Below are 111314 nucleotides of genomic sequence, written 5' to 3'. Positions count from 1 at the left end.
CCCCTGGACCGAGCTTCTCGGACCGTTGAATGCCTATGTCGGTCTCTTCACCAGGTGCTATGACAGCGAGGAGGCGGATGCGTCAGTGGACATCGTCGCAGCCTGCCTGGCCGTGGTCGAAGCGGAAAGCGGCGTTCGCCTGGATTGGGAGCTCATGAACAGTCCCGCCCCAATTCTGTCACTCCCGTATCCACAATACGCCTAGCACACACGGCACCCCACCGCAGAAAGCCTGGAGGTCGCCACCCCCTGATGCTGCCATGCTCCGGCATACCCGGCCTCGCCATCTGAAGGTCGCCTGATCCCTGCGCAGGCTAAGAAGACGATCTTCGGCCGACTACCATCAACTTCGATGACGCGAGCGCCATTATTTCGACGCCCATCGAAGTGACAGTGCCCAGGTCAGGAGCCGGTCCCACTGTCATCTTCGCTGCGTCCAGACATCGGTCGTTCGACGGCCTCTCGGAGCAGCGGAGCCGGCGCGAGGACATTCGGCTGATTCATGACGGGGACTACTCGCAGCCGAAAGGAGCTGAGATCATCGCCGTGGAGGCGAACCGGGGACAGGGCTGTCGCGACGCGCTGCGGCTGCGGTCTCCATGTGTGGGGGCCGCCTGTCCGTCGCGTCACGCCATCTTGTCCAGACAGAGGTGCCGGTGCCGAGTATTCGCCCGCTCTACCGAGGAGAGCCCGAGCAGATCGGTGGCTTCCGCCTGGTCGGCGCGCTGGGGGAAGGCGGCCAGGGCGTCGTCTATCTCGGGGAGTCCCCGTCCGGGGAACAGGTGGCCGTCAAGGTTCTTCATCCCACCCGTGACGCCTCCGTGCACAGGCGCTTCCTCAGGGAGGCGGAGATCGCGCGCCGCGTCGCTCCGTTCTGCACCGCCAGGGTCTTGAGCGTGGGGCTGGCCGGCGATCGGCCTTTCATCGTCAGTGAATACATCTCCGGGGTCTCCCTCCATGACCTTGTCGTGAGCGACGGTCCCCGGCGGGGCAGCGGGTTGGAACGCCTGGCGGTCATCACCTTGACCGCGTTGGAGGCGATCCATCGAGCCGGGATCGTCCACCGCGACTTCAAGCCGGGCAACGTGATGCTCGGTCCGGAAGGACCCGTGGTCATCGACTTCGGCATCGCGAAGACGGACGACCACCACACGACCCGGTCAGGAGCGATCGGAACCCCGGCCTACATGGCACCGGAGCACATCGAGCACAACACCGTCAGTCCGGCTTCCGACATCTTCGGCTGGGCTTGCACGATGGTTTTCGCCGCGACCGGCAGACTGGCCTTTCCCGGTACCACGGTCCCTGCCGTGATCAACGCGGTCCTCACCCGCGAGCCCGACCTCTCCGGGGTGCCCGGTCACCTCTCACCGCTGCTTTCCGCCTGTCTCAGCAAGGATCCCGCAGCGCGACCGGCCACAGCCGACGCTCTTGCACGTCTGACGGGCCGTCAGCCCTTTCCGCCGACGAAGCCACTGACGCGGGCAGCGTCCACCGTGCCTGATCCGTCCCTGACGGCGCGGGCGGCATCCGCCTATCAGGATCGGTCACTGACGGGGCACGCGGATGCCGTCAACGCGGTGGCACCTGGAGAGCTGCGGGGAAGGGCGGTAGCGGTATCCGGTAGTTCGGACGGCACGTTACGCGTATGGGATCTCTTGACCGGCACGCAGGTCGGAAGGCCCTTCGTCGGCCACAAGGACTCGGTCGAGGCGGTGGCGATCGGCGAACTCGGCGACGGCACTTCCATAGTGGTCTCGGGCGGCTTCGACGGGACCGCCCGGGTGTGGGACCTGGCCACCGGTGCACCGATGGGAAAGCCGTTCGCCGCCCACACCAGCTTCGTCTGGGACGTGGCCATAGGCGCGCTCGGAAACAGGACCGTTGCTCTGTCGGCGGGAGCGGACATGACGCTCCGCCTGTGGGATCCCGAGACCGGCGCACAGATCGGCGAACCACTTGTCGGTCACGCCGGCCCGGTGAACGCGGTGACCGTAGGGTGGCTCGATGGCAAGGTCGTGGCGCTTTCCGGAGGCGCGGACAACCAGGTGCGCATCTGGGACGTGATGACGGGCCGACCGGTCGCCTGGCCGCTTCCCGGCCACACCAAAGCCGTCAGGTCGGTCACGTTCGGCCATGTGGGCGACAGGCCCGTCCTGTTGTCCGGCAGCGCGGACGGTACGGTCAGGGTCTGGGACCTGGCCCAGGCAGGGCTGATCGGATCCCTGGTGGGGCATGCCAGGGGCGTGACCTCCGTCGCCACCGGCACGCTGGGCGAGAAGGACATCGCGGTCACGGGCAGCGAGGACAACACGATCGGAGTCTGGGACCTCGCCACCGGCCTGCCACTGGGCCGGCCGCTCACCGGTCACACCGGCGCTGTCTGTGACGTGGCGCTCCACCGGGTGGAGGGACGAGCCGTCGTGCTGTCGGCGAGCAGAGACGGCACGGTCGGCCTGCGCAACCTGCTCCTCCCATAGACGGACACTTCGTCTGTCCATGGCGCTTGCGTACGTCGGTCGCGACGAAGGCGTCGGGCACGGACCCCGAGCCAGGAGCCTGCGCTGCCGCCGAGGTACGCGCATGTCATGTACGCGGTGTTGAGGCGGCTGCGGGCGTCGGCGCGCACGCCGTACACGCGCCGGGACCGTACGCAGCCGGCCCTTCGTCCTGCCCGCGCGCATGCAGAGCATGGATCTCGGCGTCACCGTCACCTCCCTGCCCGAGCAGCACGTCGGCACCCCGCTACGGCTGATGTCCTGGAACCTCTTCGTCGGCGGCACGATCAACGGCCAGGAGAAGACGGGCGAGAACCTCAACCAGATGATCGACTACATGAACGAGGTCGACCCCGATGTCCTGTTCGTCATCGAGGGGTACGGATCGGGGCAGAAGATTCTCGACGGGCTGAACGCCGGACGGCCGGCGGGTCAGCGGTTCACCGGCGTGCAGCTCACCCGGCCGGAGGACTACAGCGCCAACGGCGACAACCTGTGGCTGTACACCAAGCTCGAGGTCGAGAAGGTCTACCCGCGTTACGCGGACGCCGACATCACCTCGTTCAACCTCGGCGGCGCCCGGCTCGGCCTGCCCAACGGCAAGCACGTCCACGCCTTCAGCACGTGGACCTGGCACGAGATCTCCGCCAACTGGGACGTCCACGAGGCGGTCGTGCAGAACCTCTACGGCCGGCCGCGGACGAAGACCGACGAGCAGCTCCTGGACGACGACCGCTACCGCCGCGTCGCCATGGGCAAGGCCATCCTGGAGAAGGCGCTGCCGTCCTTCATCGGCGACGACGACGCCCCCGTGCTCATGGGCGGCGACCTCAACGCCTGGCCGTACCTGGACTGGACCGAGCAGTTCGCCGGCGCGCGCGGGCACGCGGGCCTGGTGCTGCCCTGGCCGCTGACCAAGATGTTCGCCGACTCCGGCTTCGTCGACACCTTCCGCCACGCCAACCCCGACGCCGGGCGCCACCCCGGCCGCACCTGGAGCTCGCAGAGCGGCTTCCGCTCCGCACCCGGCCGCATCGACTACATCTTCACGCGCGGCGAGGACGTCCGCGTCCTCGGCTCCCGCATCGACGACCGCCGCCTGCCCCGCCATCAGGGCAGCGCCCTCGACCAGGCCTACCCGTTCTACTCCGACCACAGCGCGGTCGTCACCGACGTGGTGATCCGCGGCGAGGGAACCGGACCCGACCGGCCCACCGTGGCAGATGAGCCCGAGGACGCCCCTGGCGTCTGGCCTGCTCCCCCTGAGGGCACCCCGGTGCCCCCGGCCGAGCTCACCGCGACGGCCACCACGTTCAGGCCCGGCGTCGGCGACCCGGCCAGGGCGGTCGACGGCGACGCCTTCACCGACTACCACTCCGACGTCGCGCCGCTGCCGCACTACATCACGGTCGACCTCGGCCGGGTCAGGAAACTGTCCGCGGTCAGGTTCCAGCCCACGCTCGCGTACGACATGAACGGCACCGTCGAGCGGGGTGTCGTGCAGGTGAGCGACGACGGCACGACGTTCACCGACGTCGCGCAGGTCGAGTGGCCGCGCATGTCGGCACCCAACGACGTCGACATGAAGGGAGCCTCGGCCAGATACCTGCGACTGCGCGTGAACTACGGTATGGGCGGCGCCTCCGCGCTCGCCGAGATCATCCCGTACGAGCTCTCCTGACGACCGACCTGGGCCTGGTGATGGGTGGAGCCCGCGCCGCGTAGTTTCTGATCATGTCTGATGCCGACTTCACTCCCCTCCGCGTCACCTACCGGAACCTCGATCTCGGCCGCACCCAGATCCGGGACTGGGCGGCGGCGCACGGCTACCCGGTCAGCGACCGTGGCCGGATACCTACCGTGATCTTCGATGCCTTCTTCGCCGCCCATCCCGAGATCCTCGAGCAGGCGAGCACGTACGAGATGGTCCATGTCACCGCGAGAACTCCCGGCGCGTCGCCGGAGGATTACGAGTGGGAGGACAGCAGGCTCGGCGGCATCTACACCGTCGTCTTCGTCCGCGGGCTCGACGAGCGCGAGGTGCTTCGCCGGATCGGGGCCGCGGACGAGGACATCCGGATCATCACGGATGAGGACTACTCGCAGCCGGAAGGGCCGGAGATCATCACGGTGAGAAGAATCGAGGACTGGACGATCGCCGTCGAGGACTACGGCTGGCGAGCCTCGCACAGGGAGGCACTCTGCCCGCTGTCCCTCGACGGCGGACAGGCGGTGGCGGTGATGCGCCATGACTACGCCGCCCGGCACCGTCTCGCCTACGCCGAAGACGGGGAATACCTCACCGACATCAACCCGGCCTTCCCCATCGAGAGGGAGGGTGCGGATCCTGACCGGCTCAACCGCTACCTTCGTGAGCTCGGTATCGATCCGGCCGCGGACGACCGCATCGACAACGCCATCCCGGCGGCCCTGGCGATCGCCGGCCGCATCACAGGCGTCGTGATCACTCCAGAGGTCCTTCGCCGCCCTGTTCTCGGCGCCGCCATGCCCGGGGCTTACTGACCGCGCGGGTTCACCTCCGACCGGCGCAGCGCCACGACATGGCGGGTCAGGGCGAAGGCGGTCAGGGCTGCGACCAGGGCGCACACGCCGGTCCAGCCCGCCGCGTCGTAGGCGCGGACGCCGAGCCACTCGGCCAGCGCCCCGCCGAGCGTCCGCGACAGCAGCATGCCGGCGGGCGAGCCGCTCAGCAGGGTGCCGCTCACCAGCCCGCGTCGCTCCGGGCCCACCAGCCCGGCCGCCATCGGCACACGCCATGGCCAGCAGCAGGATCAGCGGCACCGCTCAGTCCACCGGCCCGCCGGCGACGTACAGCACCTGGCCGGAGACGAACCCCGCGCCGGGGCTGACCAGGTAGGAGGCGGCGTGCGCGACGTCCTCCGGCTGCCCGACCCTCCCGACCGCGATGGACCGCGCCGCCTGCTGCTGGAACTCCTCGAAGGTGATGCCGAGCCTCCTGGCCGAGGTACGGGTCATGTCGCTCACCACGAAGCCCGGCGCGACGGCGTTGGCGGTGATGCCGTGCCGGCCGAGCTGGAGGGCCAGGGACTTGGTGAAGCCGATCAGCCCGGCCTTGGCGCTGCCGTAGTCGACCCGGGCGGCGTCGCCGGTCGCGGAGATGCTCGACATGGTGACGATCCGCCCCCAGCCGGCCTCGATCATGTAAGGGACGACGGCTCGCGTCACGAGGAACGGCCCACGCAGGTTGACACCGAGGACCGTGTCCCACTGCTCGGTGGTCAGCTCCACCAGCGGGGCGCGGGGGCCGACGCCGGCGTTGTTGACCAGCACCGTCGGCGGCCCCAGCTCGGCGGCGACGCGGGCGACGGCGGTGGTCACGGCGTCCTCGTCGGAGATGTCGGCGGTCACGGCCATTGCGGTCCCGCCCGCGCTCCCGACGGCCTCGGCGGTGCCGGTGGCGTCGTCCACGTCGAGCAGGGCGACCGCGAGGCCGTCGCGGGCCAGCTGCCTGGCCACCGCGGCGCCGATGCCGCGGGCCGCGCCCGTCACGAGCGCCGTACGTACGGGATGAGTCGTGTCTGTCACGCGGGGCAGTTCATCGCGAGGCCGGTGCGTCGCCAATCGATTTAGCATGGGGCTTAATGATCAGCTTTGAGCTCAGCGTGGAGGACCTCGCGGACACCCGGTTCGCGATCTCCTCGCTCAACGAGACGATCTTCAGCCTGCGGGTGCTGCGCGACCCCGGGCTGTCCGCGCTGCACCTGCCGTGGCGCCGGTCGGTGCTCGCGCGGCTCGACCCGGCCGACGTCGCCCTGCTGGTGGGCGTGGTGGGGGAGAAGCTCGCGCTGCCCGACTTCCTCACGCCCCGGCCCGCGGTCTTCGCGCCGTCCTTCGAGGAGGAGCTCGCGATCGTGCGGCGGGCGGACCCGCGGGTCGTGCGCCATGATCTGGAGGCGGCGCTCGTGGCAGGGCCGCTCCCGGCCGACGACGCCTCCGCCGTACGGCTCCGCGACGCGGTCTGCGAGGCGCTGGTGCGCTACTGGACGCTCGCCCTCGCGCCCACGTGGCCGCGGATGCGGCTGCTGCTCGAGGCCGACATGACCTACCGCGCCCGGCAGCTGGCCGTGGGCGGGGCGCGGCTGCTGTTCGCCGACATGCACCCCAACCTGCGCTGGCAGGACGGCGTGCTGCGCATCGACAAGATGATCGGCCGGCACCACGTCGTCGTCTCGGGGCGCGGGCTGCTTCTGCTGCCGTCGGTGTTCGCCCACAAGCCGGCGCCGCCGGTCAGCCCGGACGAGCCGCCGTCGCTCGTCTATCCGAGCCGCGGGGTCGCCACGCTGTGGGAGGCGGGGCCGTCCCCCGACCCGGCCGCACTGACCGCACTGCTCGGCGCGCCCCGGGCGCGGCTGCTGCGCCTCCTGGAGGAGCCGCTCGCGACGGTGGAGCTGGCCCGCCGCCTGCGGGTGACCCCGAGCGCCGTCTCCCAGCACCTGCGTGTCCTGTACGCGACGGGCCTGGTCACCCGCACCCGCGACGGCCGCCAGGTGCTCTACCGCCGAACACCCCTCGCCGACCGGCTGGCCGCCCCGCCCAGGTGATCCTCGACCCACCGGACGACCCGCACGCCCCCCGCCGACCGAAATGACCGGCTACGGCGCACAGCTGACAAGGGTGGCCACGCCGGCAAACGCGCGGCGTGCAACAAGGTGATGGTCTCCCTGGACACCACCCTGCGTACGGCCGCGCTCGCGGCGAAGGCCCTCCACGTGAACGCCCGCTTCGTCAGCCCGTACCAGAGGCCGGGCGTTCTGGACCCCGCCTTCAAGGGCCACTCGCTGTGTGAGTCCGCGCCCACGTACTACCGAGGGTTCGACGCACTGGCCGAAGGCGAGGAAGGTCCGGAGGCCGTGTTCCACCTGAACGCGAGCGGACAGGCGGCCCTGGCCGAACCCGTCCAGCGAAAGGTCCCGGCCCTCACGTAGTCATCACCTGGGACGGCCTTGTCCCCAGGGACAAGGCCGTCGTTCCGTGTGTACGGGGATCAGGTCAGGCGCCCGGGCAAGCGACCGGTGGGTCGCGGCGGTAGCCTGGCTGCACGTGGCGTAGGGCATAGGTGGAGGGCATGCGTCCGCCTGGATGGTTCCGCATGATGCGCGCTGGGGGGTTCGCCCTGGTGTGCGTTGGGCTGTCCGAGGCCGGTCACGACCTCATGGCGCCGCACCCCGTACCCCGGATGGTCGGTCGGTGTGGCCTTCGGCCTGCTCACGCTGATCGGCTACCGGCTGGCGGGCCGCGAACGGTCCACCCGGTGGATCCTGGCCGCCGTCGAAGCGGTCCAGCTGTACCTGCACGTGTGGTTCGCGTGGACCACCCCGCAGGCCGCGCCGGGGCCGCACGCCGCCCCTCTCATGGCGCACGGTCATGAGGCGGTGACGGTCATCGCGCACGAGGGCATGTCGACCCCCGCGATGCTGGCCGCTCACGCCGTGGCGGGGGCGATGGTCGCCCTCTGGCTCTCGGCGGGGGAGCGGATGCTCTGGCGGGCGCTCCGTTCGCTCGTCCGCACGCTGTCATCCCGGCTCGGTGGGATCGTCGTCCTCGCCCTGCCCGCGCCGATACCGGATCGGCCCGCCGTGGCGCATCCGGCCGCGGACGAGGACGCCCCGGTCACGGCGTTGCTCCGCCACGCCGTGGTCCGCCGTGGTCCGCCACGGGGAGTCCGTTCCCTCTCCTGTCCCGTCTGACCGGCGCCGATCGCTGCCCGCGTCCGTCCTCCTGGCGTCCTGTCGTGGTCCCCGTCGGTGTGGTCAGGCGGGCCTTCGGCCTGCGCCGCCGTCCGGCGGCCTGCAGCCGGTGAACACTCACCACGTCGCGCGGCGCGAGGCCGCGGCGGCGACCACTGACAAGCATCGCCATGCAGACCCTGGGAGCCTCATGAAAACCTCAGCCCGTGAAAAGCTGCGACAGGAACGGATCCAGCAGGCGCGAAGGGAGAAGCGGCGGCGTACGCTGCGGATCGTCGTCGGCCTGGTGGCGGTCGCCGTCGTCGCCGTCGGCGTCTTCGCCCAGGTGAACCGGTCAACCGCGACGTCGTTCTCAGGCCCGCTCGCCACGGTGACGCCGCAACAGGACGGCACTGTCGTCATGGCGGAACCGGGCGTCTCCGCGCCGGTGCTGGATGTCTACGTGGACTTCCAGTGCCCGTTGTGCAAGGAGTTCGAGCGCGTCAACGGCGGGCTGATCAAACAGATCGCCGCCGAGGGCAAGGCGAAGGTGGTCTACCACCCGATCGCGTTCGTCAACCCGGAAGGCTCCGTACGAGCCGCCGCGGCGGCGCAGTGCGTGCCCGGCTCGTCCTGGATGGCCTTCCACGACGCGGTCTTCGCCGCGCAGCCGGACGAGCGGACCGCGTTCACCGTCGACGACCTGATGAAGATCGCCTCCGACGTGGGGATCACCGATCCCGCCGTGACGTCCTGCATCGAGTCGCAGCGTTACGCCGCGCAGGTGCGGCAGACCACCGCGTCGGTGTTCGCCTCACCCGAGGTGCAGGGGACTCCCACGCTCCTGCTCGACGGCAGGAAACTGACCGACGACGAGGTCTTCACCTCCACCGGCCTGCGCGCCGCCCTGGAGGAGGCGTCCAGGTAGGGAAGCGGTCAGGTCACGGCGCCGCCGTGACCTGACCGGCGCCTCCTGGAGGAGCCGCTCGCGACGGTGGATCCACCGGCCACTCCGCCTCGCCTGGACGCAAGAGGGATGTTCGGCCGATGGACGACGCATGTTTCCGTTGATTTCACTACTCGGGCGTAATGTCCCAAATGCCCCTGTTTGGTCTACTTTGCTTGGAGCGTCATCCCCGTGCTTCCTTCCCTCACGCGTGGCCGGCTGCTTGCGGCCACGGTGGCGGCCGCGACCGCCGCCGTCGTGGTGTCGAACGGCCCCGTCGCCTTCGCCGCGGCCACCGGCCACGGTCACGCCGGACACGCCAAGAGTGTGATCTTCATCAACGGTGACGGCATGTCCGCCGCCCACCGCGAGGCCGCACGGCTGTATCTGGACGGTTTGAACGGGCAGCTCACCATGGACAAGCTCCCCGTCTCCGGGCAGCTGACCACCAGCCCGCACGACCCCAAGGCCACGGTGACCGACTCCGCCGCGGCTGCCACCGCCTGGTCGACCGGTGTGAAGACCTACAACGGCGCCATCGGCGTCGACGCGAAGGGCCGCTCCCTGCCGATCCTCGGCCAGCAGGCCAAGGCCGCCGGCAAGTCGACCGGCCTGGTGACCACGTCGCAGGTCACCGACGCCAGCCCCGCGGCGTTCTTCGCCCACACCACCGACCGCGCCAGGCAGGACGACATCGCCCTGCAGTACATCACCAAGTCCAAGCCGGACGTCATCCTCGGCGGCGGCGAGGACTGGTGGCTGCCCGCCGGCACCCCCGGCGCGTGGCCCGACAAGCCGGCGGAGGACACCACCGAGGAGAGCAAGGGCACCAAGGGCAACCTCGTCAAGAAGGCCCAGGCCGCCGGCTACCAGTACGTCTCCGACGCCAAGGGCCTGGCCCACGCCCGGCGCGGCAAGCTGCTCGGCCTGTTCGGCAACGAGGAGATGTTCCAGCAGCAGGCCGAGGGCGAGGGCGACGTCTACCGTCCGGCGGTCGACCTGGCCACCATGACGCGCAAGGCGCTCGACACGCTGAGCACGAACAAGAAGGGCTTCTTCCTCATGGTCGAGGAGGAGGGCATCGACGAGTTCGCCCACCACAACAACGGCACCCGCGTGCTGCAGGCCATGGCCTCCCTGGAGAAGGCCGTCAAGGTCGCGCGCGACTACGTCGCCGCGCACCCGGACACCCTGCTGGTCATCACCGGCGACCACGACTGCGGTGGCCTGACCGTGGAGGACGCCGTCGCCGACGACGAGACCGGCACCGCGCCGTCGACCGAGGACGGTCCGTTCCCCGTCAAGGGCAGCGACCACACGTTCGTCATGGACTGGACCACCACGGAGCACACCGGCGCGGACGTTCCCGTCACCGCTGTCGGGCCCCTGGCCGAGCAGTTCACCGGCAAGCACCCGAACACCCACGTCCACGACGTGCTCGCGCGGATCCTCACCCGCAAGCACTGACACCGACACCGGCAGGCGCCCCCATGGACTCGCCATGGGGGCGCCTGGCCATGTCCGTCACAACTTCCGTACGTCCGTCGCGACGAAGTCGTAACCGTCCTGGCTGCGCCGGACGGGCTCGAACTCGACGCGGTCACCGGGTTCGAGGCAGCGGTAGCCCTCGGCGAGGATGAGGCTGAAATGCGACCAGGCGTCATGCCCCGGTGGCAGTTCGAGTGAGGCGATCACGCCCCACCCTTCCTCCATGTGCCAGACCTTCACCACTCCGAGCGCCATGCCCGGCATGCTGTCACGCCACCGGGCGCACCCGGGCGGCGCGGGTGACGGCGGCTTCGAGGAGGCGCGGGGCGAGGGCGGCGGCCTGGGTGCGGATCTCCGGGACGGCGGTGGTCTCGTACAGGGTGCCGCGCAGCAACGGGCCGAGGGCGAACAGGTGGTCGCTCGGACGGCCGTCGGCGTCCAGTACCGCGCCGTCCGGGGCCGCGTCGAGGCCGAGCCGGAAGGGGTCGGGCCGGGCCGTCCCGGAGGCGACGAGGCCCCCGAGGAAGGGGTCGGCGGTGACGTCGGAGCCCGGCCCCGTGGCGTTGACCAGCCAGCCGACCTCGAGGTCGGTCGCGGCGCCGTCCAGGTCGGCGCGGACGCGCAGGCCGGCGGCGGTGGGCTCGGCGCCGACGAGGCTGCCGCGCAGCAGCCGCAGCCGCCCGCTCGCCCGCAGGTCGGCGAGGGCGGCGGCGGAGGCGGGCGGGATGCGGTGCCGGTGCACCTCCCAGTAACGCGCCACCCGGCGCAGGAACAGCCGCCGCTCGTCCGGCCCGAGGCGCCGCCACAGCTCCTGGACGTGCGGCCGCAGCCCCTCCATGACGCCGTGCCGGTCGCCCCCGCTCTCCCGTACGGCCTGTCGGACGGCGGCCAGCAGGCCCCTGACCCGCAGCGGTCCGTCGGGGAGGGCCACGGGCACGGGCGCGGCCGGGTGCGGCGGGTGCGGTCGCGGGAGGAGGGCGCGCCGCGACAGCGCGTACACCACCGTGTCCGGGTGCGTGCGGGCGACGGTGAGGGCGACGTCCACCATCGTGAGGCCGGTGCCGAGGATCAGCACCGGGCCGCCATCGCCGACGCGGGACAGGGCGTCGCCCGCCCACGGGTCGGCGACGTGGCGCGGGTGCGCGGGCACGCCGGGCACGGGGGCCGGGCTCCGGTTGCCCAGCGCGAGGACGACGGCGTCGGCCGTGACGCGCCGGCCGTCCGCCAGCCGTACGGCGTGGTCGGCCTCCAGGGCGACGGCGGTGGCGGTGACGCGGTGGAGCGTGCGTGCGGGCGGCTCCTCCGCCGCGGCCAGGACGTCGCGCAGGTAGCGCCCGTAGTGGGCGCGCGGCAGGTAGTCGGGGCCGCTGGCGTCCAGGCCCGCGGTACGGGCCCAGGCCAGCAGATGGTCCGGGTCGTCGTCGAGGGCGCTCATCCGGTCGGCGCGCGTGTTGAGCAGGTGGTGCGGGTCGGTCGTGGAGTACGCCTGCCCGAGTGCGTGCCGGCCACCCTGGTCGAGCAGGGTCACCGTCACGTCAGTGCCGGAGGTGCGGGCGAGTCGCAGCAGGTGGATCGCGGTCAGAGCGCCGCTCGCGCCGCCTCCGACGACGGCGACCGATGGAAGAGCCATGTAACCCAACTATACCTGTGGGGTTTATGGGATAGGCGCACGTGGCAAGCGTGAGGGCCCGCCCCCCTCGTGAGGGGACGGGCCCGAATACCGGTGAGCGCGTCAGGTCAGCGCACGACCACCGTCACGGTGACCGGGATCGCCGGGTTGCGCCCGCTCGTCGAGCGGACGAGCAGCACGCCGGTCCGTTCGTCGCCGGGCTTCATGCCCTTGCCGGACGCGGTGACCTCGACCATCGCCTTCTTACCCTTCGCGATCTTGCCCTTCACCGGCGTGGCACGCAGCCAGCCGCTCTGCGCGGGGTCGATCTCGATCTCGTAGGACGCGTCGGCCGTGCCCGTGTTGGCCAGCGTGAGCTTGTCCGACTTGCTGCCGGACCTGCCCCGCACGGTCAGGGTCAGGTGGTCGGTGGACACCGTCACCCGGCCGGTCTTCAGCTTGGCGGCCAGCACGGCCGGCTTGCCCGCCTCGACGGTGACCTTGCCGGTGTAGGCGGCGTAGTTCTCCGCCGAGACCTTCACCGGCAGGTCGCCCGCGGGCACCTGGCCGACGAACGTGCCGTCCGTCCCCGTCGTGAAGGAGGTCTCGCCGACCTCGACCGTCGCGCCCGCCACCGGCAGGCCGTCGTTGGCGTCGGTGACGGCACCGGTCACCAGGCCGTGCTTGCGCGCGGTGACGTCGATGCTCAGGCCGTCCGACAGGACGGGCAGGTTGGCGGAGTACTGCAGCGCGTCCGCGCCGTCGGCGGCCTGGATGCCGACCGTGGTGCTCTCGCCCGAGTCGCGCGTGGTCGCGATCCCGCGGTAACGGAACCCGATCGAGCCGTCCTCGCCGAGCAGCGCCTCGAACGAGAACGTGTCGGGGGCGGAGTAGTACCGCGCGTCACGCCACTCGACCACGAACGTGCGGTTCGGCGCGGTGCCGATGGTGGCGGTGTAGAGGCCGGCCTCGTCGTGCAGGCTCAGGTCGTCCCAGTACGGGAAGATGCCGGCGCTGGTGAGGTTCTTGCTCGGCAGGGTGTCGTTGTTCGGGAAGGAGTAGTCCCCGCCGAACGCCAGGAACCCGTTGGTGCTCACCATGGCGCTGGTGTACGTCTTGCCGTAGAACGGGAAGGCGAACGGCAGCGTGATCGTGTCGGAGTTGTCGTCACCGACGAGCGCCTGCAGCTCGGTGCCCTCGACGTACGCCTCGGTACCGCCCGCGCAGGTGTGGCCGAAGGCGTCGGCGTTGGCGGGCAGCTCGATGTCCTGGGTCATCGTGCCGGTCACCGTGATCGGCGTGGCCGCCTCTTCCGAGCACTCGAAGGCGGGCTTGACGGAGATCTCGTAAGGGAAGTGGGGGAGCGAGATCTCGTAGTGGCCGGCGGCGTCGGTGACGGTCGTGACCGGCGTGCCTGGCACGCTCACGACGGCGTTCTTCTCCGGCGCGCCCGCGCTGCTGACCGTGCCCGACACGATGCTCTGGACCTGCTCGGTCACCGTGAAGTCCGCGGTGGCGGTGCCGTTGTCCGCGACGGTGGCCGAGCCGGACGCGCTGTCGTAGCCGAACTTCGTGACGCTGATCTGGTAGTCACCGGCCAGCAGACGCGGCAGCGAGTACGTGCCGTCCGCGGCCGTCGGGACGCTGCGGCTCAGCGGCCCGGAGACGCTGACGACAGCGCCCGCGACCGGCTCGCCCGCGGAGGTGACCGTGCCGGTCAGGTTGCCGAGCTCGCCGGCCGGGGTCGCCTTGACCGCCTTGTACGCGTCGAGCTTGCCCTCGCCCCAGGTGAGGTTGTCGGCGGCCGTGCCGCCGCACCGGGTCTCGTCGACGTCGGCGGCGGTGCCGTCGAGCAGCGCCCGCGTCGCCTCGATGTCGCGGCGCAGGGAGGGGGAGGCCGACCACATCAGCGCCACCGTGGCGGCGACGTGCGGGCTGGCCATCGAGGTGCCGCTCTTGGCGCCGTACTCGTTGCCGGGGATGGCCGAGCGGACGTTCACGCCGGGCGCGGCGATGTTGGGCTTGATCTCGCCGTCCTCACCGGGGCCGCGGGACGACTCCGGCATGATGACGCCGTTCTCGTCGAACGCTCCCGCGCTGTAGGAGGCGACGTAGCCGCCAGGCGAGCCGGTGGTGCCGCACTCGGGGCCCTCGTTGCCGTTGGAGAAGGCGGGGAAGATGCCCGCGGCCACCCAGGTCTCGACCATCTCCTTGTACCAGAGGTCGATGCCCTTGCCGCCCCACGAGTTGTTGACGATGTCGGGAGCGAGGTCGGGACGCGGGTTCTGGCCGTTCAGGTCGGTGGGGGCGAGGATCCACTCACCGGCGTCGAGCAGGGCGTAGTCGGGGCAGCCGCTGAGGATGCACGCCTTCGCGGTGATCCACTTGGCGCCGGGCGCGACGCCGATGCCGTCGGCGCCGGTCATGGTGCCCATGGTGTGGGTGCCGTGCCCGCGGTCGTCGCAAGGGGTGCGGTCAGCGCACGCGCCGGTCGGGTCGAACCAGTTGTAGTTGTGGTCGGCGGTGCCGTCGGGCTGGGTGCCGCGGTAGCTGGCCTTCAGCGCCGGGTGGTCCCACTGCACGCCGGTGTCGAGGCTGGCGACGACGATGCCCTCGCCGCGGTCGCCGAGCTCGTCCCAGACCTTGGGGGCGTTGATGGCCTCGACGTTCCACTCGACGCCGCCGGCCACCGCGGTGCGGGCGACGCCCGGCTTCGGCTCCGGCAGGTCGACGGTCTCGACCGGGGCGATCGAGGTGACCTCGGGCAGCTCGGCGAGCTCCTTCGCGAGGTCGGAGTCGCCGGTCACCTTGATCGAGTTGACGATCCAGTACGGCGTGAACTCGGCGCCGGCGGCCTTGAGCAGCTTGCGGATCCGGGCCTGCGAGGCGTCAGCGGTCTCCGTCTTCAGCCGGTAGACCTGCCGGCCCTTGTCGGCCTTGCTTTTCGCCTTGCGCGCCGAGCTGAGGTCGGCCTTGTCCTTGAGCCGGACCCAGAAGGTCGCCTTGTCGTCGGTGGACAGGTCGGCCTGCACCGCGCGTTCGATCTTGCCGGACTCGGGGGGTGCCTCGGCGAACGCCGGGGTCTGGGTGGCGACGAGCGCGAGGATGGTCCCCGACAGCAGCCATCGCCAGGGTTGCGAACGAGACACGAATCTCCTTCAGAGGGGGTGCCCTGGGGGAATTTGTGGGATCTTGTGAACCCATCGCGGAGCATCCTTGGGGGATCGTGTCCTCTTAGCAAGTTACGAGAGGTTTGTCGTGCAGTCTCCGATTCCTCCGAAGCTGCCGGCAGGAAGGCCCTACCTGCGGCTTTGCTGATTTTTCCGCCGATATGGCGAGTTCCGGTCACCTGTCCGGAACGCGACACGAACCAACAAGCCGCGATGCCGCCCTGTGAGGCGCGGGCCCCCTGCGCGGGCCCTCCGCGCGGGGCTCCGACCGAGGTCAGACGGGCTCCTCGGTTATGGAAGGGGCCGCTCACGGCCCCTCGGTGGGGGAGGGGCGCTCGTCGGCCCTCTTCGGGTGGGGAGGGGTTGCTCAGCGGTCCGCTCGCGTGGAGAGGCCGCCGTGGATGTCTGGATATAGGCGGACAATCCGCTTATAGGGGGTACCGGGCGCACGGTGGGGAAAACGTCAGAGTGGGGGATTAGCGTGGGCGGGGTGTCGTCCCGCCGCGAGGGCCGCGCCGTCATGCGGTTCCGTCCCCGGGGTAGGACGTCCTGGCGTTCGACGGAGGGGATGTGGTCGTGGGGTCCATCGCGGGCGACGTGCTGCCCCCGGACGACGTCGTCGTCACGGCCCTGCGAGCCGGCGACGAGACGATGTTCGCCACGCTGCTCGACACCTGGTCCCACGGCATGCTCCGGGTGGCCAGGTCGTACGTGTCCACCGATCACTCCGCCGAGGAGGTCGTCCAGGACACCTGGCTGGCGGTGATCGACGGGATCGACGGCTTCGAGGGGCGTTCCTCGGTCAAGACGTGGGTCTACCGCATCCTGGTGAACACCGCGAAGAAGCGCGGGCTGCGGGAGAGCCGTACGCTGCCGTGGAGCGCGTTCGAGCGCGACGGCCAGCCGTCCGGCGGTCACGGGCCGCCGATGACCGGCCGGGCGGAGTTCACCGCCGCGTGGCCGACGCCCGAGGGGGAGGCGCTGGCCGCGGAGGCGCGAGGGCTCATCGCCGAGGCGCTGAGCAGGCTCCCGCTCCGCCAGCGGGTGGTGATCACGCTGCGCGACGTCGAGGGCTGCACCTCCGACGAGGTCTGCGACATCCTCGAGATCTCGGCGGCCAACCAGCGGGTGCTGCTCCACCGCGCCCGCACGGCCGTGCGGGGCTGGCTCGCGGGCTACTACGAGTCCGTGAAACAGCCCGACTGACGACCGGCGCGTGCCATGAGCCCCTCCGGGCGGCACAATAAGTGAAACGGTTCATCTTCCGACAAGGCGGTCAACGTTGTGAAGCGGTTCACCTGCGATCAACTGGTGGAACTCCTCACCGCCTACTACGACGACGCCATCGACCCGACCACGCGCGACGCCGTCCGCACCCACCTGTCGTGCTGCGCGGACTGCCGCGGTTACGAGACGCAGTTCCTGGCCACCGTCCGGGCGCTCGGCGACCGGCCCGTCGAGCCGCCGCCCGCCGCGATGCGCACCCGTCTGCTCGCCGCCTTCCGCGAACGCCGGGCGGGCCGGCTCGCCGACAGCTGACGTCCCGGGACGGGCGCGTGGGCACGAACGTCCTTGACGCGCGCCGGGATCATGGACGAGCATCACCCGCAGCCGACGTCGGGTGCGGCACGCCCCCCAGGTGCCGCGCGGCGCCGGCGCCAGCAAAGGCGAGGTGATCGCGTGTCCCGGCCCGACCAGGCCGACCTTCCCGGACGCACCCCAGCGTGGCGCTACGCCATCGGGATGTTCGGGACGTCCATCCCGATCAACATGATCAAAGGCTCGATGATCCTCTACTACGTGGACATCCTCGGGCTCGACGTCCGCGCCTACGGCGCCGTCATGGTGATCTACGCGATCATCGACGCGTTGGACAACCCGCTGCTCGGCCACCTGTCCGACCGCACCCGCACCAGGTACGGCCGCCGCAGGCCCTGGCTGCTCGTCGGCGCGCCCATGCTCGCGGCCTGCATGATCGCGTTCTTCTCCGCGCCGGCGTCGCTGGAGGGCGTCGGCCTGCTGGTGTGGTTCGCGGTGTTCGCGATCCTGTGCGAGGCGTTCGACTCGATGCTGAACGCCAACTACGGCGCCCTGCTGCCCGAGCTGTACCCGCGCGAACGCGACCGGGCCGTGGCCAACGGCCTGCGCCAGGGCTTCCAGCTCGTCGCACTGGTGATCTCGCTCGCGCTCACCCCGCTGCTCACCACGCAGGTGTTCGGCACCGAGGAGACCACCCAGGGCTTCCAGATCACCGCGATCATCTACGGCGCGGTCGCGCTCGCCGTGATCGTCTTCATGGCGCTCGGCGCGCGCGAGCGGCCCCGCTACTCGACGCGCGAGCGGCCGCGCCTGCTGCCCAGCGTGTGGTCGATCGTCAGCAACCGGCTGTTCTGGACGGTCGGGCTCACCGGCTCCTGCTACGGCGGGGCCATGGCCCTCGTCCTCGCGGGCATCCAGCTGTACGTCCGGTACTCGCTCGGGCTGCCCGTCGTGAACGCGCTCTACCTCCAGGCCGTCGTCATCCTGTTCTCGGTGGCCGGCCTCGCCGTCTGGACGCGTGTCGTCGCCCGCCACGGGGCCCTGCGCGCCTGGCGGCTCTCCTTCGCCGTCCTGGCGGTGAGTTTCGCGGCCCTGTTCTTCGCCACCGACCTCGTCACCGCCCTGGCCGCGGGCGTGCTCGTCGGGGCCGGGTGGTCGGGCATGCTCGCGACCAACGACCTCATCGTCGCCCGCGTGCTGGACGCCGACGCGGCGCGCAACGGGGAGCACCGGGAAGGGCTGTTCCTGTCCGCGTTCGGCTTCTTCGGCCGGCTCAACGGCATCGTGACCGGGCTCGCGCTCACCTCGCTGGGCGTGTTCTTCGGCTACAACTCGGGCGACGACCCCGGCGCCGACCCGGGGCTCGCGTTCCGGGTCTACCTGTGCGCGTACCCGTTCGTCCTGGCGGCGATCGGCGCGGTGGCGGCGCGGATCATCTCCGTCCCGGCAGAACCGCCGCCCGAGGCGGCGCAGACCGCGGAACCACCCGCAGAACCCGTGGAGGACCCGCGATGACCCGGCGCGTCGTGATCACCGCCGACGACCTCGGCCGCGAGCCCGGCAGCACCGAGGTCATCCTCGACCTGCTCGCCGAGGGACACGTCAGCGCGACGACGCTCATCTGCGTCTCGCCCGCGGCGGAACAGGCGGCGGACGAGGTCCGCAAGCTCGGGGTCGTGCCCCGGCTGCACGTCACCCTGACGGGCGAGCGCGGCCTGCCGCGCTGGCGGCCGCTCGCGCCCGCGCCGAGCCTCGTCGACCCCGACGGCGCCTTCAGCGACGACCCGATGGCGCTCGGTGCCCGCGGCGAGCCGCACGACGTCGTGAGCGAGGCGGACGGGCAGTTGCGCTGGATGCGCGAGCGGGGGCTGTTCCCCGAGGCCGCCGACTCCCACGCCGGCACCCTCTACGGCCTGCACGGCAGATCATGGCTGGCCGAGGCGCTTCAGTGGTGCGCGCGTCACGGCTTCGCGTTCCGGCTGCCCCGCGACCCCGAGCCGTACGTCGGCGGGCCGCTGCCGCCCGAGCTCGCGGCGGCGCACGAGAGCGCCGTCGGCCTCGCCGACGAGCTCGGCGTGGCCCTCCCGCAGACGATCGCGACCAACCGCCGCACGGCGTCCGAGCTCGGCGGCTACGAGCGGCTGCGCGACGACTACCTGCGCCGGCTGGCCGCCCTGCCCGAGGGCACGAGCGAGCTGTTCCTGCACCCGTCCCGCGAGGACGCGGTCGCCGGGCCGGACGGCGTCGTGCGGTCCTGGGAGGCGCGGCTGCTGCGCGACCCTGTGTGGCACGAGGCGATCCGGCGGGAGGGCGTCGACGTCGTCCCCGGATGGTGGGACTGACCGCGTACGCGCAGGTGACGGCGGCGTGAGAGGGCGGTGAACTCTTCCTGGCCGCTCTGTCGGCGCGGTGATCGCGTCAGCACAATGGCGCGGTGATCTCTTATGTTCTGACGCGTCTGCGTGTCCTTTTGATCGGTTTCCTGACGGCCGCCGGGCTGCTTGCGCTGCCCGCCGCCGCGCATGCCGCCGACGCCGCCGATGTCGCCGCCCCGCGGGCGGGGCGCCCGCCGTACTCGTTGCTCCAGATGAACCTCTGCCTGAGCGGGTACGCGGGGTGCTTCGCCGGCACCCAGTACCCGAAGGTCGTCGACGAGGCCGTGGAGCGTATCCAGGCCAACGACGTCAACGCGGTGACGTTGAACGAGGCGTGCAGCGGCGACGTGGCCGCGATCGCCGAGCGCACCGGCTACCACTACCGGTTCGCGACGGTGATCTACAACGGCGCCCCGCTGGCCTGCAAGACGCCGAACGGGCGTGGCGAGTTCGGCAACGCCGTGCTGACCAAGGAGGCCATCAAGGCGTCCGAGGACGCGCCGTACTCGGTGTTCAGCGGTGTGGAGCAGCGGCGCTGGCTGTGCGTGACGACCGCGCGCGGCGTGGACGTGTGCGGCAGCCACCTCTCGACGGACGGTGAGGCGGAGGGCAGCGCCAACTCCGTGCAGTGCGCCGAGCTCGGCCGGGTGCTCGCCTCGCGCGGCCGTCCGACCGTCTTCGCGGGCGATGTCAACCGGCACGGCTCCTGCGCCCCGGAGGGCTTCTGGACGCTGACCGACGCCGAGGCCACCCAGGCTCCCGGCATCCAGCACGCCTACGGCAACCTCGCGTCCCCGGTCGTGGAGCTCGAGGCGACCACGTACACCGACCACGACGCGCTCGTGGTCCGCGCCGGACTGCGCAAGTGACCTGACGGGTGGTCCGGCGTCGCCGGGCCACCCTCCCTCACAGACGGGAGAGGTCGCGCCGCTGCCCGAGGTACCAGTCGCTGGTGAGGTTCACGTCGACGGTGGTCCTCAACAGCTCGGGAGCGGCGGACGCGGCCTCCGCGAGGACCTCGCCCCGTGGCGAGACGACCATGCTCGGGCAGTGCCGGAGCGGGTCGGCGACGTTGCACGCCAGCACGAAACGCTGGTTCTCGGCGGCCCGGCTGATCAGATGGCTCCGCCAGACCCCCGCGGGCTCGCTCGGATTGGCGGCGTACGTCAGGTAGACCAGCACGTCCGCGCCCGCGTCGACGAGGTGCCGCCACTGCTCGGGGAAGCGGATCTCGCGGCAGAGCTGCACGCCCACCGTGACGTCCCCGGCCGGGGTGGGCAGCCGCAACGGCGCGAGCCGGTTCCCCGCCCGGAGGCGGCCCCGTTCGTGCATCGCCAGGTTGACCTTGCGGTAGTCCCACCGCCCGCCCTCGGGGCCGAAGTAGAGCGCGGCGTTCCACCACGCGTCGGGGTCCCGGACGAGACCCGCAGAAGACGTGCACCCGGTGCCGCCGGGCGAGCTCGGCGACCTGTCCGGCCGCCCGGTCCACGGCCTGCGCGCGGGACGGTTCGCCGAGCGGCGACAGGTCGTCCCCGTACCCGGACAGCGCGCCTTCTGGGAGGACGACGAGGTCGCCAGGCCGCGTCCGGGACAGGACCTCCGTGATGCGCCGCAGGTTGTCCTCGACCGCCCAGCCGACCGGAATCTGCGCGACCACGACATCCAGAGACCGCGAAACGGAAGCAACATTCGTCACCTCCGCACCTTATGGCCACGTCATGACGCCCGGCAGGCGACGTCCCCGATCCCAGGAATTCACGACTTGTCACGAAAAAGTGGAATTCGTCTGTAACGTTCGCGCGGCTCGCGGCTCTGTACACGCGATGTGCCAGGCGAAGGGACGACGATGATCGGGCTTACCGCCGAGAGCGCGCCGCTGCGTGGCGTCTCGGAGGTGGCGGACTTCGCGCGCCGCTGCTTCCGTCCCGCCGCGGGCGACCGCGTGGGCATCGAGCTGGAATTCCTCGTTTTCGACCGTACGGACCCCACCCGTCAGGTAGCGCTGGAACGGCTCGAGCGGGCCATGCCCGAGCTGCCGGGCGGGAGCCGGGTGACCTTCGAGCCCGGCGGCCAGCTGGAACTGTCCGGGCCCGCGGGGCCGCCTGCGGACGCGGTGACCCGGCTGAGCGCCGATGTGACCGCCGTACAGGCCGCGCTGCGCGGCGAGGGGCTGGCCCTCGGCGGTGTGGGCCTCGACCCCGTGCGGCCGGCCCGCCGCCAGCTCCGCCTGCCCCGCTACGACGCGATGGCCGAGTTCCTCGGCCGGCCGTACGGGGCGCTGATGATGTGCTCGACCGCGTCCATCCAGGTCAACCTCGACCTCGGCGAGCGGCCGCGGACCCGCTGGGCCCGCGCGCACGCGCTCGGCCCCGTGCTGGTGGCCGCGTTCGCCAACTCGCCGCTCAGCGGCGGCCGCCCGTGCGGCTGGATGTCCGGACGCCAGGCCGTCTGGAAGAACCTCGACCCCACCAGGACCGCACCCGTCACCGGCGACGGTCACGATCCCGCGAGCGCCTGGGCGGAGTACCTGCTGGACGCCAGGCTCATGCTGGTCCACGAGCCGGACGGACGCTGCCGCCCCGTACGCGACGGCTCGACGTTCCGCGACTGGCTGGAACACGGCCGCGACCGCCCGCCCACCGCCGAGGACCTCGCCTACCACGCCACCACCGTCTTCCCCCCGGTACGGCCGCGCGGCTGGCTGGAGATCCGCTACTTCGACGCCCAGCACCCGTACCTGTGGCCGGTGTGCGCGGCCGTCACCCACGCGCTCGTCACCGACGACCGCGCCGCCGACACCGCGCTGGCCGCCGCCGAGGCGGCGGAGCACCGGACGGCGTGGGACACGGCCGCCCGGTGCGGGCTGTCCGACCCGCGCCTGCGCCGCGCCGCCGAGACGTGCTTCCGCGCCGCGCTTGAGGCGCTGCCCCGGCTCGGCGCGGGCCCCGGCCTGGTCGGCGAGGTGGCCGCCTTCGCCGACCGGTACGTGTCGGCGGGCCGCTCCCCGGCCGCCGACCTCCTCGACCCCACGCCGGGACACACCGTCCCGGCCTGGCTCAACAGCGGGATCAACGACGAAGGGCGACGGCAGTGAACGACATCAAGGAACGCATCGCAGCAGAGCTCATCGCCGTGCGCGACAGGTCGCTCGCCTACACCGACGCCGACGACGAGATGCTCGTCCGCCAGCACTCCCCGCTGATGTCGCCCCTGGTGTGGGACCTCGCCCACGTCGGCAACTACGAGGAGCTGTGGGTGCTGCGCGAGGCCGCCGGCATCGAACCGGTGCGTCCCGAGATCGACGACATCTACGACGCGTTCAAGACCCCGCGCAAGGACCGTCCCGGCCTGCCGTTCCTCGGCCCGTCCGAGGCCCGCCGCTACATCGAGGGCGTGCGCGGGCGCGTCCTCGACGTGCTCGACGCGATCGACCTGGACGGCGCCGCGCCCCTGCACCGCGACGGCTTCGTGTTCGGCCTGGTGATCCAGCACGAGCACCAGCACGACGAGACCATGCTGGCCACGCTGCAGCTGTCGGGGCTGCCGGGGCTCGTCCGCGACGGTGAGCTGCCGCCCGGCCGCGACGCCGGCCCAGAGGAGGTGTACGTGCCCGCCGGGCCGTTCCTCATGGGCACCGACACGCTGCCGTGGGCCTACGACAACGAGCGCCCCGCCCACCAGGTGGACCTGCCCGGCTACTGGATCGACCGGCTGCCCGTCGGCAACCGCGCGTACGCGGCGTTCGTCGAGGACGGCGGCTACGACGCCGAGCGCTGGTGGAGCCCGGAGGGCTGGCAGTGGCGGCAGCGCAGCGGCGCCACGACGCCGCTGTTCTGGCAGAGCGACGGGCGCTCCTGGTGGCGCACCCGCTTCGGCCGCACCGAGCCCCTCCCGATGGACGAGCCCGTCCAGCACGTCAGCTGGTACGAGGCCGACGCCTACGCCCGCTGGGCCGGCAAGCGGCTGCCCACCGAGCCCGAATGGGAGAAGGCCTGCGGCTGGGACCCTGAGCTGCGGCGCGCCCGCCGCTACCCGTGGGGCGACGCCGACCCAGGCCCTTCGCTGGCGAACCTCGGCCACCGCTCCGCCCGTCCCGCGCCGCTCGGCGCCTATCCGGGCGGGGCGAGCCCGTACGGGGCCGAGCAGATGGTGGGCGACGTGTGGGAGTGGACCGGCTCGTGGTTCCAGCCGTACCCGGGGTTTCGGAGCTTCCCGTACAAGGAGTACAGCGAGGTGTTCTTCGGCCAGGAGTACCGGGTGCTGCGCGGCGGCTCATGGGCGGCCGACCCGGCGGCGGTCAGGACCACCTTCCGCAACTGGGACTACCCCATCCGGCGGCAGATCTTCACGGGGTTCCGCTGCGCCCGTTCGGACGAGGCGTCCACCCGACGTGACAGGAGGCTGGTCTAGATGTGCCGGCACGCCGCCTGGCTGGGCGCGCCGCGCCCGGCGTCCTGCCTCGTCGACGAGCCGGAGCACGGCCTGCTGCGCCAGTCGTACGCGCCGCGCAGGCAGCGCTTCGGCATGGTCAACGCCGACGGTTTCGGCATCGGCTGGTACGACCCCGCGCGCCGGGAACCGGTGCGCTACCGCCGCGCCGTGCCCATCTGGACCGACGCCAACCTGCCCGCGCTGGCGTCCGTGGCCCGCTCGACCTGCGTGCTGGCGGCCGTCCGTTCGGCCACCGTGGGCATGCCGATCGAGGAGAGTGCCACGGCCCCGTTCGCCGACCGCCACTGGCTGCTCAGCCACAACGGCCGCGTGAACAGGGACGCGCTGAGCGACCTCGCCGGCGACCTGCCCGGCCGGGCGGAGAGCACGTGCGACGCGGCCTGGGTCGCCGCCGCCGTGTTCCTGGACGGGCGGGCCGGTGCCGGCCTGGCCGATGCCCTGGCCTCGGTCGTCGTCCGGGCGGGAACCAAGGACCCCGAGGCCCGCCTGAACCTGCTCGCGTGCGACGGCGCGTCCGTCGCCGCGACCGTCTGGGGCGACACCCTCTTCCACCGACGGCTGGACGACGGCGTCGTGGTGTCCAGCGAGCCGCTCGACGACCTGCCCGGCTGGCGGGCCGTGCCCGAGCGGAGCCTGCTGACCGTCACCGGCGACGACATCAGCGTCCAACCCCTCTGATCATCGACCACCGGGAGGCCTCATGGCTGTGAGCCGTACGCCCGTCAAAGTGATCAACCACCTCGACCGCGACCACCTCCGGCAGGCGCTCGAACACGACGTCACGACCGGCCTCACGGCCGCGTCGAAGTGGCTGCCGCCCAAGTGGTTCTACGACCGGACCGGCAGCGAGCTGTTCTCCCGCATCACCAGGCTGCGCGAGTACTACCCGACCCGGCGCGAGCTGTCCATCCTGCGGCAGCGGTCGGGCGAGCTCGCGGCGGCCAGCGCCGCGGACACGCTCGTCGAGCTCGGCTCCGGCACCAGCGAGAAGACCGTGCTGCTGCTGGAGGCGCTGAAGTCGGCCGGCACCCTGCACGGCTACACGCCGGTGGACGTGGACGCCGTCACGCTCGAGTCCGCCGCCCGGCGGCTGTCGGTGACCTTCCCGCTGCTGGACATCCGGCCGGTGTGCGCCGACTTCGAATGCCACCTCTCGCGGCTGCCGCAGAACGGCCGCCGCATGGTGGCCTTCCTCGGCGGCACCATCGGCAACATGGAGCCGGCCTCGCGCGCGGTGTTCCTCAAGGAACTGCACGCCGCGCTGCGGCCGGGGGAGTCGTTCCTGCTGGGGGCCGACCTGGTCAAGGACCCCGCGCGGCTGGTCGCCGCCTACGACGACGCCGAGGGCGTGACCGCGGAGTTCAACAGGAACGTGCTGCGGGTGATCAACCGCGAGCTGCGGGCCGACTTCGAGCCGGAGGCGTTCACGCACGTGGCGGTCTACGACGAGCGCCACGAGTGGATCGAGATGCGGCTGCGGGCGACCCGCCGCATGCGGGTCTGGGTGGACGCGCTCGGGCTCGCGGTGCACTTCGCCGAGGGGGAGGAGCTGCGTACGGAGATCAGCGCCAAGTTCCGCCTGGAGGGGCTCCGCGCGGAACTGCAGGCCGCCGGCCTACGCGTCCGCCGCCACTACACCGACCCCGACGGCGACTTCGCCCTGCTCCTGGCCGCCCGATGACACCGCTCCCCCGGCCCGCGCCGCCTCCGGCCGCGGCGCATGAGACCGCGGCGCATGAGACCGCGGCGCATGAGACCGCGTCGCATGAGACCGCGGCGCATGAGACCGCGTCGCATGAGACCGCGTCGCATGAGACCGCGTCGGAGGGGGCCGCCGCGTCCGTTGGGGTCGCGTCTGTCGGGGGCGCGGCGCGTGAGGCGGTGGCTGAGGTCGGGGTGCTGTGGCGGGCGGCGCGGAGTGTGATGCCGGGTGGGCACCTCGACGCGGCCGGGTGCAACGTGCCGAGCGACAGGACGCTCGCGGCGGTCGTGGCGCAGCTGCGCGGGGAGCGGGAACGCGGCGGTTACGCCGCCGCGCCCGACCTGGCCGAGCCGCGCGCGGCGCTGGCCGCGCTGGTCGGCGCCGCGCCCGCGGACGTGGCGTTCACCGAGAGCGGCACGGCGGCGATGGCGGCGCTCCTCGGCGGGTGGCACCTGCCCGCGGGCAGCCGCGTCGGCCACGCCCGCACCGAGTACGGCGGCACCGTCATGCTGCTGCGCCGCCTGGCCGCCAGGAACGGGTGGCGGCTCGTCGAGCTGCCCGTGGACGGCGACGGCCGCCTCGACCCCGACGCCTTGCGGTCCCGGCTCGCCAAGGGGCTGGACCTCGTGGTCGTCTCCCACGTCGGCTCGCACAGCGGCGTCGTGCAGCCGGCGCAGGAGCTCGGCGCGCTGTGCCGCGCGGCGGGCGTCCCGCTCGTCCTGGACGTCTGCCAGTCCCTTGGCCACGTGGACACCGGCGGCGTCGGCGCGGCCGCGTACGTGGGAACGTCCCGCAAGTGGCTCGCCGGCCCCAGAGGCGTCGGCTTCGTCATCGCCGCCACCGCCGTACCGATGGACGCGGCGGTTCCCACGCTCGGCGGGCACCGCTGGGACGGCGGCCAGGTGACGCCGCGGCCCGGGGCGGCGCGCTACGAGACGTCGGAGGGGCCGATGGCGGCGAGGGCAGGGTTCGGCGCGGCGGTCATGGAACACCACGCGCTCGGCCCGCACGCCGTGCACGCCCACCTGGCTGCCCTCGGGCGTGTCGCCCGTGACCTGCTCGACGGGGCAGGGGGCTGGCGGGTGACCGAGCCCCGTGACGAGCCGTCCGCGCTCGTCACGCTCCTGCCACCGCCCGAGGACACCGTCGACCGCGCCGCCGCCCGAGCGGCCGAGGCGTCGCTGCTCGTCTCGGCCATCCCCGCAGAACGAGCCCCCCTGCACCTCAGCCAACCCCTGCTACGCGTCTCCCCGCCGCCTGGCACCGGAGAGGAGCCCGTGCGCGCCCTGGCCCGCATCCTGGCGGCCGGCTAGCCGGTGCCCGACGGAGAAGCGCGAGGCGGGGAGACGCGGACGCGCCACTGCGAGGCTCCCCGCCGCCGGGCATCGGTGGGGAGCCCCTCCAGCGGCCGGCCGTTCGCGGGTGGGGGTCAGCCGATGATGACGGTGCGCGCGGCCACCAGGTCGCCTGCCTGGTAGGCCTCCACGCGGACCATGCGGGCCGACCCCACTCCCGGCACGGGCACCGTGACCTCCTGTGCCGTCACGTCGTGCGACGCGCGCGGCCGCCCGTCCACGTACACGTCGACGCGGTCCACCAGGCGGGTCGTGAGGGTCAGCTCGTCGGCGCCGACCCGCACCTCGAGCCCGCGTACGGGCCGCGCGGCGAGCAGCTCACCGGCGCGGGCGAGCAGGTCGACGTTGCCCTCAAGGACGTCGCGGCGGGTCATCCTGTGCCGGTGGTCCGGCACCACCCCGAGGTCCTCGACCGGCGTTCCTGCCCGGCCGTGCACCCGCAGTGTGCGCCGGATCGACGCCCGCATGTTCGCCCCTCCTGGCAGCGGCAGGTACGGGTTGGCCGGGTCGGGCGACGGCGACTCCATCAGCAGCTTGAGCAGCTGGTGCGTCCACACGTTGGCGCCGCCCGCGCCGGTGTTGTCGTCCACGCCGAGCACGTCGCCGATGCCGTGGTCCTGGAACCCGGCCGCGAAGATGTCGGTCGCCGAGTAGCAACGGGCGTCGGTGACGAGCACGACGGGCCCGAAGTACTGCTGTCCGATCGCGTTCGCGGCGGACGTCGGGGTGATGGGGAAGCCGCCCGAGTAGACCGAGCCGGTCTCCAGCGCCTGGTTCATGGACGGGCACCACGGCGCGAGGTCGACCACGCCGGTCGGGTTCTCCTGGTGACGGTCGCACAGGCGCACGTTGAGCGCGGTCGTGACGAACTGCGCGGGCTCCGGCGTGATCGGCTTCGGTGTGAGCGTCTGCAGCAGGAACTCGGCCGCGTGGATGTGGCCGCCGCCGTTGCCGCGGACGTCGAGGACGAGCCCGTCCTGGGGCAGCAACCTGGCCAGCCGGACGAACTCGGCGACGAACTCGCCAGGGTCGTTGACGTTGAAGCTGAACACGCGAAGATGGCCGAACGTGCCCGACGGGGTGACGATGCTGCGGGCCCGGAAGATCGACGGCATGTGGCTCGGCACCTCGGCGCCCGGCTCGGCGGGCTCGGCGGTGAGCGCGGCGCCGTGCACGGTCTCGTGGGTGGTGGCGACCGCGGGCACGTACAGCTTCCTGACGGCCCGGCCGACCTCGTCGCCGGCGAGGTCGAGGCCCTGGGCGACGGCGGCGGAGGTGAGCCGGTCGGCGTTCACGAAGGACGGCAGGTTGTCGGTCACCCGCCACTGCTCGCGCAGCTCACGGACGATGCCGTCCGCGCCGACGTACGTGAGCACGACCCACGACTCCTCCGGCGGCACGTGCAGGACGAGCGGCCGGATGGTGAGCGACTCCAGCCCGCGCGCGTGGCGGGCCGCCGGGTTGCCGCCCGCGCACCGGTCGGCGTTCACCTCGACCGCCCGGTCGATCGGCACCCCGTTCCAGTGCGTCACCTCCACCCCCGGCCCGAACCCCGGCGCGGTGAAGCCCTCGACGGTCAGCGTCACCACGTAGTGGCGCTCGTCGCCCTCGTGATACTCCTCGATCAGGTACGGCAGGTAGGCGACCTTCCCGGCGTACGGCTCGGGCAGCAGGTAGTTGGTGTGCAGGTCGCGGACAGAGTTGAAGATGTCGGACAGTTCGGCATGGAAGCGCCATTCCGGGCCCATCGTGGCGGGGGTCTGCCCGCCCAGCCGCTGCGCGAGCAGGCGCAGCCGCTGCACGGGGTTGACCGCGTGCATGGCCTCCTTCAGCGGCCGGTGGGCGTAGTTCTGCTCGATGAGGATCAGCGCCTGCTGGACGAGGACTCTGCGGTCGTCGAGCAGCAATGTGTCGGCTGTGCGCAGGAAGTCCTGGAGTTCCTGCTTGGCCACCCCACCTGCGGGTTCGGTCATGTCGGCGCCCCCTCCGGTCGTCGTCCGCGTCTTTGCGTAACGGCACGCTCTCACGGAGTGGGGCCCGCCGCGACGGGAACCACCGGGGGGAATCGAAGTCTGGCGGAAGGGCGAACCCCGCGGTAGTTGACCGTTCATCGACCAGATAGAACCGCTCGCCGTAAACATCGATGCCCAAAAAAATACGGCATACGGTATGTGTTACCCCTGTGCCCGTGGCAAACAGAGGATTCCTCGGCCGTTCTCGCATCGTGGCGGCGCCTGGCTGGAGCCGTTGGCTCGTCCCGCCCGCCGCGCTCTCCGTGCACCTGGCCATCGGCCAGGCGTACGCCTGGAGCGTCTTCAAACCGGCGCTCGAAAAAGCGCTCGATCTCACCGGCACCCAGAGCGCGCTGCCGTTCCAACTGGGCATCGTGATGCTCGGCCTGTCGGCCGCCTTCGGCGGCACGCTGGTCGAACGCAACGGGCCCCGCTGGGCCATGTTCGTCTCGATGACCTGTTTCTCCTCCGGCTTTCTCATCTCGGCGCTGGGCGTGCTCCTCAGCCAGTACTGGCTGGTCGTGTTCGGCTACGGGTTCGTCGGCGGCATCGGGCTCGGCATCGGCTACATATCCCCGGTCTCGACACTGATCAAATGGTTCCCCGACCGCCCGGGCATGGCGACGGGCATCGCCATCATGGGCTTCGGCGGCGGCGCGCTCATCGCCTCGCCGTGGTCGGCGCAGATGCTCGCCTCGTTCGGCTCGACCACGAGCGGCATCGCCACCACCTTCCTCGTGCACGGTGTCGTCTACGCGGTCTTCATGACGATGGGCGTGCTGCTGGTCAGGGTGCCGCCCGACGGCTGGACGCCGAAGGGCTGGACACCGACGGCGGTCAAGAGCCGCGCGCTGATCACGACGGCCGACGTCTCGGCCCGCAACGCCATCCGCACCCCGCAGTTCTACTGCCTGTGGGTGGTGCTGACCTGTAACGTCACGGCGGGCATCGGCATCCTGGAGAAGGCCGCGCCGATGATCACCGACTTCTTCGCCGGCACGACGGTCGCCGTCGCGGCGAGCGCCGCCGCCGGGTTCGTGGCCCTGCTGTCGCTGGCCAACATGGCCGGGCGCTTCGTGTGGTCCTCGACCTCCGACCTGATCGGGCGCAAGAACATGTACCGGGTCTACCTGGGCGTCGGCGCGCTGCTCTACCTGGTGATCGCCCTGGCCGGCAACGCCTCCAAGCCGCTGTTCATCATCTCCGCGCTCGGCATCCTGTCCTTCTACGGCGGCGGGTTCGCCACCATCCCCGCGTACCTGAAGGACCTCTTCGGGACGTACGAGGTGGGCGCCATCCACGGCCGGCTGCTGACCGCCTGGTCCACGGCGGGCGTGCTCGGCCCGCTCATCGTGAACGCCGTCGCCGACGCGCAGGAGGCCGCGGGACGCTCAGGCCCCGCCCTCTACACCACGTCGCTGTACGTCATGATCGGCCTGCTCGTCGTCGGCTTCCTCGCCAACGAGCTGGTACGGCCGGTGCACGAGAGATTCCACGAGCGGCCCCGTGAGACGCCGCTGACGGAGAAGGGACAGGTCGTATGAACCGGCGCACCGGGCTGATGGTGCTGGCGTGGACCTGGGTCGGCGTGCCCTTCGCGTACGGCGTCTTCGAGCTGGTCATGAAGCTCACCCAGCTGTTCGCCTAGCGGGCGGGTAGAGCGCGACGGCGGCGGTGAGGACGAACGCCGTGACGTCCTCGACGTACTGGTGGCTGCGGGCCGTCATCTCGGGCCGCAGCTCCTCCGGTGTGGCCAGCACGTGGTTGAGCAGCCCGCCCACCAGCGTGTCGAGGATGAGCGTCGGGGAGGCGCGCTCGCCCAGCTCGCCACGTTCGATGGCGCGGCGGATGATCGCGCGCGCCTCCAGCACCCGCGAGCGCCGGAGGCCCGCTGCCAGCTCGGCGAACTGCTCGGGGCAGGCGCGGGCCTCCACGTGCAGCCGCAGCCCGGCCAGCCCGTACGGGCCGAGGTAGTAGGCCATCATCGCGTGCGCCAGCGCGCGCAGGTCCTCCCGCAGCGTGCCGGTGTCGATGGTGCCGTCGGGCGGCGCCAGCGCCTGCTCCAGGGCGTCGGCGACGAGCCGTTCGCGCGTCGGCCAGCGGCGGTAGAGCGCCGCCTTGCCGATGCCGGCCCGCCGCGCCACCGCGTCGAGGGTGAACTTCGCCCAGCCCAGCTCGGCGTAGAGCTCGACGGCCGCCCGCAGCGCCTTGCGGTCGACCTCGGCGTCGCGGGGGCGGCCGGGGCCGGCAGCGGGTCCGGACACGTGACACCTCCTGAGGGAGCAGATCCGCGGTCAGGACGAGAGCAAGAAGCCCTCGTACCCGTCGGCCGCCACCTGGTCGCACTTCAGCCGGTACGCCCCCACACCCCCGACGTACGGCATGAAGACCCGCGGCTTGCCCGGGATGTTCGCGCCCATGTACCAGGAGTTCGCCTGCGGGTAGAGCGTGAACCGGGAGACCTCGTCGACGTGCGCCGTCCAGTTCTTCTCGGCCTGCGGGTCGGCGTCGATGGCGGCGACGCCCCGCTCGTGCAGCCAGGCCACGCAGTCGGCGATCCAGTCGACGTGCTGCTCGATCGAGACGATCATGTTGCTCAGCACGGACGGGCTGCCCGGCCCGGTGATGGTGAACAGGTTGGGGAAGCCCGCGCTCATGAGCCCGAGGTACGTGCGCGGCCCGGCCTCCCATTTCCGCTTCAGCGACAGGCCGCCCCTGCCGGTGATGCCGAGCCCGAGCAGCGGCCCGGTCATGGCGTCGAAGCCGGTCGCGTAGACGATGACGTCCACCTCGTGGTGGGCGGCGGCGGTGCGCACGCCGGTCGGCGTGATCTCCTCGATCGGGTCGGAGCGCACGTCCACGAGGGTGACGTCCGGCCGGTTGTAGGTGGCGAAGTAGCCGGTGTCGACGCAGATGCGCTTGCTGCCGATCGGGTGGTCGCGCGGCATCAGCAGTTCGGCGGTCCGCGCGTCGCTGACGATCTCGCGGATCTTGCCGCGGACGAACTCGGCCGCCAGCTCGTTGGCCCTGGGGTCGATCGCGATGTCGGTGAACGCGCCGAGGAAGGGGATGCCGCCCCTGGCCCAGCGGGCCTCGAACTCCCGGGTGCGCTCCTCCTGCGTCACCTCCAGCGCCGGCACCGTGCCGGCGGCCCCGAGCAGGCCGGTCATCGACTCGCGCATCTGCCGCCGCAGGTCGGGATAGTCGGCCTTGACCTGGTTCTGGTACTCCGGCGTCAGTGGCCGGTTGTGCGCCGGCACGCTGAAGTTGGGGGTGCGCTGGAAGACCGTCACGTGTTCGGCCTGGTCGGCGATGACGGGGATCGACTGGATGCCGGAGGAGCCGGTGCCGATGACGGCCACCCGCAGCCCGGAGAAGTCGACGCCCTCGTGCGGCCACCGGCCGGTGTGGAGGCTCGCGCCGCCGAAGGTGCTCGCGCCGGGGAAGTCGGGGACGCGGGCCGCCGACAGGCAGCCGACCGCGGTGATGAGCCGGCGGGCCGCCACCCGCTCGCCGCCGTCGGTCTCCACCCGCCACAGGTGGTCCGCCTCGTCGTAGGCCGCCCCGGTCACGCGGGTGCCGAACGTGATGTCGCGGCGCAGGTCGAAGCGGTCGGCCACGTGCTCGGCGTACCGGAGGATCTCGGGCTGGGAGGCGTAGCGCTCGCTCCACTCCCACTCCTGCTCCAGCTCCCGGTCGAAGGAGAAGGAGTACTCCATGCTCTCCACGTCGCAGCGGGCGCCCGGGTAGCGGTTCCAGTACCAGGTGCCGCCCACGCCGTCGCCGGCCTCGAAGACGCGTACGGAAAGGCCGAGGCCGCGCAGCCGGTGGAGCATGTACATGCCGGAGAACCCGGCGCCGACGACGATCGCGTCGAACCTCACGAGAGCCTCCTCCGTACGGCGGCCGCGACGGTGTCGATGGCCCGCGCGCTCGCGGGCAGCACGTTGACCAGGGTGAAGAAGGCGTGCATCTGGCCGGGGAAGCGCTCGGACTCGACCGGCACCCCGGCCGCGCGCAGCCGTTCGGCGTACGCCTCGCCCTCGTCGCGCAGCACGTCGTGCTCGGCGGTGAGCACCACCGCGGGCGGCAGGCCGGACAGGTCGGCGGCCCGCAGCGGCGAGGCGTCGGGGTGCGCGCGGGCGTCGGGGTCGGGCAGGTAGTGGTCCCAGAACCAGATCATGGTGTCGCGGGTGAGCATGAGCTGGTTCTCCGGGTCGCTGTAGGAGGCGTTGTCCAGGTCGCAGTCGGTGACCGGGTAGACGAGCACCTGCAGCGCGATCGCCGGGCCGCCCTCGTCCCTGGCGCGACGGGCGACGACGGCCGACAGGTTGCCGCCCGCGCTGTCGCCCGCCACGACGATCGGCAGCCCGGGGTGGCGGGCGGCGGTCCAGTGCAGCGCCGCGTGGGCGTCCTCGACGGCGGTCGGGAAGCGGTGCTCGGGGGCGAGGCGGTAGCCGGGGAGCACGACCGTGCAGCCGGTGAGGTCGGCCAGCTTGCGGGCGAGGGTGTCGAACTCGTCGATGGCGCCGATGACCCAGCCGCCGCCATGGTAGTACACGATCACGCCGCGCGGGTCGCCGGCGGGCGTCAGGACCCGGGCCGGGAACGACCCGCCGTCGCCCGAGGCGATGGCGACGTCCTCGACGTGTGCCATCTCAGGGCCGGGACCGTACAGCTCGCGCAGGACCACGCCCATGGCGCGGGCCTCCTCGGGGCTCGATTCGTGCAGCGGCCTACCGCCTGCCTCGGCCAGCTGCTTGAGGAACTGGGTCGTCGCGTCGTCAAGGGACATGGAAATCGTCACCTCACCGGAGGGGCGCGGAGGGGGTGATGTGTCTCACCCTCGGTGTGCCCTCAACGTAGGATGCGTCCCCCGGCGCGTCAATGGACGATTGCCGTCCGATACTGCTCGCAGGTCCGGAAGGTGTGGAGCGGGCCGCCTCGGGCACCGGAGCATCGATGAGGGCAGTGACGGTGTGGTCGTGGCGCGAGCTGGACGACGCGATCGGCGACGCGGGCCGGTCCCACGGGTTCCACGCGCACTCGACACTCGTGTTCCGGGGGCTGGCCCGGAGCGGTTACTCGCACACCTCGGGGCTGGCCCGGCTGCAGGGGGACTACGCGGGGGTCGAAGCCCATCTGATCCGGAATTTTCGGAAATATGCCCATCGGCAGGCGCCGGGGCCGACCCTCTGGGACTGGCTGGCCCTCGGCCAGCACCACGGCCTGCCCACACGGCTGCTCGACTGGACGTTCTCGCCGTTCGTGGCGCTGCACTTCGCGACCGCGTCCTGGCCGGAGGACGACGGGCTGCTGCTCGCCGTGGACAGCGCGGGCACGCACCGGCTGCTGCCTGAGCCGCTGCGGGCGTCGCTGCGGGAGGAGAGGGCGCTGCTGTTCACCACGGAGATGCTCGCGGTGACCGCCCCCGACCTGCACGCCTTCGACCGGCTGGGCGCCGGCCTGCCGCCGTTTCTCGCCTTCTTCGAGCCGCCGTCGCTGGACGAACGGGTCGTCAACCAGTCGTCGGTGCTGTCGGCGCTGTCGTCGGCGACGTACCAGCTGGAGGAGTGGCTGGGGGAGCACCAGGACCTCGCGCTGTCGTGGGTGATCCCCGCCGGGGTGAAGGCGGAGATCCGGCAGCGGCTCGACCAGGCCAACATCACCGAGCGGATGCTCATGCCCGGCCTCGACGGCCTCGCGGACTGGCTGCGCCGCTACTACTCACCCGGCAGCATCGCCTACGGCGACGCCACCGGGGGCGCGTCGATGGCCGACCAGGACAAGCCCGCGCCGCCGGACAACGGCTGACCGGCCGGTACGGCGTCAGGCGTCGGAGGTGGCGAAGCGCCTGTCGAGTCCCGTCATCCGCAGCAGGCGGGTCATGCGGGGCCGCAGGCCGCGCAGCACGAGCCGTCCGCCCGTCTCCTCGACCCGGTTGGCCGCCCAGATGAGCGCGTTCAGCCCCGAGGAGTCGCAGAAGTCGATGTCCTGGAGGTCGATCACGACGTGCGCCGGCATCGGGTCGGCCATCGCCTCGGCCAGCCCCGCACGGAACTGCTCCACCGAGGCGAGGTCGAGGTCGCCGGCGGCCCTGAGCACGCTCGCGTCGTCATGCCGCGTGACGATCCAGGAAAAGCCGGTCGGGTCCATGACTCCCACTCCAGTCTCACCGTCGAACGGCCCGCCCACAGCTTTGCACAGTGCAAGGAACCGTGGAAGTGTGTGCGCGCCGACAGTGTACGTGTACGAATGCGGACAGTGGTGCAACAACGCACTCATGGGGCGTCGCGGGGCGACAGGGCCCGGATCTGGCACACGACGCCGTCCCTCGCCCGCGACCGGCCGGGACGGCTCCGTGGGGTGAGGCGGGCGTGCGTGGGCAGAGGGGTCGAAGACCGCGCCATCGGGCGGAAGCGCACAGGCACGAGGACACCGGCACATGACTTCGACACCCGGCTCGTCACCGTCGGACCGTCCAGAAGCGGCCGAGCCGTCGCGGGAGTCAGGCGAGCGGGAGCAGATCATGGAGCCCGCGCGGCTGCTGCGGATCAGCAACATGGCCCGCGCGCTCCTGGCCGAGATCCGCGCCCTCCCGCTGGACGAGCACGCCCGCGAACGCCTCAGGCACGCCCACGCGCGTGCGGTGGAGGAGATCGGCCACGCGGTGGGGCCCGAACTCCGCGAGGAGCTGGAACGCCTGCTACCCCGTACCGGCGGCCCGTTCACCGAGGCGGAGGCCCGCATCCTGCAGAGCCAGCTCGTCGGCTGGCTGGAGGGCGTCTTCCATGGCATCAAGGCCGAACTGAGCCTCCGCCAGATGACCCCCCGCAAACCCACCGACCCGACCCCCCGGTGAGCACGGCCGGCGCGCGCCCCCAGCCGGCTGCCGTCACTTGGGGCCGATGCCGTGGTGGTGGTGTCTCGGTGGGGGTTGCTGGGGGACCGTGAGGTCGGCGCCGCGGGGGCGGCCGTACGGGTCGGTGGCGCGCAGGCCGGCGGTCGCGACCACCCGGCTGATGTCGCTGGGCGTCAGCAGGCCGATCAGGCGCATGTCCGGGGCCAGGACCACCGCGCGGCCGTCGGCGCAGCCGTACATCCGCTCCAGCAGCTCCAGCAGCAGCTCGTCGGGCCGGGCCTGCGGCACGTCGGCCGGCGGGCAGGCGATGTCGCGCAGGGTGGTGACCGCGCGGTCGGCCGGGTCGACCTCGCGGATGCGGTTGAGCGTCACGAGCCCGGAGAACACGCCCCGCTCGTCCACCAGCGGGTACGTCGACAGCCGCCGCCGCAGCACCACCCGGTCGATGAGCTGGGTCACGGTCTCGTCCGGATGGGCGGTGACCGGCGGCCCGGACATCACGTCGCGCACGCGCAGTCCGTACAGCGTCGAGCCGAGCTGGGTGTGCTGCTCCTCGGCGCTGGCCGCGTTGACGAGGAACCACCCGATCAGCGCGAGCCACAGCCCCTGCAGACCGCCGGTGACCACCTCCACGAACCCCAGGGCGATGAGCACGTACCCGAAGAGCCGGCCGGCGCGCGCGGCGGTCAGCGCCGCCCTGGTGCGGTCGCGCCAGCGCGCCCACAGGGCGGCGCGTAGCACGCGCCCGCCGTCGAGCGGCGCGGCGGGGATCAGGTTGAACACCGCGAGCAGGACGTTCACCGCGGCCAGGTAGGCGAAGATCCCCGCGATCAGCGGCGTCCCGGCGACCGCGGAGAACAGCCACGCGATCGCGCCGAACACCACGCCGCACACGATGCTCGCCACGGGCCCGACGACAGCGATCTTCAGGTCGGCGCCCGGCGAACGCGGTTCACCGCGCAGCTCGGCCACCCCGCCGAGCAGCCACAACGTGATCCCGGACACTTCGATGCCGTTCCGCCGCGCCATCATGGCGTGCGCCAGCTCGTGGGCGAGCAACGACAGCAGGAACAACACGGCGCAGACAAGACCGGCGACCAGGTACACACCCGGCGAGTGGCCGGGGAAGACCCTGGGGAACCGTCCATAGGCGAGCCCCAGCACGAGGATCGCCACGATGACGAGCACGCTGACGTTGAGCCCGACCCGCACGCCGAAGATCGAGCCCAGAGAGATCGAGGAACGCATGCTTCCTCCCGCGAATCGCGTCACCGGGTCCTTACCCCAGCAACGCGGCAGGTCACGCGAGGGAACGGACGAATGCCCACATACCGGTCACCCGGCGGTCCGGCGGATCAGCCGGCCGCCGATCCGCCGGCCCGGCGCCTCGATCAGGACGTACGTCACGACGCTCAGCGGGATCAGGACCGCGTAGAACAGCGCCAGGTTCGGCACCACGTGGAGCAGGATCGGGTGCAGGAGATAGAGGGAGAAGCTGATCACGCCGAGCTGCGGCAGCGGACGCGGGAACTCCCGCCCCCGCAGCGCGAACGCCGCCGCGAACGCGGCGAACGCCAGCAGCAGCGCGGGCGCCCAGCCCGGGTCGTCCTTGGCCGGCAGCCCGCACGCCAGCACGGCCGCCACCGCGAGAAAGGCGTGCCGCCAGGGGATCGTGCCCTGCTCGGCCCGGTAGACGGCGGTTCCCGCGAACATCGTGGCCAGGATGATCACGCCCTGCCAGGTGCCGCCGCGGCTGCCCAGCACCACGAGCGCCACTCCGAGCAGCCCGCCGCCGACCGCCGCGACCATGCGGACCCGGTCGCGCCCCAGGACGGTCGCCGCGACGGCGGCCATGACGGCGAGGCCGAGCAGCGCGGCGGCCAGGTCGGCGCGCCCGCCGATCGTGGCGCGCGGCAGCAGCAGGCCGAGCGGCACGGCCGCCACCGCGAGCCCGGTCGCGATCACCGCCGACCGCTGTTCGCTCCGCACGGCGAACAGCCCCACGCACATCAGGTAGAACGCCATCTCGTACGACAGCGTCCAGGTGACGTTGATGAGGGCGGGCAGGTTGAGGAGTTCCTGCAGCATCGCCAGGTTGCCGAACGCGACCAGCGGCGGCGGCCGGTCGGCGAGGCCGGGCGGCGGCAGCGCGCCCACCCAGGTGAGCACGAGCACCAGGCCGAACGCGGCCAGCAGCAGGGGCAGCAGGCGGAAGGCGCGTCCGGTCCAGAACGCGCGCAGGTCGCCGCGACGTTCCAGCGAGGCCGGGATGATGTAGCCGCTGACCAGGAAGAACACGAAGACGCCCCAGGTGCCGACGTCGATGCGGCCGTCCACGACCGCCCAGAGACCAGGGACGAACGACCAGCCCGCGTGGTGGAGGGTCACGGCCAGCGCCGCCGGCCCCCGCAGGGCGTCCAGCCAGGCCAGCCGTGCGGGGGTGGGGGACATTCGTGGCAGTCTAGGACATTCGCCGGCCCGTACCTGTAGCCGTGGCACCGTCCTGACCCCTTCCGTCAGCCGTTCAGACGGGCCAGTTCGTCGTCGTCCAGCTCGAGGCGGGCCGCGGCGACGGAGTCGAGGATGGTCTCAGGCCGGCTCGCGCCAGGGATGGGGATGACCACGGGGCTGCGGGCCAGTTCCCAGGCGAGGCAGATCTGCTGCGGCGAGACGCCGCGCGCCGCGGCGACCTCGGCGTAGACGGGCGCGATGCTCCCGGTGCGGCCGACGCCGCCGAGCGGCGACCACGGCAGGAACGCCAGGCCGAGCTCCTCGCACACGTCGATCTCCGGCTCGCTGGAACGGAAGCCGGGGGAGTACTTGTTCTGCACGCTCACCAGGCGGTCACCGAGGATCGAGCGGGCCAGCCTGATCTGCGCAGGGTCGGCGTTCGAGATGCCGACCCGCTGGATCTTGCCGGCGTCGTGCAACTCCTTCAGCGCCCCCATGCTCTCCTCGTACGGCACCTGCGGGTCGGGGCGGTGGTGCTGGTACAGGCCGATGCTGTCCACTCCGAGCGCCTTGAGCGAGCCGTCGCAGGCGCGCTTCAGGTGCGCAGGGCTGCCGTCCACCTCGTAGCCGCCGGGGGTGCGGACGTGCCCGCCCTTGGTCGCCACCAGCACCGAGCCGGCGTCGCCGCCCCACAGCGACAGGGCGCGGGCGACCAGGCGCTCGTTGTGCCCCACCTCGGCGGGGGAGGGGCAGTACACGTCGGCGGTGTCGACCAGCGTCACCCCGGCGTCCAGGGCGGCGAGGACGGTGCGGACCGAGCGGTCCTCGCCGGGCATGTGGCCGGCCACCGACATGGGCATGGCGCCCAGCCCGATGGCGCCGGCCCTGAGGTCGCCGAGGGTGCGGGTGGGGATGGGGGTGTGCATGGTGACCATCGTGGCGCGTGAAGCGCATTCAAGGTCAAGTGTGGCCGTGATCTACGAAGTCCTGCTGGTTCCTTGACGTCCAGCAGGCGTGGAGCCTGCTGATCGTTGCCTATTTTGGTTGCATGCGGACAAATGGGATTCGGGACAGCCCTGGTGACTGCCGATACCTGCCGATCGGCGAGCACGGCCTGATTGGTGACCTTCGCACGGTCGCGCTCGTCGGCACCAACGGCACCATCGACTGGTACTGCTGCCCGAGGTTCGACTCGCCCAGCGTGTTCGGCTCGCTGCTGGACGCCGACAAGGGCGGCGCGTTCGAGCTCTGCGCGGACATCCCCGCGACCACGAAGCAGTTCTACTTCCCTGACACCAACGTCCTCATCACCCGGTTCTTCGCCAGTGACGGCGTGGGCGAGATCCAGGACTTCATGCCGATCCCGGAGGACGCCCAGGAGGCGGACCGGCACCGGCTCATCCGCCGCGTCTCCTGCGTGCGCGGCGCGATCCCGTTCCGTGCCAGAATCGCCCCTCGCTTCGACTACGCCCGCCAGCCGCACACGGTGCAGCAGGACGGCTCGCGCATCACCTTCGCCTCGCCCACCCTCACGCTCGCGCTGTTCGCCAGCGTGCCGCTCGAGACCGACGGCCAGGACGTCTGGAGCCGGTTCACGCTGCGCGAGGGTGACTTCGCGGTGTTCGCCCTCGACCGCGTCGGAGGGAGCGTCGAGCCGCGCGGATGCCCCGTCGAGGAGGCCGAGAAGGAGTTCGGCGACACCGTCCGGTTCTGGCGCCAGTGGCTGTCGCGTTCGCGGTACCGGGGCCGGTGGCGGGAGGTCGTCCACCGCTCCGCCCTCACCCTGAAGCTGCTCACGTACGCCCCGAGCGGCGGCATCGTCGCAGCGCCCACGACCAGCCTCCCCGAGCAGCTGTACGGCCCGCGCAACTGGGACTACCGGTACGTGTGGGTCCGCGACGCCGCGTTCTGCGTCTACGCCCTGCTCCGGCTCGGCTTCGTCGACGAGGCCGAGGCGTTCATGGGCTTTCTGTCCAAGCACGTGTCGCTCGCCTGCGACGCCGACAACCCCGCCCCGCCCCTGCAGATCATGTACGGCATCGACGGCCGGGAGGACCTGCCGGAGCAGGAGCTGAACCATCTGGAGGGCTACCGGAAGTCCGCGCCCGTAAGGATCGGCAACGCCGCCGCCGAACAACTCCAGCTCGACATCTACGGAGCTCTCATCGATTCGATCTACCTCTACAACAAGTGGGGCCGGCCGATCTCCCACGACCGCTGGCAGGAGGTGTGCACGCTGGTCAACTGGGTCAGCAACAACTGGGACCAGCCCGACGAGGGCATCTGGGAGACCCGTGGCGGGCGCAAGAACTTCGTCTACTCGCGGCTGATGTGCTGGGTCGCCATCGAGCGCGCGATGCGGATCGCCGGCCAGCGCGGCCTGCCCGCCGACATCGTGCGCTGGCGGCAGGCGCGCGACACGATCTACCGCGACATCATGCGGCACGGCTGGTCGGAGCCGCTGCAGGCGTTCGTCCAGCACTTCGACGACGAGGTCCTGGACGCTTCGATCCTGATGATGCCGCTGGCGAAGTTCGTCTCGCCGACCGACCCCCGATGGCTGTCCACCCTGGACGCGCTCGGCGACGGGCTGGTGTCCGACTCGCTGGTCTACCGCTACGATCCGCTGGCCAGCCCCGACGGGCTGGAGGGCCCCGAGGGCACGTTCTCCATCTGCTCCTTCTGGTACGTCGAGGCCCTGGCCCGCGCGGGCCGCCTCGACGAGGCCCGCCTGGCCTTCGAGAAGATGCTGACCTACGCCAACCACCTCGGGCTCTACGCCGAGGAGATCGGCCACACCGGCGAGCAGCTCGGCAACTTCCCGCAGGCCATCACCCACCTCGCGCTGATCAGCGCCGCCTTCAACCTCGACCAGGCCCTCGGATGACGTCTGACCCCGGCGGCGCCGTGAGAGGCGGCCAACCGCCCATGGGCAACGCCTTTCCCCGGACCTGGAAAGCCACGTGGGGCCTGCGCCCCGACCTCGCCGCCCGGCCGTCCCGCGAGCCGGCCGTAGGCGGCCTGTCGGGCAACGACATGATGGGCGACATGGTGGGCGACGGCTCGTCCGCCGTCTACATGATCGACGCCGAGGGTGTCATCATCGGCTGGAGCCCGTCCGCCGAGGAGCTGTTCGGCTACCGGGCCGCCGAGGTCGTGCACCGGCCCAGCGGCCTGCTGCTGGGCGGCGACGGCGAGGCGGGCATGCGGGCCTGGCTGAGCGCGTACGGCGACGACGACAGCTGGGCCGGGATCACCGAGCTGCGCCATCGCGACGGCAGCCCGATCGCCGTGCGCCACGAGGGCGACCGCTTCTCCGGCGGGGCACGCGAGGGCTGGGTCATGCGGGCGACCCCGCTGTGCGACCTGGCCGAGCTGAGGGGCTCGCTGCTGGAGTCGCTCGTCGGTCACATCCCCGTCGCCATGGCCGTCTGGAACCTCGACCTGCGGCTGGTCTGGCTGAACAAGGCGGCCGAGCGCCTGCGGAACGTCTTCCCGCACTACGAGCTGGGCCGCTCGCTGGACGAGCCCCTGCCAGGCGTCGACGTCGAGGTGCCCCGCCGGGCCATGCGGCGGCTGCTCGCCGACGGCACGCCGCAGCTCGACCGCGAGACCCGGTGGAAGGCGCCCGACGGCAGCGAGGCGCGCACGCTGTCGACCTCGGTGTACCGCCTCGACGGGCTGAACGGCCGGCCGCTGGGCATCTGCACCATGGCCATCGACATCTCCAGCAGCGTGGCCCGCGACCAGCTGGCCGTCATCCGGGAGGCCAGCATCCGGGTCGGCACCACGCTCGACATCAGGAAGACGGCGCAGGAAATGGCCGACCTCGCCGTGCCCGCGCTGGCCGACTTCATCACGGTGGACCTCGCCGAGTCGGTGCTCCTGGACGAGGACGCCCAGCAGCGGCCGCAGGGCGACGGGCCGCGCGTCCCCGTGTTCCGCCGGGCGGCCGTGGCCTCCGGCCGCGACGGGCTGCCCGAGTCGGTCCACGCGGTCGGAGAACCGATCTTCGTGGGCGAGGACTCGCCGGTCGCGCGGGCCCTCGCCACGGGCAGGCCGCACTGCGAGTGGGTGTTGGACAAGTCGCCCGGCAACTGGCTGGCGGGCGACCGCCGGCGGGCCAGAGTCGTCATGGACACCGGGATGCACAGTCTGATGGTCGTCCCGCTGCGGGCCCGTGGCGAGACCCTCGGCACCACCCTGTTGGCCCGCCATGACAACCCGGTGTCGTTCACCCCTGACGACCTGGTCGTGGCCGAGGAGCTCGCCACCCGTGCGGCGCTCAGCCTGGACAACGCGCTCCGGTACACCCGGGAGCGCACCACCGCCCTCGCGCTCCAGCGCGACCTCCTGCCGCGCAACCTCCGGGGCGGCAAGGGCGTGGAGGTGGCCTCGCGCTACCTGCCGTCCGGCACCCGTGGCGGCGTCGGCGGCGACTGGTATGACGCGATCCCGCTCGAGGACGGCCGGACGGCGGTCGTGGTCGGCGACGTGTCCGGCCACGGCATCAACGCCGCCGCCGCGATGGGACGCATGCGCACCGCCATCCGCGCCCTCGCCTCCGTGGGGATGTCCCCCGAGGAGGTCCTCGCCCACCTCGACGACCACGTCGTACGGCAGGCCCAGGAGAACGGCGTCGTCGACGGGCTGCCGATCACCGTGATCGGGGCCACCTGCGTGTACGCCGTCTACGACCCGGTCACCCGGCGGTGCGTCATGGCCGCGGCGGGGCACCCGCCACCCGTGCTCGTGGACCCGTCGGGCGAGGCGCGTCTCGTCGACCTGCCCAGCGGCACCCCGGTCGGCCTCGGCTTCGGCGCCTACCAGGCGGTCGAGCTCGACCTCGCCCCCGGCAGCACGCTCGCCCTCTACACCGACGGCCTCATCGAGACCCGCGAGAGGGACCTGGACGCCGGCATGGAACGGCTGCGTACCGTCCTGGAGGGGTGCTCGCGGCCGCTGGAGAGCGCGTGCGCCGAGGTGATCGAGGGCATGGTCGGCATGGTCGGCGGGCGGCCCGCCGAGGACGACATCGCCCTCCTCCTGGCCCGTACGCACGCCTGATCCCGTCTCACGGGCCGGTCCTGCACCGTGCCTTGAGTTCGTTCAGCCGGGGGAACGGCTCCGCGGGGGGCACGGCCACCCCGAGGAAGGCGCAGAGCGGCCCCCACCCCTCCCGCACGTCGAAGACCAGCAGCCGGTCGGGCGGCAGGGCGTCGGCGACGGCCTGCGCGTGCCGCTCGAACGCCGCCGTGGCCTGCTTCCTCGACGGCATCCGGTAGGGGAACCCGCCCACGCAGAAGGTCTCGCCCGCGATGCGCCGCAGCAGCGGCTGGATGCGCGCGAACCGCGTCCGGAAGGCGAGCTCCTCCGGCGAGGGCGCCACGGCGGCCATGGTCGCGACGCGCAGCCGGATCATGGCGCGGAAGCTGTCGTACCAGCTCCTGGGGTCGCGGACGGTGAGGATCACCTTCGCCTCGGGGAACGCCTCGGCCAGCGGACGCCAGAAGAACGAGGCCGGCCAGTCGGCGCACGACCGGTAGCCGGCGAACACCCGCTCCCAGCCCTCCCTGGTGGCCGGCGTGTCGGGCAGCCAGCGATCGACCAGCTCCGGATGGGCGCGCAGTTCCTCCATGTGGAAGCAGGGGCCGAACCCGAGCCGCTCCAGCGCGCCCTTGAGCGACAGGGTGCCGGTGCGGGGCAGCCCGGCCCCGATCACCTCGATCATCCTCGTCCTCGCTCTCGCGTTCGCGCCGGATGAGGGCCCCATGCCGCGACGGGGCCGATGTATGCGCCGTCCGGGATCGGCTTGGCGGAGAGCCGGCGGGAACGTGACCGTGACGCGGGTCCGGGAGGGGGTTGACGAAACGATTCCCGCCATAAATGATTAACCCTACTTATAAAGTAGAGAAAGGGGAGATCGTGCGAGCGCTCATCCTCCTCGGGCTGGTCGGCTTCGCGGCGCAGCTCGTCGACGGCAGCCTGGGCATGGCCTACGGCGTGACCTCCAGCACGTTGCTGCTCGCCATCGGCACGAACGCGGCCGCCGCGTCGGCCACCGTCCACCTGGCCGAGATCGGCACCACGCTCGCCTCGGGCATCTCCCACTGGCGCTTCGGCAATGTCGACTGGAAGGTCGTGGCCAAGATCGGCATCCCGGGAGCGGTCGGCTCCTTCGCGGGCGCCACGTTCCTGTCCAGCCTGTCCACCGAGGTGGCGGCGCCGGTGATGTCGCTGATCCTGCTGGCGCTGGGGGCGTACATCCTGGTCCGCTTCACCGCGTTCGGGCTGCCCCGCGGCAACCTCGGCAAGCCGCTGCGCAAGCGTTTCCTCGGCCCGCTCGGCCTCGTGGCCGGTTTCGTGGACGCCACGGGCGGCGGCGGCTGGGGCCCGGTCGGCACCCCGGCGATCCTGGCCAGCGGGCGCATGGAGCCGCGCAAGGTGATCGGCTCCATCGACACCAGCGAGTTCATCATCGCCATCGCCGCCAGCATCGGCTTCTTCGTCGGCCTCGGCTCGGAGAACATCGACTTCGCCTGGGTCGCGGTGCTCCTCGTCGGCGGCGTGCTCGCCGCGCCGCTCGCCGCCTGGCTCGTCCGTCACATCCCGCCGCGCATCCTCGGCTCGGCCGTGGGCGGTCTGATCATCCTCACCAACGTCCGCACGCTGCTGCGCAGCGACTGGATCGACGCCGCCACCGGGGTCCAGACGGTGGCCTACATCGCCATCGCCATCGTCTGGGTCGGAGCCATCGTCTACTCCGTCCGCGAGTACCGCCGCGACAAGGAGAACGAGTCGGTCGAAGCGGTCGAGAGCGCGCTGCGCACCCGGTCCGGGGAGGAGGAGCAGGCCTCCGCGTGAGGCCGTACGCGCCTGCCCCGGTTCCCGCCCACGCCCGGCCCGGCCCTTCGGGGGACGGGCCGGGCACCGGGGTCACGGTGCCCACGCCCATGAGAATCTCCGCACGTACCCAGTACGCGCTCGGCGCCATGCTCGCCCTGGCGTCCGCCGACGGGCCCATGCGCGCCGAGCAGATCGCCGCCTCCCAGGACATCCCCCGCCGGTTCTGCGACAACATCCTGCTCCAGCTGCGCCGGGCCGGCCTCATCCACAGCCAGCGTGGACCCGACGGCGGCTACTGGCTCGCCCGCCCGGCCACCCGGATCGCCCTCGCCGACGTCATCCGCGTCACCGAGGGCGTGGACCCGGTCGGACGGCCCTTCCCCAAGGCGGCCGCCCCGCTGGAGGGCATCTGGGCCGAACTGCGCGACCACGAGGACCGCCTGCTCAGCGAGACCACCCTCGCCGTCATCCTGGACCGCTCCGGCTGAGCCGGCCCTCACGCGTCGACGTGGTCCTTGAACCGCTCGTGGGCTGACTGCTTGGAGACGCCCATCGCCTGGCCCACCTCGGCCCAGGAGGCGCCGTTCTTCCTGGCCGCCGTGACGGCCTGGTCGAGCAGCGTGCGCTGCCAGCTCTCCACCTGGGCGAGCAGCGCGAGGGCGGCGAGCGGACGTTCGCCCGTGAGATTCACGATCTGCCGGCAGAGCAGGTCGGACTTGACGACCAGCCAGTTCGGCGGCGCCTGCGCGCTGGTGGGCGCCGCGTGCCGGCTCCACCACCGGTACTCCGCCTCCTTGGCGCCCTCCGGCGTCGCCGGGTAGCGGCGCCGGTCGGTCCATCCGCAGGAGCACGTGGCCTGGTAGCCGACGAAGTCCTTGGTGAAGGCGCTGGGGGAGGGGGAGAGCTCGCCGCCGGGGAGCACCGGGGCGACGAAACCCTCATGGTCGGGGATGTCTGCCAGCTTCAACGTCATAATCGTCAGGATATCCTGACGATTATGGTGTGCGGCACAGGAACCCGTCAGCGGCGTCCTCAGGACCCCGCGTTACATTGATCCGGTACGTCCGCACCAGGACCCGCAAGGAGCACTCATGCGCGTGGTTGTGACCGGAGCCCACGGCAAGGTCGGCAGCGCCGCGGTCAAGGCGCTGGCCGAGGCCGGGCACGAGGTGACCGCGGTGGACGTGACCCGTCCCGTGTGGGAACGGTCGGAGCCCGACGCACCGCGCTACCAGCAGGCCGACCTGACCGACGCGGGAGCCGCGTACGCCGTGACCCGCGACGCCGACGCGGTCGTGCACGCCGCCGCCATCCCCGACCCCACGGCCAACCCGCCGCACGTGGTGTTCCAGAACAACCTCATGGCGACGTTCAACATGATCGAGGCCGCGGTACGCCTCGGCGTGTCGCGGTTCGTGAACATCTCCAGCGAGACCGTGCCCGGCTTCTTCTTCCCCGAGCGTCCGTTCGTGCCCGACTACGCGCCGGTCGACGAGGAGCACCCCATCCGGCCGCAGGACCCGTACGCGCTGGCCAAGCACTTCGGCGAGCAGCTCATGGACGCCGCCGTGCGCCGCTCCGACATCCGGTGCATCTCGCTGCGCCCGAGCTGGGTGCAGTGGGAGGGCAACTACGAGCGCAACCTCGGCCCGCAGGTGCGCGACGCCTCCGAGAGCGGGGCGGGGCTGTGGAGCTACATCGACGTCTACGACCTCGCGGACGCGATCGTGCTGGCCACCGAGTCGAACCTGCCCGGCCACGAGGTGTTCTACATCGCCTCGCCGGACAACGCGGGCGGCCACGACTTCGCCGAGGTACTGCGGCGCTACCACGGCGGCCGCATCCAGCTGCGCCCGCTGGCCCGTCCCGACGCCTCCGGCATCTCGTGCGCCAAGGCGCACCGGCTGCTCGGCTGGCAGCCGAAGCGCTCCTGGCGCGACTACCTCGACGAGAACGGTCACGACCTGGAGCGCTGACGGTCCCGGCCGGGGCGTCCGTACAGGATCGCCCAGGCCGCCATCGCGACGCAGCCCGCCCCGAGCAGCAGCCCCCACAGGACGTCGCTGACGAAGTGCATGCCCCGGTAGACGCGCGAGACGCCGACGGCCACCGGGGCCGCCGCGCCGGCCACCCAGATCAGTGCCTGGAGCGCCCGGCTGCGCACGTGCGTGGCCAGCACGAGCGCGAGCCCGCAGTAGAGCGCGACGGCGGCGCTGACGTGCCCGGACGGGAAACTGGAGGTCGGCGGCGCCTCGTCCAGGTGCGGCACCGGCGGCCGCCGTCGTCCCACGGCCTCGGTGGTGGCGAGGAACACCAGCGACTGGCTCCACACCGCCGCGACGAGGAAGAGCGACTCGCGCCACCGCCGCAGGACCATCCTGAGGACGACCGCGGCCAGCGCGGTGAGCGCCACGACGTAAGGGGTGTCCGACAGGCTGCTGCCGAGGTCGGTGAGCTCGTTGCCCAGCGCCGTACGCCCGGCCGCCACCGCCCGGCTCACCGCCGCCTCGCCGCTGAGGTGGGCGAAGACGAGCGTGCCCGCGCCGTACGTGGTCACGGCCATCAGCAACATCGGACCTAAGATCGTCTGCGCGTAGTACTTGATGCGCTCAGCGCCGGACACGAACCACCTCCGCCGATTCGGGAGCCACTCCTTCGGACAACACCGCGGCGGGCCGGCGCCCCGCCTCCCGCCGCCGGCCCTCGTACGTCGCCGTCGTGGCCGCGATCACGGCGACGCCCAGCACGATCCCGCCTGCCACGTCGCTCACCCAGTGCACGCCCAGCGCGATCCGCGTACCGCCGACCGTCAGCACCAGGAAGCACGCGACCGCCCAGGCCACCCGCCGCCCCCAGCGCGGCAGCATCGGCAGGAGCAGCAGGACGATCACCCCCGCGCCCAGCGTCACGTTGACCGTGTGCCCCGAAGGGAACGACGGTCCGGGCGCGAGCGCCACCGGGTCCGGCAGCAGCGGCCTGCCCCGAGCGGTGACCATCTTGAGCGCCCAGCCGAGCAGCCCGCCCACCACCATGGTGGTGACCGCCCAGACGGCCGCCCCTGTCGCGCCCCGGTACGCCAGCCAGGCCGCCACGGCGACGACCGCGACCCGCCAGGGCCACGGGCCGAACACGTCCGTCCACACGATGAGCAGGCGCGTCACTCCAGGATGCGCGAGCGCGAAGGCGTGCAGCTGCGCGGCGACCCGCGCGTCCACAACGTTGACCGGCCTCGTCGCCACGACGTGCAGGAGACAGAAGGGGACGACGAAGAGCGCGACCGCCGAGGCGGCGATCGCCGGCCTCACCCCGAGACGGTCGTTCGCGTTCCGCATTCCTTCGCCGCTGCCCCGGCAGGAGGCGAAGATTCCCGTCTGAGATCGAGTACCACGGGTAGTCCGCGCCGTATGTCCCCCACCACGGCGGTCGTCGCGCACCGCAAGAAGACCCTCGGCGCAGGACTGGACCGGCTGCGCGTCCTCCTCGCCGAGCAGAACGTCGGAAACCTCCTCTGGTACGAGGTGAACAAGAGCAGGAAAGCGCCCAAGAAGGTCCGCAAGGCCCTCGACCAGGGGGCCGAGCTGGTGTTCGTGTGGGGCGGCGACGGCATGGTGCAACGGTGCGCCGACGCGCTCGCGGGCTCCGGCGTGCCGATGGCCATCCTCCCCGCCGGCACCGCGAACCTCTTCGCGGCCAACCTCGGCATCCCCGCCGACCTCGACGAGGCCGTACGGATCGGCTGCCACGGACCGCGGCGCGAGCTCGACCTGGGCCGGCTGAACGGCGAGCACTTCGCCGTGATGGCGGGGGCCGGGTTCGAGGCAGAGATGATCGCCGACGTGGACGGCCGGACCAAGAAGCGCCTCGGCAAGCTCGGCTACGTCATGGCGGCCGTCCGGCACGTCGGGGAACCGCTGGTCCCGATGACGATCAAGGTCGACGGGACGACGTGGTTCGAGGGTGAGGCGAGTTGCCTGCTGCTGGGCAACGTCAGCATGATCGCGGGCGGCGTGGAGGCGTTCGACGGCGCCCGTCCGGACGACGGCCGGCTCGAGGTCGGCGTCTCCACCGCCGAGGGCCCGCTGCAGTGGGCCCGGGTACTCGCCCGGATGACCGCGGGCACCTCCGCCGACTCCCCGTTCGTCCGGGTGACCCGTGCCAGAAAGGTGTCAGCCCGGCTGGGCGCCCCGATGACCTACGAACTCGACGGCGGCGACCGCGCCCCCACCACCCACCTCAAAGCCAAGGCCGTCCCGAAGGCCCTCACCGTCTGCGTCCCCCCACCGGACGGCCACCCGCGACCCACCGTCACGCCCGAGGCACGGTGACCGGACGGCATGGCCGCACCCGCGAAAGCACCCCGCGCGCCCCGCTCGCTCCGCGGCGGAGCCGGCGTCGGCGTTCAGGCGTGTCTGAGTCGCTCGGCGTGTGGCTGCTCCTCGGCGGTCAGGTGGGTGGGGGCGGTGTGCACGAGGCGCCATCGGGTGGTCGTGCCGTCCGGGCCTTCGAGCGTTCCCCGTGCGAGGGCGGCGTCGATGCGTCGCCGTACGTCGTCCTCCGCTTCGGGGGCCGTGGCGAACAGGACGCGTACGTGCAGCCTGTCGCCCCGGCGGTCGGCGGACGTGTGGTGCGGCGCGAGGGGGCAGGGTGGTTCGTGCTCCCAGGATCCGCACAGCGCCAGCGTGACGGCCGCGCCCGGGGCGCGCACATCGCCGGGCTCCTCCATGACGATCGTCGCCTCGTGGGCGAAGACTTCCCGCACCCTCCCGTCATTCCCGTCCCGGAGGGGCGCAGGCTCGTACACCTGGTCGTGGACGGCGGCCGGAGGTCAGCGGATCAGGACGGTGTGGTCCTCGCGGGGGATCAGCTCCCCGATCACCGGAGCTCCCGGGATCTCGCCGGCGATCAGCAGGCCCCCGGAGGTCTGCGCGTCGGCGAGCAGGAGGAGCGTCTCCTCGTCGGTCGTCCCGATGTCGGTGTGCGGGGCCACCCAGTCCAGGTTGCGGCGTGAACCTCCGGGGACGTAGCCGTCTCGCACGGCCTCACGGGCGCCGTCGATGAGCGGGACGGCCGCCGCGTCGACCACCGCGGTGACGCCGGAGGCCCGGGCGAGCTTGTACAGGTGGCCCAGCAGGCCGAAGCCGGTGACGTCGGTGGCGCACCGTACGCCGGCTTCGAGCGCGGCGTGGCCCGCGTCGGCGTTGAGCCGGGTCATGACCTCGATCGCCTGCGGGAACACCTCGGCCGTGGCCTTGTGCCGGTTGTTCAGCACGCCGGAGCCGATGGGCTTGGTCAGCGACAGCGGCAGCCCGGGGCGGCCGGCGTCGTTGCGCATCAGCCGTGCCGGGTCGGCGAGACCGGTGACCGCCATGCCGTACATGGGCTCGGGCCCGTTCACGCTGTGCCCGCCCGCCACGTGGCACCCGGCCTGCCGCGCGACGTCCGCGCCACCCCGCAGCACCTCCCTGGCGATCTCGTACGGCAGGCCCTCCCGGGGCCAGCACAGCACGTTGAGGGCGACGAGCGGCCGCCCTCCCATGGCGTAGACGTCCGAGAGCGCGTTGGCGGCGGCGATCCTGCCCCAGTCGTAGGCGTCGTCGACGACCGGCGTGAAGAAGTCGGCGGTGCTCACGATCGCGGTGTCGCCCTGGACCAGGACGACCGCCGCGTCGTCACCCGTCTCCGTGCCGATCAGCAGCTCGCCCAGCGGATCGTCGGGCGGCACCGCGCCGAAGCCCGCGAGCACGCTCTCCAGCTCGCCGGCCGGGATCTTGCAGGCGCAGCCGCCGCCCTGCGCGTAGTGCGTCAATCGCTGCATGATCGTAATGTACATATCCGTTGATCATGGTGTAAGTCCGGATCATGACGGATCCGCGCCGCCTCATCCCTCGTACCGACGCCGTACTCGCAGACCAGAGGTTCGCGCAGGCGCTGCTGCGGCTCGGGCATGCCAGGGTCAAGGCCGTCATCACCGAGGCGCAGCGCCTGGCCAGGCAGGGAACGATCGCCCCCGGCGAGGTCGCGGAGACGGCACTGGCGTCACTGCCCGCAGGCGGTCCGCGCCGGGTCGTCAACGCCACCGGGGTCATCCTGCACACCAATCTGGGCCGCGCACGCCTGCCGGAGGCTGCGGTGGAGGCGGTGCGCGTCGCCGCGGGCACCACCGACATCGAACTCGACCTCGCGAACGGCCGCCGGGGCCGCCGGGGGCGCGGCGCGCTGGCGGCACTGGCCGCGGCGGTGCCGGCCGCGCAGGCCGTCCACGTCGTCAACAACAACGCCGCCGCGCTCGCCCTGGCCGCGACCGCGCTCGCCGCGGGCAGGGAAATCGTCATCAGCCGGGGCGAACTCGTCGAGATCGGTGACGGCTTCCGTCTTCCTGACCTGCTCGTGTCCACGGGAGCACGGCTGCGCGAGGTCGGCACGACCAACCGGACGACAGTGGACGACTACGCCAGGGCGATCGGCCAGGACACCGGGTTCGTGCTGAAGGTCCATCCCTCCAACTACCGGATCGAGGGGTTCGCCGGGACTCCCGGCATCGCGGACCTGGCCGGGCTCTGCGCCCGCACCCATGTCCCCCTGGTGGCCGACGCGGGCTCCGGCCTGCTCCGGCCCGAGCCGCTGCTGCCGGACGAGCCCGACGCGGCGACCTGGCTCGCACGCGGCGCGGACCTGGTGACCGCGAGCGGCGACAAGCTGCTTGGCGGGCCCCAGTGCGGCCTGCTGTTCGGCCGCGCCGACCTGGTGGAGCGGCTGCGCAGGCATCCGCTGGCCCGGGCGCTGCGGGTCGACAAGCTCACGCTCGCCGCGCTGGAGGCGACGCTGGGCGCCCCTTCCACACCGACGTCCGCCGCCCTCCACGCCGACCCCGTCCGGCTGCGCCGCCGTGCCGAGGCGCTCGCCGCACGGCTCGCGGAGGCGGGGCTGCGAGCGGAGGCCGTCGCGAGCGCCGCCACGGTCGGCGGTGGGAGCGCCCCCGGGGTGATGCTGCCCAGCGCGGCCGTCGCGCTCGACGCCGAGCTCGCGGGGCCGCTGCGGCTGGCGGAGCCGCCCGTGCTCGCCCGGGTGGAGCAGGGCCGCTGTTTCCTCGACCTGCGAGCCGTGGCCGCCGAGGACGACGAGGACCTGTTCAACGCCGTGGTCATCACTGGAAAAGATCTTCAACAGCGGACCGGACGCGGCTAAGATCGCGAACGGAGGCGTCCGGGTGCCTGGTGGCCCTCTCGGTCTTCAAAACCGATGGCGTCGAGCAGCTCGGCGCGGCGGGTTCGATTCCCGTCCGCCTCCGCCAGATCTCATCCGAGGGGTCCCATGTGGGTGATCGCCACCGCCGGGCACGTCGATCACGGCAAGTCGACCCTGGTACGAGCGCTCACCGGAATGGAACCCGACCGCTGGGCCGAGGAACGACGCCGGGGCATGACCATCGACCTCGGCTTCGCCTGGACCGCGCTCGAGTCGGGCCGGCAGGTGGCGTTCGTCGACGTCCCCGGCCACGAGCGGTTCGTCACCAACATGCTCGCCGGTGCCGGCCCGTGCCCCGCGGTCATGTTCGTCGTCGCGGCGGACGAGGGGTGGCGGGCCCAGTCCGCCGAGCACCTGGCCGCCCTGCACGCCCTGGGCGTACGGCACGGCCTGCTGGTGGTCACCCACGCCGACCTCGCCGACCCGGGACCCGCCCAGGAGGAGGCCCGCCTCCACCTGGAAGGGACGACCCTGTCGGAGATCGACGCGGTCGCCGTCAGCGGCCTGACGGGGCAGGGCCTGCCCGAGCTGTCCGCCGCGCTCGACCGGCTCGCGGCCGAGCTCCCCGAACCGCGCAGGGACGGCCCGGTGCGGTTGTGGATCGATCGGGTGTTCACCATCACCGGGGCAGGAACCGTCGTCACCGGCACGCTCACGCACGGCACGGTGCGGGTGGGCGACGAACTGCTCGCCGGGCCGGACCGGGTGCAGGTCCGTGGCCTTCAGACACTCAACCGGCGGAGGGAGGCGGTGCCGGCGACGGCTCGCGTCGCCATCAACGTCAGGGGCGCCGATCGCGACACGTTGTCCCGTGGCACCGCGCTGCTGACCCCGGACGCATGGCTCACCACCGAGTCGGCGGACGTACGACTGGAGGCCGGCGGAGACCTCAGCGGGGACCTGCGCGGGGACCTCCTCTTCCATCTCGGTTCCGCCGCCGTCCCGGCTCGGCTGCGCCCTTTGGGCGTGGACACGGCTCGCCTCACCCTCGCCCGGCCCATGCCGCTCAGGGCCGGTGACCGTGGGCTGCTTCGCGATCCCGGCCGCCGGATGATCGTGGCGGGCGTGCGCGTCCTCGACGTGCGGCCCGCGCCCCTGCGGCGCCGGGGAGCCGCGGCGGCCCGCGGGGCCGCCCTCGCGGGGGTGACCGTGCCCACCGCGGCCGACCTGCTGCGCTGGCACGGACTGCTGAGCCGGGCCGAGCTGACCGCGATGGGGGCCGAGCCCGCTGGACGGCCGGTGGCGGGAGACTGGTTCGCCGACCCAGGCCACTGGTCCGAGCTCCGCCGCAACCTGGCGGAGCAGGTGGCGCACCGCGACCAGGGCATCACCGTGGACGCCGCCGCCCGGCTGCTCGGCCTGCCCGACCGGCGGCTGGCACGGGCGCTCGTCGCCGAGCCGCTGACCATCAGAGCAGGGGTGATCCTCAGCGGCGACCACGCGTCCATGCCGCCCCAGGTCGAGAAGGCGGTCGCCCGGCTGCGCGCCGAACTCGCGGGTCGCCCCTTCGACGCCCCCACCGCCGAACGCCTGGCCGAACTCCAGCTGACCGGCGCTCGCCTCGCGGCGGCCGTGCGGGCGGCGGCGTTGCTGCCCGTCGCGAGGAACGTCGTCCTCCTGCCGGAGGCGCCGGAGCTGGCGGTGGACGTGCTGAGCGAGCTGCCCGCGCCCTTCACGGTGAGTCAGGCGCGGACGGCCCTCGGGACGAGCCGCCGCGTCGCCCTACCGCTGCTCGAGTACCTCGACGCCCAGGGCCGCACCCGGCGGGTCGACAACGCGTCACGGATCTGCGTGTCGCCTAGTGCGGATGACGGGACGCGATGAGGGCCGCGTTGCGTTCGGCAAGGGCCAGTGCGGACTTGCGGAGTGACAGGCCGGCGGAGTCGCCGGTGATCGCGCCGGCCAGCCGCCGCATCGTCGAGGAGATCTTGGCGAACGCCGCCTCCGCCGTGGGCTCGATGTCGCCGAACACCACCCACCACCACCAGGCGTTCGTCATGACGTTGGCCAGGAAGTCCGGCACGACCGGGATGCCCCGGCCGATCAGCAGCGTCTCGGCCTCCGGCAGGGTCGGCAGGTTGGCGCCCTCCACCACGATCCTCGCGCGCACCCTGGCCGCCTCAGAAGTGCCGATCACGTACGACATCGCCGCGGGAACCAGCAGGTCGGCCGGGACGTCCAGCCACTGCGCGCCCGGCCCGGTCCTGTCGCCCGGCCGCAGGCACGAGCGGTCGACGACGCCGCGCCCGTCCCGCGCGCGCAGCATCGCCTCCACGTCGAGGCCGTCCTCGCACGCCATGAGCCCGTCACGGTCGGCGACCGCCACCACCAGGACGCCCGCCCGGCGCAGGTACCGGGCCGTGGCCCCGCCGATCGAGCCGAAGCCCTGCACGACCGCGGACGCCGGCTCGATCCCGTGCCAGCGGGCGACCGCGAGTGCCGCCTCCGCCACGCCGTACCCGCCGACCAGGTCGGCCAGCGGCACGCCGTCGACCACCGTCGCCATCGCGGCGCGCAGCCGTTCGCGCGCCGCCGCCTGGTCGTCGAGCAGCGCGAACGCCGCCTCGACGGTGGAGGACAGGCCCAGGTCGGCGGTCACCTCGTCGAGCAGTTCCTGCTTGATGCCGAAGTCCTCGCCGGTGTTCCACTGCTCGCGCACCACGGGTAGGACCGCGGTGAGGAAGCGGCGCAGCACCGCGGGGGAGTCGGGGTTGTTCGGGTCGATGTCGATCCCGCCCTTGGCCCCGCCGAGCGGCACGTAGCGGTCGCCGGGCACGTAGACCAGCGCCTCCTTGAGCGACATGCCGCGGGCCAGACCGCGTACCTCCTCCAGCGAGCAGCCCTCGCGCAGCCTCAGCCCGCCGCTCGCGACACCGCGCACCAGGCTGTCGATGACGACGTAGCCGTGGCGGGCGGTGACCGGGTCGGTCCAGGTGATCTCCAGTAGGCTCACGTGCTGCCTTTCTCACGTACGTGGATGACGGTGGGGCGCTCGCTCGTCAGCGCCCCGGCCAGGGCCGCGCGCAGCGTCTCGCGGTCGTCGGCGCGTACGCCGTCGGCGCCGAGCGACCGGGCCAGGAGCGGGAAGTCAGGCGACGGCAGCTCGACCGCGTGCACCGGGTCGTGGCGCGCCGCCATCTCGGCGCGGATCTCGCCGTAGCCGCCGTTGTCGACCACCACGACGGGGAGCGGGAGGCCGAGCTGCACGGCCGTGGCCAGCTCCGCCACGGTGAACATCACGCCGCCGTCGCCGAGCAGCGCCGCCACCGGCACGCCGGGACGGCCGAGCGCCGCCCCGATCGCGGCGGGCAGGCCGTAGCCCAGGGTGCCGTACCCGGTCGGGTAGAGGAACCGGCGCGGCGCGTACGCCGGGAGGTTGGCCAGCGCGCCGTAGTAGCACGCCATGGTGCTGTCGCCGGCGAGCACGCCGTCCTGGCCGAGCGTCTCGGCCAGGGCCTCCACGACCCACAGCCACGGCTCACCCTCACGGGCGGCCTGCGCGTCCTTGCGCCCGCGCCACCGGGCCGCCCGCTCGTCCGGCGAGCGGCCGGTCGGCCCCGCGTCGCCGAGCCGGGCGAGCAGCTCGCGCAGCGTCAGCGCCGCGTCCCCGGTGAGGGCGACGTCCGGCAGGGCATTGGTGATGATCTGTACGGGATCGACGTCGATCCGCACCACCTTGCCGTCCACGGGCAGCGGGCCGTACCAGAGGTCGGAGGGCGCCAGCTCGCAGCCCACGACCAGCACGGCGTCCGACTCATCGGCCAGCTCGCGCACCGCCTCCAGATGCAGGCCGGCGCCGAGCGCGAGCGGGTGGTCGTCGGGCAGCGCGCCCTTGCCGTTGGCCGAGGTGACCACCGGCGCGCCCAGCCGCTCCGCCACGGCCCGCAGCTCGTCGCCCGCGTCGCGCGCCCCGCCGCCCGCGATGACCATCGGGCGGCGGGCGGCCCGCAGCCGCGCCGCCGCGGCGTCGAGCTCCGACGGGGCGGGACGGAGGTCCGGGCGGGCGAGCGGCGCCGCCACGGCCGCCCGCCCCCGCTCCTCCAGCACGTCGTACGGGATCTCCAGGTGCACCGGCCGTGGCCGTCCTGAGGTCATCGTCGCGAACGCCTGCGCGACGGCCACCGGGATCTCGGCGACGCTGGTCACCCGGTGGCTGTAGGCGGCCACCGCGTCCATCGCGCGGCTCTGGTCCCTGGTCTCGTGCAGCAGCCCGTTCCCCCTGCCGGGGTGACGCAGCGGCACGCCGGGGGAGACGAGCAGCACCGGCACCGAGTCCGAGTACGCCTGCCCGACCGCGGCCGCCGCGTTGAGCGTGGCCGGTCCCGAGGTCACCACGGCGACCCCCGGCCGCCCTGTCACGCGCGCGTAGCCGTCGGCGGCGTAGCCCGCCCCCTGCTCGTGCCGGGTGCCGACGTGCCGCACGCCGTGCGCCGCGAGCGCCGCGTAGATCTCCAGGTTGTGCGTGCCCGGGATGCCGAACACGGTGTCCACCCCGTGCGCGGCCAGCGCCCTGACCAGGACGTGCCCGCCGCTGAGCGCGTCCGTCATCGCGGCACCACCAGAGCGTCCACGCCCACCACCCCGTCCGGTCCCGCCAGCAGCGGGTTGACCTCGCACTCCGCCATGTCGGGCCGTCCGGCGATCAGCTCGGAGACCGCCGCGACCACCTCGGCGACCGCCCGGACATCCGTCGCGGGCGCGCCCCGCCAGCCGGTCAGCAGTGGGTACGCCGCCAGCCTGCGCAGCATCTCCCCGGCCACCTCCACGGTGACCGGCGCGAGCTCCACGGCGACGTCGCGGTAGAGCTCGCTCGCCGTGCCGCCCGCCCCGACCAGGACCAGCGGCCCGAACGACGGGTCACGACGGCCGCCCACGATCAGTTCGACCGTGCCCGGCCTGGTGTCCATCTCCTCGAGCACGTACGCGCCCGCGCCGAGCCGTCCGATGAGGTCGGCCAGGGCCGTGGCAGCCGCCTCGGGGCCGTCCAGCCCGGTCACGACGCCGCCGGACTCCGTCTTGTGCGCCAGCCACGCGGCCTTGAGCACGTACGGCGGCCGCAGCCGCCCGGCAGCGGCCCGCACGTCATCGAGCCCGCTCACCGCGGCGGCCGCCGGATAGCGCACGCCGCACCCGGCGAGCACGGCCCGCGCGGCGAGATAGTCGAGCGCCGCACGCTCCTCTCCCGGAGCCGCCGGTACGTGGTCCGTGGCGCGCGGCCGCGTGACCGCCAGCTCGGTGGCCAGGCCCAGCGACCAGCCCACCTGGTCGATCGTCGCGTATGTGGGAATGCCGTGCTCCCGCAGCGCCCGCACGGCCACCGAGTCGCGGCTCATGCTGTGCACGATCACCGGCCGCCCGTGCCGGGCCGCCACGGCGCCCACCGCGTCGACCACGGCGAGCTCGGCGGGCTCCAGCGACGGCGCGTCGGCCCCGTACGAGCCGAAATAGCCGGTCAGCACCACCCCGTCCACCTCCCCGCTCTCCAGCAGCAGGTCCACCAGCGTCGAGTAGGTGCTGAGGTCCCGCTCGCCCGCGCCCGCGAGGTCGATGGGGTTGCGGACGCCGGCGCCGGGCGGGAGCAGTGCCGCCACCCTGGACGCCACCGCCCCGAGCTCCGGCAGCTCCAGGCCGTTCCTGCTCAGCACGTCGGCGGCCACCGCGCCCTGCCCGCCGCTGTCCCCGACCACCGCGATCCGCCGCCCGACCGGGGCGGGCGCGTCCAGCAGCAGCTGGGCGACGTCCACCGCCTGCGCCGGGGTCTCGACCAGGACCGCGCCGGCCGCCCGGCAGGCCGCCCGCACCACCTCGGTGCCCGCGGTCAGTGCCCCGGTGTGGGAGCGTGCCGCCGCCTGCCCCGCCGCGCTCGCGCCCACGGTCAGCACGATCACCGGCTTGCCGCGCTCGCGCAGCCCGGCGAGGGTGTCCACCAGTGCCCTGCCGTCCTGGAAGCTCTCCAGGTAGAGCACCACCACCTCGGTGCGGTCGTGCCCGGCCAGGTCGGCGAGCACGTCGGCGGCGGTGACGTCGGCCTGGTTGCCCACCGAGACGAACCGCGACACGCCCACCTCCGCCTCGCCCGCCAGCCCGGCCAGCTCGAGGCCGAGCTGACCCGACTGCGAGACGATGCCGAGCGCGCCCGGGGTGAAGTTCCCCCAGGCCAGCTCCAGCGCGGTCATGGAGTCGTAGACGCCGAGACAGTTGGGACCGATCAGCCGGGCGCCCGCCGCGCGGATCCGCCCGGCCAGTGCCGTCTCCCGTGCCGGGTCGAGGCCGGCGGTGATACAGACGAAGGCGCGTACGCCGAGGTCGAGCGCCTCTTCGACCACCTCGGGCACGGTCGCGGCGGGCACGCAGAGCACCGCCAGCTCGGGCGGCTCAGGCAGGTCCCGCAGGCGGGGTACGGTGGCGATGCCGTCGATGACCGCACCTGACCGGTTCACCAGGTGCACCTTGCGCCGGTGCGCGCCCCGCAGAGCGCCCCTGGCCAGCCAGTATCCCCACTTCGCCGGGTCGGCCGACGCGCCCACCACGGCCACGGACGCCGGATCGGAGAACGCCTTCACATCGCCCCGGACTTCGCCAGGGACCGGGAGATGATCAGGCGCTGGATGTCGGACGTGCCCTCTTCGATCTCCTCCAGCTTGGCGTCGCGCATCCACTTCTCCAGCAGGAACTCGCGCGAGTACCCCCAGCCGCCGTGCGTCTGCAGCGCGGCCCACGTGCACCACATGGCGTTCTCGGAGGCGACCAGCTTCGCGATCGCCGCCTCCTGCGTGGCGGGCTCGCCGGCGTCGAACACCCGGGCCGCGCGCATGGCCAGCAGGTGCGCGGCGTCGGTCCTGGCCGCCATGTCCGCCAGCCGGAAGGCCACGGCCTGGTGCTCGATGATCGGCTTGCCGAACTGCTCGCGCTCCCTGGCGTACCGCAGCGCCGTGTCCAGCGCGGCGCGGCACAGCCCGGCGCAGGCGGCCGCGATGAGGATCCGGGAGGCGTCGAAGGTACGCATCAGCCCGTAGAAGCCCTGCCCCTCCTCGCCCAGCCGGTTCTCCGCCGGCACCCGTACGTCGTCGAGGAAGACCTCCGCGCTGACGATCGCCCGCTGCCCCATCTTCGGCAGGGCGCGCCCGACCCGCAGTCCGGGCATGTCGCGCTCGACCACGAACGCGGTGACGCCGCGCGAGCGCAGCGCCGGGTCGACCGTGGCGAAGACGACGATGTAGCGCGCGTAGGGAGCGTTGGAGATCCACGTCTTCTGGCCGCTGAGCACGTAGCCGGAGCCGTCGCGCACCGCCCGGGTCCGTAGGGCCGCCGCGTCAGAGCCGACGGCCGGCTCGGTCACCGCGAGCGCCGTCATGGGCGGATCGTCGCCGGTCAGCGGGGTGAGCCAGCGACGCCGCTGCTCCGGCGAGCCGAGCGCCTCGACCGGGCCGGCGAAGAACCCGTTGGAGGTGAGCAGGTTGCCGATGCCGATGTCGCCGTAGCAGAGCTCCTCGGTCACCAGCGCCTGGGTCACCAGGTCGCCGACGCCGCCCCCGCCGTACTCCTCCGGCAGCATGAACGACGTCAGCCCCAGCTTGGCCGCCTTGGCCCACAGGTCCAGCGGCGACTCGTGGTCGGCATCGTCGACCTCACGGGCGCGCGGCCGTATCTCGCGCAGCGCGAAGTCGCGCGCGAGGGCGACGAACTCGCGCTGCTCGGACGTCTGATCGAGGCCGTCTTTCATGGAACGCACCATGCATCCTCTCCGGAACGCTCAGGCGGGAACGGTGACGCAGTCCTGCTGGCGCCAGTGCACGACCACCTCGTCGTCGGGCCGTGGCACCGGGTCGAGCCGGGTCCCGGTGCGGGCGATCAGCCGGCCGCCCGAGCGCAGCTCCACCTCCACGCGCAGGCCGCTGCCGAGGTAGATGACCTCGGTGACCTTGCCGTCGTGGGCGTGGTCGCCGGCGGGCAGGTCGGCGCCCGGCCGGCTGAGGCGCACGTCCTGCGGACGCACCAGAAGGGCTTCCGAGTCGTTGGCGGCGGGCAGCAGGTTCGACTCGCCGAGGAACTCGGCGACGTACCGGGAGGCGGGCCGGTCGTAGAGGTCGGCCGGCGTGCCGACCTGCACCACGCGCCCGTCGCGCAGCAGCGCGATCCGGTCGGACATGGTCAGCGCCTCGTCCTGGTCGTGCGTGACGAAGACGAACGTGATGCCCAGCTCGGTGTGCAGCCGCTTGATCTCCAGCTGCAGCTGCTCGCGCAGCCGCTTGTCCAGCGCGCCGAGCGGCTCGTCCATCAGCAGGACGCGCGGACGGAACACGATCGCCCGCGCCAGCGCCACCCGCTGCTGCTGCCCGCCGGACAGCTGGGCGGGCCGCCGGTCGCGCAGGCCGCCCAGCTCCACCACGTCGAGCGCCTCGTCCACCCGCCGCGTCAGCTCCGCGCCCCGCACGCGCCTGCGGCGCAGCGGGAACGCCACGTTCTCGGCCACGCTCATGTGCGGGAACAGCGCGTAGTGCTGGAAGACCATGCCGAGATCCCGCTTGTACGGCGGGTCGTGCGTGATGTCGCGGCCGTCCACCGTGACCGAGCCGGACGTCGGCCGGGTGAACCCGGCGACCACGTTCAGCAGCGTCGACTTGCCAGAGCCGCTGCTGCCCAGCAGCGTCATGAACTCGCCCGGCTCCACGTGCAGCGTCACGTCGTCGAGCGCCACGGCCTGGCCGTAGGTCTTGCCCACGCCGAGCACGTCCACCGAGCCGCCGGTCTCGTTCATGCTTTCCTCCTGCGGACCAGCCGGGCCACCCCGGCGCCGGCGAACAGCGACAGCGTGACGAGGAGCAGCATGCTCGACACCGCCGCCACCGTCGGATCGATCTGCACCCGTACCCCCGACCACATCTGCACCGGCAGGGTCGTGAGATCGGGACCGGACAGGAACACGCTGGTGACGACCTCGTCGAAGGACGTGACGAACGCGAACACCGCGCCGCCCGCCAGGCTCGGCGCGATCAGCGGCAACGTCACCGTGGCGAACGTGGTCACCGGCCCCGCCCCCAGGCCCATCGCCGCGTGCTCCAGCCGCCGGTCGAACGACATCAGCGCCGACGACACGGTGATCACGACGTACGGCACCGCCAGCGCGGTGTGCACGAGCACGAATCCCAGCGCCGTCTCGGTGAGACCCAGCTGGAGGAACACGGCGTAGACCGCCAGCCCGACGATCACGTACGGAACCAGCACGGGCGCCATGACCAGCCCCGACACCAGCGCTCTGAGCGGATAGCGGCCCCTGACCATGCCGAGCGCGGCCGCCGTGCCCAGCACGAGCGACAGCAGCGTCACCTGAACGGCGATCTGCAGGCTGGCGATCGTGCTGTCGAGCCAGGTGAGGTCGGTGAAGAAGTTCTCGTACCAGCGGAGGGACCACTCCTGCGGCGGGAACTCCAGGAATGCGCTGTCCGAGAACGACATGGGGACCACGACGAAGACCGGCAGCACCAGGTAGAGCGCGGTCAGCGCGGCGAGCGCCCACAGGGCGACCCTGGCCGGTCTCATCGGCCGCCTCCGATCATCCGCCGCAGGTCGACCACCCGCGCGGCCAGCAGCAACAGCACCCCGGTCACCACGAGCAGGATGACCGCCAGCGCGGAGGCGAAGCCCCAGCGCAGCACCCCGGACAGCTGCTGCACGATCAGCTCGCCGATCATGACGTTCTGGGGCCCGCCGAGCAGCGCGGGCGTGACGTAGAAGCCGAGCGAGGAGACGAACACCAGCAGCGTCGCGGCGGCCACGCCGGGCAGGGTCAGCGGCGCGTAGACCCGCCAGAACGCGAACGCCGGCCGGGCGCCCAGCCCTTCGGCCGCCTGCAGCAGCCTGCGGTCGACGCCGCGCATGGTCGCGTAGATCGGCAGGACCGCGAACGGCAGCATCACCTGGACCATCCCGATCAACACGCCGGCCAGGTTGCGCAGCAGCGGCACGGGCTGCCCGCCGAGCGCGCCGATGACCTCGTTGACCACGCCGGTGTCCCGCAGGATCAGCACCCAGGCGAACGTCCGCACCAGCAGGCTGGTCCAGAAGGGCACCAGCACCGCGGCCATCAGCACGCCCCGCCAGAACGGCGTGGCCAGCGTCATGAGGTAGGCGTAGGGGAAGCCGAGCACCAGCGTCACCAGCGTGACCAGCCCCGCGACGACGAACGTGTTGACCAGGACGTCCAGGTACACCGGCGAGTCGAAGAAGGCCGCGTAGTTGCCGAGGCCAGGCTCCGGGTCGCTGAGGCTGCGCGCCAGCACGGAGATCAGCGGGTGGACGAAGACCACGAGCAGAAAAGCCACCAGCGGCAGCACCAGGAAGCCCCACCCGTCGGGCAGGCGCCGCCCGGTGACCGCTTCGCCCGTCACTGGGCCATCCACTCGTTCAGGCGCTCGGTGACCTCGTCGTAGTGCTCGGCCCAGTAGGTGTAGTCGACGATCGCCGCGCGCTGGTCCTCGTGCTCGGTGGGCAGCTCGCGGCGCACGTCGGGCTGGACGTACTGCAGGGCCTCGGGGGTGACCGGCGCGTACGCGCTCTGGTTGGCGTAGTCGGCCTGGCCCTTGGCGTCGGCGAGGAAGTTGTTCAGCCACTCCTGCGCGAGGGCGGTGTCGCGGTATCCGGCCGGGATGACGACCTGGTCGTAGGACAGCAGGTGCTGGTTCCATTCGTTGGCCACCGGCTGGCCGTCCTCGGCGGCGGCGAAGATACGGCCGTTCCACGCCTGGATCAGCGGCACCTCGCCGCTGGAGACGAGTTGCTGCTGCTGCTCGCCCGTCTCGTAGAAGACGATGTCCTTCTTGATGGTGTCGAGCTTCTTGAAGGCCCGGTCGATGTCGAGCGGGTAGAGCTGGTCGGCGGGCACTCCGTCGGCCAGCAGGGCCGCCTCGAACATCGCGCCCGTGGCGTACTTCCAGAAGCCGCGCTTGCCGGGGAACTTCGCGGTGTCGAAGAACTCGGCCCACGTCTTCGGATGGTTCTCGGCGGAGTACGCCTTGGTGTTGTAGGCGATGGTGAAGGCGTACTCGAGCAGCGGCGCGGCGCACTCGCTGACGAGTTCCTTCTTGACCTTGGACATGTCGACCTTGGCCGGGTCGAGCTTGACCGCCCAGCCGTTCTCGCAGGCCGTGACCGCGAAGTTCGGCTCGACCTCGACGACGCCCCAGCTCACCTTCTTCGACTCCACCTGGGCACGGAACTTGGCGTAGTCGGTGGGGGAGTCCTGCTTGACCGTCACGCCGTTGGCCTTCGCCCACGGCTCGACGTAGGCCGCGACCGCCTTCTTCTGGTCGTCGCCGCCCCACATGACGACGGTGAGCTGCTTCCCGTCACCGCTCGCGGCGTGGCCGCCGCCGCAGGCGGTGAGCACGAGCAACCCGGTCACCGCGAGTGCGATCCCTCTGCGTGACATGCCGCCTCCATATTTGACTGGCGCGCCAGTTATTTATCGAAGCACTGTGTCCCACATCACCCCGATATGTCAACGCTCTCTTCCGCTCGGGAAACCTTCGCTCACTCCTGCTGGAGCTGCGCCGACGAGCCCTCGCCTTCCGCACGATCTGCGCGACGAACCCATCGCCTTCCTCTGCACGATCCGCGTGACGAACCCTTCGTCTACTTCTGCTCGAGCTCCGCGAGGAAGCCCTCGCAGACCGCGCTCATCCGCTCCACGGTCATGCTGCGCGAGCCCACCAGCACCTGGATGGCCAGCCCGTCGATCATGCCGATGAGCCGGTTGGCGTACTCGACCGCGTCACCCTCGCGCAGCAGGCCGAGCGTCTGCCCGTCGCGGATCACGGCCGCCACGAAGCGCCGCCACTCGCCGTAGACGCGCTCGTTGAGGTCCTGCAGTTCGGGCTCGCGCAGCGCCTCGCTCCACAGCTCCATCCAGACGCGCCAGGCCCGTACGGTCTCCTCGCCCACCGGCAGGTACGACCGGACGAAGGCGAGCAGTCTGGCCCGCGGGTCGTCCTCGCCCTCGAAGATCGGCCGCCGGCGGTCGATCGAGCGCTGGAAGTTGTCCTCGAAGGCCGCGTGCACGACCTCGCGCTTGCTGGCGAAGTAGTAGTGAACGGTGCCGCTGCTCGTGCCGGCCCGTCTGGCCACGTCGGAGATCCGCATGGACCGCAGCCCGACCTCTGCGATCACCTCGCAGGCGGCGCGCAGGATCTGCTCGCGGCGTTCGACCTCGACACTGGGACGCGGCATACGGAACCTCTCGGCGATATCTGGCGGGTCAGTCAACTTCGTCGAACACTATCCGCCCCTCGACCCCGCGCCCAGCTGCACCCGTCACCCCACAACCCGTCCGACGATCCACGCGATTCCCACCCCTGCGGTCGTGGTGACGACGGCCAGCAGGATCGAGTAACCACACCCGCTGCTCCCGTCCACACGCTTGGCACGCGGGGTCCCTTCACCGGGACCTCGCCACAAGGGCCTGGGCTCCAGTACGAGGTGGAGCAGCGCCCCGATCTGGCCGACGGTGAACAGCCAGAACCACGCCCACCGGTTGGCCAGGCGCGGCGTGGAGCCGAGCATGACGAAGAAGGCCAGCACCCAGGCTCCGGCGATCCACCAGCCGCCGGGAACGTCGAAGGGCCAGTCGGGGATGATGCCCTTGGCGGAGGACTCCGTGCCCGGCTCCTGCACCACCACGTACGGCTGGTCGAAGACGTGGCGAAAATCGGCCGCGAGCCGATCAACCGTGTACGGTCCCTCGCTGTCTCTGATCCGCCCGTCCACGCGATACCAGGCCAGTGGCGACTCCGACCACTCCAGGGACATCACTTGCCGTGAGTCGCCCACCCAGTAGTTGACCTGGTCGATCCGACCGGCCAGCGCCGCGCCACGGAACTGCTCCAGAGTCCGAGGCGACGGCAACGACGCGGTACTCGTGACCACCAGCCCACCGATCAGGGCGAGCAGCAACACCAGCCGGACCACAAAGCCGATCGTGCGGAAGAGACGGATACCTAAGTCGGATTCCACGCCACAGTCCTACCGCAGAGAGCCGCACGGCAGCCATGCCGGCCACCGCCGTCCCGGACCGACCTGGTTCGCTCAGGACTATATAGTCCAATTGACGGGCAGCGACTCGGGGAGATATCGCCTATAGTGGACCTTGTGGACCCTTATGGCCAGGATGGCGGCCGTGTCGATGAGCTTCCGACGGGGGAGGCGGTCGGAGCCGGGATCGATGGGCTGCTCGCGATTCAGGAACCCTTGAGGAACAACCTGCACTCGGTACGCGACCTCGTCCGCTGGCGGGACGAGGTGGTCCGTCTGGAGCAGCGGCGCGGCGACGGGGTCTGTCCGCTGGGCGAACTGGCCGAGCTGCTCGCCCATGGCGACGAAGCAGGACGGTCGGCGGTGCGCGCGGGCATCGCGGCCTGCGAGTCGCTCCTGGCGGGCGGGCTCGCCAGGATCAGGGAAAGCGGCGAACTAGCGGCGGACGCCGATCCGGAAAGGCTCGCGACCGGCCTGATGGCCGCGTTGCAGGGTGGCCTGCTGCTCGCCCGCACCACCCGCGACGTACGCCGGCTGGAGGTGGCCCTGGACACGGCGCTCGGCTACGTCCGCGCCCACGCCGTCACGCTGTGAGGAACGACCTCACGTGGTCGAGCGCCATGTCGAGAGCGATCTCCATGGGCTTGATGTCGCGCGCGGTCTCGGCGAGGAGGTAGCCGCCCTGCAGGGCGGCCATCAGGCTGGTCGCGAGTTTGTCGGGGTCGGCGTCCGGCTTGAGCACCCCGTCGTCCCGCATCCGCCGCAGGCCGGCGGCGAGCAGCCCTTCCCACTCCACGAACGACTCGGCGAGCGTGGCGCGGGCCCGGTCGTCCTGGTCGGCGAGCTCGCTGGCCAGGGAGCCGAGCGCGCAGCCGTAGGCGCCGTTCTGCAGGGCGTTGCGCTGCACCAGCGCGTCGCGCCAGCGCACCAGGCCGCGGAACGACTTCAGGCGCTCAAGATTGCCGCGTTCGCGCTCCAGGACCTGTGCGGCGCGCGCCGCGACGACGGCGCGGACCAGTTCCTCCTTGTCGGGGAAGTGGTTGTAGAGCTGGGACTTGCTGGTGTTGCTCGCGGCCCGGACGTCGTCCAGCGTGGTCGCGTTCACGCCCTTCATGTACATCAGCTCGACGGCGGCCGCCACGATGCGGGCGCGGGTGGCGGCCCCACGGGGCGTCAGCCTCCGCTCCGGCTGTGCGTTCTCCGGCCTGCTCACACTCCTCAGGCTACCGCGTCCGATCACACTGCGTGGACTGTCGCGTGGACTACAAGGTCCCGCACGGCCCTGGTTCTCTGTGGTGGGGCGTGGGCGGCCCTGGGTATGCGTCGACAACTGGACCAGTACGCCCGATGATCCCACATGGCGTCGACCGATCGGCCGCCATGGCGACGCATCATGGTCCTGGCCGGGTGTGCCGTACTGGTACTTTTATGGACGATATAGTCCAGAACGGCGGCGAGGCCGGATGCAGGGAGGGTGCCGGATGAAGGCGATCGTGGTGACGGACGAAGCCGCGGGAACGGCCGGGATGACGCTGGCGACGCGACCCCGGCCTGAGGCGGCGTTGAACGACGTGCTGGTCGAGGTTCATGCGTCGGGATTCACCACGGGGGAGCTGACGTGGCCCTCGACCTGGACCGACCGGCTCGGTCGTGACCGGACACCGTCGATCCCCGGGCACGAGCTGGCCGGAGTGGTCACCGCTCTGGGCTACGGCACGACGGGGCTGTCGGTGGGGCAGCGGGTGTTCGGCCTCACGGACTGGACCCGCGACGGCACCCTGGCGGAGTACGCGGCCGTCGAGGCGCGCAACCTCGCCCCGCTGCCGGCCGACATCGACTTCACCGTGGGCGCGAGTTTGCCGATCTCGGGCTTGACCGCGTGGCAGGGGCTGTTCGAGCACGGTCGCCTCCGAACGGGGCAGAGCGTTCTCGTGCACGGCGCGGCAGGTGGAGTCGGTTCGATGGCGACGCAGCTCGCACGAGAGGCCGGCGCCCACGTCATCGCCACCGGCCGCGCCGCCGACCGTCGGGCGACGCTCGACCTCGGCGCGCAGGAGTTCGTCGACCTCGACAACGACACCCTGGAAGACGTCGGCGGAGTCGACCTGGTGCTCGACGTCATCGGTGGCGACATCGCGAGGCGGTCGGCAGGCCTGGTGCGAGCCGGGGGAACGCTCGTGACCATCGCCGGGCCGCCGCAGGCGCGTCCCGCCGACGGGGTGGCGATCGACTTCGTCGTCGTGTCTCACCGTGGTCAGCTGGGCGAGATCGCCCGGCGGGTGCGCGACGGACGGCTGCGGACGACCATCGGGAAGGTCGCGACCCTCGACGACGCGGTCGCCGCCTTCAACCCGACCGAGCGGGTGAAGGGAAAGACGGTCATTCGCGTTCGTCCGTAAGGTCCGGTGACGTGATCGCCGGGCGGCGGGTCGGCACAGCGAAGGTGGGCGTCGTGGGCTGCGATGGCCCCTGGCCGGACGGGCCGCCCGAACCCGGGCAGCGCGGACCGCGCTGCTCACGCAGATATCAGGAGAGAACCAAGTGAACCCCGAGATGAACGTACAGAAGAACAGCGACAGCGGATCGTACGAGGCCGTGGTCGACGGACAGGTGGTCGGCATGATCGTCTACCACACCCCGCGAGGCGAGCAGCGTGTGACGCTCAGCCACACGATCGTCGAGCCCGAGTACCGCGGCCGAGGGATCGCGAGCCGGCTCGTCAAGCACGCGCTGGACGACCTGCGAGCGCAGGGCCTGAAACTCACCAACTACTGCACCTTCGTGGCGGACTACATCGCCGACCATCCTGAATACAAGGAACTCGTCGACAGCCGCTTCCCTGGCCGCGCGACGGTGCCCGACCGCGCACCCCGCGAAGGCGCCAACTGACGAACGCCCGGATCGCACCGGACCCGGTGCGATCGCCGACGTGGAGGAGTACAGAGATGCCTCAGAGCTCGCATTCGGTCGACGTCGACGGAGCACTGATCCGGACTGCGCGCCTGCAACTTGCTCCGTGGACGATGTCCGATGTCGAAGCGGCCCTGGGCATCTTCGGCGACGAAGAGGTCGCTCGATGGCTGGCGCCGGCGATGAGCCGCGTTCCTGACGCGGCCGCCATGCAGCAGCTGGTGTCCAGGTGGGTCGCGGACGGCGCGGCCGTCAAGCCACCGCTCGGCCGTTGGAAGGTCACCGACCGCGCCACCGGCCACACCGTCGGCGCGGTCTCCTTGCTGCCGCTGCCTCCCGACGACATCGACTCCGAGATCAGCGTCCAGATCGCTCGTGACCGGTGGGGAAACGGCTATGCCGGTGAGGCCGGTCATGCGATCGCCCACTACGCCTTCACCTCCGGGATCGACGAGGTCTTCGCCGTCTCGCGTCCGGCGAACCGGCGCGCCGCGGCCGCCGCGCGGCGCATGGGGATGGACTGGGTCGGACAGACCGCCAAGTACTACGGCACGAGACTCGACGTGTTCCGTCTGCGGCGATACGACCTCGACGTACCGGCGATCGCGGCGCCGCCGGAGGCGGAGCAGACGGATGCGCTCACCGAGATCTGACTGATCCACACCAGCATGAGCCCCCGTGACACGTGGCGCGGACCGGTGCCCTCGATCGACCGGTCGAGCACGACCAGGGCGATGTCGCCCGCAACGAACACATGACGCGCTTCAGCGGCAGGCCGGGGCCGCGCACACTCTTGGCGAGCTGTCCTGTGATGCCATACTATGGACTAAATAGTCCGATTTCCGGTGGTTGGCCGGATCGACCGAAGGCGTCGGCCAACCATCCGAAGCACGCAGGTGCCCTCGGCCGCGGAAGCGACTTCCGGAACGAGGCGGAACATCTGTCCGCGCGTCGCTGGGGAAACGACAACCGGGCCGCGGTGAACGCAGACCCGCATGAGATGGATCGAGAAATGAAGCTGACCTGCCGCCATGTCTGACCTCGCACCCCAGGCGCGCTACGAACAGTTCGTCGAACTCCACCGTGGCCCCGACACGTTCATCATGCCCAACGCATGGGACGTCCCCTCGGCCCTGCTCTTCAGGGAGGCCGGGTTCAAGTCCGTCGCGACCTCCTCGGCGGCCTTCGCGGCGACGCTGGGTCGGATCGACGGCATCCACGCCGTCAGTCGTGACACACACCTCGACCATGCCGCCCTGCTCACGTCCGTGAGCGGGCTGCCGATCAACGGCGACTTCGAGGACGGCTACGGCGAGACCCCCGACGAAGTCCGGGCCACCGTCGACGCCGCCGTTGCCCGTGGTCTGGCCGGCATCGGAGTCGAGGACACCACCGGTGACCCCTCCAGCCCGATCCGAGACTTCGACGACGCGGTTCGCCGCATGAAGGCCGCCGCCGAGGCCGCGCACGGACGGATCGTGCTGACCGGTCGTACGGACAACCTCATCTGGGGAGTCTCCGACCTCGACGACACCATCCGCCGCCTCTGCGCCTACGCGGAGGCAGGAGCCGACGTCCTCTACGCGCCGAACCTGCCGGACATGGCCTCCATCGGCGCGGTCATCAGGGCGGTCGCCCCCAAGCCGGTCAACGTGCTCGTCAGACCCAAGGACACGGCCACCTTCGCCGAGCTCCAGACGATCGGTGTCCGCAGAATCAGCCTCGGGGTCGACCCCTACACGCACGCCCTGGGAGCCGCGCAGGCGGCCGCGGCCAAGCTCGTGAGGGGAGACCTGACGGCGCTCGCGTCACACCTCGACTTCGGCCACATCATCGACCTGATCAAGGGCTGAGCCGGCCGCGCGACGGACTCATGGAGCCCGATCGCGACGTGACGTCCTGACCGCCCGCGCGGCGGCTTCCCCCAAGACACACCTCGGGGCGCTCCCGGAGCGGAGCCCGGTCGAAGGTGTGCGACGAACGAGGAGATACGTGATCGAAAACGGAGAGCCGGCGGAGAAATCCCGCGTCCCGCAGGTGCGCGTCGTCGCGGCATCGTCGTGCGCCGCGGCCGTCCCGAGCCGGTACGCGGGCGACCGTGACGCCGCGGGAGCCACCGCAGCGGCGGCGCCAGGCAGCAGGCGGGGCTGGGCGTCCGTCGGCGCCGTCGCGCTCGGCGCGTTCGTCATCGTCATGACGGAGACTCTGCCGGTGGGGCTGCTGCCGCAGGTCGCCGGCGGACTGCACGTCTCACTCGGACTCGCGGGGCTGATGGTGCTCGTGCCCGGTTTCAGCGCCGCGGTGTCGGCACCGCTGTTCTTCCTCGGCTCCGGCCGCTTCGACCGGCGCTCGGTCATCCTCGTCCTGGGGCTGACGGTGCTGGTGGCGAACGCGGTCGTCGCGGTGGCGCCGAACTTCGTCCTGGTGCTGATCGCCCGCATGCTCTTCGGCGCCACCCTCGGCGCCTTCTGGACCGTGGTCTCGCCGGTCGGACCCAAGCTGGTGGGACCGGCGGGCGGCACCCGCGCCATCACCGTCATCGCGGCGGGCATCTCGGGCGGGACCGTGGTGGGCCTGCCGGCGGGACAGTTCCTCGGCGACGTCGTCGGCTGGCGTGCGGCCTTCGCCATCGCGGCGGCGGCGACACTGCTCGTCGTGGTGGCGCAGACGGTCCTGCTGCCCGGCATTCCGCCGGACGGGCGCACGCACCTGCGTGACCTCGTGGCAGTCGTGAAGCGGCGGGCCGCCCGGTTCGGGATGGCGGCGGGCGCGGTGGTGTTCATCGGGCAGTTCGCCGCCTGGACGTACATCACCCCGTTCCTGACGGACCACACGCACCTGTCCAGCAGCGTGATCTCCCTGCTGTACGTCCTGTACGGCTGCGCCGGCATCGCCGGCTCACTCGTGGCAGGATCGCTGTTCAGGCGCGGGGTGATCGGCAGCTTCGCCGGGACCGCGACGGCGGTCGCCGCCCTGCTCGTCGGGCTGGCGAGCGCGGGCACCATGCCCTGGACGGCCGGCCTGTTGTTCGTGCTGTGGGGCTTGTTCTGGGGAGTCGTGAACCCGGGAACGCTGGTCTGGATACTCGACGCGGCCCACGAAACCCCGGAGGCCGCGTCGGCGGTGAACGTGACGAATCTCCAGATAGCCCTGGCGGTGGGCTCCGGCCTCGGCGCGGTCCTCGTCTCGTCGACCACCCTGCCCGCGCTGTTCCTCACGGCGGGCTTCATCGTCCTCGCCGCCGCCGTGCTCGCCGGGCTGGCGGCACGGTTCGTGACGCTCGCCGTCAGGCAGTGAGGACGGCGCCGCGATCCCACACCCCATCACCCCGGACCATGTGCGCACCCCTGAGACGCCGCATGGTCCAGCACGAAAGAAAGACGGCTCGATGCGACATGTGACCCCAGCGGCCGACCCGGGCCGCCGGGAAGGAAAGCTCCGGCTGACGTTCGTTTCCGCGGTGTTCTCCCTGGTGGCCGTGTTCGCCGCGGTGGGCTCCACGATCCCTCTGTTCAACATCTACCGAGCCGAGGACGGGTTCTCCAACGCCGGCATCTCGCTGACCGTCGTCGCCTACTCGGCCGCCACCCTCGGCACACTGCTGGTGCTGGGACGGCTGTCCAACCATGTGGGCCGACGGCCCACCGCGATCGCCGGCCTCGCACTGCTCGTCCTGGGCTGCCTGGTGCTCTTGAACGTGCACCACATCGGCGTCCTGATCGCCGGACGGCTCCTGATGGGTCTCGGCGCCGGGCTGGCCAGCAGCAGCCTGCCCGCCTACATCGTGGACGCCGCGCCGAGAAGGCCGGTCTGGCTGGCCGCCGTCGCCTCCAGTCAGACCGTCATGCTCGGTCTCGCCGTCGGCGCCGTCGCCTCAGGCGCCCTGGTCCAGTTCGGCCCCTGGCCACGTGACCTCATCTACCTGGTCGTCGTCGCTCTGCTCGTGCTGTCCGCCGTACTCGTCGCGATCAGCTCGGAGACCGTGACACCGGCCCCGGGCGGTTGGCGGTCACTGCGCCCCAGCGTGCGCGTACCGGTACGGGTCAGGCGGCTGCTTCCCGTCGCGGCCGCGGTGCTCCTGCCCACCTGGGCGACCGGGTCCTTCTACCAGGCCTTCGTGCCCGCGCTGGTGCAGGACCAGCTCCACACCGACAGCCCGCTCGTCCTCGGACTGACGTTCGCCGCCTACATGGCCCCCAGCGCTGTGGGCGCCCCCTTGGGCGGCCGGTTCTCACCGGCGGCGGCCCAGAGCATCGGCATGCTCGGCTTCCTGACCGGATGGGTCGGCATGCTGACAGCGATCATCACCGGAGCACTGCCGTTGTTCGTCGCCGCGACCATCGTCGCCGGGGCCGCGCAGGGCATCGCCATCAGCGCCGTCACCCGGGGCCTGCTCCACGGCAGCGGGCTGACCGAGCGGGCTTCGATCTTCGCCGTGGTCTATCTCCTCAGCTACAGCGGCGCGACCGTTCCCAGCCTCATCTCCGCCCAGCTCTCCAGCGTGTTCTCCGTGCCGCACATCGCGGCCGGGTACGGCGCGTTCGCCCTCGTCGCCACCCTGTTCACGGTCATCGCCGCACGCGACCCGCTCCCCGACGTGACCGGCCCGCCCGGCGAGTCGCTGGACCTGGCACGGTAGGTGCGCGACTCGCCGGACGGGCCGGCGGTCAGCCGCGGTCCCTGTGTGCCGCGGAGCCGCCGGGCCGCCGGACCTTCCGCAGGGCTTCCGCCGCGGTGAAGAGCGCCGCCCCCAGCAGCACGACGTCCTTGATCAGGAACTGCCCGGCAGGTGACAGCTTCGGCTCCTTACGGCGCTGATGCCATGCTTCCGGAGTGGTCACCAGGAAACTCAACGTCGTGGCGAACATCGCCGTGGCGGCGAGGCTCCCCAGCGCGGAGGCCTTGGGCGCGAGCGGCCGGGCGGCGATCAGCCCACCGATCAGAATCTCGCTGACACCGATGATCCTGGCGATCTTCCGTTCACCGAACATCCGGGTGAGACGGCTGAACGGCGGGCTGGACACGAGCAGCGGACGGATGTTGTCCACCTCGTAGTCCTCGAACTTGAGCCGCCCGATCACCATCAGATTGAGCACCAGCCCGTATCTCAGTGTCACAGCGGCGGTGCCCTGGACGCGGTCGGCTGTGGTGTGAAACGTTCCCATGCTGCGATCCCCTTTCGCAGGTGGTTCTGACGTTTTCCGTGCTTCGCGTCGTGCGCCGGACGTATCATCCACGGCGCAACTGGAGCTCTGGTTCTAAGAAGTGCGAACTTCGACCATGGGCGAAATATCGGCGTACGCCGATCGTCGGTGGCTTTTCGAGGTCAACCCGTACGCCATGAGTTGGGCGCACATTCCGTTGCGAAATCAGAAAGCGGCTCCGTTCGTCCCGGGTGTACAAGCAGGACGGGAGATGCGCCGCTCCTGAGCTGCCCGACCACCTCCTCAGCGGAAACAATGCGAGACATCCGTGGAATGCCATCACATGACCGACCCTTGAGCGTGCCGATACGGACGGCCGCTTCCTGTGACCCGGCTTTCATGAGTACGGACCATGGCAGGGCGCCGGTGGGCCGGATCGGTTGACGGCGCAGTGGACGGGGAAAACCGCCTGGGTCCCCCTCTACGCGTCCAGCGGCAGGAGATATGTACATGACCAGGACCGAGCCTCGCCGGGGTCAACCTGTTCTCGTGCCGCGCGCACAGAGCGGCTTCGGGCGACTGGTCGTTTCCTGGTTGTCCACGACCGACCACAAAGTGATCGGTTATCTCTACCTCGCCACGTCGTTCGGTTTCTTTCTGATCGGCGGCCTCCTCGCGATGGTGATCAGGGCGGAGCTGTACGAGCCGGGATTGCAGTTCGTCACGCGCGAGCAGTACAACCAGCTGTTCAGCATTCATGGCACCCTCATGCTTCTGCTGTTCGCGACCCCGCTCTTCGCCGGGTTCGCGAACGTGCTCGTGCCGCTGCAGATCGGCGCCCCCGACGTGGCCTTCCCGCGCCTCAACGCGGTCGGCTACTGGTTGTTCCTGCTCGGCGGGCTGATGGTGGTCAGCGGCTTCCTCGCCGATGGCGGCGCGGCGTCCTTCGGCTGGGTCGCCTACACGCCGCTGTCGACCGCCACCTTCACCCCGGGGATCGGCGCCGACCTGTGGATCATGGGGCTCGTGCTGTCCGGCCTGGGCACGATCCTCACGTCGGTCAACTTCATCACCACCATCACCTGCATGCGGGCGCCCGGCATGACGATGTTCCGGATGTCGATCTTCACCTGGAACGCCCTGCTCACGGCGCTGATGGTGCTCCTGGCGTTTCCCACGCTCGCCGCCGCGTTGCTGGCACTGGAGATCGACCGCAAGTTCGGCACGCACATCTACGACCCGGAGACCGGAGGAGCCATGCTGTGGCAGCACCTGTTCTGGTTCTTCGGCCATCCGGAGGTGTACATCATCGCGGTTCCGTTCTTCGGCATCATCTCCGAGATCATCCCGGTCTTCAGCCGCAAACCGATCTTCGGCTACATCGGCCTGGTGGCGGCGACCATCTCGATCGCCGGGCTGTCCATGACCGTGTGGGCGCACCACATGTTCGTCACCGGCCAGGTGCTGCTGCCGTTCTTCTCCATGACGAGCTTCCTCATCGCCGTGCCCACGGGGGTGAAGTTCTTCAACTGGATCGGCACCATGTGGCGCGGCCACCTGTCGTTCGAGTCGCCCATGTTGTTCTGCGTCGGATTCCTGGTCACGTTCCTCATCGGTGGCCTGACCGGCGTGATTCTGGCCTCGCCACCGCTCGACTTCCATGTCAGCGACACCTACTTCGTGGTGGCCCACATCCACTACGTCGTCTTCGGCACGGTGGTCTTCGCGATGTTCGCCGGGTTCTACTTCTGGTGGCCGAAGATGACCGGCAGGATGCTCAACGAAAGGCTCGGCAAGCTGCACTTCTGGCCGCTGTTCATCGGCTTCGAGATCACGTTCCTGGTGCAGTTCTGGCTCGGGGCGATCGGGTTCCCGCGCCGCTATGCCGACTACAGTCAGGCCGACGGGTTCACCACGCTGAACATGATCTCCTCGGTCGGCGCGTTCCTGCTGGGCGCCTCGACGTTGGTCTTCCTCTTCAACATCTGGCACACGTCCCGGGTGGCGGCCAAGGTGACGGTCGACGACCCGTGGAAGTACGGCAACTCGCTGGAGTGGGCCACCTCCTGCCCGCCGCCGCGGCACAACTTCCCCTCGCTGCCCCGGATCAGGTCCGAAAGGCCCGCCTTCGACATCAAATACCCACACCGGCAGCCAGGACATGAAGCCCGCAGTGTCCTCGACGTTCGGCATGGTGACGCTTGACCCGGCACGGGCCGATGCCGTCCCCCACTCGAAGCCGGGCCGCTCCGCGGCCCACAAGGGCCGTCGCGACCGACGCTCGATCGCCTCATGTGCCATCGGCCGGACCCTCGCACATCACATCGCTCCCGTCGCGGGCACCTCAACGCCCCTCAGGCATGCGGATGTCGAGACAGGTGGTGCCGCGCAGGTCGAGCCAGGCCCGGCCGGGCGCGCGGACCAGGCGGAACACGACCTCCCCGCAGGCCGGGCAGCGGCCCACCAGGCCGGGGGCCCACGCGTGCAGGAGCGCCTCCGCGAAGGTGAAGCTGTGCGCGCAGGTGGCACACGAGGTGCCGGCCGCGGTGACGTCGACGCTGAAGATCTCGCGCAGCGCCCCGCCCGCAGCGTTGGCGTCGAGATGGTGGTCGTCGTTCGTGCTCATGGGCGTCCTCCCGTGGGGCCGAATCGTTCGGTGCGGATCAAGGCCGGGTCGTGGCCGGCGGCGACCAGCAGGCCGGCGGCGCTCTCCACGAAGCCGGTGGGGCCGCAGACGAAGGTCGACGGCCTGCTTTCCGGTGGCCAGGTGACGGCGCGGACCAGGGCCGCGTCCACCCGCCCCGGAGGACGCTCGTGTCCTTCCGGGGCCAGCCGGGTGTAGGCGTAGGTGACCTCCAGGCCGGTGCCGTCCGTGGCGCGTTCGCCCAGTTCCGCCGCGTACAGCAGGGCTTCGGGCTCGCGCACGGAGTACAGCAGCCGAAACGGCGCGACGCCGGTGCCGGGCGCTGCGGCCCGGGCGCGGATCATGGCCATCAGAGGCACCAGACCGGAGCCGCCCGCGATGAGTTGCACCGGTGTGGGCGGGCCAGGCCGCCATACGAACCAGCCGCCGATCGGCCCGCGCAGCTCCAGCGCATCGCCCACCTCCAGGACCTGGGTGAGGTACGGCGAGACCTCCCCGTCGGGGATCTCCTCCACGGTGAGCTCGACCCGTTCGCCGTCGGCCGCCGACGCGATCGAGTAGGAACGCTGGGTCGAGTAGCCGTCGGGAGCCGTGAGCCGCAGGTCGACGTGCTGACCGCCGAGGTGGCCTGGCCAGCCGGGTATGTGGAGCACGATGGTGCGGGCGGTCGGACTCTCCTGGAGCAGCTCCGTCACCGTGCCGACCCGCCAGGTCAGTCGCTCCAGTATCGCTGTTCGCGCCATGGGTCACCGTAGTTGTGGTAGCCGACACCCTCCCAGAACCCGGGTGTGTCCGCGTTCATGAGCCGGATCCCCCGGACCCACTTGGCGCTCTTCCACAGGTACAGGTGGGGCACCAGGAGCCGGGCCGGACCGCCGTGCTCGGCGGCGAGGTCCTTGCCGCCGTAGCCGAAGGCGATCCACGCCTTCCCGCCGAGCAGGTCCTCCAGCGGCAGGTTGGTGGTGTAGCCGCCGTAGGAGTGGGCCAGGGCGTAGCCGGCGGTGGTCTCGACGCCGGCGAACAGCGTGTCGAGCGAGACGCCCTCCCACGTGGTGCCCAGCTTCGACCACTTGGTGACGCAGTGCAGGTCGGTGGTGAAACGCTCGGCGGGCAGGGCGCGCAGGGCCGCCCAGTCCCAGTGGTGTTCCGCGCCGGTCTCCGTGGTGATCGTGAACTCCCACCGCTCGGTTCGCACCTGCGGAGTGGGCCCGGACGACAGGACGGGGAAGTCCTCGGTGAGGTACTGCCCCGGCGGCAGCTTCACGTCGCCGGTACGGCGACGTCCAGAAAATCCTCGTGACACGAGGCCGGCCATGATGCAACCTTCCGTGTGTGAGCAACGCCGGCGCCGAACCGGTGGGCGCTTGCCCGAGATCCGGGCGGCATCGCAGAAGTCTTGGTGAAGGCGATGGTTCGACCATCGCCCGAAGCGGTCAGTGCGGGATTCGGTCCGCGGCGGGCCGTGCGGCCTGCCCTCACGCCTTGTCGAGCGCGACGGACACGGTGTCGATCACCTCGTTCCAGGACGCCTGGAACTTCGCCACTCCCTCCTCCTCCAGCACCCTGACCACGTCGGCGTAGTCGATGCCGGCCTGTTCGAGGGCGGCCATGGTCTTCATGGCGTCCTTGTAGAAGGGACGGACCGTGTCGCCGTCGACCGTGGCCTGCGCCGCGGCGGCGTCGAGGGTCTTCTCCGGCATGGTGTTGACGACGCCCGCCGTGATCAGGTCGTCGACGTAGAGCGTCGGGGAGTAGGCGGGGTTCTTCGTCCCGGTGGAGGCCCACAGCGGACGCTGCGGCCGCGCTCCTGCGGCGCCGAGCGCCTGCCATCGCGGGCTCCGCATGACCTCGTCGAACACCGCGTGCGCCAGCCGCGCGTTGGCCACGCCGGCCCTGCCGGCGAGGCCCTCGGCGCCGACCGCTTCGAGGCGCCTGTCCACCTCGGTGTCGACCCGGCTCACGAAGAACGACCCGACCGAGGCGATCCTGGACAGGTCGAGGCCCTTGGCCTTCGCGGCCTCCAGCCCGGACAGCCAGGCGTCCAGGACGGCGAGGTAGCGCTCCAACGAGAAGATCAGCGTCACGTTGACGCTGATGCCCTCGGCCAGGGCGGCCGTGATCGCGGGCAGCCCCTCGACCGTCGCCGGGATCTTGATGAACAGGTTGGGACGATCGACCAGCCACCACAGCGCGCGGGCCTCGGCGACGGTCGACCCGGTGTCCTTGGCCAGGTGCGGGTCGACCTCGATCGACACGCGTCCGTCGACGCCGCCGGTCGCGTCGTGGACGGGACGCAGCACGTCACAGGCCCAGCGGATGTCGTACGTGGTGATGGCGCGGAGGGCCTCGCCCACGCCGACACCGCGCACCCGCAGGTCGTGCAGCTGCTCGTCGTAGGCGTCGCCCTCGCTCAGCGCCGCCGCGAAGATGGTCGGGTTGGACGTGACCCCCACCACGTTCCTGTCGCGGACCAGCGCGGCGAGGTTGCCGCTGCGCAGGCGCTCCCGGCTGATGGTGTCCAGCCAGATGGACACCCCCTGGGCGGACAGCTTCGTCAGGATCTCACTCATGATCGGCTCCGTTCCGGGACGCGAAGCATCGCGTCCTGATGGCACGTTTCTGCTGTGGGTCCGACGTGTGCGTGGATGATCGGGGGCGCCGTCCCTGGGGGAGCGCACGCGCACGCCTCGGCGTGCGCGTGCGGAAATGCTGCGTCAGCCGGCGGCCTGCACGCCGCGGCGGGGGAGCTTCCAGCCGGGACGGACGAAGTGGCAGGTGTAACCGTCGGGGTAGCGCTCCAGGTAGTCCTGGTGCTCCGGCTCGGCCTCCCAGAACGGCCCGGCGGGGCTCACCTCGGTGACGACCTTGCCGGGCCACAGGCCCGAGGCGTCCACGTCGGCGATGGTGTCCTCGGCGACGCGCTTCTGCTCCTCGTCGACGTAGAAGATCGCCGAACGGTAGCTGGTGCCGATGTCGTTGCCCTGGCGGTTGACGGTGCTGGGGTCGTGGATCTGGAAGAAGAACTCCAGCAGGTCGCGGTACGTGGTCGCGGTGGGGTCGTAGACGATCTCGATGGCCTCGGCGTGGGTGCCGTGGTCGCGGTAGGTCGCGTTCGGCACGTCGCCGCCCGTGTAGCCGACCCGCGTGGAGAGCACTCCGGGGAGCTTGCGGACCAGGTCCTGCATCCCCCAGAAGCAGCCCCCGGCGAGGATCGCCTTCTGCGTCGCGGTCATCGTCATGCTCCTTCGTCGGTGTTGTCGAACAGCTTGCGGTACTCCCCGTAACCCTCGCGCTCCAGGTCGCCGACGGGGACGAACCGCAGGGCCGCCGAGTTTATGCAGTAGCGCAGCCCGCCGGCGGCGGCGGGGCCGTCGTCGAAGACGTGGCCCAGGTGGCTGTCGCCGTGCTTCGACCGAACCTCGGTGCGGATCATGCCGTGGCTCGTGTCCGTGCTCTCGACCACGTTGCCGGACTCGACCGGCGCGGTGAAGCTGGGCCAGCCGCACCCGCTGTCGTACTTGTCCATCGAGGTGAACAGCGGCTCGCCGGACACCACGTCGACGTACAGACCGGCCTCCTTGTGCTTCCAGAACTCGTTCCTGAACCGGGATTCCGTTCCGTTCTCCTGGGTCACCCGGTACTGCTCGGGGGTCAGCCGGGCGACAGCCTTTGGGTCCTTGCGATAGGGCTGCGACATCTTCGTCCCTCGGATATCTGGCGCCGCGCTGAACGGCGCTGCTTCTCTCTATAGCTGGACCATTCAGTCCTTTAACGGTGGAGGGAGTTGGCCTATTCCGACGGTGCCGACGGTGCGTGCGCCGGTGGACCATCGGCCGGCCCCCTGCCACGTGCACACACCGTTCGTGCGCCCGGTCCGGCGACTAGTTCCGGCCCGCCATGACGCCGCCGTCCACGTTCAGAATGGCCCCGGTGGTCCAGCTGGAGGCGGGCGAGAGCAGGAAGACGATGGCGTCCGCCACCTCTTGCGGTGTGCCCGCCCGGCCCAGCGGGTGAAGGGCGCCGAGACCGCGCAGCGACTCCTCGAGTTGATCCTGCGGGAAGACCTTCTCGAACAGCGGCGTCGCCGTGACGGCGGGCGCGACGGCGTTCACCCTGATGCCGTCACCGGCCAGCTCGATGGCCAGATTGTGGGTGAGGGCGTGCAGGCCGGCCTTCGCCATCGAGTACGCCGTCGACGGGGTCGCCGCGATCGCCTGGTGTGCCCACATGCTGCCGATGTTGACGATCGCCCCGCCCCGGCCGCCAGCGACCATGCCCCGTACCACGGTCTGGGTCAGGAAGAACAGTGCGCGGTTGATGTCGTGGTAGGCGTCGTAGTCTGCCCTGTCATGGTCGAGGAACGGCTTGGGCAGGTAGAAGCCGGCGGCGTTGACGAGCAACGTCGCGTCCTCGTGCTCTCCGGCGAGCCGCTTGCTGGCCTCGTCGACCTGGGCCTGGTCGGCGAGATCGACGGCGATCGACGTGGCAGGGCCGCTCTTCGCCAGCTCGGCGGTGGCGTCGTCCAGCTTCGTGCCCGCGCGGCCCAGGACCACGACGCTCGCCCCTCGTGCGAGGACACCCGAGGCGACCGCCCGCCCCATTCCGCTCGCGCCACCGATGACCACCAGCTTCTGGCCCTGGAAGTCCATGTCCATGAGATCCCCCTGAAAGGTCCGTCCTCTTTCTTCTTGTCGAGGACTCCTGAATCCGACGCTGCCATCACGGTCTCTACGCTCCGTCTACAACCGGTCGACGCCCGTGACGGACGGGCGGTCACGACGCCGTGCCGTGCCGTTCCAGGACGGGATGCGAAAGCCCGTCCGCCTGCGAGGGAGCGGCTTCCGGCTGGAAGAGCTCGGCGGCGTAGGCCCGTACCAGACCGCTCATGGCGTAGTGGCCGGGTTCGCTCTCACGGAGCAGATGAACGCGTACGAGCCTGCTCAGAGCCGCTTCCACGGTGCTGACGGGCCATCGCAGCATCGCCGCGACGTTCTCGGCGGTGAGATCGTCCCCCGGACGACCGCTCAGCGCGTACAGGAACCTCGCGCAATCGGGGCTGAGTGTCCTGACCGACCAGGAAAGGGCCGCGCGGACGTCGAGGCTGTGGTCGTCCTCGCAGGCGAACGCATCGAGCGGTCGCCTCCTGGAGCGGATGTCGGCGGCCAGGTACGCGACCGGCGTGGTCGGCCGGTAGCTCGCCCTGGCTCCGACGACGGACAGGGCGAGGGGCAGTCCCTCGCACAGCCCGGCGATGTCCGCGATCGCGGAAGGCTCGGCCGCGGCCCGGGCACCGAACAAGCCGGCGAGGAACCGCTTGGACTCCTGCGTGCTCAGCGGCCCGAGCGTGATGGGCGTCGCTTGATGCGTCACCAGCAAGCCGGGCAGTTCATGACGACTGGTGACGATCGCCATGGAACCGCCCTTCCCTGGCAGCAGGTCCCGTGCCTGTTCGGAGCTGCCCACGTTGTCGAGCACCACGGCGATCCGGCGCTCGGCCAGGATGCCGCGGAACATGACCGCCCGCCCAGGCGCGCCCGCCGGGATCTGGTCAGCCGCCACGCCGAGTGCGCGCAGGAAGTCCGCCAGCACGTCAGCCGGTTCTCTCGCCTGCCCAGGGCCGAAACCGTGCAGGTCCGCGAAGAGCTGCCCGTCGGGGAACCGGTCTGCCAGACGGTGAGCCAGCCGGATCGCGAACGCCGTCTTCCCCCCGCCGGCCATCCCGCCGACCACGACGGTGAGCGCAGAAGACGTTCGATCGTCGCTGTCGACCAGTTGCCGGACGCGCTCGAACTCCGCGTCCCGCCCGACGAAGTGCGGAAGCTCCGCGGGCAGCTGGTCCAGAGGGGCGCTGGGAGAGAGGGCCACGCGTGGGCGAGGCAGGGTGAGTTCCTCCCTGAGGATGAGTTCGTGCGCTTTTCGCAGTTCGGTCGACGGGCTGACGCCGAGGTTCTCCCGGAGGGCGTGGCTGATCGTGTGGTACACGCCAAGAGCCTCCGCCTGGCGGCCCGAGCCGTACAGGGCGATCATGAGGAGTTCGCTGAATCGTTCCCGCAGTGGATGCTCGGCCACGAGCGCCGTCAGATCCGCTGCCGTGTCCGCGTACAACCCGCGCTCCAGGTCGCACGTCAACCGCCCCTCGATGGAGGCCAGCCGTAGTTCCTCGAGGCGTGTGCGCTGGACGTCGGCGTACGGCCCCGGCACGCCTGCCAGCGCCGCGCCCCTCCACAACGCCAGCCCCTCCGCGTAGTACGCCGACCCCCGCGCGGGATCGCCGGCGACCTGTGCGGCCCGCGCCCGGGCCAGGATGCCTTCGAATCGGTTGACATCGAGCGCGTCCGGGTCGACGTGCAGGGAGTACCCGCCTTCCGACAGCCGGATGTGTCCCGCGTCCACCGAGTGCAGGGTGCGGCGCAGCCGGTACACGTAGGTGCGGATCGACCCGAGGGCAGACGACGGGGGGTCGTCCCCCCAGACGTCGTCGACGAGCGCCGACATGCTGGCGGGAGTCCCTCCGCGGAGCAGCAGGGAGGTCGCCACCGCACACTGCCTGGGCTGACCGGCCGAGAGCTCGACCGAGCCCTTGCGGAGACGTACAGGGCCTAGCAAGGAGAACACGGTGTTCAAAGACAACGGGACTTGACCGTCCATGATAAGAGGCGGCGTGGTATCCGAGTCGCGGTCGGTCGCAAGCCGATCGGGCTCGTCAGGGACCACTTCTTGTTCTCCATGGAGGTTACCCGGTCTCATTGAAAAGGACTAATTAGTCCTCTTTGGACGAAGAGCACGCGGAAGCGGAGGCCGGCGATGCGGAGTAGACGCGCGGTAGACACTGACGTGCGAGGCTGGCCGGCCAACGGTGGGGGAGAGGAAGCCATGGCAGGCACATTGAAGAGCGTGACGGACGAATCGTTCGAGGCGGACGTCCTCGGCAAGGACGGGATCGTCGTGGTGGACTTCTGGGCCAAGTGGTGCGGCCCGTGCCGCCAGATGGCTCCCGAACTGGAGAAGCTTCAGGCGGCGTACGCGACCAGGATCGACGTGCTCAAGCTCGACATCGAGGAGAACCCTCGGATGGCGGAACGCTACGGGGTCACGTCCATCCCGATGCTGAACGTCTACCGTGACGGCGAGGTGGTCAAGACGATCATCGGCGCCGCGTCGATGGAAAGTGTCGCGGCCGAGTTGGCCGAGTTCCTCGACTGACCGGCGATCAGCACCTGCCCTGTCGGACGACGACATCATCGGGGCCTGCCCCCGGTGGGCCGGTCACCCGCGACCGGTACCCGCGAGATCGCACCGAGGAGGAACGCGATGACCACCTTCGACGACCTGACACCCGACGAGAGCGACGACTTCCAGCTGCTCTCCCCGGAGGAAAGCCTCGACGACGAGGTGACCGGCGACACAGAAGACGGATACTTCCCCCCTGACCGGCCGCTGGGCAGCACGGCCTGGGGCATCACCTGGAACGAAATGAGGTCACGGGAGGACCTGTCCCATCGCCTCGCACGTGAGCAACCCGAGCCGGTACAGGACGAGACGGACGGACTCGGCGACACCTCCGACACCGACGGCGAACTGATCGACGACCAGGTGGGCGACGCCCAGGCCGGTCAACTCGTGGAATGGGAAGCCGAGATCGACAGCCGGTCGGATTACTGGGCCCGCGACGCAGGCCTGGACCTGGGCGCCGTCTCGGCGGAGGAGTCGGCCATTCACATCGTTCCCGACTCCCCCGAGTACGGAAACTGAACCGCCTCACTGCGACAGTGGCCGACAACCTTCATGCGGCAGTAGGGCGAGGGGCCCCACGATGCTCCTGTGGCGATGCCCCGTGCGCGGATATGAGATCAGCCCGTTCGTGGTGTCCCAAGGTTCCCGGTGTTGTCGGCCGCCCAGGGCATGAGCTGGGCCACCACTTGTTTGCTCCAGGGACGTACCAGAAGGCGCAGTTCTTGGCAGCGATCGTCGCCGAGTGCGGCGTAGGGGGCTCGGGCCATCCGGTCGGTCGCCTCTTCGATCACCTCACGTTCCCTGCGGCCCTGTGCGGTCAATGAGCCGTCACGGAGCCAGCCGCGCTTCTCCAGCCTGTCCACGGCGGCCGCCCAGTCGGTCTCGGTCCAGCCGCGGGTGACCCGGAGTGTCTCGGCCGGGACGTCGCCGGTGGCGGCGTGGGAGACGAGGGCTTCGATGCCACTGAGCCCGGCGGCCAACAGGGCGGCCAGATGGCCGTCACCGCGAAACTCGCGCAGCAAGGTCTGGGCATGCCAGAGAATCAGGTGCGGAGCGGCAGGCCAGGGCAGTGCGGCGTGCGCGGCGTACAGAGGCCGTCCGCTCAGTTCCCCTGAGATCGCCTCGGCCGCCTCTCGGGCCAGCGCGGCGGCATGGGACATCTCCGGTGAGTCGACTGCGTCGCCGAGCACGCGGCGCAATGTCGCATCGGCTGCGTTGAACCGGGCGTCCAGAATGTCGGCGGGGGAGGCGATGTGCCATGCGGCCGGTATCGCCTGACGTACCACCTGTGGGTTGAAGTTGTAGAAGGTGGCGATCACCGCCTCCGCGGTAACCGGGCCGAGTGCGGCCGCCCGGGATGCGAAGTATCCCATCCGTCCGGTCAGTCCGAGCTGCTTGTACGCGGCATCCGCCTCGGGGGAGAAGTAGATCATGCCGTGCAACGGCTCGAGTGTCCGCCAAGTGAGGCGTTCCAGCGTCATGCTCGCGAAGATACCGACCGGTAGGTATCTAGTCCACCCGTCGTGATCTGACTTCATGGTCGGACGAATGGGCCATGCGGTCGCTGCCATCTCCCGAGCGGGCGTTCACGTAGGGGCATGGCCCCGCCGTCCTGGGTCGCATTCCTGCGCGGTCAGGCAGGCGCCCCGCTGTGTGCGACTTCTTCGGGATCCGGGGCGCGCCTATGTGCCAGCGGTCGTCGAGGACGCCACTCGCGTTGAGGCGCGAAGTTTGGTGAGGAGCCGTCGCCGCCTGCGCCCTGGTCGCGGTCAAGGTCGCCCTCCCCGGTGTCATCCCGGTCTGGTTCCGCGCCGAACAAGTCGTCCATGGCCTCCTTCTCGCGACCCTGGCCTGGGCCCTGTGGCCGCCCGAGATGCGGGACTCCTTCCGCGTCACCGCACGCTGACCCTGATCCCTCGCTTCCACAAGCTGGTGCGTGCGTGCGAGCAGGTCGCGGCCGATGCGATTGCCCGACCTGCGGCACGGAGCTGCGACGTCGGCTCTGGCGGCGGTCAGTGACGGCTGCGATGATGCTGTTCGTTCGAGGAAGGACCGAACGGTGCAGCATGGATCAAGGGCTTCGGAGACAGATAGCGGAACGGGCAAGGCCGACTTCGAAGTACGCGCACGTGACAAGAAGGTCAGGGTCCGATTGGCCGTGGCAGGCGATCCCACCACACTCCCAGCGGTTCTCGAAGCCATGGCCGCAGACTCCTCCCGCACGGTCAGGCGTGCCCTGGCGGGTCGGAGTGACGCGCCGGACGGATTGCTGGGTGCACTCGCCAGGGATCCGGATCTCAAGACCCGCCAGATCCTCGTCGAGAATCCGGCCTGTCCGTCTACAGTTCTGATGATCCTGGTGGAAGATCCTCACTGGTCGGTCCGATGGTCACTGCCGGACCATCCGGCCGCCGATGTCGAGGTCAACCATGCCATCTGCCGGTCCACGGATGAGGATCTGCGCCGGCTGCTCGCTGAGAGGCGAGGATTGGATGACGAGACCGAAGCGGTACTTGCGGGGGACCGCTCTCCACACGTTCGAGCGGGCCTGGCGGCGCACACCGATGACCCGGAAACTCTCGCCATTCTGCTGGCCGACGCCGATCCCAAGGTCCGCGTCGGTGCGACTCAGAATCCACTCACCACGATCGATCAACACCGACTTCTCGCGAACGACAAGTCCGCAGCCGTGCGCTCGGCCGCAGTGCAGTCAGGAAAGCTCCCTCATGACGAACTGCAACGCCTTGCCCGTGATCGCTCGGTCAACGTGCGGTGGTGGCTGGCCACATGGCCCACCACCCCGGAAACCGTCTTGCGGATTCTCGCCGAGGATCCTCATCCCGATGTGGCAACCCAAGCCCAAGCGCGGTTTCGGTCGACAGTCGCTGCCGCCCGCTGTCGTTCGTCCTGACCGCCGGCCAAGCCGGAGCCGGCCCTCAGTGTCGCGCTGTGCTGGAGCGCATCAAGATCCGCCTGTGCATCGGCCGTCCGCGCACCCGGCCGGACGCGGTGGCCGCTGACAAGCCGCACCCGTATCCGACCCACAGCCGCTCGTACGACTGGGCCAGCGTGGACGGGCACGGGTAGGCGGCGAGCTCGATGAGCGTGCCGTCGCTCTTGGTGACCACGATCCGATCGTCGGCGGCGACGAAGATCTTGCCGCTCTGTCCCACCACGTCGCCGCCCCTGTCGGAGGTGACACCGAGGTCGGCGACGGTGTCGGCGGCAGAGGCGGCGGGTGCCTGAGCGACGAGCAGAGCCGCCCCATGTCTCGTATGGGTGTCGCGGCGCATCGCCGCCATGCCTGTGGGAAAGGCGCTAGCGGTCTGGCGTTCCGAGACTGGCCTGGTCGGCGGCGATGCGGCCGGCTGCCCAGCCCTCGCGGTCCCAGGATGTGCGGATCCTGTGCGAGACCAGGTTCGGGAACATACGCTCGACCGCCTGCTCCACCTCCTGTTCGCGAGCCGCCAGCACCGGCACCAGGTCAGTGCCTCGGTTGGCGCTCTCCTGGGAGACCGCGGCCGCCGTGGCCTCGGCGAGCCGCTCCCCGATTCTGGAGGCGAACGCCGACAGGAAGGACTGGCGGAACGTCCTGCTCCTCGACCGGCCGGCGCCGTGCTTCTTGGTGCCCGTGTTCACCAGCGCGGTCTGCGCCTGCACCAGCAGTGAGGTGAACAGCATCTCCACCCAGGACAGATCTGCCCAGAAGCCCAGCACCGTGGCGAACCCCAGCTCCTGCGACCAGATCACCCGGCACCTGTTGGCCTCGGCGATGAGGTTGAGCAGCACCGCCTTGGGCTGTTCGTACGGCGCGTCGACGCTGACCCGGATGCCCGCCGGGGCCTCGCCTCCGCCCGGCTGCGCGTCCAGCATCGCCGCGTCGATGCTGTACTTCGCCATCAAGCTCTGCGCCGCCGACGTGAACGTCTCCGCCTCCGCCGCGTACGTCGTCGACTCCGCCTTGGCCAGCAGCGCCCGTACCCGCGTCAGCGTCTTCTCGCTGACGGTGTGCGGGCGTGCCTGGACCGTACGGCGAGCGGCTCCGGGCGGCGGGCTCAACGATTCCAGCCGGGGCAGCCCGGTCAGCAACCCCAGCAGTTCCAGCACACCGGAGACGGTCACCAACCGGCCGGCCCCGTCGCGCGCCTGCCGCGCCGCCAGGTAGCCGCCCTTCCACCACACCGTGGCCTCCAGGCCGGTGAGTTGGTCGCGCCAGCGCTCGTCCACCGTGGCCGGCGCGTAGGCGCGCATCTCCCAGGCGATGAGATCGGCCGCCGCCCGCCCGTGCCAGTCGGTCAGCCGCCTGGCCGCGATCCTGACCACGTCGGCGGGCTGCCAGCCGTTCCGCCACAATCCCGAGATCGCCCGGGTCGCGACCTCCACCAGCACGCGATCGGCGTCGTCCCGGTCGGCCAGGAAGGCGGCGGCGGAGTCGAAGCCCGCCTGATCCTCGTGGCCAAGTGCCTCCATCGCCGCACCGATCAGCTCATCAGCCTTGCTCACATGTGCCGTCCATCTTGAGGAAAATCCGAACTTTACCGTGACGGAGCCCCGCCGCTGCTCACCGCGTGGCAGAAGGCGGGGAGGTCCGCGGTCGGCTTCAGCCCCGGTTCTTGGGCTGCGGGAATGCGATGTCCCCGCATGGAGCTGGAGGGCGATCGCACGGATGGTCCGATAAGGATCAACAATGCGACCAGGGGTCGGCGAGGGCCGAAAAGCCCCAGGTCGAACACCGTATTGGAGAGTAAGGCGGGTGGGACTTGAGCTCCTCGCCGCCTGGGCCGCAGCCGAAGCATGATCACTGAGCGGCTGCTGGTCATCGCGTACCCGGCGGACAGGAGGTCGTCCACCGGAAGACCGGTTGGAGCCCGGGTGGAAGCCGGGTCAGCCAGCAGGATTCGTCACCTCCGCCTCTGCGGCGCGGGCGAGGCGTTCGACCCAGTCCTGGTGATAGCGGTAGAGCGCACCGGGCCGCTTGCGCCCGAGCTCCTCAAGGAAGAAGGGACCCTGCTGCGTTTCCTCGGTCAGCACGTGACACCCGTCATTCGTGGGCGTGATCACCCAGCCGTGGTACGCGCTTGAACCGGTCTCGTCGCCGTCGACCACCGTCTCCCACGCGAGCCTGCTGAAGGGCTCGTACTCCGTCACGTTGAGACTCATCGGGAATCCAACCGTCACCCGGCTGTACCTGGTTCCGAGCGCCAGTTCGGACTCGCCGCTCAGGATCTTGACCTGATCTTCGGAGGGAAAGTAGCTCGACCAGTTCTCGGCGTCGACGAGCAGCTTCCACACCACTTCAGGCGGCGCCTTCACGTCAATGTCGTTGAGCGCGTAGATGGCCGAAGCTTTCGGGTCGTACTGCTTGGGCCAATTCACTTTGTCGTACATAATCCACTTCTCCTTGTTCGTCTTGCGTGCCGAGGTCAGGCCCAGCGCCCCCCGCCGTCGACATGGAGGGTCTCGCCGGTTATGAAGGGGTCGGTCAGCAGCGCGCGGGTGGCGGTTGAGATGTCGGAGGGCTGTCCGACGCGGCGGGCCGGTGTGGTGGCCGCGACGTGCTGGAACAGTCGTTGTTTGTCAGGTACCGCGGCGTCCCAGGCGCCGGTGGTGATCACGCCGGGGGAGATGACGTTGACGCGGGTGGGCGCCAGCTCGACGGCGAGGGCGGAGACGAGCGTGGTGACGCTGCCGTTGGTGGCCGCCATCGCGACGCCTCCCGGTGCCGGTCGCCAGGCCCCCAGACCGGAGAAGAACAGCAGCGAACCTCCCTCGGCGATCAGCGGGGCGAAGTGCTTGGCCAGCAGGATCGGACCGACGGCCTTGGCGTCGAAGGCCGCGAGCAGCGCGCGACGTTCAAGGGAGGCGACCGGTCCAAAAGCCCGCGCCGTGGCCACGCTGACGAGATGGTCGAGCCCTCCGGCGGTCGCGGCCTGATCCGCGGCCGCCCGGATCGACCCTCGCTGAGAGATCGAGGGCGATGGCCCGGACGGTGTCACCGATGGCCTTCGCCGCGGCGGCCGTCCTCCCGGCGTCCCGGCCCGCGAGCGTGACTCGCGCACCCTCCTGGAGGAGATCGGTGGCCGGCGCGGCAGCGATGTCCGAGCCGCCTCCCACGATCAGAACGTCCTTGTCCTTCAGCGAATATGTCATGCGGGAGAGCCGCCGCGCTCGGTCGCGACCTTGGCGAGCGCTGCGAGAAGTTCCTCGTGCGTGCGCCAGAAGACGTCGGGAGCCTTCTTCGCCAATTCGATCCAGAACCGCCCCCGCATCGTCTCTTCGGTCCAGAGATGGCACCCCTTCGGCGTGGGTGTGATGATCCAAGCGTGATAAGCCTGGGATGCTTCCGCGGCCTTGGGATGGCCGCCCCAGGCGATACGCGTCACAGGCTCGAACTCCTGCACGGACGCGAAGACGTCCTGGCCGGCCAGATTGGTCTCGAACCGCGTGCCGAGGCGCAGCGCGTCATGGCCGTCGAGCAGCTGGACATGCTCGACGCCAGGATAGAAGCAGGGCCAGGCCTGGGGATCCACCAGCAGGGACCAGACCGTTTCGGGAGACGCCGCGACCTCGAGCTCGTTGGTGAAGTGGATCGGGGAGCGGCTGGGGACCATGGCCTCCGGCCAATTTACTGCTTCGAACACATCAACCTCCAGATGGTGAATGGAACGGGCGAGCGCTCATCAGAGCTCGCCGGGCACCGCGAATCGATAGAACACACCTCCTGTCGGGGCCACGCCCATGAGGAGCCAGACCGCGTTCTCGAAGTCGCGGGAGAGGTCCCCGACGCGGTCGTAGCCGGCGTCGCGGATGAGACGCTCGGTGATCTTGCGGGCGGCCTCGTCGGCGATGTACCAATTGCTCGGCCGTACTCGCTGCTCGCGCACTGCGCCGAACAACGATCCGAAGTTCATTGCACTGCCACCGGGACGACGTCCGCGTCCGACACATCCCCACCATCACGGCCGAGCTCTTCGACGTCGTGTCCTGCGGCCTGCCACAGGCCGGCCAGACCGCCACCGATCGTTCCTCTTCCGATCGTGACAATCTTCAGTTCAGTCTCCTTCTGATTGAACGGGTGTGAAGCCTTCACACACCGCTGAGTGCCACCGAATCCCTGACAGCGTCGAGACCGGCGGCATGCGGAACAATGGGCTCGTATCCGAGCTCGGCTGCGGCCTTGTCCGTCCGCAGGATGCACGGCTGCCCGAGGAACCATCGAACGGGAACCGGAACCTCGCGATCCGCCGTCTCCGCATCGAGGTCGGGGATCGGCGCATCGACGCCATAGATCGCGAACAAGGTCTCCATGAACTCGCGCAGGGTGACGCGGCGCCGGTCGGTGATGAAGTAGGCCTGGCCTGGCCGGCCCCGCTGCCATCCGAGCATGAGCCCCTCGACGGCGTTGTCCACGAACGTGACGTCGGTCGTGTGCCGGCCTCCGTCGATCCAGGCGAACTGCCCCGCCTTCGCCGCCGCGACCAGCCCTTCGATGAGGATGCTGCCGGGACCCCAGACGAACCTCGGACGGATCGACACCGTGGCGAAATCCGGGGCGTTCGCGTCGAGCACGATCTTCTCGGCAACGGCCTTCACCGCACAGTAGGCGGCTTCCGAATCCGGCCGCAGCGGCGCGGTCTCGTCGATGTCCACCAGCGGGTCGCCGGCGAGGAGCGCAGCCTCGCTCCCGCAGTGGACGAACCAAGGAACCCGCGCGAAGCGGGACGCATCGACGGCTGCCTGGGTGCCACGAACCGAAACAAGCTCATGACGCTCACGGTCGGCCGCGACGTCCGTCTCGGCAGCGAGGTGAAACACCACGTCACTGCCCGTCACCCTGTCCCGCCACGTGGCCGGGTCGGTCAACTCGCCCCGGACGGGCACCGCGCCCAGCGCCGCCACCCTTGCGGCCGACGCCTCACTTCTGACCAGAACACGAACCGAGTGCCCCTCGTCGAGGAGCCGCCGTACCAGCACCTGGCCGATGAACCCAGAACCGCCCGTGACGAACGCCTGCGCCATGAGACTCTCCTTCTCCGAGTGCGGGCCCCCTCGCTCGCCTTGGACGAGAGGGTGTCGTGAGGTGGAGCAATCGATGGCCCTGAAGGCATTCCCTCGGAAATATTCATGTTTCGGGCCCATGCCATATAGTTTTTGAATGGCTTCTCTTCGGGCGCTGGAGTGTCTTGTCGCGGTCGCGGACTCCGGGTCGATCACCCAGGCCGCGCGGCTGCTGCATTCGTCGCAGCCTGCCGTCTCTCATCAGCTCGCGACGCTGGAGCGCGAAACAGGAACGACCCTGCTCCGCCGCGAGCCCAGAGGGGTCAGGCTCACTCCCGCCGGGCGGGCCGCCGTAGCGGATGCCAGACGGGCGATTGAAGCGGCTGCCTCTGCGGTGAGGTCGGCTCGTGCCGCCGGCGAAGCGACCGGAGGGTCGCTGCGGCTGGCTTGTGCGCAGAGCCTGGTCTCCGTGCTCGCCCCGGTCATTCGAGAGTGGCATCGCCGCCACCCGGAGGTGGCGATCACCCTGCGTGAGTCCACGTCGCCGGACGAGCTCCACGGCTTCATTGACTCCGACGAGGCCGACCTGGCCCTGATGCCCGCTCCCGTGCCCGGCCGCTTCACGACCACCGCCGTCGCCGAGGAAGAGATCGTGCTGACGGCACCCACCGGCCATCCACTGGCCGCACGGCCGGCTGTGCCCTTGGAGGATCTTGAAGGTGCGCCGCTGGTTCACTTCGCACCGGAGAACGGCCTCAGCGCCTGGCTCGATCGCTCGTTCGCCCGCGCCGGGGTCCGCCCGGAGCCCGTCATGAGGACAGCGGTGACCACCGCGGCACCGCAGCTCGCTGCCGCCGGTCTGGGAATCGCAGTGTGCCCCGTAAGTGCGGTCAGCGATGGTTTTCCTGGCGCAGTGCGATCGTTCTCGCCACGATGGGTCAGACAGCTGGTGGCGGTGACGTCCGCAGAACCGGATCCACTCGCCGCACGATTCATCGGCAACCTGCGCAATCACGGCGTGCATGTGCCTCGCGGCGTGCGAACCCAACTCGCAGCGGACAACTCGACGTCCGCGAAGACGCGACCGCCTTCCTGACGATCCCCGCGCTAACGGGTGGGCGCCTGCCGGCATCTCCCGGCCCGGCCTGTGGCCGTTGCAGCCTGGCTGGGCTCGGCGCCCCCGCCGTGACAGGATCGGGGCGTGCGTGAGCAGCCACCCTAGCGGGCACCGCCACATGGGCCGACTTCCTGCGCTCCCAAGCCCACGCTCTGCTCGCCTGCGATTTCATCGAGACCGTCACCTTGAACGGGCAACGTCGGTACATCCTGGCCGTCATCGAGCACGCAGCAGGCGCACTCGCGTACTGGGCACCACTGCTCACCCGACCGCCGACTGGGTGATCCAGACGATCAGGAACCTCGTGATGGACCTGGAAGACGCAGGCTGCCGAGCACGCCTTCTGATCCGAGACAGGGATGGGAAGTTCCCCACCCTCATGGACGGAAGCCTCGCCGGCGTGGGTATCCAGACCGTACTCACCGGCATCCGGATGCCGCGCATGAATTCCGTCATGGAGCGGTGGGTGCGGTCTTGTCGCCGTGAATTCCTCAACCGCTGCCTCCTGTGGAACGAACACCACCTGCGGCACGCTCTTCGCGAGTACGAAGTGTTCTACAACCGGCACCGCGCCCACCAAGCCCTGGGCCAAGCGGCTCCGCAACGCACCGTCCCTGACCCGATCACGGATCCCCGAGCGGATTGTGGACTTGAGCATACGCCGACGAGACCGGGTCGACGGTATCCTCCACGAATACTCACATGCCGCTTGACCTGCACGGATGGAATTATCGGCAGGCGCACTGGTGACGTTTTCTCTTGACCTTCCGAGAGGATCTACCGGCCGGGTTCGTGTGTGCCCGGTCCGTGCCCGCGAGCAGCCGCCGAGCAACCATCCGCGCGTCTCGGCCTCGCGCTGCTGGCCGAGTCCGCAGCTGAGGCCGCGGTGGCAGTCATCCCGAGGGCCCGTAAGGCTTGAATTGCTGGATGGTCCGGCATTGGTCCGGCACAGTTCTTACCGATCTCTATAAATGTTGGATCGGACCAAGGAATTACCTGGTAGGGCGGGTGGGACTTGAACCCACGACCCACGGATCATGAGTGGATCGGCCGTGGTGGCTCCAAAACGCGGTGGCCTGCGGCTACGGACTGTGGCATGGTGACTGCGATGAAGATCATTCCGTGTATGTTCCGCAGCGGTCGCACCCGCATGCCTTGGACGTGATCGACGCATGAAGTACGTCGACCTCAACGCCTCCATGGCCCTGCCCGGTGGTGTCGTCCATGGTGTCACCGACCCGACCGAGTACCTGGAGCGGCTTCCCGAGTTCTTCGAGACGCTACCGGCGGGCGCTCGTGCGTTCGCGGCGGATTCCCTGCACTACGACTTCCACGGTCCGCGATGCGTGAAGGACCTCACGCTGGAGCGGGTCTCGTTCGGCAAAACCGCCGGTGAGAACTTCATGGAGTTCGCCTTCCGGCACAACTGCTGGAAGCATGAAGAGGACCTACTTGTCCGTTACGAGGGTGTGTCGGACTACAGAATCGACGTCGCCGCACCTTCTGGGATCGAGCCGCGCAGTGCAGTGATCCTCGACGAGATCCTGCCGCACCCCGATGGATGCAGTCATGAGATCGCCTTCCGCACGGGAACAGTCATGGTGGTCTGCCGAGACCTGACCGCCATGTGGGTGGAAGCCGATTGCCCCGACAAGCCCTGAGCGCGGCAACGCCTCACGTAGGACTGTCAGCTCGGGAACTCTCTCAAGATCATGCGTTCTGAGCTGGGGAAACACCGACTCGGGCGTACGTGAGTTGAGTGCCACCGAGTCCCCGTGACTCCCCGCTGATCGCTGTCCGAACGCGCACGCGCCCTTCTGGTCCGTGGGTCTCTGATCTACGGACCAGGACCGTTCCGAGCCAGTCGCCATGCTGTTCATCGAAAGTCCTGCAGACCAGGACTACGGTCACGCTCCCTCCAACAGGGCGTTGAGGTGCGCGCCCTCGCGCCGAACTTGCGTCAGGAACAGGACCAGCACTGCGCCGGCCAAGTAATGCAGGAATGGCCCGCGCTCCACCAGATCCCATCCGACGAAACGGAGTGTGTACACGCAGTTGTCCGAGACGATCTCGAAGGCGTCGGGGATGGTGAACACTATGGCGACCACCACGAATAGGGCCGCCGTCAGCCATCCGGCGAGTGTTCCCCGCCTGCCCCGAAGGGCGAGGGTCGCGCTCAGTCCCAGCGCCATCGTCAGGGTGGGCCAGCCGTACGACTCCGCGGACACGACCTGCCAGTTGATCTCCATCAACCAGCCCACATCCTCGTAGCCAGGTGGCCCAGCGTATACGGGAGCGTCTTCGGCCAGAGCAAAAGGACAGCGGATGAACACCGTCCTGTAGATCGCCTCTTCGGGGAGATGGCGCCAGATGGTGCGCGAGGCGGGGGCCGCCAGAGCCGCCAGAGCCGCCACGGGCACCCCCCAACGAGGAGGAATCGCCGGTAACGGAAGCAAGAGACCCCCAGGTGGTCGCAGGATGGAGCGCTCAGCCTAGAACACCCCCGGCACGGCCGGCGCACACCTTCGGGACCGGCGGACTCCACGCCGAATCACTGCATCCCCCACGAACCGCTCTTCCGTATCATGGGCCCCGACCTGGGGCGACCAAGATCCATCCGAGCATGTACCGGGAAGGGCCACAAACCGCCGCTCACGGCGGCACCGGCTGCGGCTGTGCATCCCTTAAGAGGCCCAGTAGGGCCTCTGAGCTGGTGTTCTGCTGGCGGCAGGTGCAAGATCCGAAGTTACGTAGGCTGAGCCGACGGTTTTACAGCGCGTGACCGTTGCAACCGAGAGATGACCTTCCACCTGCGGCAGGACTCGGTCTTGCCGCCCTTGAAGCCATGATCATTGCACGTATATTGCACAGTGCCATCAGACGTACAGGCGGTAGTCGAAGCTTGAACTAGGGGGACGGAAGGGTACCGGTTGGGCGTGCATCTGAATCGCGGGGAAGCCATCTCCTACAGCGGATCATGGACGGGGAGTACGCAGACGAGCGGGAACTCGACGGCTGGCTGGAGACAATGGACCGCTCGCTCGTGTGTCCTTCGGGATATGTCTCCGACCTGATCTTCTGGCCCGAAGAAGCTGAGCTCACAGCGGCACAGGTCGTTGATCAGGCGCTGGCCTATCGTCCCATCGCACTCTGACGTAGAGCTCACGAGGGGAATCGAACCTCTGACCTTCTGTTCCGTAGGTCCCCAAACGATGTGCGAGGGCGTTCAGGCGCGTTCGCCACGCAGGTCGCGCACGTGGCGTCTGTCCATATCAGTCCGGCCCGGTGCAAGGTCGTCCGGCCCGATGGCTCCCAGCTTGGCTCCCAGGAGCGTCACGCAAAAGTCAGTCGTGGCCGATACCGTCGCCCTCCATGAGTGCCGCGTACACATGGTCTGATCTCTTGCCGGAGGATGAACCGGTGGCCGAAGGCCCTGACCATCCGCCGTTGCCGCCGGGTCACGGTCTCCACCCCCCGGCCAGTGAATTTGAAGTCAGTCAACTCGAAGAGCGGTTGGGTGTGAGACTGCCGCCGAGCTATCGGCAGTTCCTCCTGTTCTCCAACGGCTGGGGCATCGAGGAGTACTCCGTGGCACCGGTCGCGGAAGTCGGCTGGCTCCGTGACGTCTGGCCCTCAGCGGTCGAAGCCTGGACCTCGCCCATGGGTGAAGAGCGCCCGAGCGTGCCCGATGACCTCTACTTCGTCTACGGAAAGGAGCAGAGCAGCGACAACATCAGAAACGAATATGTGCCTGACACCCTTCTGGTCGGGCTGTGGGACGGACTCCTACTCCTCAACCCCCACGTTATGACCTCTGATGGCGAGTGGGAGGCGTGGCTGCTCGCGGGCTGGAAGGCCGGCGCCAATCGTCACAGGTCCTTCTGGGACCTGATGAAAGACATTTGTACCCCTTGACGCCCTCCGGCGGCAGGGAAGGATGGCGTTCATCTCCACCCGGCTGCACCTCTCCACAGGCGCCGATGTAAACCCGGCGAGCGCGGCACGCAGAGGTGCTTCGGCGGAGTTTGGTATCAGAGATCAACCACGTTGCTCGGTGAGCCAGGGTGAGGAACGAACCCTGGATCGTCGATCGCCCCCGACCACGTATGACGACCGGCCATGCAGTGGTGATCGTAGGGCTGCATCTGTGTGGCGGCGCGGCAACCCCGGCCGGGGCGTTCGGTTGGTACGGCGGGGCTGGCGTGCGGTGCCCGGCCCGGTGTCCTGCCGCCGTTCGGGACCGGCCCCCAGGCCGCACGCCCGGACGGCGGGCGGGCGAAGGGCCGGGGTGCGGCGGCGCGCCGCGCCGCCGCCTTGAACACGCTGTGGAGCTGGAAGAGCTTTCGGCAAATCCGCTGCACAAGGTCAAGTTTCGTAAGGCCAAGGTGAGCGGCGAGATCGATCGGCGCTCGGTCGTCAACCCGAGTCAGGCCAGGGAGCTGCTGACGGCAGTCACGTACGTCGGGCGATTCCGTGGCGCCATGCTGCGGGCGCTTGTGCTCACGGAGGATGGCCACCAACTCGGGTGGGATCGGCACGACGCGGGTCGTCTTCACGTCCCGGTGCTTCAGCCCGCTCGCACAGCACGGCGTGGCGCAAGACGGCCGGCTGTTGCGTACGAGGACCGGCGCGGTCCTCTCGGGCCCCGCTGGCTGCCCGGCCGTACGACCTGCGGCACGCGGCCGTCTCTCTGGCTCAACGCGGGCGTCCATGCCCCGGAAGCAGCCGAGCGGGCGGGTCACGGAGTGGATGTGCTGTTCAAGGTGTATGCCAAATGCATCGACGGACAGCGCGAGGCTGCGAACAAGCGGATCACGGAAGCGCTGACGGAGTGACCACCCGGAATACAAAAGACCCCGGTCCTTTACCGAGGTCTTTTGTTCTGTCTGGCCTGCGGAAACGCCCCAAGATCTATTCCGCGTATGTTCCGCGACCGATGGCACACGACTGCTCAGGGCTGCTTCTCGCTGCCTGCCCGTGTGATCGCCGACTCTGCGAAATCCCTGGTCAGCCGACAAATGTGGTGACGGGATGAGTAGGGCGGGTGGGACTTGAACCCACGACCCACGGATTATGAGTCCGATGCTCTGACCGGCTGAGCTACCGCCCCTTTATGAAGTTGTGGTGCGCGGTGGAGTGCCTGAAGACCGTGTCGAGCTCCGCGCATGTCAAGGCTAGAGCATCGGATCCGGTCGTGGCGCCCGCCGTACGGAGACAGGTCTCCGCCGACATCATTCCATGCCGGATGCCGTGCGGGGAGTCTGAGTCGATCACATTCGTGGTTCTCGTCGAGGTTCGGTGTCAGGGGCGGTCGGCCGTGTCCCGCTGCGGTGGGATGTACGGGATGTAAGTGGGCGCAAGGTGCCAATGAGGTGTATGTCGTGATTTTTGGACAGATATGGGCAACGGCTGTCGGGTAGAGGAAGCCCATGACGACGATGGGAATCGATCCGGCCCAGCTCAGTGACGAGGACATGATCCGCGAGCTGCGGCACCTTCACGCCACCCGGAGCGACACCTTCTTCCACGGCTCGGACGACGCCCTGGCCACGCACACGACGCGGACCAAAGAGCTGGAGAACGAGTACCTGCGCCGCTACCCGGATCGGGAGGTGGATCCGGGCCGGCTGAGAGAGGGAGCGAGGCAGCGGTCATGATCAAGGTTCGGGACGTCCAGGCGCTGTCGGACGTCGACATCCACGTGTACGAGGCCGTGGCCTCCCGGGCGGTCGAGTCGGGACGCGCGCACTTCGACGGCCTGGTGCGCGCCTGCGGCCTGACCGAGGACCAGGTGCGCGACAGCCTCGCCAGACTGGTCGAGTGCGGGTACGTGGTGCCGAGAGGAACCGGGTACGAACTCGGCCCGCACACGTTCGAAGTCGAGTACTGACCGGGCACCGGAGCTCTGGTCGGGCGGCGAGGGCGGTCGTAGGGTTGAGGGGTGGACGTCGGTGAGCTGACTCCCGCGCAGGCACGGGAACGGTTCCGTGGCGGCGTGCGGACGCCGACCGCAGGCTGGTGCCGGGGCTGGACGCAGGCCAACCTCATCGCCGTCCCCAAACGGCTGAGGTACGAGCTGCTGCTGTTCGCCCACCGGAACCCGCAGGCGTGCCCCGTGCTGGACGTCGGCGAACCGGGCGCCTGGTCAACCGCGCTGTTCGACGGCGACCTCCGCACCGACCTGCCCGGCTACCGGCTCTACCGCGACGGCCGCGCGGTGGCCGACCTCGACGACGTGGTCGCGCACTGGCGGGACGACCTGGTGCCGTTCCTCATCGGGTGCAGTTTCACCTTCGAGCGCGCGCTGCTCGCCGCCGGTGTGCCGGTGCGGCACCTGGAGGCGGGCACGAACGTGCCGATGTACGTGACGAACGTCCCCTGTGAAGCCACCGCCGGCCTGTCGGGGCCGCTGGTGGTGTCGATGCGTCCTGTCCCGGAGGAGCTGGTGAAGACGGCCGTCGAGGTGAGCGGCCACTACCCGATGGTGCACGGCGCGCCCGTGCACGTGGGCGACCCGGCGGCGATCGGCATCCGCGACCTGGCCCGTCCCGACCACGGCGACCCGGTGGAGGTGCGGCAGGGGGAGGTGCCGCTGTTCTGGGCGTGCGGCGTCACCCCGCAGGCGGCGGTGCTGGCCGGCGGCGTCGAGTACGCGATCGGCCACCTGCCGGGCCACATGGCCGTCCTCGACGCCCGCGACGACGACTACCGGGTCGACTGAATGCCGGCGCGGGAGAGCTGCCGCCCGATCGGCGGCGCGCCCGGCCGGTTGTCGATCTCGAGGTGCGGTACGGCGGGCGGCTCGTCCACCCGGATGTCGCGCAGATAGGAGTCGAAGGCCGCGAGCTTGCCCGCGTCGCGGCCGAGCCCGCGCGCCGCGAGGCGCGAGCGCAGCGTCGGACCGTCGGAGCGCACCCACAGCAGGCGCACCGGCGGGCCGCCCAGCTCGGCCACCCACTCCGTCCACCGGTCGGCGTCGTGCACCTGCGTGGTGAACGGGCCGTCCAGCAGCACGGGACAGCCGTGCTCACGGATCTGCCGGGCGGTCCTGGTGAGCCCGGCGTACTCGTGCCGCTTGACGTGGCGGTCGTACCAGGGGCCCTCGCGTTCGCCGTCCGGACGGCCGTGGGCGCGCAGGACCTCGGTGACGAAGTCGCCGTACACGGTGTCCTTGTCGAGGAGGGCGGGCACGGGGGACAGGCGGGCGAGCAGCTCGCGCGCCACCGTGGACTTCCCGGCCCCGGGCGGCCCGCTGATCACCCAACACGACACGGACGCCACCGTACCGTCAGGAAAGACCTTCGGTCAGCCAGCGCAGCGGGTTGTCGTGGGTGATCAGGCGGATGAGGGCGTCGTCCGTGCCCGCCGCGCGCAGGCGCGGCAGCAGCGTCTCGAACAGGTCGCCGTAACCGGGGCCGCCGTACTTGCGGACCTGCGCCACCCGGCTGAGCCCGGTGCTGGTCAGCAGGCGGTCGGCGTGGCCGTCCTCGATGAGGCCGAGCGCGATCCTGGCCGCCTGGTCCGGGCCGAGGTCGAGCAACCCCAGGCTCACGTACGCCCCCGCTTCGGCGATCTTCCTGGCCGCGCCGGCGTCGGTGCCGGTGCAGTGGACGGCCACCCGGGAGGCCGGCAGGCCCTGGCCGAGCAGGATCTCCAGCAGTCCGAGGCCGTCCTGGCCGTAGGTGGCGACGGGCAGGCGCGAACGCAGGGACGCCCGCGCGGCCGCGACCAGGAACCGTTCCTCGCGGGGCGTGGGCTTCGGCCCCCAGCACCCGACCTTGCCGATCACACCGGGGAAGACGCCCACGCCGTCGAGGCCGTTGAGGATCTCGTCCATCAGCAGGGTGGTGAGGGAGTCGACGTCGCGGTCGCCGACGTCGCTGAACGGGTCGGCGAACAGGCCGGTCGAGGCGATCACCGGCACCCGGCCGGCGGCGGCGATGCGGGCCAGTCCGGAGGCGTCGCGGCCCATGCCCATGCACGTCAGGTCGACCACGAGGCCGACCCGTCCGGCGAGGCGCAGCTCACGGAGCTCCTCCGTGACGGTGCGTTCCTCGGCCAGCCAGCGGTAGGGGTCGGAGTCGATGCCGGCGCCCCAGCGCAGGTCGTTGCACAGATGCTCGTAGGGCAGCACGGCACCTTCGACGGCGGCCATGCGTATCGGACCAGTCGCGGTACGGAGCAATACTTCGGGCATAACAGACATTAACCGACGCATGCCAGAAACCGCCTGTATGGGCGGGAAGTTTTACTCTAGGACGGGTTTGGCGCTTTGCTGTGCGTCTGCACATGGCTCGGGGGAGCGGGCCGTATCCTGAGTGGCACACTGACTGCCGGGGGTAAGGGTGCAGGTGAAGAACTCCGAGATCGGCGATGCCGACGTCATGAAGGGCCACGCCGTGCGGCCTTCCGATGCGCCCGGCCGTCGTGGCGGCTTCAAGGGGTGGCTCGACGGCATCCGCTCCACCCGCACAGGGGCGCTCACGCTGAAGATCGTGATCGGTTTCATCGGCACGGTCATGGTGGTGGGCGGTTTGATCATGGTGCCGTTCCCCGGGCCGGGGTGGCTGGTCGTGTTCGCGGGCCTCGCCGTGCTCGCCACCGAGTTCGCCTGGGCACACAAGCTGCTGGAGTTCGGCAGGCGCACCTTGCACGCCTGGACGCAGTGGTACATGCGGCGGGGCTGGCTGGTGCGCATCCTGGTGCTGATCGTGACGGTGGCGGTGGCGGCCGTGATCGTGTACGCCGGGCTGCGCACCGTGGGCATCGACCTGATCGCGCTCGCGCAGGCGTACGTGCCGTGGTACCGCCTCTGACTCAGAGGTAGAGCCCGGTGCCGTGGTCGGTCTCCTGGGTGGCCACCGCGTGCAGGTCGCGCTCGCGCATCACGAGGTAGACCTGCGCGTGCACCTCGACCTCGAACTGGTCTTCCGGGTTGAACAGCACCTTGTCGCCCACCTTGACCGAGCGCACGTTCGTGCCGACGCCGCAGACCTCGCCCCAGGAGAGCCGGTTGGCCATCTTGACCGTCGCGGGGATGACGATGCCGGAGCCGCTGCGCCGCTCCTCGGCCTCCTTCTCCAGCTGGATCATGACCCGGTCGTGCAGCATCTGAATCTCGAATTTGGGCTGTTCCACGGGTCAAGTCTACGAGCAGGCAGAACCCCGACGTCCCGGGATGTGTCGATCGACCCCGTCCGCACGGGCCCGGCGTGGCAGGATGGACGTTCATGATCATGGCCTTCGGTGAGACCGACTGGACATGGCTGAACCCCCCACGCCAGTGGACGGCCGACGACGGCCTCAGCCTCTTCTGCGAACCCGGCACCGACCTGTGGCGCCGGACCCACTACGGCTACACCTACGACACCGCCCACATGTTCGGCCGCACGCTCCCCGGCGACCTGCGGCTGTCGGTCACCTTCACCGGCGCGTACGCCGAGCAGTACGACCAGGCCGGCGTCGTGCTCAGGATCGACGAGCAGCACTGGATCAAGGCCGGCGTCGAGTACGTCGACGGCGGCTTCCACCTCAGCACCGTCGTGACCCGCGAGTACTCCGACTGGTCGGTGGTGCCGCTCGCCGGGACGGCCCGGCAGGTGACGTTCGTCCTCGAGCGGGCCGGCGACGCCGTGACCGTGCGCTACGGCCTCGACGCCGAGCCGGGCGAGACCATGCTGCGCCTGGCCCACTTCCCGCCGGGACGTCCCGCGCTGGCCGGCGCCATGGCGGCCGCCCCCGTCGGCAAGGGCTTCCCCGTACGCTTCAGCGACCTGCGGGTGAGCCCGCTCACGGCAGGCTGAGCTCCGCGAGTACCGGGCGGTGGTCGGTGCCGGGGAGTGCCAGCACCGCGAAGTCGCGCACCGCCATCCGCCGGTCCGCCAGCACGTGGTCGATCGCCACCCCGAGCGGCGCGGAGCTCTGCGGCCAGGTCGGCTGGAACCCGCGTCCTGTCACGTCGGCCGCGTCGCGGTACCCGGAGGCGAGCAGGTCGCGCATCGGCAGGTGGTCGAGCGTGGCGTTGAAGTCGCCCGCCAGCACGCGCAGCTCGCCGCCCGCGCGCGGCAGCGCCTCCAGGCCGGCCTGCCAGCACGGCTGCCTCCCGTGGCGGCTGGGTGCGCACGGGTGCACCGAGACGATCTCGATCCGCTCCCCGCCGGGATGCGCCAGCCAGGCCCTCGCCTGGCCGAACCCGCCCAGGTTGATCGCCGTCCCGGCCTCGAGCGGGTGGCGGGCGTACACGGCCGATCCGCCGACCCCGTTCAGCGGCCGGGTGACCGCGTGCGGGAGCGTCCGGCGCAGCCCCGCCGCCTCCAGCCGCCGCAGGGCCGCCGGCGTGAGCTCCTGCAACGCCAGCACGTCAGGACGGGTACGCCCGACGAGAGCCGTCAGCGCGTCCGTGTCCGCCTTGCCCACCATGAGGTTCACGGCGAGCACCCGCAGCGCCGGGCCCCGCGCGGCGGGGACGTCGTCGGGGAGCGCCCGGGGGAGCACCGCGAACGCCATCGCCAGCACCGACGCCAGCGCCACCGCGACGGCCGCCCACCGCCGCAGCGCGCAGGCGAGGCCCAGCGCCACCACCGCCAGCCCCGCCGCGTACGGCGTGAACGCCACGACGGGCACCCAGGGCCAGTCCGGCTCGAAGCCGCTCAGCCGCAGTCCCGCCCACGCCGCGAACGGCGTCACCATGATCCAACTCAGCCAGTTGCGCACGCCCTGTATCGCCATGGAACCGGATTCGGGTTCATGAGAAGGTGTCGCCATGCACGACATGGAAGCCCGGGTACTCGACGCCCTCGACGAGGCCGAGACCGTCACCTTGCTGGCCGAAACCGTCCGGGTGCCCAGCATCACCGGCACCGACGCCGAGTCCGACCTCCAGCACGACTTCGCCCGCATGCTCACCGAAGCCGGCATGGACGTCGACGTCTGGAAGCTCGACCTCGCCGAGCTCACCGCGCGTCCCGGCTTCCCCGGCACCGAGGCCCCGCGCACCGAGGGCTACGGCGTCGTGGCCGTCACCACCGGCGCGGAGGGCCCGCCCGCGCTCGCCCTGCAAGGCCACGTCGACGTCGTCCCGACCGGTGACCTGGCCAAGTGGGAGGGCAGCGACCCGTTCGCCGCCCGCATCACCGGCGACGTGCTGCACGGCAGGGGCGCGTGCGACATGAAGGCGGGCCTCGTCGCCAACCTGGCCGTCGCCAGGGCCGTCGCCAAGGCGGGGGTACGCCTGGCAAGGCCGCTGGCCGTGCACTGCGTGATCAGCGAGGAGGACGGCGGGCTGGGCGCGTTCGCCACCCTCGACAGGGGCCACACCGCAGAGGCCGCCGTCATCACCGAGCCCACGAGCGGCAGCGTCATCACGGCCAACGCGGGGGCGCTGACGTTCCGGCTGGAGATCGCAGGACGGGCCGCGCACGGCGCGACGCGCTACGAGGGCGTCAACGCCGTCGAGGTGTTCTGGCCGGTGTTCGAGGCGATCAGGCGTCTGGAGGCCGCCCGCAACCGCGACGTGCCGGAGATCTTCGGTGGCAACCCGATGCCGTACCCGATCGAGATCGGCACCGTGCGGGCCGGCGACTGGTCCAGCAGCGTCCCCGACCTGCTGGTCGCCGAGGGAAGGCTCGGGGTGCGGCTCGACGAGGACCCGGCGACGGCCAGGGCCGCGTTCGAGGAGGCCGTGGCGAGCGTCGCCGACCCGTGGCTGCGCGAGCACCCGCCGGTGGTGACGTGGCCGGGCGGGCAGTTCGCCAGCGGCCGGCTGCCCGCGGGCCACGCGCTGCTGGACGAGGTCGGCCGCGCGGTCGCCGACGTGACCGGCGCGCGGCCCGCGCGGACGGCGGCCCCGTACGGGAGCGACCTACGGCTCTACGCGGCGGCCGGGATCCCGACCCTGCACTACGGCCCCGGCGACGTGCGGTACGCGCACGCCCCCCGCGAGCAGGTCAGCCTGGCGGAGCTGCGCGACGTCACGCGGGCCCTGGCACTCCTCGTCGTACGTCGCTGCGGAGCGTACTGACGTCGACCGGGGTCAGTACGCGCCGCGCACCTCGACGATCTCGGCGAGGGGGAACTCCAGGTAGTCGCCGGCCTCCTCGCACCAGGCGTCGAGGGCTGCGCCCTTGAGCTCGCCGTGGCTGATCGTGGCGGTCAGCCCGCCGGTCAGGGTGATGCCGGCGCGCACCCCCCGGTCGACGACGAACCCCAGCAGCGACTGCTGGGCCGTCGGCAGCCGGGTCGCCATCCTGCCGATGACGGCCCACGTGCGCCCGTTGCGCGACTCGTCGTTCCGGCCCGCGGCGATGAGGCGGCGGGCGTGCTCGTACGGGTCGGGGGGCGGCTCGGCCAGCACGTGGGACGGCGGCTCGACGTCCAGACCGGGGTACTCGGTCAGCTCGGCCACCTGACCGCCGGGCAGCAGGACGAGCTTGCCGTGCCCCGGCTCCTCCGCCCTGACCCGCTGGATGGTGATCTCGCCGGTGTCGGGCACGGGCACCGGCGCGTACCCGGCCTCGCGCAGCGCGCTCAGCGTACGGTCGGCCGGCGCGGAGCTGACGAGCACCGCGCCCGCGATCAGCCGCAGGCCGAGCCGGGCGAGCTTCCGGTGGGCGGCGATCTCGGCGAGCAGCGCCGTGTCGGCGGCCTGCACGATGCAGCCGACCGTGGTCACGGTCACCTCGCCGTGGCGGCGGGCGGTGTCGCGCACCAGGTATTCCAGCGGCTGCGGGATCGTGCCCACCGCCGACAGCTCGTCGAGCAGCTCGTCGGCGTCGTGGCCGCGGTCGAGGGCCCGGCGCACGCTCTCGGTCGTGAAGCGCCACACCGACGCCGCGCCCCGCGACTCGCGCTCGGCGGCCCGGTCGAGCAGCGCCGCCAGCTCCGCCGCTGGCGGGCCGGTGACGACGGCGGTCAGGTCGGGCCCGAACAGCGCGCTCCTGCGGACGCTGGCCAGGGCCCGGGTGGCCGCCTCGACCAGCGCGGGGTCGTGCTCCACCATGGGCACGGCGTCGTCGTTCTCGTCGCCGGGCGCGACCGTGAGGCCCGCCAGCGCGCGGCCGAGGTCGGTGAGCGCGTCGTTGGCCAGCAGGCCGAGCAGCCGGGCCTCGTCGAGCACCGCAGGGGCGCACGCGCGCAGCAACGGCAGGTCGATGAGCGGCGCGTGCCAGTGGACGTTGGCCACGAGGCTGACGCGGTCGGCGTACGCCGTGCCGGCGGGCAGCCGGGCCAGGGCCGACAGCGCCGCCCTGCGCACCCGCGCCACCGCGCTGCCTGAGGGGTCGTCGCCGAGGACGGTGCCGTACTTGCCGTCGGTCTTGCGCAGCGACGAACGTTCCATCCGCCACCAGGCCGCCAGCAGCACCCGCAGGCGCGCCGAGCCCTCGTCGAGGCGCCAGCGGTCGTAGCGCTCGGTGGGGATCAGGCCGCCGGACCGCTCGTCCCAGGCCAGCAGCCTGGCGACCGCGCAGACCTCCAGCAGCAGCCGGGTCTCGTCCTCGTCGCAGCCGGTCTCCTTGGCGACCCTGCGGACCTCGCGCACGCCGACGCCGCCCGTTCTGAGCAGCGGCAGCGGGGTCTTGGAGGTGTTGTCGAGCAGGGCCGCGCACCGCTCGACCACGTGGGGGGCGGCGAGCGTCATCAGGTGGTCGACCTCCTCGGGGTCGACCGGGATCGTCGCCACCTCGGGGGGAACGGGCCGGAACGGCGGGTGGTGATCGGGGCCGCGCAGGCCGAGGGCCACCTCGCGGGGGATCTCGGCGACGTGCCAGCTGGGCCGGAAGAGCAGCCCGTGGTCGGCGCACCACCGCTCGGGGGTGCCGTGGGTGACGAACCGCCCGCCGTCGACGTCGAGCGTGGGGCCGTGCCAGGTGAAGCGTTCGAGCAGCGCGGCGGTGCCGTCGGGGGCGTCGCCCACCAGCTGCCTGACGCGCTCGCCGTCGGAGAGCGCCCCGATGACCCGGGCGATCGTCTGGCGCTTGTTGCCGTGGGCGGGCAGCCCCAGGTTGCGGGCGAGGGCGCGCAGGGCGTCGTTGCTGATGGACCAGGAGTTGAGGTAGTGCTCGAGGGGCTCGCCCAGGCCGAGTGGCGCGGTCCACCAACGGGTGGCGCCCTCGGCCAGGTGGATCTCGCCGTCGCCGCCAGGCCAGGCCAGCGCGTGGTCGTGGAGGCGTTCGAGCCAGGTGGTGACGTCGCGGACCGGCGTGCCGAGGAAGGCGGCCAGCGTGCGGGGGGTCGGACGGGTCAGGGCGAGGGCGGCCTCGGCGAGTTGGAGGCAGGGCAGGGGGAGGGTCCGCAGGACGTCCGTCACGGCGGAACCGTTGCCGAGCCGGTGGGCCAGGGTGTCGAGCCGCCTGGGCCAGGGAGCGGCGATCGCGTCGGGCCGGTTCGCCAGGATGCGACCGAGCCTGTCTTCGTCCAGTGTGCGTAGCCAGCCGAGCAGGTGATCTTCCATCTGTCAGCACTCTCATGGGGTCGCGCGGGACTCACCGTGAGCCATGAGCATCCACGGTAATGCAGATCACTCCCGTCAGGAGAGGACTGCCCAGACGATCTTTCCGTGGGGTGCGAGAGCGGACCAGCCCCAGCGGAGGCTGAGTGATTCGACGATGTGGAGTCCGAGGCCGCCGGTGTCGAGGGGGCCAGGGTATCGCAGCACCGGCACCGAGGACCCGGGATCGGTGAAGGCGCTCGCGACGAGGTCGCCCCGGCGCACGAGCGACATGTGGACGGTGCGCTCGCGGCGGGGGTCGTCCAGGCAAAGGCCGTGGCGCAGCGCGTTGGTGGCGAGCTCGGAGACCACCAGCTCCATGTTCTCGATCATCTCGCCGAGTCCCCAGCCGGTCAGAGTGCCCGTGCTGAAGCTGCGGGCCGTGTGAACCGAGGATGCCTCGGGGGGGAGCACGAACGTGGCGCTGGCGGACGGGCCGGAGTCGAGAAGGTCGAGGGCCGCTTCCGGCCACCAGCCGACTGGAGGCCACCAATCGAACGTGGTCCACTGGCCATGCGCCGTGGTGGGTTGCACGTGATCATTCTGCGCCACACTCGCGTGCAGGTGCAAGAGCGAATGCACGTGCAGATAGCGCGTGCAACCGCTACGGTTCTCCACCAAAAGGTCAAGATGGGGGAAAGGGGATCTTGTCCGCGGCCCATGATCTTCCGGCCGTGAAGTGACAGACTGTTTGCACGGAAACGACCAAGGAGCAGCACGTGTCCATTGATCCGCCCGGTTCCGGTTCGACCGTCAGGCGCATCATGCTGGGAGCGAGCCTCAGACGCCTGCGCGAAGCCAGCGGCCTCGACCGGGCCCAGGCCGGATTCCACATCAGGGCGTCCGAATCCAAGATCAGCCGGATGGAGCTGGGCCGCGTCGGCTTCAAGACACGTGACGTGGAAGACCTACTCACCCTGTACGGGGTCGTCGACGATGCCGACCGCCGTGCCCTGCTGGAGATGGTGCGCGAGGCCAACACCCCCGGGTGGTGGCACAAGTACTCCGCCGAACTGCCGTCGTGGTTCACCACGTACATCGGTCTGGAGGAGGCGGCGAGCGTGATCCGCACCTACGAGGTGCAGTTCGTGCCCGGCCTGCTGCAGACCGCCGCGTACGCCCGCTCGGTGTACCAGCTGGGCAACCCCGACGAGAGTCCCGAGAAGATCGAGCGACGCGTGCATCTGCGCATGCAGCGTCAGGAGCGCTTCACCCGCAAGGACGGACCCCGGTTGTGGGCGGTCGTCGACGAGGCGGCGCTCAAGCGGATCATCGGTGGGCGGGAGGTCATGGCCGAGCAGCTCCAGCATCTGCTGGAAGTCGCCGCTCTTCCCCACATCACCATCCAGGTGATGCCCTTCAAGTTCGGCGTGCACGCCGCTGAAGGGGGCGCGTTCAGCATCTTGCGGTTTCCCGAGTCCGACTTGTCGGACGTTGTCTATGTCGAGCAGCTCTGGGGTGCCCTGTACCTGGACAAGCGTGAGGACGTCGACCCGTACCTCACCGCCATGGAGCAACTGTGCGTGGAGAGCACCACGCCAGGGGGCACCGTCGAGCTCATCGACGGTCTTCTCAGAAAGATGTAGATGAACCAGACCTACAACGGCATGCCCGCGGCCGACCTGAAGCAGGTCTCCTGGCGCAAGAGCCGCTACAGCAACTCGCAGGGCAACTGCGTGGAACTCGCGAAGCTCCCCGACGGTGGCATCGCGGTACGCAACTCACGCTTCCCCGACGGCCCTGCCCTCATCTATACCCGCGACGAGATCCGGGCCCTGGTGCTCGGCGTCAAGGACGGAGAGTTCGACGGTCTCCTGGTGTAACACCCTGTTAACCTCCGGCGCGTCCGCTTAACGGCGGCGCGCCGGAGGCGTAACCGCCCCGCCTCGCCCTGCGGCGATGATCGGGGCATGCTCGACCAGATGACGCTGTACCACATCGCCGACGACGTGCTCTTCGCGCCGGGCGGCAAGGTGGTGATCCGCACCTACGGCGTGGCTCCCGCGACCCAGGGGGCCTCCGTCTCCTACCGGACCTGGGTGTCCGGCATCCGTGAGCATCCGCGCTACTGGCACTGGGGTCACTTCGAGGACGCCGCCGCCGGGCACCGCAGGGTGGTGGAGTGGCTCACCGGCAGGGGCCCCCAGCCCGCCGAGGCCCTGGCCTGATCGCAGGCGACCACCGGCGACCCCGCTCGGGCCCCGGATCGCTCCGGCGGTCGCGCCCGGATCGGTCCATCGGTTTCTGTGCTTGGCGTACCAGGTTGCGGAAACCACGACTACCCGTAACGCCGCCGTCGTGAGACGCTTCTGGCACCGCTCCCCGGTCGCCGCCCGCGGGCGGCCCTCCGGGGCCAGCCGAAGGTGCGGAGAACGCCATGACGGACCTGTACCTCTACAAAGGGCACGACGACCACGTCGCCTCGTGCCCCGACTGCAGCGCGGTCACCGCGCTCCTCGACCGGCCCGACCCCCCGGTCGAACCGCCCGCCTCGCTCCGCGAGGCCGTACTGACCCTGGCCCGCCGTCGTCGCGGCCCCGCGGCCGTCGCCGTGTCGAGCGTGGCGACCCCGTACGCCGAGCAGGTCGCGGCCATGGACGACCTGCTGAGAGAGCTCGGCGAGCCGCAGTGGGAGGCCACCGTCCCCCGTCACGGCACCGTCAGGGAGCTGGTCGAGCACCTGGCGGCCAACGACGCGGCCGTGGCCTGCTTCATGGGGGTCCCGGGCACCGCGGCGGCGACCGCGCACCGCCGCTGGCGCGAGCAGGCCGGCGCCCTGCTCGAACGCTTCTCCGGCAGCAGCGAGGTGCTGCTCGGCGTCGAGGTGGCGCTGGCGGGCCCGCGACCGGCCCGCGCGCCGCTGCGCCAGGCGCTGATCCAGCGCACGTTCGAGACCTGGACGCACGCCGACGACATCAGGGCCGCCACCGGTCGTCCCGCGTCGCCGCCGCGCCCCGGACACGTCCGCATGATCGCCGACTTCGGGCTCGCGCTGCTGCCCCGGGCGGCGACGGCCCCCCGCCGCGACGTGTCGGCCACGGTGGTGCTCACCGGGCCGGGCGGCGGCAGCTGGACGATCGCGCTCTCGCCCGCCTCCGACCACGTCGGCGTGCTGATCTCGGCCGACGCCGTCGAGTTCTGCCGCCTGCTGGCGGGCCGGTGGCCGCCCGAGGCGTTCCCGTACGCGGCCGAGGGCGACCCCGGCCTCGCCCGCGACCTGGTCCGCGCCGCCGCCACGCTGGGATGCGACTGATGAGCGAGATCGAACTGCGGGCCCGGCTGATCGCCGGCGACCTCGACGCGCTGGCCGCCGCCTACGACGGCCACGCCCCGCACGTGTACGGCGTCGCCGTCACGGTCACCGGCGACCCGGCCCAGGCCGAGGAGATCACCAGGAACGCGTTCGTCGCGTTGTGGGAACGTCCCTCGGCCTACGACCCGGGCCTCGGGTCGCTGCGCGGCTGGCTGGTGAGCCGGGCCAGGCACGAGGCCGCCGTACGTACCAAGACCGGCTGACCGCGGCCGGCGAGCCGGCCGCGGGCGGTGGGTCAGCCGCAGGTGACGGGAGCGTTCCAGGCTGCCAGCACCGGTTCTGCGTGCTCGAAGCCGAGCCGCGAGTACGTGCCCGTGTCGAGCTTGAGCAGCCGTCCCTCCTCGGGCGCGAGCCCCAGCCAGCGCGCGGCCAGCACGCGCAGGAAGTGACCGTGCGCGACCAGGGCCACCCGCCCCTCGGTGGCGCGGGCCCGCGCGATCACCCGGTCGGCGCGCGCCGCCACCTGGGCCGCGCTCTCGCCGGGGTGCTCGGCGTCGCCGGGGATCACCCCGTCGCGCCACAGGTACCAGCCCGGCCGGGTGGCGCGGATGTCGGGCGTGGTGATGCCCTCGTAGCCGCCGTAGTCCCATTCCCACAGGTCGGCGTCGACCTGGTAGGCGGCCAGTCCGGCCAGTTCCGCGGTGCGCCGGGCGCGCTGGGCGGGGGAGACCAGCACCAGGTCGAACGGCTCCTTCGAGAGCGGCGCCAGCGCCCTGGCCTGCTCCTCGCCGTGCTCCGTCAAGGGCAGGTCCGTCCGTCCCGTGTGCCTGCCCGCCTTGCTCCACTCGGTCTCTCCGTGCCGGAGCAGCAGCATCTCGTCCATGTGTTCCATCATCCGGTACGGCCCCGCGCCGGCCGTCCCCAGGGCGCGCCTGCCGCGAAGGCGCAGGTCCGAGGATGCATGTCCGGTCGGGCCATGAATATCCGTGATCGTTCCCCTATGGTGGGGTTCGCTGTGTCTGAGGAGGAATCATGGAACCGGTGGCGGTCGGCCTGGTGGGCGCGGGACCGTGGGCGCGCATCGCGCACGCGCCGATGTTGGCGAAGGGCCCGCACACGCGGCTGGCCGGCGTGTGGGCGCGCAGACCCGACAGCGCCGCAGACCTCGGCGCGCCGGTGTTCACCCGCATCGAGGAGTTGTTCGACCACTGCGAGGCCGTGGCGTTCTGCGTCCCGCCCGCCGTGC

Annotated in this window: 117 protein-coding genes and 2 tRNA genes (2 of these 119 running past the window's edge); 61 read left to right on the top strand and 58 right to left on the bottom strand. The window is 70.9% G+C overall.

Annotated elements, in window-relative coordinates; translation table 11 throughout:
* The 4 genes from BLR04_RS01150 to BLR04_RS01130 all read left to right on the top strand — a co-directional run.
* Positions 1–205: the 3' end of a hypothetical protein gene (locus BLR04_RS01150; RefSeq protein ID WP_090758619.1), read on the top strand. It extends 392 nt beyond the left edge of the window; the window shows 205 of its 597 coding nt (coding positions 393–597); its start codon lies off the left edge, out of view; its stop codon occupies positions 203–205.
* A 451-nt stretch (positions 206–656) separates the two neighbouring features.
* Positions 657–2480 (top strand): serine/threonine-protein kinase, encoded by a 1824-nt coding sequence (locus BLR04_RS01145; protein ID WP_176902878.1) that lies wholly within the window; start codon positions 657–659, stop codon positions 2478–2480.
* Positions 2481–2691: 211 nt separating this feature from the next.
* On the top strand, positions 2692–4179 hold the full coding sequence (locus BLR04_RS01135; RefSeq protein ID WP_218128678.1) for a discoidin domain-containing protein: 1488 nt from the start codon (positions 2692–2694) through the stop codon (positions 4177–4179).
* A gap of 53 nt (positions 4180–4232) precedes the next feature.
* Complete coding sequence (locus BLR04_RS01130) at positions 4233–5021, top strand: DUF6461 domain-containing protein (protein ID WP_090758611.1); 789 nt, start codon at positions 4233–4235, stop codon at positions 5019–5021.
* Here the strand turns inward: BLR04_RS01130 and BLR04_RS41185 are convergent.
* Both BLR04_RS41185 and BLR04_RS01120 read right to left on the bottom strand, forming a co-directional pair.
* A complete protein-coding gene (locus tag BLR04_RS41185; protein WP_218128677.1) occupies positions 5015–5263 on the bottom strand; it encodes a hypothetical protein in 249 nt (82 codons plus the stop codon). The genes BLR04_RS01130 and BLR04_RS41185 overlap by 7 nt on opposite strands.
* A gap of 40 nt (positions 5264–5303) precedes the next feature.
* Positions 5304–6065 carry an SDR family NAD(P)-dependent oxidoreductase gene (locus BLR04_RS01120; protein ID WP_245739944.1) on the bottom strand — a complete coding sequence of 254 codons (762 nt, stop codon included), beginning with the start codon at positions 6063–6065 and terminating at the stop codon, positions 5304–5306.
* A gap of 56 nt (positions 6066–6121) precedes the next feature.
* On the opposite strand from BLR04_RS01120, the gene BLR04_RS01115 reads away from it, so the two are divergent.
* From BLR04_RS01115 to BLR04_RS01095, 5 genes are all read left to right on the top strand, one after another.
* On the top strand, positions 6122–7081 hold the full coding sequence (locus BLR04_RS01115) for an ArsR/SmtB family transcription factor (RefSeq protein ID WP_090758603.1): 960 nt from the start codon (positions 6122–6124) through the stop codon (positions 7079–7081).
* A gap of 111 nt (positions 7082–7192) precedes the next feature.
* Positions 7193–7465: an SGNH/GDSL hydrolase family protein gene (locus tag BLR04_RS01110; RefSeq protein WP_090758601.1), complete on the top strand. Its 273-nt coding sequence runs from the start codon at positions 7193–7195 to the stop codon at positions 7463–7465.
* Between the two features lie 264 nt (positions 7466–7729).
* Complete coding sequence (locus BLR04_RS01105) at positions 7730–8227, top strand: hypothetical protein (protein ID WP_090758599.1); 498 nt, start codon at positions 7730–7732, stop codon at positions 8225–8227.
* A 190-nt stretch (positions 8228–8417) separates the two neighbouring features.
* Positions 8418–9134 carry a DsbA family protein gene (locus BLR04_RS01100; RefSeq protein ID WP_090758597.1) on the top strand — a complete coding sequence of 239 codons (717 nt, stop codon included), beginning with the start codon at positions 8418–8420 and terminating at the stop codon, positions 9132–9134.
* Between the two features lie 210 nt (positions 9135–9344).
* Positions 9345–10619: an alkaline phosphatase gene (locus BLR04_RS01095; protein WP_090758595.1), complete on the top strand. Its 1275-nt coding sequence runs from the start codon at positions 9345–9347 to the stop codon at positions 10617–10619.
* 57 nt (positions 10620–10676) lie between these two features.
* On the opposite strand, the gene BLR04_RS01090 is transcribed toward BLR04_RS01095, so the two are convergent.
* From BLR04_RS01090 to BLR04_RS01080, 3 genes are all read right to left on the bottom strand, one after another.
* Positions 10677–10895 (bottom strand): cold-shock protein, encoded by a 219-nt coding sequence (locus BLR04_RS01090; RefSeq protein ID WP_090758593.1) that lies wholly within the window; start codon positions 10893–10895, stop codon positions 10677–10679.
* A 13-nt stretch (positions 10896–10908) separates the two neighbouring features.
* Positions 10909–12270, bottom strand: a complete 1362-nt coding sequence (locus BLR04_RS01085; protein ID WP_090758591.1) for an FAD/NAD(P)-binding protein — start codon at positions 12268–12270, stop codon at positions 10909–10911.
* Between the two features lie 107 nt (positions 12271–12377).
* Complete coding sequence (locus BLR04_RS01080) at positions 12378–15398, bottom strand: S8 family serine peptidase (RefSeq protein ID WP_090758589.1); 3021 nt, start codon at positions 15396–15398, stop codon at positions 12378–12380.
* 597 nt (positions 15399–15995) lie between these two features.
* Between BLR04_RS01080 and BLR04_RS01075 the strand changes: the two genes are divergently transcribed.
* The 5 genes from BLR04_RS01075 (at position 15996) to BLR04_RS01055 (ending at position 20202) form a co-directional block, all read left to right on the top strand.
* A complete protein-coding gene (locus tag BLR04_RS01075; protein WP_245739942.1) occupies positions 15996–16625 on the top strand; it encodes an RNA polymerase sigma factor in 630 nt (209 codons plus the stop codon).
* Between the two features lie 105 nt (positions 16626–16730).
* Entirely contained in the window at positions 16731–16958 is a 228-nt protein-coding gene (locus BLR04_RS01070; protein WP_176902877.1) for an anti-sigma factor family protein, read from the top strand.
* A 141-nt stretch (positions 16959–17099) separates the two neighbouring features.
* A complete protein-coding gene (locus tag BLR04_RS01065) occupies positions 17100–18473 on the top strand; it encodes an MFS transporter (RefSeq protein WP_245739940.1) in 1374 nt (457 codons plus the stop codon).
* A complete protein-coding gene (locus BLR04_RS01060) occupies positions 18470–19300 on the top strand; it encodes a carbohydrate deacetylase (protein ID WP_090758585.1) in 831 nt (276 codons plus the stop codon). Before BLR04_RS01065 ends, BLR04_RS01060 begins: the two co-directional genes overlap by 4 nt.
* A 92-nt stretch (positions 19301–19392) precedes the next feature.
* On the top strand, positions 19393–20202 hold the full coding sequence (locus tag BLR04_RS01055; protein ID WP_143021915.1) for an endonuclease/exonuclease/phosphatase family protein: 810 nt from the start codon (positions 19393–19395) through the stop codon (positions 20200–20202).
* A gap of 37 nt (positions 20203–20239) precedes the next feature.
* On the opposite strand, the gene BLR04_RS01050 is transcribed toward BLR04_RS01055, so the two are convergent.
* Positions 20240–20995 carry a nitrilase-related carbon-nitrogen hydrolase gene (locus BLR04_RS01050; RefSeq protein ID WP_245739997.1) on the bottom strand — a complete coding sequence of 252 codons (756 nt, stop codon included), beginning with the start codon at positions 20993–20995 and terminating at the stop codon, positions 20240–20242.
* Between the two features lie 184 nt (positions 20996–21179).
* Here BLR04_RS01050 and egtA point away from each other — a divergent pair, with 184 nt between their 5' ends.
* The 5 genes from egtA to egtE all read left to right on the top strand — a co-directional run bounded on the left by egtA (position 21180) and on the right by egtE (position 26800).
* A complete protein-coding gene (gene egtA, locus BLR04_RS01045; RefSeq protein WP_090758580.1) occupies positions 21180–22427 on the top strand; it encodes an ergothioneine biosynthesis glutamate--cysteine ligase EgtA in 1248 nt (415 codons plus the stop codon).
* Positions 22424–23743, top strand: coding sequence for an ergothioneine biosynthesis protein EgtB (gene egtB, locus BLR04_RS01040; protein ID WP_090758578.1), 1320 nt, complete (start codon positions 22424–22426; stop codon positions 23741–23743). Before egtA ends, egtB begins: the two co-directional genes overlap by 4 nt.
* On the top strand, positions 23744–24463 hold the full coding sequence (egtC, locus tag BLR04_RS01035) for an ergothioneine biosynthesis protein EgtC (protein WP_090758576.1): 720 nt from the start codon (positions 23744–23746) through the stop codon (positions 24461–24463).
* A gap of 22 nt (positions 24464–24485) precedes the next feature.
* Positions 24486–25466 (top strand): L-histidine N(alpha)-methyltransferase, encoded by a 981-nt coding sequence (gene egtD / locus BLR04_RS01030; RefSeq protein WP_090758574.1) that lies wholly within the window; start codon positions 24486–24488, stop codon positions 25464–25466.
* A gap of 200 nt (positions 25467–25666) precedes the next feature.
* Positions 25667–26800, top strand: a complete 1134-nt coding sequence (egtE, locus tag BLR04_RS01025) for an ergothioneine biosynthesis PLP-dependent enzyme EgtE (protein ID WP_245739938.1) — start codon at positions 25667–25669, stop codon at positions 26798–26800.
* 116 nt (positions 26801–26916) lie between these two features.
* Here egtE and BLR04_RS01020 read toward each other — a convergent pair whose 3' ends face one another.
* Positions 26917–28815, bottom strand: coding sequence for a S41 family peptidase (locus tag BLR04_RS01020; protein ID WP_090758572.1), 1899 nt, complete (start codon positions 28813–28815; stop codon positions 26917–26919).
* Positions 28816–29030: 215 nt separating this feature from the next.
* Between BLR04_RS01020 and BLR04_RS01015 the strand changes: the two genes are divergently transcribed.
* Positions 29031–30398 (top strand): L-lactate MFS transporter, encoded by a 1368-nt coding sequence (locus BLR04_RS01015; RefSeq protein ID WP_245739936.1) that lies wholly within the window; start codon positions 29031–29033, stop codon positions 30396–30398.
* Positions 30395–30502, top strand: a complete 108-nt coding sequence (locus BLR04_RS42675) for an MFS transporter small subunit (protein WP_425413418.1) — start codon at positions 30395–30397, stop codon at positions 30500–30502. Before BLR04_RS01015 ends, BLR04_RS42675 begins: the two co-directional genes overlap by 4 nt.
* Here BLR04_RS42675 and BLR04_RS01010 read toward each other — a convergent pair.
* Genes BLR04_RS01010 through BLR04_RS01000 form a run of 3 tightly spaced genes read right to left on the bottom strand, consistent with a single transcriptional unit; the run spans position 30483 to position 33649 of the window.
* A complete protein-coding gene (locus BLR04_RS01010; RefSeq protein ID WP_176902875.1) occupies positions 30483–31118 on the bottom strand; it encodes a TetR/AcrR family transcriptional regulator in 636 nt (211 codons plus the stop codon). The two genes, BLR04_RS42675 and BLR04_RS01010, sit on opposite strands and share 20 nt — an antisense overlap.
* Before the next feature lie 30 nt (positions 31119–31148).
* Positions 31149–32738, bottom strand: coding sequence for a flavin-containing monooxygenase (locus tag BLR04_RS01005; protein ID WP_281191293.1), 1590 nt, complete (start codon positions 32736–32738; stop codon positions 31149–31151).
* Positions 32735–33649 carry an alpha/beta hydrolase gene (locus tag BLR04_RS01000; RefSeq protein WP_090758568.1) on the bottom strand — a complete coding sequence of 305 codons (915 nt, stop codon included), beginning with the start codon at positions 33647–33649 and terminating at the stop codon, positions 32735–32737. Before BLR04_RS01000 ends, BLR04_RS01005 begins: the two co-directional genes overlap by 4 nt.
* 167 nt (positions 33650–33816) lie before the next feature.
* Here BLR04_RS01000 and BLR04_RS00995 point away from each other — a divergent pair, with 167 nt between their 5' ends.
* Positions 33817–34668 (top strand): FRG domain-containing protein, encoded by an 852-nt coding sequence (locus tag BLR04_RS00995; protein ID WP_090758566.1) that lies wholly within the window; start codon positions 33817–33819, stop codon positions 34666–34668.
* Positions 34669–34683: 15 nt separating this feature from the next.
* Here BLR04_RS00995 and BLR04_RS40390 read toward each other — a convergent pair whose 3' ends face one another.
* Complete coding sequence (locus BLR04_RS40390; RefSeq protein ID WP_176902874.1) at positions 34684–35010, bottom strand: STAS domain-containing protein; 327 nt, start codon at positions 35008–35010, stop codon at positions 34684–34686.
* Between the two features lie 289 nt (positions 35011–35299).
* On the opposite strand from BLR04_RS40390, the gene BLR04_RS00985 reads away from it, so the two are divergent.
* Entirely contained in the window at positions 35300–35716 is a 417-nt protein-coding gene (locus BLR04_RS00985) for a proteasome activator (protein ID WP_090758564.1), read from the top strand.
* A gap of 33 nt (positions 35717–35749) precedes the next feature.
* Here the strand turns inward: BLR04_RS00985 and BLR04_RS00980 are convergent, their stop codons facing one another.
* The 3 genes from BLR04_RS00980 to BLR04_RS00970 form a co-directional block, all read right to left on the bottom strand.
* Complete coding sequence (locus BLR04_RS00980) at positions 35750–36964, bottom strand: site-2 protease family protein (protein WP_090758562.1); 1215 nt, start codon at positions 36962–36964, stop codon at positions 35750–35752.
* A gap of 87 nt (positions 36965–37051) precedes the next feature.
* Positions 37052–38167, bottom strand: coding sequence for an acyltransferase family protein (locus tag BLR04_RS00975; RefSeq protein ID WP_090758560.1), 1116 nt, complete (start codon positions 38165–38167; stop codon positions 37052–37054).
* 65 nt (positions 38168–38232) lie between these two features.
* Positions 38233–39093 carry an aldo/keto reductase gene (locus BLR04_RS00970; RefSeq protein ID WP_245739934.1) on the bottom strand — a complete coding sequence of 287 codons (861 nt, stop codon included), beginning with the start codon at positions 39091–39093 and terminating at the stop codon, positions 38233–38235.
* A gap of 122 nt (positions 39094–39215) precedes the next feature.
* On the opposite strand from BLR04_RS00970, the gene BLR04_RS00965 reads away from it, so the two are divergent.
* Together BLR04_RS00965 and BLR04_RS00960 are read left to right on the top strand one after the other, a co-directional pair.
* Positions 39216–41054, top strand: a complete 1839-nt coding sequence (locus BLR04_RS00965) for a glycoside hydrolase family 15 protein (RefSeq protein WP_090758558.1) — start codon at positions 39216–39218, stop codon at positions 41052–41054.
* Entirely contained in the window at positions 41051–43234 is a 2184-nt protein-coding gene (locus tag BLR04_RS00960) for a SpoIIE family protein phosphatase (RefSeq protein ID WP_090758555.1), read from the top strand. The genes BLR04_RS00965 and BLR04_RS00960 overlap by 4 nt, the downstream gene beginning before the upstream one ends.
* 7 nt (positions 43235–43241) lie before the next feature.
* Here BLR04_RS00960 and BLR04_RS00955 read toward each other — a convergent pair whose 3' ends face one another.
* Positions 43242–43898 carry a sulfotransferase family protein gene (locus tag BLR04_RS00955; protein WP_245739932.1) on the bottom strand — a complete coding sequence of 219 codons (657 nt, stop codon included), beginning with the start codon at positions 43896–43898 and terminating at the stop codon, positions 43242–43244.
* 194 nt (positions 43899–44092) lie between these two features.
* On the opposite strand from BLR04_RS00955, the gene BLR04_RS00950 reads away from it, so the two are divergent.
* The gene (locus BLR04_RS00950; protein ID WP_090758553.1) at positions 44093–45031 is read left to right on the top strand and encodes a sulfite exporter TauE/SafE family protein; all 939 of its coding nucleotides are present in this window, start codon (positions 44093–44095) and stop codon (positions 45029–45031) included.
* 89 nt (positions 45032–45120) lie between these two features.
* Entirely contained in the window at positions 45121–45501 is a 381-nt protein-coding gene (locus tag BLR04_RS00945) for an RrF2 family transcriptional regulator (RefSeq protein WP_090758551.1), read from the top strand.
* An 8-nt stretch (positions 45502–45509) separates the two neighbouring features.
* Here BLR04_RS00945 and BLR04_RS00940 read toward each other — a convergent pair whose 3' ends face one another.
* On the bottom strand, positions 45510–45986 hold the full coding sequence (locus BLR04_RS00940; RefSeq protein WP_090758549.1) for a hypothetical protein: 477 nt from the start codon (positions 45984–45986) through the stop codon (positions 45510–45512).
* A gap of 118 nt (positions 45987–46104) precedes the next feature.
* On the opposite strand from BLR04_RS00940, the gene BLR04_RS00935 reads away from it, so the two are divergent.
* Complete coding sequence (locus BLR04_RS00935; protein ID WP_090758547.1) at positions 46105–46989, top strand: NAD-dependent epimerase/dehydratase family protein; 885 nt, start codon at positions 46105–46107, stop codon at positions 46987–46989.
* On the opposite strand, the gene BLR04_RS00930 is transcribed toward BLR04_RS00935, so the two are convergent.
* Together BLR04_RS00930 and BLR04_RS00925 are read right to left on the bottom strand one after the other, a co-directional pair.
* On the bottom strand, positions 46971–47636 hold the full coding sequence (locus tag BLR04_RS00930; RefSeq protein WP_090758545.1) for a phosphatase PAP2 family protein: 666 nt from the start codon (positions 47634–47636) through the stop codon (positions 46971–46973). The two genes, BLR04_RS00935 and BLR04_RS00930, sit on opposite strands and share 19 nt — an antisense overlap.
* Entirely contained in the window at positions 47623–48318 is a 696-nt protein-coding gene (locus tag BLR04_RS00925; RefSeq protein ID WP_245739931.1) for a phosphatase PAP2 family protein, read from the bottom strand. Before BLR04_RS00925 ends, BLR04_RS00930 begins: the two co-directional genes overlap by 14 nt.
* Before the next feature lie 99 nt (positions 48319–48417).
* On the opposite strand from BLR04_RS00925, the gene BLR04_RS00920 reads away from it, so the two are divergent.
* On the top strand, positions 48418–49338 hold the full coding sequence (locus BLR04_RS00920; RefSeq protein ID WP_090758541.1) for a diacylglycerol/lipid kinase family protein: 921 nt from the start codon (positions 48418–48420) through the stop codon (positions 49336–49338).
* Between the two features lie 74 nt (positions 49339–49412).
* On the opposite strand, the gene BLR04_RS00915 is transcribed toward BLR04_RS00920, so the two are convergent.
* Both BLR04_RS00915 and selD read right to left on the bottom strand, forming a co-directional pair.
* Entirely contained in the window at positions 49413–49772 is a 360-nt protein-coding gene (locus BLR04_RS00915) for a hypothetical protein (protein WP_090758539.1), read from the bottom strand.
* A 66-nt stretch (positions 49773–49838) separates the two neighbouring features.
* On the bottom strand, positions 49839–50843 hold the full coding sequence (selD, locus tag BLR04_RS00910) for a selenide, water dikinase SelD (protein ID WP_090758537.1): 1005 nt from the start codon (positions 50841–50843) through the stop codon (positions 49839–49841).
* A gap of 29 nt (positions 50844–50872) precedes the next feature.
* Here selD and selA point away from each other — a divergent pair, with 29 nt between their 5' ends.
* The 3 genes from selA to selB all read left to right on the top strand — a co-directional run bounded on the left by selA (position 50873) and on the right by selB (position 54082).
* Complete coding sequence (gene selA, locus BLR04_RS00905) at positions 50873–52198, top strand: L-seryl-tRNA(Sec) selenium transferase (RefSeq protein WP_090758535.1); 1326 nt, start codon at positions 50873–50875, stop codon at positions 52196–52198.
* Positions 52199–52208: 10 nt separating this feature from the next.
* Positions 52209–52304: transfer RNA gene (locus BLR04_RS00900), tRNA-Sec, on the top strand.
* 20 nt (positions 52305–52324) lie between these two features.
* Complete coding sequence (gene selB, locus BLR04_RS00895) at positions 52325–54082, top strand: selenocysteine-specific translation elongation factor (RefSeq protein WP_090758533.1); 1758 nt, start codon at positions 52325–52327, stop codon at positions 54080–54082.
* Here selB and BLR04_RS00890 read toward each other — a convergent pair.
* From BLR04_RS00890 to BLR04_RS00845, 10 genes are all read right to left on the bottom strand, one after another.
* Positions 54057–55211, bottom strand: a complete 1155-nt coding sequence (locus tag BLR04_RS00890; RefSeq protein ID WP_090758531.1) for a Glu/Leu/Phe/Val dehydrogenase dimerization domain-containing protein — start codon at positions 55209–55211, stop codon at positions 54057–54059. The genes selB and BLR04_RS00890 overlap by 26 nt on opposite strands.
* Positions 55208–56806, bottom strand: coding sequence for a thiamine pyrophosphate-binding protein (locus BLR04_RS00885; RefSeq protein WP_090758529.1), 1599 nt, complete (start codon positions 56804–56806; stop codon positions 55208–55210). Before BLR04_RS00885 ends, BLR04_RS00890 begins: the two co-directional genes overlap by 4 nt.
* Positions 56803–58821 (bottom strand): acetate--CoA ligase family protein, encoded by a 2019-nt coding sequence (locus BLR04_RS00880; protein WP_090758526.1) that lies wholly within the window; start codon positions 58819–58821, stop codon positions 56803–56805. Before BLR04_RS00880 ends, BLR04_RS00885 begins: the two co-directional genes overlap by 4 nt.
* Positions 58818–59981: an acyl-CoA dehydrogenase family protein gene (locus BLR04_RS00875; protein WP_245739925.1), complete on the bottom strand. Its 1164-nt coding sequence runs from the start codon at positions 59979–59981 to the stop codon at positions 58818–58820. Before BLR04_RS00875 ends, BLR04_RS00880 begins: the two co-directional genes overlap by 4 nt.
* A gap of 30 nt (positions 59982–60011) precedes the next feature.
* The gene (locus BLR04_RS00870; RefSeq protein ID WP_090758522.1) at positions 60012–61016 is read right to left on the bottom strand and encodes an ABC transporter ATP-binding protein; all 1005 of its coding nucleotides are present in this window, start codon (positions 61014–61016) and stop codon (positions 60012–60014) included.
* A complete protein-coding gene (locus BLR04_RS00865; RefSeq protein ID WP_090758520.1) occupies positions 61013–61798 on the bottom strand; it encodes an ABC transporter permease in 786 nt (261 codons plus the stop codon). The genes BLR04_RS00870 and BLR04_RS00865 overlap by 4 nt, the downstream gene beginning before the upstream one ends.
* Positions 61795–62646 carry an ABC transporter permease gene (locus BLR04_RS40385; protein ID WP_090758518.1) on the bottom strand — a complete coding sequence of 284 codons (852 nt, stop codon included), beginning with the start codon at positions 62644–62646 and terminating at the stop codon, positions 61795–61797. The genes BLR04_RS00865 and BLR04_RS40385 overlap by 4 nt, the downstream gene beginning before the upstream one ends.
* Complete coding sequence (locus BLR04_RS00855) at positions 62643–63686, bottom strand: ABC transporter substrate-binding protein (RefSeq protein WP_090758516.1); 1044 nt, start codon at positions 63684–63686, stop codon at positions 62643–62645. The genes BLR04_RS40385 and BLR04_RS00855 overlap by 4 nt, the downstream gene beginning before the upstream one ends.
* A 203-nt stretch (positions 63687–63889) precedes the next feature.
* Positions 63890–64483 (bottom strand): TetR/AcrR family transcriptional regulator, encoded by a 594-nt coding sequence (locus tag BLR04_RS00850; protein ID WP_090758514.1) that lies wholly within the window; start codon positions 64481–64483, stop codon positions 63890–63892.
* An 84-nt stretch (positions 64484–64567) separates the two neighbouring features.
* Complete coding sequence (locus BLR04_RS00845) at positions 64568–65266, bottom strand: hypothetical protein (RefSeq protein ID WP_143021914.1); 699 nt, start codon at positions 65264–65266, stop codon at positions 64568–64570.
* Positions 65267–65500: 234 nt separating this feature from the next.
* Between BLR04_RS00845 and BLR04_RS00840 the strand changes: the two genes are divergently transcribed.
* Positions 65501–65878: a TetR family transcriptional regulator C-terminal domain-containing protein gene (locus BLR04_RS00840; protein ID WP_090758509.1), complete on the top strand. Its 378-nt coding sequence runs from the start codon at positions 65501–65503 to the stop codon at positions 65876–65878.
* Here BLR04_RS00840 and BLR04_RS00835 read toward each other — a convergent pair.
* Entirely contained in the window at positions 65868–66497 is a 630-nt protein-coding gene (locus BLR04_RS00835) for a TetR/AcrR family transcriptional regulator (RefSeq protein ID WP_218128675.1), read from the bottom strand. The genes BLR04_RS00840 and BLR04_RS00835 overlap by 11 nt on opposite strands.
* 268 nt (positions 66498–66765) lie before the next feature.
* Here BLR04_RS00835 and BLR04_RS00830 point away from each other — a divergent pair, with 268 nt between their 5' ends.
* The 6 genes from BLR04_RS00830 (at position 66766) to BLR04_RS00805 (ending at position 72833) form a co-directional block, all read left to right on the top strand.
* Positions 66766–67683, top strand: a complete 918-nt coding sequence (locus BLR04_RS00830; protein WP_090758507.1) for an NADP-dependent oxidoreductase — start codon at positions 66766–66768, stop codon at positions 67681–67683.
* Positions 67684–67825: 142 nt separating this feature from the next.
* Positions 67826–68173 carry a GNAT family N-acetyltransferase gene (locus tag BLR04_RS00825; RefSeq protein ID WP_218128674.1) on the top strand — a complete coding sequence of 116 codons (348 nt, stop codon included), beginning with the start codon at positions 67826–67828 and terminating at the stop codon, positions 68171–68173.
* A gap of 56 nt (positions 68174–68229) precedes the next feature.
* Entirely contained in the window at positions 68230–68847 is a 618-nt protein-coding gene (locus tag BLR04_RS00820; RefSeq protein WP_090758505.1) for a GNAT family N-acetyltransferase, read from the top strand.
* Positions 68848–69225: 378 nt separating this feature from the next.
* Positions 69226–70047, top strand: a complete 822-nt coding sequence (locus tag BLR04_RS00815) for an isocitrate lyase/PEP mutase family protein (RefSeq protein ID WP_090758503.1) — start codon at positions 69226–69228, stop codon at positions 70045–70047.
* Positions 70048–70186: 139 nt separating this feature from the next.
* A complete protein-coding gene (locus BLR04_RS00810; protein ID WP_090758501.1) occupies positions 70187–71491 on the top strand; it encodes an MFS transporter in 1305 nt (434 codons plus the stop codon).
* A gap of 91 nt (positions 71492–71582) precedes the next feature.
* Positions 71583–72833 (top strand): MFS transporter, encoded by a 1251-nt coding sequence (locus BLR04_RS00805; protein WP_090758499.1) that lies wholly within the window; start codon positions 71583–71585, stop codon positions 72831–72833.
* A 28-nt stretch (positions 72834–72861) separates the two neighbouring features.
* On the opposite strand, the gene BLR04_RS00800 is transcribed toward BLR04_RS00805, so the two are convergent.
* Positions 72862–73359: a YkgB family protein gene (locus tag BLR04_RS00800; RefSeq protein WP_090758497.1), complete on the bottom strand. Its 498-nt coding sequence runs from the start codon at positions 73357–73359 to the stop codon at positions 72862–72864.
* A 483-nt stretch (positions 73360–73842) separates the two neighbouring features.
* Here BLR04_RS00800 and ctaD point away from each other — a divergent pair, with 483 nt between their 5' ends.
* Positions 73843–75543, top strand: a complete 1701-nt coding sequence (gene ctaD, locus BLR04_RS00795; protein WP_090758495.1) for an aa3-type cytochrome oxidase subunit I — start codon at positions 73843–73845, stop codon at positions 75541–75543.
* A gap of 139 nt (positions 75544–75682) precedes the next feature.
* On the opposite strand, the gene BLR04_RS00790 is transcribed toward ctaD, so the two are convergent.
* From BLR04_RS00790 to BLR04_RS00755, 8 genes are all read right to left on the bottom strand, one after another.
* On the bottom strand, positions 75683–75964 hold the full coding sequence (locus BLR04_RS00790) for a DUF6510 family protein (protein WP_090758493.1): 282 nt from the start codon (positions 75962–75964) through the stop codon (positions 75683–75685).
* Positions 75961–76725, bottom strand: coding sequence for a ferredoxin reductase (locus BLR04_RS00785; RefSeq protein WP_090758491.1), 765 nt, complete (start codon positions 76723–76725; stop codon positions 75961–75963). The genes BLR04_RS00790 and BLR04_RS00785 overlap by 4 nt, the downstream gene beginning before the upstream one ends.
* Positions 76695–77297, bottom strand: coding sequence for a sulfite oxidase-like oxidoreductase (locus BLR04_RS00780; RefSeq protein WP_090758489.1), 603 nt, complete (start codon positions 77295–77297; stop codon positions 76695–76697). The genes BLR04_RS00785 and BLR04_RS00780 overlap by 31 nt, the downstream gene beginning before the upstream one ends.
* A gap of 160 nt (positions 77298–77457) precedes the next feature.
* Entirely contained in the window at positions 77458–78552 is a 1095-nt protein-coding gene (gene tal / locus BLR04_RS00775) for a transaldolase (protein WP_090758486.1), read from the bottom strand.
* A 144-nt stretch (positions 78553–78696) separates the two neighbouring features.
* Positions 78697–79215, bottom strand: a complete 519-nt coding sequence (msrA, locus tag BLR04_RS00770) for a peptide-methionine (S)-S-oxide reductase MsrA (RefSeq protein WP_090758484.1) — start codon at positions 79213–79215, stop codon at positions 78697–78699.
* Positions 79216–79217: 2 nt separating this feature from the next.
* Positions 79218–79679: a peptide-methionine (R)-S-oxide reductase MsrB gene (gene msrB, locus BLR04_RS00765; RefSeq protein WP_090758481.1), complete on the bottom strand. Its 462-nt coding sequence runs from the start codon at positions 79677–79679 to the stop codon at positions 79218–79220.
* A 184-nt stretch (positions 79680–79863) separates the two neighbouring features.
* On the bottom strand, positions 79864–80637 hold the full coding sequence (locus tag BLR04_RS00760; RefSeq protein WP_090758479.1) for an SDR family NAD(P)-dependent oxidoreductase: 774 nt from the start codon (positions 80635–80637) through the stop codon (positions 79864–79866).
* 118 nt (positions 80638–80755) lie between these two features.
* Positions 80756–82519, bottom strand: coding sequence for an AfsR/SARP family transcriptional regulator (locus tag BLR04_RS00755; RefSeq protein WP_218128673.1), 1764 nt, complete (start codon positions 82517–82519; stop codon positions 80756–80758).
* Between the two features lie 336 nt (positions 82520–82855).
* Between BLR04_RS00755 and trxA the strand changes: the two genes are divergently transcribed.
* Together trxA and BLR04_RS00745 are read left to right on the top strand one after the other, a co-directional pair.
* Positions 82856–83185, top strand: a complete 330-nt coding sequence (gene trxA, locus BLR04_RS00750; RefSeq protein WP_090758477.1) for a thioredoxin — start codon at positions 82856–82858, stop codon at positions 83183–83185.
* Positions 83186–83293: 108 nt separating this feature from the next.
* Positions 83294–83734, top strand: coding sequence for a DUF5709 domain-containing protein (locus BLR04_RS00745; protein ID WP_090758475.1), 441 nt, complete (start codon positions 83294–83296; stop codon positions 83732–83734).
* Positions 83735–83832: 98 nt separating this feature from the next.
* Here BLR04_RS00745 and BLR04_RS00740 read toward each other — a convergent pair whose 3' ends face one another.
* Positions 83833–84696, bottom strand: coding sequence for an SCO6745 family protein (locus tag BLR04_RS00740; protein WP_090759453.1), 864 nt, complete (start codon positions 84694–84696; stop codon positions 83833–83835).
* Between the two features lie 479 nt (positions 84697–85175).
* Here BLR04_RS00740 and BLR04_RS00735 point away from each other — a divergent pair, with 479 nt between their 5' ends.
* Positions 85176–86126, top strand: coding sequence for a hypothetical protein (locus tag BLR04_RS00735; protein WP_090758473.1), 951 nt, complete (start codon positions 85176–85178; stop codon positions 86124–86126).
* 25 nt (positions 86127–86151) lie between these two features.
* On the opposite strand, the gene BLR04_RS42670 is transcribed toward BLR04_RS00735, so the two are convergent.
* The 7 genes from BLR04_RS42670 to BLR04_RS00700 all read right to left on the bottom strand — a co-directional run bounded on the left by BLR04_RS42670 (position 86152) and on the right by BLR04_RS00700 (position 91234).
* Positions 86152–86517 (bottom strand): hypothetical protein, encoded by a 366-nt coding sequence (locus BLR04_RS42670; protein ID WP_090758471.1) that lies wholly within the window; start codon positions 86515–86517, stop codon positions 86152–86154.
* A 16-nt stretch (positions 86518–86533) separates the two neighbouring features.
* Entirely contained in the window at positions 86534–87718 is a 1185-nt protein-coding gene (locus tag BLR04_RS00725; protein WP_090758469.1) for a DUF2786 domain-containing protein, read from the bottom strand.
* Between the two features lie 381 nt (positions 87719–88099).
* Positions 88100–88603 (bottom strand): SRPBCC domain-containing protein, encoded by a 504-nt coding sequence (locus tag BLR04_RS00720; protein ID WP_090758467.1) that lies wholly within the window; start codon positions 88601–88603, stop codon positions 88100–88102.
* Positions 88604–88638: 35 nt separating this feature from the next.
* A complete protein-coding gene (locus BLR04_RS00715; protein ID WP_218128672.1) occupies positions 88639–89211 on the bottom strand; it encodes an SDR family oxidoreductase in 573 nt (190 codons plus the stop codon).
* 150 nt (positions 89212–89361) lie between these two features.
* Positions 89362–89856, bottom strand: coding sequence for an SRPBCC domain-containing protein (locus tag BLR04_RS00710; RefSeq protein WP_090758465.1), 495 nt, complete (start codon positions 89854–89856; stop codon positions 89362–89364).
* 39 nt (positions 89857–89895) lie between these two features.
* Positions 89896–90126 (bottom strand): hypothetical protein, encoded by a 231-nt coding sequence (locus tag BLR04_RS41180; RefSeq protein WP_218128671.1) that lies wholly within the window; start codon positions 90124–90126, stop codon positions 89896–89898.
* A gap of 175 nt (positions 90127–90301) precedes the next feature.
* Complete coding sequence (locus BLR04_RS00700; protein WP_090758463.1) at positions 90302–91234, bottom strand: NAD-dependent epimerase/dehydratase family protein; 933 nt, start codon at positions 91232–91234, stop codon at positions 90302–90304.
* Positions 91235–91370: 136 nt separating this feature from the next.
* Here BLR04_RS00700 and BLR04_RS00695 point away from each other — a divergent pair, with 136 nt between their 5' ends.
* The 3 genes from BLR04_RS00695 to BLR04_RS00685 all read left to right on the top strand — a co-directional run bounded on the left by BLR04_RS00695 (position 91371) and on the right by BLR04_RS00685 (position 93991).
* Positions 91371–92309 carry a LysR family transcriptional regulator gene (locus BLR04_RS00695; RefSeq protein ID WP_090758462.1) on the top strand — a complete coding sequence of 313 codons (939 nt, stop codon included), beginning with the start codon at positions 91371–91373 and terminating at the stop codon, positions 92307–92309.
* Complete coding sequence (locus BLR04_RS42665) at positions 92236–93093, top strand: integrase core domain-containing protein (protein WP_425413417.1); 858 nt, start codon at positions 92236–92238, stop codon at positions 93091–93093. The genes BLR04_RS00695 and BLR04_RS42665 overlap by 74 nt, the downstream gene beginning before the upstream one ends.
* A gap of 409 nt (positions 93094–93502) precedes the next feature.
* On the top strand, positions 93503–93991 hold the full coding sequence (locus tag BLR04_RS00685) for a hypothetical protein (RefSeq protein WP_090758460.1): 489 nt from the start codon (positions 93503–93505) through the stop codon (positions 93989–93991).
* 246 nt (positions 93992–94237) lie between these two features.
* Here the strand turns inward: BLR04_RS00685 and BLR04_RS00680 are convergent, their stop codons facing one another.
* Together BLR04_RS00680 and BLR04_RS42660 are read right to left on the bottom strand one after the other, a co-directional pair.
* Positions 94238–94744, bottom strand: coding sequence for a hypothetical protein (locus tag BLR04_RS00680; protein WP_143021913.1), 507 nt, complete (start codon positions 94742–94744; stop codon positions 94238–94240).
* Between the two features lie 137 nt (positions 94745–94881).
* Positions 94882–95067: a twin-arginine translocation signal domain-containing protein gene (locus tag BLR04_RS42660; protein ID WP_425413416.1), complete on the bottom strand. Its 186-nt coding sequence runs from the start codon at positions 95065–95067 to the stop codon at positions 94882–94884.
* A gap of 240 nt (positions 95068–95307) precedes the next feature.
* On the opposite strand from BLR04_RS42660, the gene BLR04_RS00670 reads away from it, so the two are divergent.
* The 3 genes from BLR04_RS00670 to BLR04_RS41175 all read left to right on the top strand — a co-directional run bounded on the left by BLR04_RS00670 (position 95308) and on the right by BLR04_RS41175 (position 97165).
* The gene (locus tag BLR04_RS00670) at positions 95308–95484 is read left to right on the top strand and encodes an e9imm peptide (RefSeq protein WP_090758454.1); all 177 of its coding nucleotides are present in this window, start codon (positions 95308–95310) and stop codon (positions 95482–95484) included.
* Positions 95485–95702: 218 nt separating this feature from the next.
* Positions 95703–96245 carry an SMI1/KNR4 family protein gene (locus tag BLR04_RS00665; RefSeq protein ID WP_143021912.1) on the top strand — a complete coding sequence of 181 codons (543 nt, stop codon included), beginning with the start codon at positions 95703–95705 and terminating at the stop codon, positions 96243–96245.
* Positions 96246–96655: 410 nt separating this feature from the next.
* The gene (locus BLR04_RS41175; RefSeq protein WP_218128669.1) at positions 96656–97165 is read left to right on the top strand and encodes a hypothetical protein; all 510 of its coding nucleotides are present in this window, start codon (positions 96656–96658) and stop codon (positions 97163–97165) included.
* 201 nt (positions 97166–97366) lie between these two features.
* Here BLR04_RS41175 and BLR04_RS00655 read toward each other — a convergent pair.
* A tRNA-Ile gene (locus tag BLR04_RS00655) sits at positions 97367–97440 on the bottom strand.
* A gap of 319 nt (positions 97441–97759) precedes the next feature.
* On the opposite strand from BLR04_RS00655, the gene BLR04_RS00645 reads away from it, so the two are divergent.
* The 3 genes from BLR04_RS00645 to BLR04_RS00635 are packed head-to-tail and all read left to right on the top strand — an operon-like array spanning position 97760 to position 99051.
* Positions 97760–97987 (top strand): DUF6158 family protein, encoded by a 228-nt coding sequence (locus BLR04_RS00645; protein ID WP_090758448.1) that lies wholly within the window; start codon positions 97760–97762, stop codon positions 97985–97987.
* Positions 97984–98220 (top strand): helix-turn-helix domain-containing protein, encoded by a 237-nt coding sequence (locus BLR04_RS00640; protein ID WP_090758446.1) that lies wholly within the window; start codon positions 97984–97986, stop codon positions 98218–98220. The genes BLR04_RS00645 and BLR04_RS00640 overlap by 4 nt, the downstream gene beginning before the upstream one ends.
* A gap of 51 nt (positions 98221–98271) precedes the next feature.
* Positions 98272–99051, top strand: a complete 780-nt coding sequence (locus tag BLR04_RS00635; RefSeq protein WP_090758444.1) for a putative hydro-lyase — start codon at positions 98272–98274, stop codon at positions 99049–99051.
* Here the strand turns inward: BLR04_RS00635 and BLR04_RS00630 are convergent.
* Entirely contained in the window at positions 99036–99611 is a 576-nt protein-coding gene (locus BLR04_RS00630) for a P-loop nucleotide/nucleoside kinase family protein (protein ID WP_393491518.1), read from the bottom strand. The genes BLR04_RS00635 and BLR04_RS00630 overlap by 16 nt on opposite strands.
* 7 nt (positions 99612–99618) lie before the next feature.
* The gene (locus BLR04_RS00625) at positions 99619–100485 is read right to left on the bottom strand and encodes a phosphotriesterase family protein (protein WP_245739923.1); all 867 of its coding nucleotides are present in this window, start codon (positions 100483–100485) and stop codon (positions 99619–99621) included.
* A 196-nt stretch (positions 100486–100681) separates the two neighbouring features.
* Between BLR04_RS00625 and BLR04_RS00620 the strand changes: the two genes are divergently transcribed.
* The gene (locus BLR04_RS00620) at positions 100682–101146 is read left to right on the top strand and encodes a TIGR02611 family protein (protein ID WP_245739922.1); all 465 of its coding nucleotides are present in this window, start codon (positions 100682–100684) and stop codon (positions 101144–101146) included.
* Position 101147: 1 nt separating this feature from the next.
* On the opposite strand, the gene BLR04_RS00615 is transcribed toward BLR04_RS00620, so the two are convergent.
* Positions 101148–101468, bottom strand: coding sequence for a GroES family chaperonin (locus BLR04_RS00615; protein ID WP_090758439.1), 321 nt, complete (start codon positions 101466–101468; stop codon positions 101148–101150).
* Positions 101469–101566: 98 nt separating this feature from the next.
* Between BLR04_RS00615 and BLR04_RS00610 the strand changes: the two genes are divergently transcribed.
* Positions 101567–102133 carry a DUF1349 domain-containing protein gene (locus BLR04_RS00610; RefSeq protein WP_245739920.1) on the top strand — a complete coding sequence of 189 codons (567 nt, stop codon included), beginning with the start codon at positions 101567–101569 and terminating at the stop codon, positions 102131–102133.
* Here the strand turns inward: BLR04_RS00610 and BLR04_RS00605 are convergent.
* A complete protein-coding gene (locus tag BLR04_RS00605; RefSeq protein WP_090758437.1) occupies positions 102120–103058 on the bottom strand; it encodes an endonuclease/exonuclease/phosphatase family protein in 939 nt (312 codons plus the stop codon). The two genes, BLR04_RS00610 and BLR04_RS00605, sit on opposite strands and share 14 nt — an antisense overlap.
* Before the next feature lie 34 nt (positions 103059–103092).
* Between BLR04_RS00605 and BLR04_RS00600 the strand changes: the two genes are divergently transcribed.
* Positions 103093–104349, top strand: coding sequence for an ArgE/DapE family deacylase (locus BLR04_RS00600; RefSeq protein ID WP_090758435.1), 1257 nt, complete (start codon positions 103093–103095; stop codon positions 104347–104349).
* A 12-nt stretch (positions 104350–104361) separates the two neighbouring features.
* Here BLR04_RS00600 and BLR04_RS00595 read toward each other — a convergent pair whose 3' ends face one another.
* Together BLR04_RS00595 and BLR04_RS00590 are read right to left on the bottom strand one after the other, a co-directional pair.
* The gene (locus tag BLR04_RS00595) at positions 104362–106779 is read right to left on the bottom strand and encodes a helicase-associated domain-containing protein (protein ID WP_090758433.1); all 2418 of its coding nucleotides are present in this window, start codon (positions 106777–106779) and stop codon (positions 104362–104364) included.
* Between the two features lie 75 nt (positions 106780–106854).
* Entirely contained in the window at positions 106855–107433 is a 579-nt protein-coding gene (locus BLR04_RS00590; RefSeq protein ID WP_245739995.1) for an ATP-binding protein, read from the bottom strand.
* Positions 107434–107579: 146 nt separating this feature from the next.
* Here BLR04_RS00590 and BLR04_RS00585 point away from each other — a divergent pair, with 146 nt between their 5' ends.
* From BLR04_RS00585 to BLR04_RS00565, 5 genes are all read left to right on the top strand, one after another.
* Complete coding sequence (locus BLR04_RS00585) at positions 107580–108401, top strand: helix-turn-helix domain-containing protein (RefSeq protein WP_090759447.1); 822 nt, start codon at positions 107580–107582, stop codon at positions 108399–108401.
* Positions 108402–108638: a DUF397 domain-containing protein gene (locus BLR04_RS00580; RefSeq protein WP_090758431.1), complete on the top strand. Its 237-nt coding sequence runs from the start codon at positions 108402–108404 to the stop codon at positions 108636–108638.
* Positions 108639–108725: 87 nt separating this feature from the next.
* Positions 108726–108983: a 3'-5' exonuclease family protein gene (locus BLR04_RS00575; protein ID WP_090758429.1), complete on the top strand. Its 258-nt coding sequence runs from the start codon at positions 108726–108728 to the stop codon at positions 108981–108983.
* Between the two features lie 209 nt (positions 108984–109192).
* Complete coding sequence (locus BLR04_RS00570; protein ID WP_090758427.1) at positions 109193–110068, top strand: maleylpyruvate isomerase family mycothiol-dependent enzyme; 876 nt, start codon at positions 109193–109195, stop codon at positions 110066–110068.
* Entirely contained in the window at positions 110068–110331 is a 264-nt protein-coding gene (locus BLR04_RS00565; protein WP_176902870.1) for a sigma factor, read from the top strand. Before BLR04_RS00570 ends, BLR04_RS00565 begins: the two co-directional genes overlap by 1 nt.
* Before the next feature lie 32 nt (positions 110332–110363).
* On the opposite strand, the gene BLR04_RS00560 is transcribed toward BLR04_RS00565, so the two are convergent.
* Entirely contained in the window at positions 110364–110951 is a 588-nt protein-coding gene (locus tag BLR04_RS00560) for a histidine phosphatase family protein (protein WP_090758423.1), read from the bottom strand.
* Positions 110952–111100: 149 nt separating this feature from the next.
* Between BLR04_RS00560 and BLR04_RS00555 the strand changes: the two genes are divergently transcribed.
* Positions 111101–111314, top strand: partial view of a Gfo/Idh/MocA family protein gene (locus tag BLR04_RS00555; RefSeq protein WP_090758421.1) — the start only. It continues 644 nt past the right edge of the window; the window shows 214 of its 858 coding nt (coding positions 1–214); it begins with the start codon at positions 111101–111103; its stop codon lies off the right edge, out of view.

Source organism: Nonomuraea maritima (assembly GCF_900100395.1).
GTDB lineage: Bacteria > Actinomycetota > Actinomycetes > Streptosporangiales > Streptosporangiaceae > Nonomuraea > Nonomuraea maritima.
This window is presented reverse-complemented; position numbering and strand designations above follow the sequence as displayed.

Bases quoted from the DNA above. Each gene is read 5' to 3' on its own strand.
- BLR04_RS00975 (WP_090758560.1), bottom strand. From the start codon at position 38,167: ATGTCCCCCACCCCCGCACGGCTGGCCTGGCTGGACGCCCTGCGGGGG.
- BLR04_RS00955 (WP_245739932.1), bottom strand. From the start codon at position 43,898: ATGATCGAGGTGATCGGGGCCGGGCTGCCCCGCACCGGCACCCTGTCG.
- BLR04_RS01090 (WP_090758593.1), bottom strand. From the start codon at position 10,895: ATGGCGCTCGGAGTGGTGAAGGTCTGGCACATGGAGGAAGGGTGGGGC.
- BLR04_RS00575 (WP_090758429.1), top strand. From the start codon at position 108,726: ATGCTCGACCAGATGACGCTGTACCACATCGCCGACGACGTGCTCTTC.
- BLR04_RS00625 (WP_245739923.1), bottom strand. From the start codon at position 100,485: ATGGCCGCCGTCGAAGGTGCCGTGCTGCCCTACGAGCATCTGTGCAAC.
- BLR04_RS00830 (WP_090758507.1), top strand. From the start codon at position 66,766: ATGAAGGCGATCGTGGTGACGGACGAAGCCGCGGGAACGGCCGGGATG.
- BLR04_RS00785 (WP_090758491.1), bottom strand. From the start codon at position 76,725: ATGGCGCGAACAGCGATACTGGAGCGACTGACCTGGCGGGTCGGCACG.
- trxA (WP_090758477.1), top strand. From the start codon at position 82,856: ATGGCAGGCACATTGAAGAGCGTGACGGACGAATCGTTCGAGGCGGAC.
- BLR04_RS41180 (WP_218128671.1), bottom strand. From the start codon at position 90,126: ATGAACTTCGGATCGTTGTTCGGCGCAGTGCGCGAGCAGCGAGTACGG.
- BLR04_RS00985 (WP_090758564.1), top strand. From the start codon at position 35,300: ATGACTTCGACACCCGGCTCGTCACCGTCGGACCGTCCAGAAGCGGCC.
- BLR04_RS00740 (WP_090759453.1), bottom strand. From the start codon at position 84,696: ATGACGCTGGAACGCCTCACTTGGCGGACACTCGAGCCGTTGCACGGC.
- BLR04_RS40390 (WP_176902874.1), bottom strand. From the start codon at position 35,010: ATGGACCCGACCGGCTTTTCCTGGATCGTCACGCGGCATGACGACGCG.
- BLR04_RS01115 (WP_090758603.1), top strand. From the start codon at position 6,122: ATGATCAGCTTTGAGCTCAGCGTGGAGGACCTCGCGGACACCCGGTTC.
- msrB (WP_090758481.1), bottom strand. From the start codon at position 79,679: ATGTCGCAGCCCTATCGCAAGGACCCAAAGGCTGTCGCCCGGCTGACC.
- BLR04_RS01085 (WP_090758591.1), bottom strand. From the start codon at position 12,270: ATGGCTCTTCCATCGGTCGCCGTCGTCGGAGGCGGCGCGAGCGGCGCT.
- BLR04_RS00805 (WP_090758499.1), top strand. From the start codon at position 71,583: ATGCGACATGTGACCCCAGCGGCCGACCCGGGCCGCCGGGAAGGAAAG.
- msrA (WP_090758484.1), bottom strand. From the start codon at position 79,215: ATGACCGCGACGCAGAAGGCGATCCTCGCCGGGGGCTGCTTCTGGGGG.
- BLR04_RS00940 (WP_090758549.1), bottom strand. From the start codon at position 45,986: ATGACGTTGAAGCTGGCAGACATCCCCGACCATGAGGGTTTCGTCGCC.
- BLR04_RS01000 (WP_090758568.1), bottom strand. From the start codon at position 33,649: ATGTCCCTTGACGACGCGACGACCCAGTTCCTCAAGCAGCTGGCCGAG.
- BLR04_RS00870 (WP_090758522.1), bottom strand. From the start codon at position 61,016: ATGAACGAGACCGGCGGCTCGGTGGACGTGCTCGGCGTGGGCAAGACC.
- BLR04_RS00855 (WP_090758516.1), bottom strand. From the start codon at position 63,686: ATGTCACGCAGAGGGATCGCACTCGCGGTGACCGGGTTGCTCGTGCTC.
- BLR04_RS00600 (WP_090758435.1), top strand. From the start codon at position 103,093: ATGCACGACATGGAAGCCCGGGTACTCGACGCCCTCGACGAGGCCGAG.
- BLR04_RS00850 (WP_090758514.1), bottom strand. From the start codon at position 64,483: ATGCCGCGTCCCAGTGTCGAGGTCGAACGCCGCGAGCAGATCCTGCGC.
- BLR04_RS00790 (WP_090758493.1), bottom strand. From the start codon at position 75,964: ATGAGCACGAACGACGACCACCATCTCGACGCCAACGCTGCGGGCGGG.
- selB (WP_090758533.1), top strand. From the start codon at position 52,325: ATGTGGGTGATCGCCACCGCCGGGCACGTCGATCACGGCAAGTCGACC.
- selA (WP_090758535.1), top strand. From the start codon at position 50,873: ATGACGGATCCGCGCCGCCTCATCCCTCGTACCGACGCCGTACTCGCA.
- BLR04_RS00970 (WP_245739934.1), bottom strand. From the start codon at position 39,093: ATGCACACCCCCATCCCCACCCGCACCCTCGGCGACCTCAGGGCCGGC.
- BLR04_RS00865 (WP_090758520.1), bottom strand. From the start codon at position 61,798: ATGAGACCGGCCAGGGTCGCCCTGTGGGCGCTCGCCGCGCTGACCGCG.
- BLR04_RS00995 (WP_090758566.1), top strand. From the start codon at position 33,817: ATGAGGGCAGTGACGGTGTGGTCGTGGCGCGAGCTGGACGACGCGATC.
- BLR04_RS00800 (WP_090758497.1), bottom strand. From the start codon at position 73,359: ATGGGAACGTTTCACACCACAGCCGACCGCGTCCAGGGCACCGCCGCT.
- BLR04_RS42665 (WP_425413417.1), top strand. From the start codon at position 92,236: ATGTGCCTCGCGGCGTGCGAACCCAACTCGCAGCGGACAACTCGACGT.
- BLR04_RS00605 (WP_090758437.1), bottom strand. From the start codon at position 103,058: ATGGCGATACAGGGCGTGCGCAACTGGCTGAGTTGGATCATGGTGACG.
- BLR04_RS00560 (WP_090758423.1), bottom strand. From the start codon at position 110,951: ATGGACGAGATGCTGCTGCTCCGGCACGGAGAGACCGAGTGGAGCAAG.
- BLR04_RS01050 (WP_245739997.1), bottom strand. From the start codon at position 20,995: ATGTCGTGGTCGCGCAGATTCCGGTCGGCTGGGCGGTCGAGGACAACC.
- egtA (WP_090758580.1), top strand. From the start codon at position 21,180: ATGATCGGGCTTACCGCCGAGAGCGCGCCGCTGCGTGGCGTCTCGGAG.
- tal (WP_090758486.1), bottom strand. From the start codon at position 78,552: ATGAGTGAGATCCTGACGAAGCTGTCCGCCCAGGGGGTGTCCATCTGG.
- BLR04_RS00935 (WP_090758547.1), top strand. From the start codon at position 46,105: ATGCGCGTGGTTGTGACCGGAGCCCACGGCAAGGTCGGCAGCGCCGCG.
- BLR04_RS00945 (WP_090758551.1), top strand. From the start codon at position 45,121: ATGAGAATCTCCGCACGTACCCAGTACGCGCTCGGCGCCATGCTCGCC.
- BLR04_RS01110 (WP_090758601.1), top strand. From the start codon at position 7,193: ATGGTCTCCCTGGACACCACCCTGCGTACGGCCGCGCTCGCGGCGAAG.
- BLR04_RS00780 (WP_090758489.1), bottom strand. From the start codon at position 77,297: ATGGCCGGCCTCGTGTCACGAGGATTTTCTGGACGTCGCCGTACCGGC.
- BLR04_RS00920 (WP_090758541.1), top strand. From the start codon at position 48,418: ATGTCCCCCACCACGGCGGTCGTCGCGCACCGCAAGAAGACCCTCGGC.
- BLR04_RS00610 (WP_245739920.1), top strand. From the start codon at position 101,567: ATGGCCTTCGGTGAGACCGACTGGACATGGCTGAACCCCCCACGCCAG.
- BLR04_RS42675 (WP_425413418.1), top strand. From the start codon at position 30,395: ATGAACCGGCGCACCGGGCTGATGGTGCTGGCGTGGACCTGGGTCGGC.
- BLR04_RS00670 (WP_090758454.1), top strand. From the start codon at position 95,308: ATGGACGGGGAGTACGCAGACGAGCGGGAACTCGACGGCTGGCTGGAG.
- BLR04_RS00595 (WP_090758433.1), bottom strand. From the start codon at position 106,779: ATGGAAGATCACCTGCTCGGCTGGCTACGCACACTGGACGAAGACAGG.
- BLR04_RS01060 (WP_090758585.1), top strand. From the start codon at position 18,470: ATGACCCGGCGCGTCGTGATCACCGCCGACGACCTCGGCCGCGAGCCC.
- BLR04_RS00980 (WP_090758562.1), bottom strand. From the start codon at position 36,964: ATGCGTTCCTCGATCTCTCTGGGCTCGATCTTCGGCGTGCGGGTCGGG.
- BLR04_RS00565 (WP_176902870.1), top strand. From the start codon at position 110,068: ATGAGCGAGATCGAACTGCGGGCCCGGCTGATCGCCGGCGACCTCGAC.
- ctaD (WP_090758495.1), top strand. From the start codon at position 73,843: ATGTACATGACCAGGACCGAGCCTCGCCGGGGTCAACCTGTTCTCGTG.
- BLR04_RS00735 (WP_090758473.1), top strand. From the start codon at position 85,176: ATGCGATTGCCCGACCTGCGGCACGGAGCTGCGACGTCGGCTCTGGCG.
- BLR04_RS00960 (WP_090758555.1), top strand. From the start codon at position 41,051: ATGACGTCTGACCCCGGCGGCGCCGTGAGAGGCGGCCAACCGCCCATG.
- BLR04_RS42670 (WP_090758471.1), bottom strand. From the start codon at position 86,517: ATGGCGGCGATGCGCCGCGACACCCATACGAGACATGGGGCGGCTCTG.
- BLR04_RS00585 (WP_090759447.1), top strand. From the start codon at position 107,580: ATGCTGGGAGCGAGCCTCAGACGCCTGCGCGAAGCCAGCGGCCTCGAC.
- BLR04_RS00820 (WP_090758505.1), top strand. From the start codon at position 68,230: ATGCCTCAGAGCTCGCATTCGGTCGACGTCGACGGAGCACTGATCCGG.
- BLR04_RS41185 (WP_218128677.1), bottom strand. From the start codon at position 5,263: ATGGCGGCCGGGCTGGTGGGCCCGGAGCGACGCGGGCTGGTGAGCGGC.
- egtD (WP_090758574.1), top strand. From the start codon at position 24,486: ATGGCTGTGAGCCGTACGCCCGTCAAAGTGATCAACCACCTCGACCGC.
- BLR04_RS00665 (WP_143021912.1), top strand. From the start codon at position 95,703: ATGAGTGCCGCGTACACATGGTCTGATCTCTTGCCGGAGGATGAACCG.
- BLR04_RS00875 (WP_245739925.1), bottom strand. From the start codon at position 59,981: ATGAAAGACGGCCTCGATCAGACGTCCGAGCAGCGCGAGTTCGTCGCC.
- BLR04_RS01100 (WP_090758597.1), top strand. From the start codon at position 8,418: ATGAAAACCTCAGCCCGTGAAAAGCTGCGACAGGAACGGATCCAGCAG.
- BLR04_RS00965 (WP_090758558.1), top strand. From the start codon at position 39,216: ATGCGGACAAATGGGATTCGGGACAGCCCTGGTGACTGCCGATACCTG.
- BLR04_RS00645 (WP_090758448.1), top strand. From the start codon at position 97,760: ATGACGACGATGGGAATCGATCCGGCCCAGCTCAGTGACGAGGACATG.
- selD (WP_090758537.1), bottom strand. From the start codon at position 50,843: ATGTACATTACGATCATGCAGCGATTGACGCACTACGCGCAGGGCGGC.
- BLR04_RS01130 (WP_090758611.1), top strand. From the start codon at position 4,233: ATGTCTGATGCCGACTTCACTCCCCTCCGCGTCACCTACCGGAACCTC.
- BLR04_RS00640 (WP_090758446.1), top strand. From the start codon at position 97,984: ATGATCAAGGTTCGGGACGTCCAGGCGCTGTCGGACGTCGACATCCAC.
- BLR04_RS00700 (WP_090758463.1), bottom strand. From the start codon at position 91,234: ATGGCGCAGGCGTTCGTCACGGGCGGTTCTGGGTTCATCGGCCAGGTG.
- BLR04_RS00745 (WP_090758475.1), top strand. From the start codon at position 83,294: ATGACCACCTTCGACGACCTGACACCCGACGAGAGCGACGACTTCCAG.
- BLR04_RS00685 (WP_090758460.1), top strand. From the start codon at position 93,503: ATGAAGTACGTCGACCTCAACGCCTCCATGGCCCTGCCCGGTGGTGTC.
- BLR04_RS01135 (WP_218128678.1), top strand. From the start codon at position 2,692: ATGGATCTCGGCGTCACCGTCACCTCCCTGCCCGAGCAGCACGTCGGC.
- BLR04_RS00760 (WP_090758479.1), bottom strand. From the start codon at position 80,637: ATGGACATGGACTTCCAGGGCCAGAAGCTGGTGGTCATCGGTGGCGCG.
- BLR04_RS00720 (WP_090758467.1), bottom strand. From the start codon at position 88,603: ATGTACGACAAAGTGAATTGGCCCAAGCAGTACGACCCGAAAGCTTCG.
- BLR04_RS00885 (WP_090758529.1), bottom strand. From the start codon at position 56,806: ATGACGGACGCGCTCAGCGGCGGGCACGTCCTGGTCAGGGCGCTGGCC.
- BLR04_RS00695 (WP_090758462.1), top strand. From the start codon at position 91,371: ATGGCTTCTCTTCGGGCGCTGGAGTGTCTTGTCGCGGTCGCGGACTCC.
- BLR04_RS01020 (WP_090758572.1), bottom strand. From the start codon at position 28,815: ATGACCGAACCCGCAGGTGGGGTGGCCAAGCAGGAACTCCAGGACTTC.
- BLR04_RS00815 (WP_090758503.1), top strand. From the start codon at position 69,226: ATGTCTGACCTCGCACCCCAGGCGCGCTACGAACAGTTCGTCGAACTC.
- egtC (WP_090758576.1), top strand. From the start codon at position 23,744: ATGTGCCGGCACGCCGCCTGGCTGGGCGCGCCGCGCCCGGCGTCCTGC.
- BLR04_RS00570 (WP_090758427.1), top strand. From the start codon at position 109,193: ATGACGGACCTGTACCTCTACAAAGGGCACGACGACCACGTCGCCTCG.
- BLR04_RS00580 (WP_090758431.1), top strand. From the start codon at position 108,402: ATGAACCAGACCTACAACGGCATGCCCGCGGCCGACCTGAAGCAGGTC.